This is a genomic window from Virgibacillus halotolerans, assembly GCF_016908515.1.
Lineage (GTDB): Bacteria > Bacillota > Bacilli > Bacillales > Amphibacillaceae > Virgibacillus_M > Virgibacillus_M halotolerans.
In genome coordinates this window covers 461370-567729 of sequence record NZ_JAFBEA010000001.1, presented here as the reverse complement: position 1 = coordinate 567729, position 106360 = coordinate 461370, and the positions used below count along the sequence as shown (strand labels likewise).

Genomic DNA, 106360 nt, shown 5'->3' with positions numbered 1-106360 from the left:
CCATTAGAAGTGGAAAAGTCAGATCCGCTCCAATATTGATGCGATTTTGTAATTCCTCCGATGTATTGATGATTTGCATCCCTTGTCCACTAATCACATACGAAGGTCTGATTAAAACAGGGAACCCTATCTCCCCAGCACTTTTCAACAATTCTTTAGTGTTATTTACAATAGCTCCAGAGGCATGTGGGATATTAAGTTTTTCCAATAATTGATAGAAACGATCCCGATCCTCAAGCTGATCTAATACATCGAAAGAAGTACCTAGAAGATTTACGCCATAATCTTCCAGTCCCTTTGCTAAGTTAATAGCTGTCTGCCCACCAAACTGAATGATTACATCCTTGATCTCTTCAGACTCAATGACATTTAAGACATATTCTAAAGTAAGTGGCTCAAAATATAGACGATTCGCGGTAGCGAAGTCTGTGCTTACTGTTTCCGGATTATTATTAATCATAATGGTTTCAATATTTTCCCGTTGCAATGCATAAACCCCATGGACAGAACAATAATCAAACTCAACTCCTTGCCCGATACGAATGGGACCACTGCCTATGATAAGCACCTTTTTTTTAGAAGTTTTTACCTGTTCGTTCTCCCCGTGATAAGTCGAATAATAATAATTTGAATGGGATTCGAACTCCCCAGCGCATGTATCAACTGTTTTATATGTTGCTATTACATCCAGTGATTTCCGATAGGCTCTTACATCAAGCTCGGAAACATTCCAGACGGAAGCCAAATAACGATCTGAAAACCCCTTTTCTTTATATATATACATTTCTTCTGCATTTAAAGATAACATCTTTTTTGAAGCTATTTCTTCTTCTAGAAAAATGATGTTAGCAAAAGATTGTAAAAAGAAGTTATCTATCGCTGTTACCTGTTGGATTCTTTCTATACTCCCACCTCTACGAAGTAATTCAAAGATGACAAAAATCCGTTCGTCCGTCTTTTCATTCAGCATCTCCCACAATTTTTGATCTTCCAAATCTTTCAATGCCAGCAACTGAACACCAATTGTCTTTAGTTCAAGAGAATCAATCGCTTTCTGAACGCCCCCTTCGAAATTACGATGCAGAGACATTACTTCTCCAGTAGCTTTCATCTGTGTTCCCAGTTGCCGGTGTGCCGTGGTGAATTTATCAAATGGCCAGCGCGGCATTTTTACGACAACATAATCCAGAGCCGGTTCAAAACTTGCATAAGTATTACTTGTAGCTGGATTTTTTAACTCTGATAAATGATATCCAACCGCGAGCTTTGCTGCGATTTTTGCAATTGGATAACCTGTTGCTTTTGAAGCTAGGGCAGATGAACGACTGACTCGCGGATTAACTTCTATAAGATAATATTGTTTGCTATTTGGATCAAGCGCAAACTGAATATTACAACCTCCGATAATCTCAAGTGCAGAAATAATTTTTATCGAAGCTAACCGCAACATATGAAATTCGTTATCTGATAAGGTTTGGGACGGTGCTACAACCATCGAATCACCAGTATGGATACCTACAGGATCAATGTTTTCCATATTACAAATGGTAATACATGTGTCGTTCTCATCACGCATCACCTCGAATTCAATTTCTTTATAGCCAGCAATGCTTCTCTCAATCAAACATTGAGTAATCGGGCTTTCCTGAAGCCCACTTCGAATAAGTTCCTTAAAGTTTTTTATATTATCAGCAATTCCTCCTCCTGTTCCTCCTAGTGTGTATGCAGGTCGAACAATAATCGGAAAACCAATCTTATTTGCAAAGTCAACTGCCTCCTCCGATGTATGTACAATCTCACTATCAGGTACTGGTTCATTAAGTTCAAACATCAATTGCCGAAATAACGCACGATCCTCTCCCTTTTTAATGGACTCAATGGGGGTTCCGAGTAACTTAACGTCATATTTCGCAAGTATTCCATGCTCATCCAACTGATAAGCTAAATTTAATCCGGTCTGACCACCTAATGTAGCTAATAATCCATCCGGTTTTTCTTTCGCTATAATTTTCTCTAATGTGTCTATTGTCAATGGTTCAAAGTATACTGCATCTGCATGTATATCATCTGTCATAATTGTTGCTGGATTGTTGTTTATAAGGATAACCCGATAACCTTCATCTTTTAGAGCTAGACACGCTTGCGTTCCTGCATAATCAAATTCTGCTGCCTGCCCAATCACAATTGGACCTGAACCAATAACTAATATTGTTTTTAAAGTATTGTTTTTAGGCATAAATATTTCTCCCCCCGTTAAACGCATTAATATTTTGTTGAAATTCCTCAAAAATCTCAATGGTTTCTACAGATTTTGGGTTTGCTTTAGGTTGATACTGAATCGTTAAAATCGGCAAAACATCATGTATCAGACCTTCCACTGTACGATCGTTTACTTGACGAAAGCGTACCTGAAGAAATGTTCCTTCTAAACTTGACTCATCTACCTCATAACCATGATTTTGTGAACTGATATGCAATTTATTCGTTTTTATTTCAAGTACCGGGTGATTTGCACCATGATGCCCAAACAACATCTTTTTCGTATTTCCACCTAAAGCAAGGGCAGTTAATTGATGTCCCATACTTATACCAAGCGTCGGGTAGTTCGTAATGATTTGTTTAATATTATCCAGTAAATAATGAAGTTGTTTTGGGTTTCCAGGCCCATTTGAAAGCACAATACCATCTGGTTTTAATGCCTTCACTTGTTCGTAGGAAGTATTATAAGGAACAATTGTCACACGGGAATCCAAGTATAGTAAAGACTGCAAAATAGACTTTTTATATCCGAAATCCATTAGAATAATATGCTTTGCACCGTGACCATATTGTATGATTTCTTTCGTGGAAACTTTTTCAATGTCCATTTCATCCTTTTTCTTGTGACAATCAAAAGTAAAATCTTCTGATGGTGAAATGACAGCCTCCATTGTTCCATCCGTACGAATATTTTTCACAACCGCTCTTGTATCTACATTGCTTAAAAGTGGTATATTCCATTTTTCCAAATACGCCTGCAACGAATCATTTGCCTGATAATGGGAATGTTTCATGTTACCTTCATAAACGACCACTCCAGCTACAACTGGTCGCTTACTCTCAAAATCAAATTCATTGATCCCGTAATTTCCAACCAATGGGTAAGTAAATACAATAATTTGGTTTAAATAGGATGGGTCTGTCATAATTTCTTGGTATCCCGTCATGCCTGTGTAAAAAACAATTTCGCTACTAAAGGTCCCTCCACTTGCTTCCGTTAATAGGTTACCAGAAAACTTTGAGCCATTTGCTAAATGTAAAAAATGTTTCATATTTCCACCTCGCTGAATAGAATGATGTATATTTATAAAAATTATAGCATATTTATTCACTTCGATCTAGAAAAATTTATTAATATTCATATAATTCTCCCTCCCTGTGTTTGTGATAGGCTGGTACCAAGGAAGTAACGATCTGAAACAAAGAAAGGCCCCCTGCCATTTCTGACAAGGAGCCGTCTTTTACAATAAGTCAGTAAAGTGTAGCAAAATGATATACTTTACCTAAACGTATGTTTTCCGTTTGTCCTTGTCAGTCTCTCGGACTGATTTAAAGGTACCAACTATTAAATTATTTTTATTATTACAGAATATCATAGGAATGTCAACAAAATTATTCATTCAAAAACTTTCGCTATTTAAATAATACGTCAAAATTAAGACACTCAAAAGCACGACAATAACGAAGATAAAACGGGTTAATGGACTACTCAATTTTAATTGTGTTCGTTTATTTTTCTTACTATGCACTTCTTTTCTCGGAGGTAAATCCAGAACATCAATCCTCCGGTCCAGGTCTGTGTCATGAAATTCATGTTGTTCCGTTGCTGTATGCTTATGTTCTTTCTCTGCCTTTTTCACTTCACTCAATAGTTGTTGCAAATCTTCCGTTGCTTTGGTTTTATTATCCAACTTTTTAGCACCTCACTTTTGAAAGCGAATAACCAGTCCTAATACAAAATCTACAGTAAAATGTGCTGCAATGGTTACAATTAAATTTCCTGTAATTTCAAACATATATCCGATATAAAAACTTACAAATAATACGGAGATGAATAGAACAGGTTTTTTCAAATAGCGAACATGAACGAGCGCAAAGATAATACTCGCAAATATATACCCAAAGACGGACTGGATGACACCTCTAAATAATAATTCTTCTGAAATGGCAACCGCCAGTGCAATGACAAATATATAAATGACCGATTTATTTTTAAAAATCCGCTCATTAATACCACCATCATCATAATACTTTTTAGGGAAAATAAACATTAATAATAAATCAAGCGCAACAATGATAAAGCCTGTAAAGATTCCATAGTAGCATATATCTTTTACATCCCATGCAAAATACAGTAGCCAATCGGACATGCTATCAAACAGTAAAAAACTAGTAATAACACTGATGACGAACAATAATAATTGTGAAAAAATAACCTGCTTATTCAGTTCTGAATCAGACATATTTTTAATGATTTCACTTTGATTCATTTGATTCTCCAATGAGCAATAAATGCTTCAATTTTTCTTCCCAGTTTGTAGCATTCAAGCGTTCTATATCCGTTTGTTCCGGTTGCCATGCTGACCATGAAAAGCCGCAATTACTACAACATTGAGCGGTAGGATCCGTATAGTTGGATTGAAAGTTCTTATACAAGTGGTGCCGCAAGCATTTCTTTTGTTGAATCCAATCCAGCATTTCGGTTAACTTTTGCTCTTTAAGTATGGACCGCTGCTTAATCAGCGCTTTTATTTTTTGATATGCTTCGCTCCACTGTTCCGCTTGATAGAAAATCTTGTGTTGCACAATCATATCATGTTTCTCGAATTGATAGTGCAAAAATCGCCACTGTGTTTCATTTATTTCAAATAAATTTTCAATTTGTTTATCCTGTGTTGGTAATCTTACTTCACCATGATATAAGTTGGCTAACTGTTTAAATACAAATATCAATTGATTTTCTGAAGGCAGTTCATTTTTTATTATTTGTACCGGAAGATGGATGTCGTTCGGTGACATCAATAGCAGACTAACGCTTTCTCTACCGTCCCTTCCAGCACGTCCGATTTCTTGGATAAATGATTCAATTTGGAGTGGGAAATGATAATGAATAATTAATCTGATATTGTTTTTATTGATTCCCATACCAAAAGCACTGGTACAACAAATAATGTCTAATTGATCATTCATAAACTGCTGCTGAATCGCTATCCGATCCATTTGTTCCATGCCGCCGTGATAAAAGGCAATTCGCTTTTCTGGAACTTTTTCTGACAATAATACAGCAACATTCTCTGCCATTTTTCGACTGGAAAAATAAATAAGCACTGGTACTTGATATTGCTTCAATAGATTTGTGATCGTACGTATTTTCTCTTGATCATCCTGCACTTCCTGTACATTAAATGCGATGTTTGCTCTATCCATCGGATAAATTTGTTTACTGATATGAGGTTTGTGCAATGCGTTTATAATATCGGTTTGTACATGCTTGGTTGCAGTAGCACTCAATGCTAATGTAGTCGGATAATTAAAACGTTCGATCGTTGCATCAAGCTTTAAATAATCTGGACGAAATTCATGTCCCCACTGGGAAATACAATGTGCCTCATCTATCACAAACAGACTGATTTTGATCTTCTCTAACGCCTTTAACAAAGTTTCATGCTGCAGTAGTTCTGGGGAGACATAAATAAGTTTATAGGTATGTAATTGACGATAAACCCGCCTTCTTTCCATCGGATCCATAAAACTGTTCAAAGCAACAACAGACTTGTAATTAATCGCCTTCAACTGTTTTACTTGATCAATCATAAGTGAAATCAGCGGGGAAACCACGATCGTAACCCCTTCTAGAAGCATCGCAGGTAATTGGTAACAGATCGACTTTCCGGAACCTGTCGGCAATATGCCTAGTACATCCTTACCTTGCATAATATCACTGATGATCTCTTTTTGACCAACGCGGAAGAAAGTGTAATTAAAGTGTTTTTTTAACTTATTCTCTAATATGTTTTGTTTATGCATTTGTATCACCAGCCTGTAGTATATTATGATTTATTGCCAGGACAAGGCGAATTTGAAAATAATTGATCTCTTCACTGATATACTGTTTAATTTGTTTTAATTTATATGATTTTGTTTGCTGGATTGCTGTAATAATTTCTTGTTGTGCCTGTGCACTTACATAGCTATGAATGGGAAATGTTGCATCATACAGAGCGATTTCTACTATATGATCCTGAATCGTATTTCCTTTTAAATTTCTAATATGAGCGATTTGTTCGACCGTGTGTCCTTTGTTTAATAATTCAAATGTGGCATAAGCAGAATTTGTAATGGAGTTGGACGGTGATAGGTCCTTCAAGGTAAATGATAAAAATGAATATTGCTTTATATCTTTTTGAATGATAGCTACCATCGCTTGCAGGATACCTGTGAGTAAAAGCTGTATATCGCTTGTTTCCCGCTTGTATGATGTAGCTAATTGCTCCAAACTCATCCCGTATTGTTTATAACCCGTTAGCCGATCAACAAATATATTTGCCTCTTGCGCTGTGAAATGCTGTAATAAACGATATAATTCCGCATAAATCTTCTTTAGTAATTGCATTTCAGATCCTTTTGCTTGTCTATAAATCATTCTAACCCAGTCCTCAATAGCTATTTTATCAATGACGGGAATAAATGAGTAGTGGTTTTTTCTACTATTGGTAATGGTCTGGATTAATAAGATAAGTCGCTCAAAGAAACACTTTGCCGTATCAGCATATTTTAGTCCATTAAAATAGTTAAGTGGCAGGTTATCTTTATGCTCATTTAACCATCCCTTGCCCGCCGTTGTTATTTTAAATTGTAAATCGTCACTGGCATTCTTCTGGAGAAACTGTTTATTTTCAAGTTCAAGCACATTTTGGTCAAACGTCTTTTTACTTAAGGATTTGTAAACGCCATAAAACTTTTCAAGCTGGTAAATGTGCGCATCTTGAACGGTTTGGATCGATTTCCTGCCCTTTAGCAAATGATAGATGGAAGATATGGTACGTTCTGCTTGAATATGTGAGCTGCATGTTAGTATCATTCCTTTGAGTAGCAATGGTGGATCTCCTCTCCGTGTGATAGAATCGTTCATTAGTTAGAAAATAGTATGCTTTATCAAATAATAGATGAAAGCTAGTTGTAATAAATGGATAACAGTTTTACAATATAGTTAAGCCGTTAAGAAGGTTTTATAGGAGGAGATTGCTGTTATATGCCGAAATACGTGATTGTCGATCAAGAAACCTGTATTGCTTGTGGTGCGTGCGGGGCAACAGCACCAGATATGTTTGATTATGATGACGAAAGCATCGCCTATGTTGTAATCGATCAAAATACCGGAACAGCCGTTATTCCAGAAACCCTGGAAGAAGATGTAATTGATGCACATGATGGATGTCCCACCGATTCCATCAAAATTTCAAGATGCACATTTGATGGCGATCCATTAAAATTTGAGGAATAATTTATTATTATACTTTAAACCATATCATTTACTGATGAATAACGAAAGAAAATACCAACCATCTTTAGTTGGTATTTTGCAAATTAAAACGCTTATTTGCGTACTTTTTCAAAAAGTGCGAGATAATTGGATAAAGTAAAATAATAAAAACGGCATTCCCAATGGCGTGATTCGTATCAAATGGTAAACCGGCAAGATAATATGGCCAAAATTTACCTGTTATCTGATAGGTGGTTAAAGAAATAATAAACCCGTAAAAATACCCACTAAATATCGCAAATAAAACAATAAGAAAGATCGGGATTTTCCGGGGGATCATTCCAAGCAATCCACTTATCAGACCAATAATACCCCATGATATAACTTGCCAAATGGTCCAGATTCCCATACCGAGTAACATATTGGAGAGAAATGTAGTCAGTATTGCCAATATGATTGCTGAAAAAGGACCTAGGAACAGGCCACATATAATAATGATAGAGGTAACAGGCTGAACATTGGGAAGAAAGGCAAATACAGATCTTCCCACTACAGCCATTGCGGCAAGTAATGCCAGCAGTGTTAATTTATAGGTATTCATTTACAATCATTCCCAAGCTTGTAAATCAAAAGTAACCTCATCACCAGGAGCTAGTTCATACTCATTTGCACCAACAGAGGCTAATTCATCATTCACAAAGAACATCCATGCTTTTTCTTCATCTTTCTCAGGAGCAACGCCTTCAATTGAAGTAATAAATCCCTTTTCTTCTTCTACATCAAAATTCTCTTTTAATATGTCCATTAAAATAGCATCTGCTTCGATCGGTACTTCTTTTTCATCAATAACTTCTTCCCCATCATCTTTTGAAATGGTTATTGCTACGGCATCTTCATTTTGTTCTGTGTTATCCTGTTCTTCTGTTTGCTCCTCGGTCTGTGTTGACGTACCTTCTGATGCATTGTCATCTGAGCCTGTATCTGAAGAACAGCCAGCCATGATGCCAATGATGAGCAGAACGGAAGCGAATCGTAATAACCATTTATTCATTTTCCTCATCCCTTTTCATTGATATTTGTAATTTGCAAGTTTCGGCTTTGGCTTCAATATAAAAAGCCGACTCAACCTTGGAGTCAGCTTTTTAGACAAACGGGACATAAATAATAGATCATCTATGTAGACGGTTGTCCCAATTGCTCTGATCCCCGAAGCATGGAAACGAAAGAAATTGGCAGGTCTACTGACTGATGACTTTCACCTACTTTAAGCCCTTCCCATATGGTGATCCATACAGTGGTATATGCTTATTTCGTTTATCATTTACAGTTGCGAGGACAGTTCCGGTTTTTCACCGGATTCCCTTTTAAGTAATAACACCAAAATCTATTTATTATATGCAAATTTAATTACGATTTGATCATATCACAGTTTAGCTACTGCGAATAGATCTTACTGGGGAATTTTAAAACTAAAGGTTGTCCCCTGATCTAATTTACTTTTAACACTAATCGTACCATGGTGTGCCTCAATAATATTTTTTGCGATCGATAACCCAAGACCAGTTCCTTTTTTTTCCTTGTTTCTCGTTCTCGATTTATCTGCCTTATAAAAACGTTCAAAAACAAATGGCAGATCAACTTCAGGAATACCGCTGCCGTTATCTGAGATAGAAACATGTAATTCAAGTTCATTACGCTCCACAAAGACTTTCACAAAACCATTTACCCTCGTATGACGAATTGCATTATCAATTAAATTGGTAAAAACTTGTTCGACCCTGTCAAGATCGAATATTACCATGGGTTCTTTTATGCTTTTAGATAATATTAATTCGATTTGATTATCGCTGGCTAAACCATTAAATTTTCTAATAATCCGGTCAATATATAGTTCCACATTCGTTTCTTCCTTATTTAATTGAATCTGCCCTGCTTCCATCCGAGCAAGGTCCAATAATTCATTAACAAGCCGCCCCATTCGCAAAGATTCCTCAGATATGATTTTTGCCAGTTCGTTTTTATCTTCCTTACTTTCAGCAATATCGTCCACGATAGCCTCACTGTATCCTTGGAGCAATGAAATGGGCGTACGTAATTCATGTGATACGTTGGCAATAAAATCTTTACGCAATTTATCGAGTCTGCGTTCTTCCGTCATATCACGAATAACAGCTACCGCTCCTCTGACATAAGACTGATCATATAATGGAGTCATAATCATGACATAATTACGCCCCTGCAGACTTATTTCATAGACTACTTCTGTTTCACCATTAACGACTTTTTGTAAAACCTGATTTAGCTCTTTTGGTAATTTTCTCGTCTCATCATTCATCTGGATATTATTTTCGAAATACCAATCTTCGATAAAATTTTCTGCGGGGGGATTTGTTACAATCATGTCCCCGTTACGATTTAATGTTACGACGCCATCTGCCATTGAACTAACAATACTGGATAATTGTTCTTTTTCCTGTCTTAGTGCATTGATGTGGAATTTCAATTGCCGTCCCATCCGATTAAAGGCCATTGCCAGTTCACCAATTTCGTCATGTGTCAAAATGGGAACTTTCGTATTGAATTCTCCTCTTGTTAAGTCGGCAGCTGCCTCTCGCATCTTTATGAGTGGCGAAGTGATACGCGTAGATAGGAAAAAAGCAAAAATGGTCGTTAATATGATGGCTATACCTGCTGCCAAATAGATTATTTTTGTCGTCTCTGCCTTGGTCTGATCAATAACACCTAATGATTGATAAACATATACAGCACCATTATTATCTGATAACGGAACACCAACAATCATTGCTTTCCCTTCATCACCAGGCAGTTTCATCTGTTGTTTCACTTTTATGTTTTTTGTTAGGACAGCTGACAATTCGTCTTCATTTTTCACCCAATTTTTCTCCAGTTTGGCTAAATCTTTATCCTCACTGCCAGATACCCATAACTCACCATCTTCAAAAACTATCGCCACACGACCGGCAGGGTCCTTGATGCCTTCAGCCATTTCTATCACCAAATCTTTATCATCATGTTCCTTAACCAACTGGGAAACATTCGTAGCTGTTTGCATCATATCTTTCTCCGCTTCCTGAATATGGAAATTTGAAAAGAACTCAAGTAATAAAACGGTTAGTATAAATAATACAAAAGAGACTAGTAATAAAATGGTGATGGCCAGTTTGCCAACTACACTACGCCAAAACATCAGTCCTCATCTACCTCAAATTTATATCCAACACCCCAAACCGTAACGATCATTTTTGCTGCTTCATTGGACACATTATTTAATTTCTCTCGTAAACGTTTCACGTGTGTGTCAACCGTTCTTAGATCACCAAAAAATTCATATTGCCATACTTCCTTTAAGAGATGCTCTCGGTTAAACACTTTATCCGGTGACTTTGCCAAGAAGCAAAGCAACTCATACTCCTTTGGAGTCAGATTTACTTCCACTCCGTCTGCCGTAACACGATATGCGTCATGATCAATCGTTATATGTGGATACACAAGCATATTCTTTGCGGCAGTATTTTCCTTGTTGTAGGAAGATGAAGTTACTCTTCGCAAAATTGCCTTTACACGTAAGACGACTTCTCTAGGACTAAAAGGCTTAACGATATAATCATCTGCGCCCACTTCAAATCCTTGCACTCGGTTCGATTCTTCACCTTTTGCGGTTAACATAATGACAGGTGTTGCTTTTTCCTTGCGAAGTTCTTCACAAACTTCAATACCATCCATTTCTGGCATCATAATATCTAATAAAATTGCATCATAATCATTATTGAGTGCTTTCTCTAAAGCCTCATTACCATCTTCAGCTTCTTCTACTTCAAATTCTTCCCGTTCCAGATACATTCGAATTAATCGTCGAATTCTTTCTTCGTCATCTACTACTAATATTTTTGCATTTGGATCCATTGAAATTCTCCCCTCTGTACCTACACTATCTAAAGTATAAACGATATGAGCCTAATTGTGAAAGAAAAAACAAGGCACCATTTAATATTAAATGGTGCCTCGCATTACAGTTAAATTTTAAGCATAGGAATGTAAACCTGCTAAAACCAAGTTAACAGCAATCAAATTAAACATGATGATCGCAAATCCTCCTACAGCTAACCATGCGGTCTTCTCTCCATGCCAACCCCTTGACAACCTTAAGTGTAAGAAAGCAGCATAGAAAAACCAGGTAACCAAGGCCCAAACTTCTTTCGGGTCCCAGCCCCAGAACCGGTCCCAGGCAATTTGTGCCCAAATAGATGCGAAAATTATTCCACCTAATGTAAACACAGGGAATCCAATAGCAACGGAACGATACGTAATTTCATCCATTAAATCTGGTTTGGACTTTTTAAGCAGCGGTTGTATTGCTGCACCAATCCGTTTTCTGATGATCAATCGGATTAGAATATATAAAATAGATCCCGTGAAAAACGACCAGATCACCGTATTGAATTTTCTACCTGCATCTGCGCCATGCATCCATGCAGGTGTTTCAAACCAAGGCTTCATCGCATTTTCTGTTTCTAATGTTCCTCCATTCGGACTAGCAATCGCCGGTAAGTGATAAGCTGCAGTTGCTGCCTCACCACCATTTGTTGGAACTGTAAATGTAGCCTCGTAATCCAAAAGGCCAAAGGTACTTGTAATAATAACGAATCCTACTATTAATGTTAGGCTATATAAAACCAATTCTAAAAAGAAGGTCCGTAGACTGCGAACAGTTTGATCGATTTGCCCTAGCAAATAAATCAGTCCAGTTACGAAACTAATTGCTAATAAGCCTTCACCCAATGCCACTGTTGTCACGTGTATATATAACCAGTGACTTTGCAGGGATGGTACCAGTGGTGATATTTCTGTCGGAAACATGCTTGCATATGCAATGACGATCATTGCAACAGGTAAAGCAAATAATCCGAGGATAGTTAAATGGTAAATAAAATAAAGAATGATAAACGCTAATACCATTGCCATACCAAAAAAGGTAACAAATTCAAACAAATTACTTACAGGAGCATGTCCACTTGCTATCCATCTTGTTATAAAATAGATGATTTGAGCAGCAAATCCAATAAGTGTAAGTGTAATTCCTATTTTTTCAGCTTTACCACCCTTTTTACTAGTACGTTTATCGATGATTGTAGCGCCAAAGAAAAACGTAGCTATAAGGTAAAGTATAAATGCGGTATAAAGCATTGTACTACTTATGCTAAGTAAATCACCCATGAGAAATCCTCCTTTTTAACATTTTCTATTTATTTAATTCCTGTTGGTCATCTACCATTTTAATTGTAGTACCAGATATTGCCTTCTCTATATCTTTAGAAACACCAAACCAGTTTTTGTTTGTATGTGCTCCTAATAATACACCTTTACCTTTCGGATGGATCCATATTCTTCTATGTTGCCAGTACATGCCTTGAATAACACCAATCATAAAGATAGCTGCTCCTACACCGAAAAATGGTAATGTATAGTCACGTCTGACTGTTAAACCACTAACATCATGCATATTGAAATCTTGAATGCCGACTTTATATTTATTTTCGCCTGTTGCATCGATATTTTTACCAATACCAATAAAGCTTACTTCTGCTTCATCACTATCTGGTGGATAAATAAATAATACAAATGCTGGGTTTCTTGGATATTTTGTTTCCGATCTAGGTTCACCATCTTCCAGTACATAATCCGGATAATATTGATCAACAACAACCTTAAAGCCATTGTCTAATTTATATTCGGGTTCTGGAGATGATAAATCAATTGTAAATGCATCTAATTCCTTTTCATCATCATCCGCAGTATTATAAATTTTAAAAGACATATCTGTAAATTCGTCTAGCTGATAACCAGCCTGATATAAAGTAAATCCGCCGAATTTAATCGGATGATTCATGCGGATGTCGTCTTCTAGAATTTTATCAAGTTTCGGTTCAGCACCGGGCACTGTTTCTTGTGCTTGATAAACAACCACATCGGTCTGATAATTTTTGGCGATCTCTTCCCCTTGTTTATCCAATGACGCTTGAAACTTTTCATCACTCTCATCGTATGTTTCCAGTGTGAACTTCTTATTTTTAATATAGTACTCCCCATCCGTTCCAGGGATCACTATTTGCTCGCCTTCTCGTACCCAAACATAATCATCTAAATAGAACAATGGTGTCATTCGGAGTAATGCAGCAAGTAAAATAATGATCAATCCGATGTGGTTAACATATGGACCCCATCTGGAAAACCTTCCTTTTTCAGCTAATATATGTCCATCTTCATCCCGGATTTTATAGCGCTGGCTTCTCAGATTCTCTTTAACTTTTTCAATATCCTCATCTGTTACCGCTTCTTCTGTTTCACTATACAGACGTTGTCTATTAATAAAGGTTTCATGTCGTTTTGCTTTTTGCATCTTAAGTGCTCTACGCAAAGGAACATATCTGTCTATACTACAGATTACAAGAGAAACACCGATTAAAGCAATTAAGATCATGTACCACCACGAACTATATAAGTTATGGAATCCAAGCTGATAGAAGATCAGACCGAATATACCATAACGGTCTTCATAAAAGACTGCAGGATCGCGTGATGGCGCATCTGCAGGTATGTACATTTCCTGCGGGAGTATAGAACCGACTGCTGAAGCAATTAATGTCAAAACGATTAACCATATACCAACCTTAACCGAAGAGAAAAATGCCCAAATTTTATCAATCGGGGATTTTCTATAGGTCAGGGACCTTCTCGCTGAACCATCATAACGCATATTAAGCAGCTTTTTTTTATCATTTCCTTCAATATGTTGGTTTCCTTCTATCGGTTTACCACATGCCTCACAAAGAACTGTTCCCTCAGGATTGACGTGTCCACATTCACATTTTATTTTATTCATTCAAATCCCTCTCAATAGTAAAAAGTTACACCTATTATTCTTCCGGCTGAATATCCTGTAAATGTCCTTCTAATTTTTCAAGCGTTAAAGCGCCATTTACTACTTCATCGATTGTTCCATCGGGTTTAATAAACAACGTACTCGGAATCGGTCCTATCTTGTACAGATCCATTATTTCCCCTTTTGTATCGTGTGGAATTGGGAATGTAAGGTCATACTTATCGATAAAACGATCCACGACCAATTGTGTTGCGTCAAGACTGATAGCTACAATTTCTACACCCTTTTCCTCGTATTCTGGATACAATTTTTGCATATAGGGCATTTCAGCTTCACATGGTGGACAATACGTTGCCCAAAAATTTAACATTACCCCTTTTCCTTTCAGATCACTTAACCGGACGGTTTCCATCTCGTTGTTTTTATTAATTTGTTGTAATTGAAAATCCGGTGCTTTATCTCCCTTGCTGTATATGGTTTTATCTTTTTGAAAGTTAGAGACCAATGCAAACACGACTGCAATGAGCAAGACAGCTAAAACGGATGATCTGAAAATAAGCCGATTTCTTTTCTTCTTTTTTTTGCTTTGTTTCATTTGTTCCAAGCTCACACGGATCACTCTCCCAACCCATTGTAACATCTTAATGTCTGGTTAATTTTGACTTTTATTTAACAATTTTAGTTTGCTGCCATATTCCGTATTTGTTTCACTTCTTTTGGTGTTAATTGACGGTATTCACCAGGCTTTAAGCCTCGCAGTGTCAACATTCCGTACTTTTCCCGTTTTAGTTTCAAAACGGGGTAGCCAATCTGCTCCATCATTCTTCTAACATGTCTGTTCTTTCCTTCTCGTAAAGTAATCTCTATCATCGTCGTATTTTTTTTCGTATCTGTCGATAATATGCTATAATGGATCGCTTTTAAAACATCCGTATCTGATTTAACCCCTTTTAGTAACTTAGCTAAATCGGACTTTCCTGGAATTCCATTTATTTTCGCTGAATATACTTTGTCCACTTCATATTTGGGGTGCATCAGTTGATTCGCAAATTCCCCATCATTCGTTAACAATAATATGCCGGAAGTATGATAATCCAACCTACCAACAGGGAAAATACGTTCCGGTATGCCTGCTAGTAAATCTGTAACAACCCTTCTACCTTTATCATCACTCACACTTGAAATAAAGCCGCGCGGTTTATAAAGCATATAATATACTGACTGCTCTTTTTCTAAGGGTACCCCATTTACTTCAATTTTATCGTTAGCAGATACTTTTGTTCCTAGTTCTGTTACTATTTTGGTGTTCACCTTTACTTTTCCATCTACGATAAGTTGTTCGGCCTTTCTTCTTGATGTTACACCACTCTGTGCAATGACCTTTTGTAATCTTTCCAATGATTTTTTCATAATACCCACCACATGTTCATTTATTTTTTTACTACATAAATAATAGCGTTAACTTAGTGTCAACGCTACTCAAAAGACTTATTCAAACATAATTGTAACAATGATAATTGATGCAAGTATACCAATTAAATCCGCTAACAGTCCAACCTTAAGCGCATATCGCATTTTTTTAATTCCTACAGCTCCAAAGTAGATGGTTAGAATATAGAGTGTCGTATCTGTACTTCCTTGCATCGTCGAGGCTAACCTTCCCAAGAACGAATCAGGGCCATGGGTCGCGATCAATTCTGTCGTCATCCCCAGTGCAGCCGTGCCTGAGATCGGCCTGACAAATGCAAGTGGAACAACTTCCGGCGGGATGCCCACCAATGCTAGAAAAGGGGAAATGAGGTTGACAAAGGCTTCCAACGCCCCCGAACTTCTTAAAATGGAAATAGAAACAATCATCCCCAGTAAAAAAGGAAGTAAAGAAAAGGCTATTTTGACCCCCTCCTTTCCCCCCTCAACAAATAATTCATAGGTAGGAACCTTTTTCCATGTTGAAACAATAAGTACAAGTAATATAAAACACGGTATCAACCATGTGCTGATTGATGTTATAATCCCCATGTCCCGTTCCCCCAATTATTTACTAAAAGTGTAAAACAAGCGGTCAATCAAAATCGCACTAAGTGACGATATAACTGTCGCTATAATTGTTGTTCCAACGATTTCTGTTGGCGCTATGGAATGATACTGCATGCGGATAGCGATAACCGTCGTTGGAACCAATGTTAAACCAGAAGTATTTAAGGCTAAAAATGTAATCATCGATCTGGATGCTGTGTCGGTTCCGCTTAGTTGTTTCATTTGTTCCATTGCTTTAATCCCCATCGGTGTAGCTGCGTTTCCTAAACCAAAGATATTAGCTGTGATATTAGATAGAATATACCCCATTGCTGGGTGGTCCTTTGGAATCTCGGGAAATAAACGGACAACGATCGGGCGTAGTAACCTTGTCAACACTTGTAAAATACCTGCTTTTTCAGCGATATTCATAATTCCGAGCCAAAAAACAAGCACACTGATCAAGCCGATTGCTAATGTAACAGCTTCGTTGGCACTTTCAAAGATCGCTTTATTGACTTGGTTCATGGTTCCATTAAACATGGCATAAACGATACCAATAATCGCCATAAATGCCCAAATGATATTAACCATAGCTATTCCAACCCAAGAATCCGTTTATAGATGATGATAAAGTCATGTGAAAAATGATTTTCGTTTGGCTCCTGGTGCTTGGTTTCCAATACTGTTTCCTCTTGCTTTGCATTTCCCTCTGAATCATATTGATCAAATCCCCATTCATACATACTTGTATGGTCCTGCCAATCATCAGGTGCATTTAAAGTAACAGCAATCAAATCCACCCCATCTTTATGTGCCGCAGTAACCAAGGTCCGACCAGTCTTTTTTGTATAACCCGTTTTTCCACCAATGCAAGCATCATAATACTGTGTTAATAGTTTATTTTTGTTCTGCCAGCTGTAGGTTCTATTATCTGCTTGATGTGTTGTAGTCCCGGTGACCTTTTTAAATTGATCATTATCCATTGCATAACGCATGAGTATCGCCATATCATAGGCCGAAGAATAATGATGATCAGAATCAAGTCCATGTGGATTTTCGAAATTCGTATTCAGCATTCCTAACCAACGTGCTTTTTCATTCATCAAATAAACAAAGCCTTCTTCACTTCCTCCTACGTGCTCACTAATTGTTACTGCAGCATCATTTCCAGATCTCAGCATGAGCCCGTATGTCAAATCTTCAATCGTCATTTTCTCTCCCTGTTCTAAGTAAATAGAAGAACCCTCTGTGTATATAGCTCGTCTGCTAGTCTTTGCCTCTTCCTTCCACTTACCTGATTCAATCGCAAGAATGGCAGTCATGATTTTAGTAATACTTGCAATCGACTGTTGCTCATTCGCCTTTTTCTCATATAGTATCCTTCCAGTAGACTGGTCTATTAATACTGCGTTATTTGCTGATACAGATGGTGCTGCTTGTCCAATTTCCGGAAAAATAAAACTGAACACTAATATAGTTAGCATAAATAATATGAATCGCATGGCAGGCTTCCTCTCACAAGTAGTGTGTCTGTATATGATATGCAGGGGAAAAAACACATATGATTGTTTTCCATTGCTTTATGGGTTGTTATTTAAAATATCATGCATGTATACTAATATTTGCAGGAAGCCCTATTGATCCTTAATACAATGGCCACATTACCTTCATAGCCTTCTGACAGCGATTATTTACATTATTCCAGTTAACAATATTCCACCAATTATTAATATATGATTCCTTATCTGTTTTATATTGCAAATAATAGGCGTGCTCCCACACATCTAAAACCAATAAAGGGATCGTGTCCGCTAATTGAAACAACTGGTGTTTTTCAAACGTTTGAATTGCAAGCCTACCACTTCTGGGAGCCCATACCAATACAGCCCAGCCAACACCCTCTACAGAATTTGCAGCCTCTGTAAAAAGACTTTTAAACTTTTTCCAAGATCCAAAATCACGCTCGATAAGTTTTAGCATGTCATCTTTTGGTTCTTTGCTTGCGTTAGGTGTCATATTAAACCAGAAAATGGTGTGTAAATAGTGACCAGATCCGTGAAACGCCTGCTCTCTTAGCCAATGTTTGATGACACTTTTATCCGTCTTGTTTCCATATAGTTCTTTTTCAGCCTTATTTAAGCCATCAACATATGATTGATGATGTATGTCATGGTGCAATCGCATGATTTCTTCGCTAATATATGGTTCAAGTGCATTATATTCATATGGCAAGGGGGGTAACTTGTGCTTCCCAATCGGAACTGCTTTCATTTCCTTACGATCTATTTCATTATTCGTCACCGATTCTACGATCCGAGATCCTTCTCTTTGGAAAGCATACACATCATCATCTGAAATTTCTGCAGTTAATTCCAGATGCCCGTTCATGCGTTGCTGCCATTGTTCGATCTGCTCTTTACAGGTTAAATATGTTCTTTCTGGTATGTCAGCTTCCTGTAAAGTTTCTTTTACTTCCTCTCCCCACGCCATTAGACTTTCTAAATATAATTGTTTATCGTTATCCATTTGATCACCTCTGTAGAGCATATGCAATATCCATCTCTTAGGTGTTTGATCTAATTAAATCATTGTTTGCACACAAAAAAACGCTCCAAATTGCTTGGAACGTTTATCTTTCATTTTAATTTAAGTTTGTGGAGTAAGTACTTATAATCTTCTTTCGTATCAACATCAAAAAAACACATGTTGTCCGTAAATTCAATGATTCCGCCTTCATTCATTCGGTCTTGGATTAAATAACGTGCCCCCTTATCTCCTTGAAGCTGATAAAGATCTGTAAACATTTCACTCGAGATTAATATAGGTGGTCGTGTTATCCCAGCATAACTTGCCGCAATAAAGGAATACGGGTATTGACTTGTTTGGTACTGTCTAATAATTTTATTGATCATCTCACTTGAAATGAACGGTTGATCTGCCAGCACAATTAATACAGCATCAGCACCGAGTTTGTCCGCAAATTGTAAGCCACATTTCAGGGAATAGGATTGGCCGTATGTAGATTTTATAGATGTGGCATGAAACCATCTCTCTTGGTAGTTTTGGAATAATTCAGGTGAGACCCAGTTGAGTTGATCCTTTTCCGTAGTAACGACAACTATTTTATCAAGTTGGGAGTCTAATGCTGTTATCAAAGCTAAACTACCAAGATGGTGATTTCCTACGCTTGAAAACAGTTTATTACCTCCAAACCTTTTGCTTTCTCCCGCTGCCAGATATATACCTATTATCCTTTTTTGTCTCAAGGGTAAACTCCTTTCTTCCTAACCTTGTCTCTGCGCCTGGATTAGTGCAGCGATAATACTAATCGCTATTTCTTCGGGACCCTCAGCCCCAATTGCTAATCCCACGGGAGAATGAAGATATTTCGGAATTGTTGCGCCACTTAGTAGACGCGTTGTGCGCTTGCGTGGCCCTAATACACCCAGATAGCTTATTTGTTTTTGCTTCAATAAAGCATGTAAAATCTCTCTGTCTTTTTGAAAATCATGTGTCATCAATATCACTGAATCACTTGCGACCATATCCAGATTTTCTATGGTTTCTGAAATCCTTTCACTCCCAAGAAATCTAGCATCTGGAAAATAATCGTGACTTTTATAGGCAGAACGCCAATCCCATATGTTAACCTTAAATCCTGTCTGTGCCGCTACCTGAGAAAATGGCCTTGCATCAGGGCCTGCACCAAAAATAAACAAACGTGGTTTTGGTTTAAAAAAATGTAAATATGTATTTACTTCAGCATCATCAATGATACAAGATTTTCTTTCTTCCAGTGCGGTGAGCATCAATTGCTGCGAAACTATATTTTGATTTCCGAATATCTGCTCATCCTGTGTTATATAAGCGGTATCTATTGCACCGGGAATTTGTTTTAATACTTTCAAAGAGACAACTGGAATGCCTTTGTCAAGATACTCCTTCACGATGCACAACTGTTCCCTAAGAACTGGATTAACAGTTTCCAACAGCATATGGACGTTACCATTACAACCAGCCCCACGCCCCCAGGAAAGGTCATCTTCAGCGCTCATATCGTAAACAATCATACGTGAACAGATCGATGTCCCCTCCAATAGCTTGTTTGCCTGAATTGCCAAGTTCGACTCAAGACACCCGGCACTTATCATACCCACCTGTCGTCCATTTTCCATAAACAACATCGCTGCTCCCGTCTTTCGGTAGGCAGACCCCTCCACATTTATTATTGTCGCCAGAACAGCGCTCTCATTCGAACGAGTGATAACATCAAGAATTTCATGCATACTATTCATTTAAATTACCTGCATACAGCGCTACAATATCCTTTTCAACGACCAAAAGATTTTTTTTGCACACTTTCACAACACCGCCAATATTACTTTTGATAGTAAGTATGAGGCACCCGAATGCTTTTTATACAAAAAAAGAGATAGAAAAACCCTTGTGGCTTTTAGACACAAGGGTTTTTCTATCATTTTGTAACATCCTCATCGATTTGACCGTTAAATTTATCGAAGAACAAATCCGCTTCCTGTTCCACATCCTCCGTATCCGCTGATTCTGGTAATGGTGGTAATTCTTCTAAGGAAGTTAAACCAAAATAGGTTAAGAAGTCTTTACTTGTCGCAAATAATGTTGGTCTCCCAATACTTTCTCTTCTTCCGACTTCTTCAATTAAGGATCTTGCTAACAATGTTTGGACCGGGCGATCACTTTTCACACCTCTGATTTCTTCAATTTCAGTTCTTGTAATTGGTTGTTGATAAGCAATAATAGCAAGTGTTTCCAGTGCTGCCTGTGACATTTTGCTTGATGTCGGTGTTTCTAACATTTTCTTAAAATACTCACTATGCTCTGGCTTGGTTGTTAAATGAAAAACGTCATGTGACTGCATGATCATCAATCCGCGCTCTGTATTTTCATAATCATATTTTAATTCTTCCACAATATGGACCACAGAAGAACTAGGAATTTCCAATATGGCTGATAATTGCTTTAATGCAATGCCCTCGTCGCCACTTGCAAATAAAAGACCTTCTGTAATAGCTTTTAAGTTTGTTAATTCCATCCTTATTCCTCCATGCAAAACACGTACAATGAATCGAAGTGCGTTGTTTGTTTACAATATACTTTATGATCCTTCATCAATTCCAATAAAGCCATAAAGGTGATCACAATATGGGAACGGGAATAATAAGGAAATAATTGGTCAAAGGAAACCCCATCCTTTTCTTTTTTAACGGATTGTAAAATATCTTCCATACGTTGTTCAATCGGAATTTCACTTCGTTCTATTTTTGTATCTAATGGTTCATTCCATTTTTTTCTCTCAAACATTCTTCCTAGCGCTCCAAGCATATCATAGATGGATATATTCCCTTTTTCCATTGGACGCTTTTGTTCACTAAACGCTTCAAATACAACTGGTGCTCTGGTGAAAATCTGATTGGTGTTCATATCTTTTTCTTTTAATCTTTCAGCCACATTTTTATACTTTCTATACTCGATTAAACGTTGCATTAATTCTTCCCGTGGATCTTCTTCATAGTCGTCCGTATCTTCAAAGACCTCTTGCTTTGGTAATAACATGTTACTCTTGATCGCTATTAATGTTGCTGCCATAACAAGATATTCACTTGCGATATCCAACTCCAAGTGTTGCATCGTATGGATGTAACGCATATACTGCTCAGTAATTTCAGCCATTGGAATATCATAAATATCAATTTCATATTGATTAATTAAATGAAGTAATAAATCGAGGGGACCTTCAAATGCATCTAATTTTACTTGGTAAGCCTGATTCATCGCGTTTCTTCCTTTCTTAATGGGTGCAAACATAATAGCTAAATATGAAAAATACCTATGTTTTGTCATAAACGCCTATACATGATGACCAATGTCATCATAGGTTATTAACGTAAGATAAATGTTACCACAAAACATTTATGTTCAGAAGAAAAAAGGAGGAATTTGATTATGGGTGAAAGCTATGGATATGGAGCCGGTGGCGGTTTCGCGTTAATCGTAGTACTGTTCATTCTTCTCGTTATTGTTGGTGCTGCTTGGTTATAGGTTAGCTCAGGCAATATCTGTTTATAGTAGTTGAAAAGCCAGCCCTACGAATTTTGGGGCTGGCTTTTTCACTATGCTTCATCCTGTTCTTCTGCTTCTGTGTATTTATTATAAAATGACTGAACATCATCAGCCGCACAGACAGCATACTTATCCTGATAAAGTTTATTTACTTCATTGATCATTTTCTTACCAATCCCCAAATTACGGTGGGAAGGATTAACAGACACATGCTGAATAACAGCATTGATTTCATTATCGATCCTCACACCGATAGCACCGATAACATCGTCCTCTTTCCATAAATAAAGGTGCCAATCCGGATTTGATTCATATTCTTTTATTGTTTGCTGCAATTTTTTTACTTCTTTTTTCTCTTCCGGCATAAAAGAAAGTAATCCCATTGCAATCTTTTCTAAATTCTTTTTATAACGAATTAACATAGATACCCCTCATTAACTTACAATCTTTTTGAGTTTTCATATCCCTTACTGTATCAGAAAAAATGTATTTGTATACACTTTCCATCTTTAATATATTTATGCATGATTATATGTTTTTGTCAAACAATCGCTTTTCATAGGGAAATATTCGCTTGTTTCACGTTTTTTTAATACTATTTCCCAAGATCACTTGCATAATCATGTATCCATCCGTATATTTATCTTTTAATTTAAACGGAATTATATTAACAACAGCAAGCCAGACGTTAAACCAGTAAAATAATTGCAAATAATTATTTGGATATATTTCATTCAGCACATAAAAAAGGAATGCGACCATTCCATTAGTAATTGGTCCAAGAATAGCAATCCACACAATTTCTCCTGGTTTATAAGGCGTTTTTCGTTTACTTTCTGCTAAGCCACCTAGAAAAAAAGCAGTGTAAATAACCAATTGCATTCTTCCTAAAAAAATTACTTTTAATCGCTTCCCTTTTCCAATTGATATCATAATACTATCTGCATTTACAATTTTCGCTGCAAATGCATGTCCAATTTCATGTAAAATAATACTGATTGGTGCTGCAGCAAATAGTAAATACAGGAATAGATAAATATCCATATCAAAAATATTCATGTATTACTTCCTTAGTAAAACTGCTTTAATGCTGAGAATGCACACGGGATAGCTTAAGATATTCTCATTTCTTTCATGACATCACCGTTATTCATTGCTTTCGCATATTCAACACCCGATGTAACCTGTCCAAATACTGTGTGGACACCATCAAGATGTGGTTGTGGCTCATGAACGATAAAGAACTGACTGCTTCCCGTATCTTTTCCAGCATGCGCCATTGATAAAGAACCTTCTACATGCTTATGTGGATTTCCTTCTGTTTCACATTTGATAGTATAACCGGCTGAACCTGTACCATTGCCATTCGGGCAACCGCCTTGACTGACAAATCCATCAATAACACGATGAAAAGTTAATCCATCATAAAAATTCTCGTTTGCAAGTTTTTCAAAATTGGCTACCGTTTTTGGAGCCTCTTCCGGAAATAGTTCGAATTCGATTTTGTTACCATTTTCCATTAAAATATATCCTTTTTTAGTCATGATGACATCCCCTTTTTAAATCATTATCATTAAATCATGTTCAGTTTATCATTTTATAGCTATTTTTCACACCAATAAGGTCGAATTGGCGTCTATTTTTGCTTTTTATTCATACGATAAATCATTTTTGACAAGGTCCTGATATGTCTCCCTGCGAACAACTAATTTATCTATTCCTTCTTCCACAAATACCACTGCGGCATTTGGCAAACGATTATAATGGCTTGCCATAGAATAACCATAAGCCCCTGTAGAGAAAACTGCAAGTATATCGCCATGCTCGACTGTAGGAACCGCTAAATCCCAAATAAGCATGTCTCCGGATTCACAACATTTACCCGCGATTGATACATCATTGGTTGTTGTTTCCTTCGCTTTGTTCGCAATAACAGCATCATATTCAGCTCCATAAAGTGCTGGTCTTAGATTGTCCGTTAATCCACCATCAACAGAAACATATTGACGAATGCCTGGTATTTGCTTCATCGCACCTATTGTATACAGTGTAATGCCCGCATTACCAACGATTGCACGACCAGGTTCAATCCAGATTTCGGGGACTGCCATGTGAAGCACTTCGGCATGCTGCTTAACCTGGCTAACAAGTTCCTCCACATAAATATGATAAGGTAATGGATCGTCCTTCTCTGTATATCGAATACCAAATCCGCCACCTAAATTCAAAACTTCAGGTGTATAGCCGTATAACGTTTTCCATTTGGATATTTCATTAAATAACACATCTGTAGCAGCGAGAAAACGATCCGCCTCAAAAATTTGTGATCCGATATGACAATGCAGCCCTTTAAACCGAATATGCGAATGATTATGTAATAATTGAAATGCCTCTTCCGCTTGTCCATTTTGCAGATTAAAGCCAAATTTCGAATCTTCATTCCCCGTCATAATATATTGGTGTGTATTAGATTCAATACCAGGAGTAACACGAATCAGCACATCCATTGTTTTATTCGTTTTTTCCAAAATGTTTTCAATCAGTGCTATTTCATAAAAGTTATCAACAACAATACAGCCAATATTATGTTTGATCGCCATGCTTAATTCTGCTTCGTTTTTATTGTTGCCGTGCATGTGGATGTTTTCTGTAGGAAAGCCAGCTTGTAATGCTGTATATAATTCTCCTTCAGACACAACGTCAAGGCACATTCCTTCTTGCTTCATGACCTGTAGCATGGCGACGGTAGAAAACGCCTTACTTGCATAGGCGACTTTTGCTGTCACGCCTAAATCTTTAAAGGAATTTACAAATGCGCGGCAATTAGCACGAATCATGCCCACATCATAAACGTATAGTGGCGTACCATATTTTTCTGCCAAAGCAATTGTATCCATGCCCCCTATTTCTAAATGGCCATGATCGTTTACCTGAAATGGATGATGATCAATTATCATTTTAAGTGATTCTCCCCCCAATCAATTGTTTAAATACTTTACCATATTGAAGTAAAAAACGAAAGAGCTAACCATAGGATTAGCTCTTTTTAGTAGGTTGACGATAATTATCTTTTGGGTGGACAATACTTGGTCTAACGTTTGAATAGGGCACAGGGATACGGAATATAAAGTGCAGCATCCCCATGGCATTAAAGGGTAAAAATGGCCACAAATAAGGTGTTTTCAAAGATTTTAAATTAGCTAAAAAGAAGATAATCAGGGTAAATCCAATTGTAAAACCGACGACCCCAAAGAAGGCAGTCATGAGCACAAGAAATAATTTCAGTATTTTATTCGCCACACTTAGTTCATAACTCGGTGTAACGTAGGAACCGATCGTACTGACGGATACATACAAGATAACTTCCGGAGAAAACATACCTACGTCAACCGCAATCTGTCCAATCAAAACAGCAGCGATTAATCCGAGTGCAGTAGCTAAGGGTGTTGGGGTATGAATCGCTGCCATACGTAAAAATTCAACCCCGATATCCGCCATTAAAATTTGTATCACGATAGGAATATTTCCGGTTTCATTAGGCCCGATAAAAGAAAGTTCTTTTGGCAATAAGGATGGATCAATAACAAATAATAGCCAAAGTGGCAAGAGGAATAACGAACACATAACTGCAAAGAAACGTACCCATCTAATGAATGTACCGACGCCAGGTGTTTGTCTATATTCTTCCGCATGTTCTAAATGGTCAAAAAAAGTAGCAGGAAAAATAATAATGCTTGGTGATGTATCAACCGTAACAATAACGTGCCCTTCGAATAAATGGTTTGCGGCCACATCTGGTCTTTCAGTATATCTGACGAGCGGAAACGGATTCCACCCACGCTCTACCATGAACTCTTCTAATGCCTTGTCCGTCATGGTTAAACCATCAATTTCGATGGCTCTGATTTTATCCTTGATTAACTTTACTAAGTCATCATTTGCCACATCTTGAATATAAGAAACACATACATCTGTTTTAGAGCGTTCTCCTACGCTTAACATTTCATTTCGTAATCTTTCATCTCGTATCCTTCTTCTAGTAAGTGATGTATTGATGACGATGTTCTCTGTATAGCCATCTCTTGCACCTCGAACTACCCTTTCAGTATCCGGTTCTTCTGGTTGCCTGCCAGGATAACTACGTACATCAACAACAAATGCGGACTTCTCTCCATCAATGAAGATCACAATTAAGCCGGATAACATCTGGTCTACCGCTTCGTCCATTGTTTTAATAACTTCTACTGACTCATTCACCAAACGGTTCTCCACGATCTCATATACTTTTTTCTTATCAACTTCATTATCATTAATTTCGATTAGTATTTTTAAAAGCTGTATGATATTAGGATCATCAACCATACCATTAAGATAGTAAAGCTGTATTTTTCTTTTAAGTACGACGACTTCGCGAAAGCCTAGATCATAGGAAACACCTACACCAACTCTTTCTTTCATAAATTTCTGATTGTCTTTTATGTCTGCAGAAATCGGATATTTATCTTTTGTGTCTGGCACTGTCCTTCACTCCACTCTTAAATATTACTCATTTATTTAACAAATATCGTCCATTGAAACAGGGATCCGGCAATTTTTCCGAAAACAATTGCCATTAGCAGCCACAGTAAGTGCCCCTCAAGACCAATTCGCTTTGAGATGACAGGGAATACATTTAACACTTCTGTTAATGCGGCGGCAAGCATGCCATTAAAAATACCATGCAGTAGTCCCCAAAGTACTAATAACAGTACAGGTTCGTTGACTGCACTATCGGTAAAAGATAAGTAGGTACCCATTTCCAATCCAAAAATAACACATGCCCCATAAACTTTAATCATTCGATCTGTTTTACTTAGTTGAATTAATCTTGGAATAATCCCTAATACGGTTATAAATGCAACAAAACCGCCACCAACAGCAAGACCTCCGGCAAATCCTATAAATACCTCAAAAACGTTAACGAGGAGGTTTTGTATCATTTAACTTATTCTCATGGTGGTTTAGGTAATTATCCAGATCTTGTTGGTAGTTGTATATTTCCACTTCAAGTGGACTGGGTTCCTCATTAAATCTTTTATTGAACCAATGATTAAAAAACAGGAGTGTCCCCATCCCTAATCCAAGGGAGTATGGTATTTGAATCCACAAAGGATAGTCATTACGTTCGCCGGTCAACAAATAATGAAGCTTTTGTTGTACTTCCTGCATGCTAACATCATAGTGAAAATTCATGATCGTCATTGCAGTTCCAATAAACAATAAAAGCCAAATGAATACAACGATGAATATGGATGGTGCCTTTTTGCTTTTATTAATCCGAATAATCGTCTGTGTTGGACCAATCAATTGCACTTCAATTTCTGAAAAAGTGTGGATTAAATAATCGATAATTAAAAAGCTGTCAATAATGACAATATTTTTATCCTTTTTTGTGATCCTGTAAATCGGTACATCCTCCAGCTTTTTTTTACTTGTCGACGATGTAGATAGATAAGCAATATCTTTTAAGTGAATTTCCTTCATTTTGGATATTCCAATGGTCTTTTTCATACGCAAATAAACGATTTCAGTCATTGTAAATTCATCCTTTACCCGCTCGTGTAAAAATAGTATTTGTCAGAAATACTATTTTTATCAATTAAAATTTGCGAAAAACCTGTATAACTAAAAAAAGAATACCCCGCATCAATTTTTTAAGCTGATGTGGGATATTCAAATTCAAAATGATTTATTAATTCAGCGGAACAGCTAGTGAACCAACTATTTTCTCCAAGTTTTCTTTTCCCAATATTTCTACCGTCCTGGCACTTTCCCTGAAATCTTTATTAAGAGCAGCGGAGGCGGTGTTGATCAAACCTGTGCAGGTTGGCGTTTCAACATCTAACATCTCCCCTAATGATTCAAGTAACACTAACCCCTCAGGGACATCCTCCGTTATGAATCTGGAGTCTGCAACAAAAGGTCCTTCCGGTGAACTATTCTCAGCATAACTAAAAAACGCCTCTTTAGCGTCTATCGTAAAATCTGTAAAATTACGGAACTTACATGCTTCCACATAAGATAACCTTTCTGCACCGATTTTTTCAAGTACATCCATTTTTTCATTATCAAGGCTTTCAACTAAATTCCATACATGTGGTGTAAACACTTCTTTATACATCCAGTAATCACCCTTGGCATGCTCAATCCTGGGAATACTCATAATGCCACCGATGGTGTGGACAATCAAATTCGGGTTATGAAGTGCCGCTTCTATCACAGACTCCAGATATACGAAATTATATTGAAGTTTGTTCAACTTCTCCTCGATCATTGTTTTATTTTTATTTGTAAATATAGCAACAGGGTTTCTCACGTTCTTAAACAATACCTTCACTTTCCCCGGTTCAACAATTCTACAATCTATGGGAGAGCTTTGCGCTTCTACAATTGTAATATTCATATCCGATTGATGCTTTAAAAAATATGCTGTTGATAAATAGCCGGGCTCTAACAGTACAATTTGATCTTCATCCATGAAAGGCAGTATCCGTTTGATGACTTGTTCATGATAATTTGTTTGGACATAAATAATAATAATTTCGGCATCCGTTATTGCTAATTTTACATCTGTTGTCACTACATCTAAATTCACCGAAGTCTCTTTAAAGCCATTCAAAATCGTTATTTCACCATTATTTTTATTTAGATATTCAAAATGCTCATTATGCAGACCTCGAGAAGTTTTTAATAATGTTACAAAATGGCCTTTCTCTTTCAGATCTGCTGCTATGGTTGTTCCACCATGTCCTGCTCCTACAACTGTAATTCTCATTATTTCTCCTCCAATGTTTTGATCGCACGTTAAATGATTTGAAAGCGACTATTAAATACATTGTGAGTAGCTATGGAAAAACCTTGTTCCGATAGGTTTGGCTTCTTAGCATTTCTAGAATCTCCTTTTGTGCTGGTTATTGTATCTATCCGTTTAATGGGGAAACCCAATTCTCACTTCGTTATACATGATCACTATTTCACAAAGTTTCACCTTTTAATGCCTTGGCCTTCTAGCTGAATGATTGGGTTATTTCTAGTGCTGATTTTCTATCTTTCTAAAATATGAATGTAAAAGAAGAATCATAAAATTTATTTAAAATTTTCAAACTATATTCTTATTATACCAATGATTATGCGTTTACACAAGGTGTTGTCTCTTGTATGCCATTAAAAACAGAACAAAAAAATATCGTACGCTTGCAAGCAAAGAAAAAAAATCACCACAAAAGTGGTGATTTTAGCGGTCGATATTCAGTTTCATTTCATACAGAATCTTTTTTTCTAGTCGGGATACTTGTACTTGTGAAATCCCTAGTCTATCGGCTACTTCAGTTTGCGTTTGATCTTTATAGTAGCGTAAGTATACAATCAGTCTTTCACGCTCATTCAGCCCCCTAATCGCTTCCTGAAGTGTAAGTGTATCAAACCATTTTGAATCCTCGTCCGCTATTTGATCTAATAATGTAATTGGATCCCCGTCATTCTCAAAAACAGTCTCATGTATCGAATGCGGAGATTTTGCAGCCTCTTGTGCATGCACAACCTCTTCTGGTGTGATCTCTAATGCTTCAGCAATTTCATTTACTGTCGGTGACCGGCTGAGTTGTTTGGTTAATTCATCCCCTTTTCTACGTATTTTGTTCCCCGTCTCTTTCAAGGAGCGGCTGACTTTCACACTACCATCATCCCTGATAAAACGCTGGATTTCGCCAATAATCATTGGCACAGCATACGTGGAAAACCTAACATCGTAGGATAGATCGAACTTATCTATAGATTTGATTAATCCAATACTACCAATTTGAAATAAATCGTCCGGATCATATCCACGGTTAATAAACCGTTGGACTACCGACCAAACAAGTCGAATGTTTTTTTCAACCAATATATCTCTTGCCGCTTTATCCCCATGCTGGCTTTTAAATATATAATCCTTCACCTGTTCATCTGTTAAGGCATCTTTATGAACCTTTTTGACATTTGCATTCATAGGCATCACTGATTCATAACCGTTTTATTTTTCGCAAGCTGCTTTGTCATATATACGGTTGTTCCATGGTTTGGATGTGAAATAACCTCAACAGAATCCATAAAGTTTTCAATGATTGTAAAGCCCATGCCAGATCTTTCTAGTTCAGGTTTAGAAGTATATAGCGGCTGACGTGCTTCGTCGATATCATTTATCCCAATGCCATTGTCTTTAATCGTCAGTTCAATATCATGATCTTGTATGGTGCAGGTAATACCAATTTTATGGTGTGCTTCATTGTTATACCCATGAATAATTGCGTTTGTTACAGCCTCTGATACAACTGTTTTTATTTCCGTTAATTCATTCATCGTTGGATCTAATTGCGTAATAAAAGATCCAACCGTCACCCTTGCAAAGGATTCATTCTCACTTATGCTAGAAAACTCGATAAACATTTCATTTTTCATGATGCCACCCCCAACGTCTTTAATGCAAATTGTTCATTCTCCTCTAAGCGGACAATTTTAAAGATACCAGACATTTCAAACAATCGTTTAACCGGTGGAGAAATGGAGCATACAACCATTTCCCCTCCAAGCTGTAGAACCTCTTTATACCTTCCAAGTACAACACCCAGTCCAGAACTGTCCATAAAAGTCACTGATTCCAGATTCAAAATGATATGCTTCACGGCATTTTGATATAACATATCCTTCCATTCACTCCGTAACCCTTCTGCTTCATGGTGATCCAGTTCTCCCGATAGCCTTACAATTAACACATCTTCCTTCACATTAAATGTGGAAGTTAGTCCCATCTAATTTCCTCCTTTTGAACATGCACTTTATGTTCTATTTCTAGATCGGCAGCTCAATTCCTGCCTGATGACAAAATTAGAAGAAATTCGATAAAGTTAGAAGCTGTTAATTAAATTTCGCCATTTTTTGCAGGGATCGTTTTAAAAATGTAAAATAGGACGCTGTTTCTATATCTTGTTTGATCGTTAAAGGTGTTTCAGACAATGTCTTTTTGCCGTCTTTCACATATAACGTACCTACTCTATCCCCTTTTTCCATTGGAGGCGCCAAGTTTTTATCAAGTTCTACCTGTGCTTTAATATCAGCAGTATCTGCGCCTTTTTCATGAATTGTACTAATTGATTCTGATGCAACGATATTGATCTGTTTATTTTCTGCCTTTAAAAGTTCCAATGTTGTAATGACTTGATCCTTCTTAAACAATTGTTTTGTTTCAAAATGATTGAATGCATAGTCAAGCATTTGCGATACGGTAGCATTGCGTTTTTTAGGCGATTCTGCTCCCATAACTACCGCAATCACTCGCATATCATTCTTTTTAGCTGTTGCTGTTAAGCAATATTTCGCTTCATTGGTAAAACCGGTTTTTAATCCATCGACTCCCGGATAAAATTTCACCAGCTTATTTGTATTAACTAACCAGAATTCATTGTCTTCTCCTTTTCTTAAATAATCCTCATAGACAGACGTGAATTTGGTAATGGATTCATATTTTAATAATTCCTTGGCAATAACCGCCATATCATATGCTGTACTATAATGATCCTTCGCTGGTAGTCCTGTAGTGTTTTGAAACTTGGTATTTTTTAAATTTAATTCTTTCACCTTTTCATTCATCTTTTTAACAAATGCTTCTTCACTGCCGGAGATTCTTTCTGCCATGGCTACACTTGCATCATTACCCGAAGCAATGGAGATACCTTTTAATAGATCTTTAACAGACATTTCCTCTCCCGCTTCAAGAAAAACCTGTGATCCGCCCATGGATGATGCGCGCTCACTTATACGAACCATTTCATCCATTTTTAAATTACCTTTGTCAATGGCCTCCATAATCAATAATAGCGTCATTATCTTTGTCATACTAGCTGGAGGAAGCTTCTCATTCGCATTTTTATCAAAAAGCATTTTCCCTGTATCACGTTCCATTAAAATAGCTGAGTTGGCATCTTCTGCAAGTTTCGGTGTATCTGTACTAGCATCATTCCCCTTTTCTTCAGCGAATGCAGGTACAGTTGTACTAAACAGCATAAAAAATATCATACTGCCCATCAAAAAGTATTTTTTCATCGTTTTACCTCCAACAATCAATATACATCTAGGATTGCCGAAGTTAATATTTTTTATACGCTGATAAGTGGACATAAAAATACAGAAAAGCACACCAAAAAAGGTGTGCTTTTACGTCTATTTCTTTGTTATTGTATCATATATCAACGTTGGGGCCTGAACGACTGAATCGGAAACCTCAATACTTTCATATAGTTTTTCTTTTACTTCTTCAATCGCTTCCCGATTGGCATGAATGGTTAATAAGGATTCCCCTTTTTTCACCGGATCCCCTATTTTTTTATGCAGCACAATGCCAACAGCCAGATCTATTGATGAGTCCTTATCGGCCCGACCTGCGCCTAGCATCATTGCTGCTGTACCCATATCATTAGCAATAATATTTGCTACGGTACCAGACGACATTGCCGGTAACTCCACCTGATAAGCTGCTTGCGGCAATAATTCAGGGTTATCTACAACGTTGGCATCGCCACCCTGGGACCTGATAAAGGTTTTAAAATGCTCAAACGCTTTTCCGTTTGTAAGGTTTTCCCTTAATACTGTTCGCGCTTCTTCTATGCTCCCCGCCTTTTCTGCAAGAACAACCATCTGGCTTCCCAGTGTCAAGCATAATTCGGTTAGATCTTCGGGACCTTTGTCCTGTAACGTGTCTATAGCTTCTTTGATTTCTAACGCATTCCCAATTGCATGGCCGAGTGGCTGCGTCATATCAGAAATCACCGACATCGTTTTTCGATTTACTTGATTTCCGATAGAAACCATTGCTTCTGCTAAAGCTTTAGCATCGCCAAGTTCCTTCATAAATGCCCCTGCTCCTGTTTTTACATCCAAAACAATCGCATCAGCGCCTGAGGCAATTTTCTTGCTCATAATCGAACTGGCGATTAATGGAATAGAGTTGACTGTTGCTGTAACATCACGTAAACTGTAGATCTTTTTATCTGCTGGTGTTAAATTGCCTGATTGACCTACTACGGCTACTTTATTTTTATTTACTAGCTCAATGAATTCGTCGTTCGTTATTTCTACATGGAATCCCGGAACAGATTCCAGCTTATCTATCGTCCCACCTGTGTGACCGAGCCCTCGCCCACTCATTTTCGCCAGTGGTACACCTAACGAGGCTACTAACGGCGCTAAAACAAGCGTTGTCGTGTCTCCTACGCCACCTATAAACATAACACCATTTTCCTCATCGTCTTTTACCTCACCTACTGATCCAAAGCCTACAGTAGCACTGTTGCCTTCTATTGAAAATGTTAGGGAGTATGATACATTTCCTTTTCCATCGATTTCAATCTTGGAAAATAAGTTCTCCAATAGCTGTTTCTGAGTATGAGTAGGTGCATGTTCAATTATTTTATTAAAATCCTTTAGCTGATCTATTACATCATTAATATTTATCTCTTCCTCAACTTGAACATCTAACTCATCTTTTATTTTTTCTTTGGACTTTTTTAAGTTGTTCATTTTGAGTAGAACTTCTTTTTGCTGCTCCTGATACATCTCTTTCATCATTTCGTACATATCATCTTCTGTGTCTAAATCTAATAACAATCTGCTAATTGACTGAAAATCCTTTTGTGCTTTAGACAACTGTCGAGCTACTTCATCTAATTGGTAACTTAAAGTCTCGTCTTTTTCCTCAAGTCCTTCCTTAATCTTAGCGTGAGAGTTGGAGTCAATAAAATTTCTCAAATACATCTTTGCTTCTTCTAATACAAACTGTTCCAATATTTCTCTTTTATATGCTTTACTTTTACATGTATGAACTTTGTGATTTCCGCTTCTACCTTTGCATACATAATAAGAATATCTCTTTCCATTTTTCTTTGTAACGGTTCGTGAGGCGTATTCTTGTCCACACTCTCCACATACCAAAATACCTGTTAATAAGAATGAAGTATTATATCTCCTTGCTGGCATTCTGGATTCATTCCTCTGTTTGCGTATTAAGTCAATCTTATTCTGAGTATCTTCACTTCTAATTGATTCAATCTGATCCGACTTAACACAGATAGTTTCAAACTCCCCATCTGTGTTCTTCTTCCTATACAATAGATAGCCTGAGTAAGTTTTGTTAAATAATATTGCATCTATGTTATCTATAGTCCACTTTTCCGAACTTCGCTTATGTTGTTTTAGCTTTGTTGCTCTGGAGTGACGCTTTCCTCTCCCTCTGATACTTTGTCCTTCTAGCCATTTCGCTATTGAATATTTTCCGTATCCTTCCATATATAAGTCTTCTACTTCCTTTATAATGGGAATTTCAGATTCAATAGGAGTTAACATTCCATCATTGTTTTGATATCCATATGTCACATTACCACCAGAGAACTCTCCTCTTTTAGCTTTATCAAACATCGTATCTCCAACGCGAACGGAAATTTGAGCAGATTCTATTTCATCTAAAGATGATCGTATATTCTCCATCAATTTAGAGTACGGATCATTTAGATCCATCTGTTGTTCTCCTGATGCAGTAAAGTGGATGGAGCAATTAGCAGACTCTAGCATACTTCTAATAGCTAATGAATCTTCTGTCTTACGTGCCAGTCTGTCCCTCTTATAAACTATTAAATTATTAAACAATCCGGTCTTAGCATCATTCAAGCATTCCATCAATTTCTTTCTGTCTTTTAATTTTGTCTTTGAGGCAGAGACTCCACCTTCTATATAAGGTTCGCCATATATTACTCCACCGTTTTTTTTAACAAATTCTTTAGCTAAGTTAGTCTGCATCTCTACTGAGTCACCCTGAGAGAATTGCTGATCTGTAGAAACTCGGATATACACTCCATATATTTGTTCTTCTGACATTTATTCATCCTCCTTAATAGTATTGTTTATTAGTGTTGTTGGTTAATATTATCGCATATAAAAGAAAAATAGACAAGAAGAATCCTGTCTATTAATTGGTAATATTTCTATTATTTTTTATGTAATCAATTGATAAGTTAACTAATATGTCTTTGATTTTATTTATTGATTCTTCACTCGTATTATTTGATGGTTTAACACTTCCTTTAATTGGTCTATTGTAGTTCATTTTTATCCTCCCCTCCATATTTATCAATTAATCTATCTAATGTTTCTTTAATGAAATATGTATAGCGTGTTCTCTTCTTTATGCTTCTTATCTCAACCCCAATTTGTTCAACTATATGTAATGGAATTGATTTTTCATTTAGCCTACCTTGATATACGCCTTTGTTTTTTTGTTCGGCTATTCGCGTATATTTATTAAAATCTTCTATGTGGACGAAAAAGGCTCTTTCTTCTGGTTCTCTGAAGTTGAATATAAATCCGCCAATTACACCATTGTGTTTATTGTCTTTTGTCAGAGCATCAATTTGGTGTTGCTTAATCTTTGGATTTTCACCTCTAAAGCTAAAGGACTTCTCTTTGGTTGACTTCAGCTCTAATGGAAATAAAAATGGCTGATTGTAAAGAATGAAATCATATTTATTTTTTGGGGTAGTGAACCCCGGTTTTAATGCCATCCTATTAACATCCCTTACTCTAAAATTGAATAGGCCTTGATTTTCGCTACTGCTTTGAAACATTTCCTCAAATAGTTTTCCATAATCTATTTTTTTAGCCAATAAACATACCTCCTAATTATACTATAATACTACCTAATTATTTTCAAAAAAAATATCTATAAATAGAGTCAATAAGTAAAAGAATATAAATAATGATACAAATACTGCCGAGATGCCCAAACCTATATTAATTGACGATACATAGATCGTAGCAATTGCCAGTAAAATGCTAACTACAGCCAATGTCGCAACTGTTAAAGATAATAAAAGAGCTGTTTTAACTTGATTCATTTCACACATCCTCTCTTTAATACGTATATAAATCCCAATTTAAGCATATACTGGGCTTACATCAGGAATTATCACCTTATGAGTCGAGCAGAGGTCTTAGTAAGCGACTAGACTAGCCTACTGAGACCGTTTTGCTTGAGTTGTTATATTATAAAGCTACTTAATGTGTTGTAAACTACTTACAAACAGCTCCTGTTCTGACTCGTCTTGGTAAAACCCACTCTCACCTTTACGCCATTTGAAGTCCTTGAATGTATTTCTTATTTCTATGTAATCACCTACAGAACACAGCTCACCTTGATTGGTGAAAAAAGTTTTCTTTTTTATCTTTGCTGAAATTTCTTTACCTGTCTTAATCTGATAGAACTTACATATAGGAGTGTATTTATCATTGATTCCTACAATGACACAATGAGATGGTGGGACATCTAGTGTTGTATAAGCAAATCCTAACTTGTCTTTCTGAAACATTATTTTTTCATTAGTAGGAAATTTAATAATATCACCATTTTCTTTTTCATATTCCAACAATAATTCTCTACGTTTTACTTTTGTTTTATCTACATATGTTTTTAAGTATTTCATTTTTCCATTTTGGAACATGTTATATATTGCAAGAAGTCTCTCTGACTCTCCATACTCTTTAAAGAAGTCTAATTTAATTAAATGACTTATATGATTCTTTTTTACTGCGGTATGTTCAACTAGGTCGATAAGCAATTCTGTGAATGTGTCATAGTGATTATCCGATAGACTATGTAAATCTCTAGCTGATTCAGCATTCAAGTCTTTTATTAAATGAATTCCATAGACTACATCATTTTCTTTTATATAACACCTGTCATTAGATTCGCTAAGACCAATTGGAAGCCTTATATTTACATTTAATCTTTTAGCTTCATTAAATATCTTTTCAATATCATCGTATTTGTCTTGACCTCCTCCATCGATATAGGAATTCAATAATGAACATAAGAATTCTTTAGGATGGTAAGTTTTCAAGAAAGCTGTCATATATGCAATCATGGCATATGCAAAGGAATGAGACTTGTTAAATGAGTACTTTGAGAACTCTACCATTATATCCCATAACTCATTAATCTTATCATCATCCCAACCCCTGTTTTCCAATCCTTTGACTAGCTCTGGTTTTACCTTAGCCATCAGTTTAGCATCTTTTTTTCCAGTCGCTTGACGCAATAAGTCTGGATTTTTCATGTTTGCCAATCTGCCAATCTCAATTAATTGCTCTTGGAATACAATTATTCCATATGTTACTTCAAGAATGGGTTTCACATCGTCATTAAGATATGTGACACTCTCTTCTCCATTTTTTCTTCTTACATAATCATCGATAAACTTCATGCTTCCGGGTCTGAATAATGCGTTTGCTACTCCTAAATCGTCTAATCCATTCGGCTGCATCTTCCTTAGAGTGTTCTGCATTCCTTTACTCTCGAATTGGAAGGCTCCGGCTGTATTCCCATCTCTAAATACCTGCAAAACCTTCTCATCTTCAAAGTTTAAATTTTGTGGAGCTATATAATCTTCATCTTTCCCTATCAATTCTAATGTGTCATGCATTACATCAATTGTTCTTAATCCAAGTATGTCAATCTTAACTATACCCAGATCATCTGTATCATGCATATCTCCTTGGAATAGTAAGGTTTCATCCTTTTTGCCAACAGCAGTATAGTCAGTCATAGTATTGATTGTTACAGCTTTACCGGAAGGGTGTATTCCAAAACTCTTTGGTGTGCCAGCTATCTTCTTAGCGTAATCGAATAGTTTAGGATATTCTTTTTCGTATTCTTTCAGTCTCCCATCTTCGATTGCCTCTTCTATTGTATCTTCTTCAAGTAGTTTAGTTATTTTATTAGTTGTACCAAATGGAATCTTCATAACCTTACCAACATCTTTGATCGCAGTCTTATCCCATATGTATCCAAATTGTCCCAATGAAACAAACTTATCTTCCCCGTAACGGTTGATGATAAAATCAATGATTACATCCCTATCTTCTCTGCCAAAGTCCAAATCAAAGTCCGGTATCTTCAAGTCATTTCTGGTCATCTCTCCACGCTCTAACAAGTCTAAAGCTCCTACGTCAATGAACCGCTCAAAGTAAAGGCCATACTTTACTGGGTCTATGTTTACGATATTGGTCAAATATGCGACCAGACTTCCTCCACCACTACCTCTTGCAATTCCTCTTCGTTTAACAGAGTTTGCATAACTTTCAACCAGTAGATAGTACCCCTCAAATCCCATCTTGGTAATAGCATCAAATTCAAACAGTAGTCGTTTCTGATACTCATCCCTATTCGGCTTTTTATTTATTTTAAGCCTGTTCCACCCCTTCACACACAGATGCTTCAAGTAGTCTGCTTCAGATTCGAATTCTTTGGGTGTCTCAATGTGAGGTATGATAGGTGCAGATAAAGGCAAATTAACATTACACTTATCAGCTATCACTGATGTGTTTCTAACTGCCTCATCAATTTCCTCATCTGTCAGTGCAGGTTTCAACAATTGCCTTGCTTCTTTCTCGGATTGTAACTGCCCATCTTTATACGTTTCTCCTGATTCTCTATTCTGGCCAATCTGTATAAAGATGCCGTGCAAGTCAAAATCTTCTTCATCGGCATAGTGAGAGTCGGCTGTAACTACAATTGGAATATTTAAATCTCTAGATATGTCTGTAATTGCACGATTCAACTTTTGTTGTCTGTAGTCTGAGTGAGACTGAACTTCTAAGTAATAATCTTCACCAAATATGCTTCTGTAGAATCTTGCTATCCCCTTGGCTTTTTCAATATTTGATGATGTTATTTCAATGTCTCCATCACCTATCTTGCCACCAGCTAAAGATTGCTGAAATTCACTGGCCATACATCCACTTAGTACAACTAAACCTTCCTTATGATCCTTGAGTAGCTGATGATCAACTCTTGGCTTTGAGTAGAATCCTTCAATGTAACCTAATGATGACAACTCGTTAATATTTACCCTGCCCTTTTCATTCTTAGCAAGAACAGTTAGATGATAAAACTTTCTCTTAGGATCTTTAACAAACCTGTCTTCTATTACATAAAATTCTATCCCATATATATGCTTCAAAGAATGTTGTTTTGCAAGCTTATGAGCCTTGACAGCAGAGAACACATTTCCATGCTCCGTTATGGCGAAGCTAGATTGCTTCAGTGACTTAACTTTTTCAACTATGTCTTCAACCTTACTCATTCCATCCAACAATGAATAGCAAGAATGAACATGTAGATTTACAAATTTAGTTGGTTGACTACCTATTGTATCGCAAGCATTGCACAAGTACATTACCCCTTTCTTTAAAATTGAAGGGCTGCGATAATGCAACCCTTATATATATATTATAATGTTACCTAATTAAACTGTCAAATGATTTTCTTGAATATACATGGAAACTGTAATTGTATTTACTATCTTCTTTACCTTTTTTGTAATAATACTCATCCCATTCATCATAATCAATTTCTGGGAAGAATGAATCAGCCTCAAATTCGTGATTTACTTTAGTTAAATATAATTTAGTGGCAAATGGGAGCATTTGGCGATATATATCGCTTCCACCCAATACCATCACTTCTTTTTCATGTCTAAATTCATACAAGGCGTTTTTGATGCCATTACAGACGATTACGCCCTTTTGGGGACGATAGGTCTCGTCTCTTGTTAAGATCACGTTAACCCGTCCATTTAAAGGCTTTTTTATTGAGAGGTGCGTATTTTTTCCTAGAATTACTGTTTTGCCCATTGTTTGAAGTTTGAACCAGCTCATATCCTCTGGGATGTGCCAAAGTAGCTTATTATTTAATCCGATTTCGTTATTTTTTCCTATAGCAGCTATAATTGATATTTCCATAATTAAATTGCTACCTCAAAATCAATCTTATCTCCATGCTGATAATCAATTAATTTGAAATCATCAATAGTGAAATCATAGAAACTCTTTACGTCTGGATTAATCCAAAGCTTAGGAGCTTTAAAAGTTTCACGATTGATTTGTTCAGTCAAACCATCTATATGTTTCTCGTAAAAATGACAATCTCCAATATTGTAGACGTACTCTCCTAGCTCATATCCTATAATCTGCGCTATCATTCTTTGTAGTACATTATATTGAAATACGTTAAACGGATTGCCTAGTGCCATATCATTTGATCGGGCACGCACTTCTAAGTCTAATTTATTTCCTCTGACGTACCATTGAGTCTCATACACGCATGGAGTAAGTGACATTTCATCTAATTCATCTGGGTTCCATAGATTTGTCATATGTCTACGTGACGTAGGGTTACTTGCCAATTGATCTAGCAGATAATCAACCTGATCGACATATTCTGCTTCTTGACAGGACAAAACAACCTCATCATTTCCTCCTCGGAGTGTAGTAGTGATAGTTCCGACTTCTCTATTCTTCTTAGCTAATTGGTAACCGTATGATTTTCCAATTGTACCATCCTCAAGTTCCCACTCATTCCATATGTTCACACCCATATCACGTAAATCCTGTACTTTGTTAGATTTCATTTGCCATATCCAAAGCATTTCTTTGATTGCAGTCTTCCAGCCAACTTTTTTAGCTGTTAAAATTGGTAGTTCAGAGTTATCAAATCTCATCTTTTGAGAAATAATTGATTTAGTGTAGGCAGGGCTGTCATCTTCCCATTTGGTTCTGACACTAGAATTCTTATCCCATTCTCCATTTTTCATAATTTCTTTAATAATATTGTTATATTGCAAATCAAAACAACTCAATTTACCTCTCCTCTACTTAATAATTACTTCTTCTGGATTTGCATCAGTGTCAATCAGGTGACTCACACTCTCCCCGGTTTCCTTGATGTATGTCTTATCACTCTGAACAATAAGTTTCTTCTTGAAATCTGCCCACTTCACCTTCTTGGTGACAACCTTCTCTACATATTCAGGAAACTCTTTTTCAAATTTATCCACCATGTCGTCTTTTGGTGCTTGAGGTTTTGGGACACTCTTCTTAATAACCACATCACCATTCAGCATGGGTAGTTTGAACATTGTCTTGGTTGACTGGAGAGATTTATGAGTTCTAGCATATTGTCCTAACGTGGATAACAGATACCCATTCTCCTTAGTTAGCGCCTCTTCTTTATGCTTGAATTGATGTTTCAGATCGGCTACTTGCTTATCCATAATTTCCTTATATCGTTTAATCTCTTCATTATTTTTCTTTACTCGGTTTACGTACTTATCAACTTTCCAGTCCTCTAGAGTTTTAATGTCAATTTCTTCATCAGTATTAATATCATCAAATTCCTCTTCCATCATTATTAATCAATCCTCTCTTTTGCTTGTAATATAAAATCCTAATATAAATAATACTTCTATAATAAATGAACATAATGCCACCCAAAATACTTTTATGTAGTCAGTGCCTAAGCTAAAGACAGATGATAATAGCCAAAAGTTAAAGAAAATAATTCCAAATGTAACCGCAGCTAATGCTACAAAACATGCAATTGTTACCAGAATCGTTCCTATTTTTAATCTCAGTCTTTGCTCATCAAGGTCGTTTCTTTTCATATTCTGCACCTAACAACTCTCTGATCTCATCATTAGCAATCTGAATGTCTTTGCGTAACTCCTTTAGATCTTTCGCTTTACTTTCACTAATTTTCATACGGAATATCTTCATAATACTGGCTTCGAGAGAGCTGAAATAGCCGAGTATCTCATAGGTTGGAACACCTTTCTTATCTGTCTTGCCACTATACTTTTTTAATATATACTGAAAACTATCATTCTCTAAATAAATACTTCCTTTAATTTTTACTTTCATCACTACACCCCTTGTATTATAATGTTACTTAATTTTAGCTAAAATATAGTATTAATCGTATAAAACACCATCCAGATTTCCATCCCAATCTATTAACTCGTTATACTGACGACTATGCTTGTGATGATTAAAATGACCATCTAAATTCTTTACAATGTATTGTTTTAAACCCTTGACAGTACTGAAGCTTCCTGAGAAATTGTAGTTGTATTCATCATTGCTTATGACAGCATCTACTAGAAGTGGATTACAGTCGTTTACTGTTACATGAAGGTCAAATTCAGTATTGTCATATGTAATTTTCTTTAAGATTCCTTCCATTTGTTTCACCTCTTTTTTAGTAAAATATTGTTTGTAATCTACTCCATAGAACAAATTACAAATGGCTCGTTATTATGACTATCATTTTCTAAAAACCATTCGAATGACTTGCGAACCCAAAGCATACTATGTTTCATGTGTATGTCTCCTACTCTAACTGTATCGTCCTCAGATAATTCGCTTAGAAGAACGTTCATTTTTTCTTGCAGACTAGCTTCTCCCTCAAAGTCTTCTTGAATTTCTTCATAAGTATAGTCGCATAATTCTCCATAAAACTTCTTAGCTTCTTCTGATGTCTTTGCTGCCACATAATCAATGTCATTCATTTTAAACACCTTCATTATTACCCCTCCTCCTCCTTTAATTCGTCTAATCGAATAGTTTTTCTTTGGTAATTTTTATATACCTCAACAATCAAAGTGTCCATATCCCTATCCCTAGTTACATTGACTTTTGTATTGCCAGTTGACACCGTCATCGTATTCACTTTCTCGTCTACGGTCATATCTGATATGATTCTATTGATAGTTTCATTCACTCTGTCATTGCTTACCTCATACCCTTCTGAAAAGTCAATGAATTTATTTGGGTATATTGATGATTCTACATTGCTCATTATTAGTCCTCCCATTTTCTTTGGTTTACTCCATTTTACTACCCTACTTGAAGAGGGTTTTAAGATAAAACTGTAATTTTATTGGATGCTAAATAAAAATCTGGCTGACCTGATCTTTATTTAGGAAAGCTTCTCTAAATCCTCCCCCTATAATCTCTTTGTCGTATTGTACGATCCTCATATTGCCATTATCGAATCTTTTATAAACTGTATCTACATCTTCACCCCTACCCTTGTACGCAACTTGCTTATAATTCTTCCTTAATAGATCTTCTTTTCTCATCTTTCATTCTTCCCTTCATTAATTAACTTTGACTATAACTATATTATAATGTCACCCAATAAAAATGTCAAGCTTATTTATAAAAATAGCATGAACTTTATTTAGTCCATGCTACATGATGTTATTTGTTTAAAATATCTACCACAAACTGAGACCAAGACTCGAGGTTGTCATATGTTTTGGAATCTTTTAATTGTTTAATGGGAATCCAACCACCCTTAATCTGATCTATTTCTCTAACTTCTACATGCACTTCTTCAGTTAATTCAATTATTGCTAACAAACCAATATGAACCTTGCCAACTTCATTAACATCGTCGTTAATTAATCCAATAATATTAATGTCAAAATGCTGATCAGTAATAAATAATTCTTCGTCTAATTCTCTATTCAGATTCTCATAGAGTAGGTCATTAAATTCATAGTCAGTTGTACCATTCATATGACCGCCAACGCCTAGTGATAACTGGTTATGGAGTCTAGCCTCTCCTCCACCTTGGAGCCTTTCATAAATGAATACATCGTCGCCTTTTCTCAATACTGCGTATGGTATTGGCTGCTTAAATGATTCATTCTCTTCAGCATTACCTCGACGCATAATACTGAAATTGCCATCTATTTTATCTACAACTTTAGATAGCAATTCCTTGCTTGAGTTTACCCCTTGGAAAGCTAATGATTCATCTTCAAACAAATTCTTTCTTGGTACTACAATAATCATTTCATCCATTTTGTTCATATTTATATCCATCCCTTTTTGTAATGTAGAAAGGGGAGAAATTAATCTCCCTATTGTGTACTATAATAATATTTATGTAAGTCTATTTAGCTTCGTTAATTAACTGCATAACCTCATGTGGGGAAAACCCTGTAACACGTTTATCTCCAATGATAACTGTGGGCACAGACATAATATCATATTCTTCTAATGCTTGAGGTTCTTTATCAACATCTATCTCCTCATAGTCCAGTTCTGTTTCCGTTAATAAAAAGCGCTTCAGGCTTGAACAAGGTACACAGCCTCGTTTTGTAAATAAGATTGGTTTGTTCATTATATTTCTCCCTTTCATCTTTAATATAGGTATCTTTTATGCTTCACACATAATACAATTTAAGTCTTTGTTGAATTGCTGTGCCGCATTTGTACCATGCTGGTAATAGAGGGTTTTAATTCCATTTTGCCATGCAAAGATATATAAATTATTAATCTCTTTGGCTGATGTACTTGGATTAATCATTAAGTTAAGCGACTGGGACTGGTCAACAAACTGTTGTCTCATAGCTGCTTGGTCTAAGATAGCGTATTGATCAATCTCACTGAACGTTTTAAACACGTTTTTCTCATGCTCAGTTAAGAAATCTAAATGCTGTACTGAGCCATCATAATCACGGATACTACTCCAAGTCTCTCGGTTATCTTTTTTGTACTTAGCCAACACTTCTTTTAAATATTGATTGCGTACAGTAACCTTAGTTTTAGCTAAATCTTTAACGTAACTGTTAGAGAATAAAGGTTCTATCGATTGGCTGACCTGTCCTAGAATAAATGCTGAGCTAGTCGTAGGTGCGATTGCCATCAAGGTGCTATTACGTCTACCATAACCCTTTAACAACTCGGGTTCTCCGTATATATCAGCCAATTCTTCTGAAGCTTTATATGACTTTTCTTTTATCAATCGAAAGATTTCAATATTTTTACGACTCGCCTCAATACTTTCGAATGGAATCATATTGGATTGCAAATATGAATGATACCCAAGAATTCCTAGACCTAATGCACGGTTAGATTTAGCAAAATTATACGCCTTCTTCATGAAATAAAATGCCTGACGCTCTTCTTCATCATTTGAATCGCGCATTGCTTCTAATTTAACAATAAACTCTTCCATAACGGCATCTAAGAAGTAGGTCAATATTTCTACTGCATCTGTATCTTTCCACTCATCATAGTGGAGTACGTTCATTGATGATAGGCAACACACAAACGACCACTCTTCATTGGTTGGCAATGTGATTTCGTTACAGAGGTTAGAATGATTGATTTCCAAACCTTTATCCTTATACACATCGACTGTATTGTTGTTTACAGTGGACTTAAAGAAAATATACGGATAGCCCATTTCTACTCTTCGTTGTAGAACTCCCGCCCAAATTTTTCGTTTATCAGTATCTCCATCAATCATCTGTTGCATCCATTCATCTGTTACTGTTACAGCATGGGTTAACTTTTGAATTGGATTTCCCTCTGTTCCGATCTTTAGAAACTCTTCGATATCGGGGTGGTCTACGGGTAAATATGGCGAGAACGCTCCACGACGAACTGAACCTTGAGTCGCTACATCCATAAGAGACTCGAACAATTCTACAAAATGCACTGCTCCCGATGACTCTCCGTTACCTTTGATTTTAGCACCACGTGGACGAAGCTTACCAAAGAACCCTCCAGTCCCTCCACCTAGCTTACTCATTACTCCTACCTCACCTGCAGCTCTCATAATATCTCCGAAATTATCCTGTATATCAACACTATAACAACTGATAGGTAGACCTCGTTTATTGCCAAAATTAGCCCACACTGGAGATGATAGTGAGTAGTAACCCTTGCTCATATAGTCATAAAACTTATCTGCGTACCCCTTGATGCCCAGGATTTTTTCTGCGTTATCTGCAATTTCTCGGATACGTTGTTCGGGGGACACCCCTTCTTCTAAATAACCACTTTTTAAAAAATGTCTGCTATCTTTATTTAACCATTCAAATGTCATATATTTTATCTCCTTTATTTTATCTGATACAACTTCGCATATCTTTGTTTTTGTTGTTGGTTCAATTAAAACAAGTCACTAGCATCAAAACTTTTTGCTCGTTTTGTATAATTGACGCTTCTTTTAACAAAGAAATCAACATGCTTCGTTGCCAATATTTCATCTGTGAAAAATTCTGTTTCTTCTAATTTGCCTTCATCAACATCAAATATAGGTTCAAATCCAGTATCTCTAAGCGAATTATTCAACCTATTTTTAACAAACTCCTTCACCACTTCTTTGGGAAGAAAGTCTAAATCTCCGCCCTCATAAATCCAGTCGATAACTTCCATTTCAGATTCAAAGGAGTTTTGACAAGCTTCGTAAACCTTGTTGGACATATCTTGATCGAACCACTCTGGATTTTCTTCACGAATAATATTTACTAATTCAATTCCAAATAAACCATGAATCTGTTCCTCCTTACTTGTCGCCTCAATTACGTTTGAAACACCTTTAAAAATATTTCTGTGCTTATTAAATGCCATAATAATCAAAAACTGACTAAACAGTGATACATGCTCAATAAACAAGGAGAATAAAATCAGTGAAATTGTAAAATCTCTATCACTTTCCGATTTTGCATATTTAGCTGCTTGCGTTAAATGGTTTACACGCTTAGCTAAGGCGGGAATCTCTTGAATACGCTCAAACTCATCATTTAGTCCTAGAATTTCTAGAAGGTGAGAATAAGCATCATGATGAATAACTTCATTTCCACTAAATGTTGCTCCTACAGCCCCAACTTCTGGCTTAGGCATACGATTATGTAAGTCACCCCAAAAGTTTTTTACAGACACTTCTACCTGTGCGATAGCCAGCATTGCGTTTTTAATTGCATTCCTCTCTGACTCTGACACGTTCACTTTAAAGTCTTGGATATCAGAAGTATAGTTAAACTCTGAGTGTAACCAGTAAGAATGTTGAATTGCATGTTGATACTCAATTAGCTGTGGGTATTCATAAGGCTTTAAATTAACTCTTTGTTTAAAAATATTTGGCTTACGTTCTCTTGATCTAATCTCTCTATAAATGATATACGCTTTAGCTGTAGTCTTATATTTTGAGTTAAGTAAAACAGATTCTACAAGGTCTTGAATATTCTCCACTGTGAGTTCATTTATTTCACCCAATCTATTCACTACTTGCTGAGACAATTTTTCTGACTCTTTTTCTCCAAATTCTTCCGTCTCCTCTCCCGAATTCTTGATAGCCTGAGTGACTTTATCTATATCAAAGCCAACGAGAGACCCGTTTCTTTTCTTTATCTTAACTTTTTCCACCAAATCTACCCCTATTCATGTAGTTTATAATCTTCTAACATAAGATTCATTCTCTTATTTCCGCCAAACTCATTTTTGCTTACGGTGCCTACTACATCGACAATATCAAATGTATCAATTTCCTCGGCATATTCTGGATCACTGAACTTCAATATATCTATATCTTCAGTGATAATTTTCACGTGTTCCTGAGACTTAGGAAATAACACTCGATCATCTACAATCATATTATTAATACGTAATGTTATTGGTGGACTTCCATTCCCATGAACCAAGTCAAATTCCATAATGTTTTCTATTAAGTCCCAGTCAACATTTTCCTCTTCAACTTCTAAGTCATATACTATATTACTACCTAATTCTACGTAATCTAATTCAGTATTAATCCATTCTATAAACTTATCCATGTTCTCAGGTAGTATCTGAGTGCCTCCAGCTGGCGCGTGACCTGCTGCATACTCAACGTATGGGCAAGAGTTTAGTATCTCCTTTAGATTAATATCACTAGGAGAACGAAAGCTTCCTGAGTTACTACTGCTCTGCAATACAATAGCAGGTTTGCCAAACTGAGAAAGAAGTTTTTGCGCTACCAGCCCATTAAAGTTTTTGCTGGTCTTATCACTAACACAAATAATAAACTTCTCATTCTTCATTATGTATAAGCAATGCTCTGTTAGCTCTTCAAGTATTTCTTTTCTTTCTATGTTCATATCAATCATTTGGCCAGCCAACTTCCTAGCCTTTTTAAAATCTTTCTCAAACAATAATTCCAATGCAACTTCTAATTTATCCATTCGTGCTGCTGAGTTAATTAATGGTATTAACTGAAAGTTTAAATCAAACGTGGTAAGCTTATTTTCATTCAATCTTTTAGCTTTAATCAAAGCCAATAAGCCTACATTGTTAATCTGTTTCAGCGCTTGATTTACATACCATCTGTTTTCCAAAGGCAACATTGACATCGAATCTGCCAATAAGCCTAATCCAACTAAGTCTAAATAATAATTTGTATCAACCTTGTTGAAATTATAGTCCATTAACTCAACAAATTTATGTACTAATAATACTGCTGATATATTCTTATTTGGATAATCACACCCCTCTTGCTGTTGATTTACCAGTAGTACATGTGGATTATCTACGTCAATTTCATGGTGGTCAATGATTATTATATCCATCGATTCGGATAGTTTCTTACAGGCTTCAACTGAGTTAGAGCTACTATCTAGTATGATGAGTAAATCTGTATCATTTGGCACATTAGAATACTCCACTCCATGCCCCTGACTTCTTTGATGGAAAATATACTCAACAGCCGAGTCATGCTTTCTTAAATAATCCACCATAATGTAAGTTGAGGTAATACCATCAGGATCTGACTACGGGTCAGCAACGACGTATATCTTATCGCCATTACTGATACTATGCATCACCCTCTCTACTGCTTGACGTAAGTTCTTCAACAATAATGGATTATTTACATTGGATACGGAAGGGTTAAGATGTTCATTAATATTATCAATCCCTCGTACTTCACCGATGTAAGATGTAAAGTTAGCTTTACTTTTTGTTTGCCCTCTAATCTTCCAATCCAACACATCAACTCCTTTATTTTGACTCTATATGTATTATAATGCTACCTAATAAAAATGTCAAGTTAAAGTATAGATTTTATTTCATACAACTCTTCGAGACCATCTTCCATCTCTTCATATCTATCTTTATCCACTAATTCATACCTATCTAAATCGGCAATTAACTTAACCTCATCTGCATAAACAAACTTCTCAACACGAATATCAGACGTTTCTTCATCACTATTTGACTTAACTTCAATTTCAATATCCGACTCCATGTCAAACTGCAATAATTCTTCAATCAAATCCCTAACTATCATTGGCCACCCTCCTTAAGTACATCTTCATACGATTCAAACAATGACTTCTTATCATCTAGCAAGCTCATTTCTCTTTCCATTGAATCGGCATAATCTTCACTATGTGATGGAACCTTGTTTCTTAACTCTTGCTCCTCTTTAATTTGAGTGTCAATTGCATTAAGCATATCGACAACTGGCTGTGACTCCTCATTCATTTGACTCACTCCCTCCTAATTCTTCCCATTTTCATTCACATTAAGCTGACTATATTCTCCTTCATAAGTTGATTCGAATATATCCGGTTTGCAGGGGTAAAATTCACCCTTCACCCCTTTAATGATATAGTCTCCGTAGCTTAATTTCATATCTCCTTCAAGTGTTCTAATATATGCTCTATCTAGTGTGTCTTCGTCATATATGAGCGAACCGTCATCAACAAAACTTTCATATTCTTTTCTGTTGTCATTATGTAAATACTGAATAGCTTCAATTACCACTGGTTTCTTACGATATTTAGGCATTGCTGTTCCTCCATTTTGTTTTAAGATTTGTATTTCTTGTTAATTAGACCCATTGAGTTCAATAACATAAATTGTTCAGAATCATCTAGCTGATCCCAAACTTTCCGTATGTTACTCAGAACTTCTATAAAACCTTTAGCGTGTCCTTGGCTATCCGTAGTGACGATTCCTAAATCGCTCAAATGTGCTTTTACTAGTTGATTGCTAGCATCAATTGACACCAATGATTTTCCGAGTTTAGGCTTTACTTGAATCGTATCCGAATGATTTGGATCTTTGAAGCCCCTTTTATTCCTTATCTCTCCGCAAGCCAGACATATTCCATCGTATATGTGTGCCTTGCTGCCACAGCTGTCACAATATGAAGGCACTTTCCTTTTATTGTATGTGATACTACCCACCTCCAATTAAAACTCGACTTTTATCTGAAAAAAGATTGTGAATCTAAAATTAAAATGTTGATGTATGGGTGTTTTAGACGTGTTGTATTTCACAATCTTTTTAGATAATTGATTATGTAATATTAATTATTCATTATCTCGTAACAGGTCTTCTTGTTGTTTCTGTGTCAATTCTTTCTTTTTCTTTAGCAATTCAATTTCTTTTTCCAATGATTCACGGTATTCTCTGGTGTGAAGTTTGCAGCTTCTCTGAATGTATCTTTGCTTTTCTAAATCGGAGTTAATCTCTGCTAGTTGGTCTTTGAACTCTCGTTTTTTAGCTGTTTTAATAACGCTCTTCCAATCAATTTTGATCTCTTCATTACCCAAAGCGTCTAAATTCTTGGCATGGATTGATAAAACCATCTTTCCATTAATGAACACTTCTAGGTTGCCACTATTCTCGTCAGACTTGATAGTCTGCCACACACTCTCTTTCGGAACTATTATTTCACCTGCACTCAGTTTTCCGTTAACAATTTGACGATCTCCATCACCTAGTGAATCCAGTAAAACTTTGAACCTTGACAACTGATAGTGACCAGCAATCTTAACTGACAGTTTATTTTTCATGTCGTCATCTAACTGATTCCATTTGACAGCAAGCTCACTCAATATTTGATCAACAGTCTTATCTTTTACATCAATGCCGACTTCTAGCAATCCATCCACTGCAGTGTCTACAGTTTTAATTCTTGAGTAAATTGTTTTTAACGCATTGCCAATAGTTTGACCGGACTCTTTAGTTGTTTTTTCAATAAGCTCTATATTTTTATCTGCTTTTTGATTTATGACTTCATCCCATCGCGGCAGAATACTTTGTTGTTTTATGCTAGTCTCTATATTTTGATTAATCTTCACCAGTTTTTCAAATCCTAGCAAAATATCATAATACTGTCTCTGGTTGCCTTTCTCTAGAAATTTTGTCTTTACTTTGTTGACATCGTTTATTTGGCATTTCAAAGTGCGCTTCATTGCCGACAACCTGTTTTGATGCACCAAGCGTGAAGGAAGATCAACTTGATTTAATAATCCATATGTCAGCTCCAATGTCTTAGCCAACTCTAAGAATTCCCTACCAGTATTTTTATTTACATCCAACTTGTCAAAAATAACCTCAATATCATTAATTAATCCTTCATATGTATTCATTAATATTCTCCTCTAGTGATTGGTCACTACCCTCTATATATCATTGTCTATCTATATAAAATTTGATATTTTTACTCATCATCTATTCCTCATTAAACATTTCCTGTGCGTCATCCACATCTCGGACTTGCTTACCGTTGATAAGAACTCTTCCAAAATCATCGGCTTCAATAGTTGTATCTTGGAACTGTATCTGATTTTCGACCTTTCCTTTTCGATAATTTGTGGTATCCATTTTTGCACTTATAAATCCTAATGGCATTTCAGATACATCTTCAAACATCACTGTATTAAATGTAATATTCGGATGCTCTTTAAATTCTGCTTCAGAGCTACTTCTACCTACATAAATCTCTTCAACTGTTAATATGTCACCCTCATTGATGAGATACTTGTGAGCATACTCTGTATCCGATTCCCATCCACCTTTATTTCGAAAGCGCACCTTTCTTCCTTGGGGTGATTTGTCTGACTGATACCTCTCTCCGAATGAATATATATCAAGTCCACCTGTTAAACTCATCGTCTCTATCATTGTATCTCCTCCTTTTTTACTAATTTTCCTTCTTCTTAATTAACATGACAGGTGGCTCATATCCTTCAAAATGATTCACCCTTGCATCGAACATCATCTTATAACCTCTGTTCAGATGCACAATTACTATCTGTTCTCTTGTAAAATGAATTAGCTTACCCTTGCCAACTGAGTGCATAGTTTCATTGTCTACAACATTTACATACTCACCCATCATAGGTCGTCTATAGGACATTCATTCACTCCTTATACTTGTATCCAACTACAAAAATGCTCCTTGTCGCACTTCTTGTGAATATTGTCGCCAATATTTTCCCCTAAACATATTATTTCTAGACGTAACCATCCAGCCTTCCTGCTTCATTGCATGTTCGTGAAACTCCATTTCTGTCTCATTATCATATTTATACTCTAGTACTCTTTTTTCTGACGATAGTCTGATTGTCTTCACTCCTTCCAATAAATTCTGGTTTTTAACTTAATTGTATGTACAAATTGCTGCTTCGCCAAAGCTTTCACTTACTAAACTTGTTAAACTGCAACGTGATTTCTTTTCTTCAAATATCTCACTAGCCTTCAGTGCTATAAAGGATATGCCTAATGTTACGTATTCAGTGTCAAACGGTATGTTTGAATTTCTTTTTAACTTGTTGATTTCTTCAAGCGCTAAATCAAACGCATTATCGCCATATAACTCTAATAAAGGTGACTTATTTTCTTTTTCTGGCATTATTTTACTGACTCCTTTATAAACTATGTTTTATATAGAATAATAATCTATTATTTCTGCCTTACTGCCTACTTCTGTATTGGCAGTCTTAATGCAATCTTCAACCGAAAAAGATGAGACTTTGAATTTGCCCGTATTTCCATTGTTATCTTCCCAGTGAAACATCATTTTTTCCATTTTTTCACCTCCGCTTCTAATTAAAAGAGCGCTTTTAGTCTAATTGTTTATATGTAACTAATACTCCGTCATCAAACTTTACTACCGATGCAATTTCAATAGGTGTGACACATTGAATATGTTCAAGCCATTGTTGATAATTTATGCTGTAAGGAAAAGTCTTTGTCTTATACATGGCTTCACTCCTTTTATATATTTAATATAATATTATTTAACTTTATATGCTTTTAGTGCTAAATAACATACTGTGTAACGATCATTTAAAGCCTCCGTATAATGAGTGTCTGTAGTCTTAAAGCTTTTATGAAATAACTTTCCCGATGAAATATAGTCACCTAAATAATCAACTTTATCTTGAATGGTAATAAGCCAGCCGTCTTCTCTGAGCTTTTCTTTAACCTTTTCACAATCATCGTTCGCATCAAATGGATTAAAGAAATTAGTCCATCCTGTAGAATGTTTCCATATTTCTTTATCTTCATCCCATGTATATCCCAAAACACCTTCTGCAATTTTGTTTATGTTTTGTTGTTTTAATATATTTGTTTTTTCTATTTCAGTCATTTTAACCCTCTTTTTTGCTTGTTGTTTATCTATTTCTGAAAAAATGCTACCCACATCTAATTTATCTGCTTTTTGTCCTACTGTTTCAGTCAATATCACTAACTCACTTGTTGTCTTGTCTATCCATGTATATAAGTTATCCATTTCACCCTCAAGCCCTTTAACTTTCAATTGCAGTTGCTCAATTTTGTTATCATCCATTTTTATTTCCCCCTTTTTGATTGTTATAATATTAATTACCCAATTCTATAAAATCATCAATTTATTCAAAGTTCTTTTACTACAAATACAGTCTCTCGCTGTCCATCTATATAACCACTTGAATTGACGTTCGTGTATTGTTTATTTCCATTCGTGTCAGTGTACGAATAAGCAAAGTCAGACACAAACTCTATTGGATCATCGCTGTATGGCTCAAACCAACCTTCAGACGCATCGTCCCAATAATCATAATCTATCCACTCTACACAATCTATGTCTCCATGCTCCTCTATGATCTTTTGCAATTTAGATATGTAGCCTGACAGTTTAATATTCTCCACCTCCTAGAACAATTGCCACAACTCTTTTACTGAATGCAAGTCTTCCCATATAATTGTGGCTGATAGAAATATCAGTGCTAACAATCCAAAGAATACAAGGATTCCACCAAAGTTAGTTTTTAGATCGCTACCTAAAACCGCCAGTATACATAAAATTAATAGTATCCATGCTGCTATAACCATCTATTATCCCCCATTCTATAAATCCGCCTGACTTCCTGTATCAATCATTACGAGACTTCCCATTCTATCGACAACCTCGTCTGGCGAAACAGTAAACTCAATTGTAAATTCGCCCCTTTTGTTATCAGAAGCTGGGAACACCTCGCCATTACAAAAGCGCTCTCTTCCTGATTCACTTGTGTAAAATGTTTGTTTGGTCATTTTCGTCGATCTCCTTTCATTTTAAATCGAAACTTTAATTCTTATTGGTGTGGCTTAAAACGTTAATCAACACACCGCCTGCAAATAACAATCCAATTAGCAACGACTCCCAGCCAGTATTGTCCATCAACCCAAAAGCTATGTAGTACAAAGTAATTGGGATAAACCAGCGTAGCAATACCGTCATAAGATCCTTCATAAGTTTCCTACATCCTTTTCGTATAAATTCGAAGTTTCATTTCTACTTTGTTCTTTCGGTGTATTCTTTGGCTATGTTAAAAAACCATTCGGTTATTACATAAATAGAACTGTCCTCTGTTGCTTCAATATAATCGTTGTCAATGAAATATCTAATCATTCCAGTATAATCATCATCTGGATCAGCTAAATCCACATCAGTACATCTTACCTTCAATCTGTCATCTTCCCTGCTAACCTCTTCAATCAAATTCCACGAGAAGAGAGTCTTTGCTAAGGTCATAGTATCTATCCCCAAATCATTCATCTCCTTTTCAATAAAGTTAAATTTTATTATAATTCTTCCTTTTCATACCCTAATTCAGTAAATTTTCCTGACCATTTCTCGAACTTTTCGTCTAGACCAACCTTAACCTTGTTGTACTCTGCAAGACCTTTATAGCTTCTTTGTATATCATTTTTTAATCTTGCTATTTCATTGTTGCGATCATTAATGTATTTTTCAATGTTTGATTTAACTTTCTTTCTTCCGAGCTTTAAGATTGAAAATGCGTCTCTTGTTATTAGCCAAGCCAATTTCATACCATTTGATCGGTAATTTTTAGGGTGTAACATTCTCAGAAAGTTTTGCTCAAATTGCCTATATTCTTCAATTTTCTCTTCTTTATCTAATATTTGAGACTGGATTTTTTCAATCTCTTGAGGAACATATGTATTCTGATTTGATCTTCGTATATCCCTATATGTGTGATAATAAAAGCTAAAATAAAGTAGTCCATAACCTCTATATTCAACCGTTACACTAGCTGGATATGAATTTTTATAAGCCAGTTCCAAATCCACCTCGGGATCAAATTGCGTAAAGTACTCCTTTACTCTATTAAACAACTCTTCTTGTAGTTGATGGTGGGATATTCCAGCTTTATCTATAGCTCTTGTTGCGTGATTATAATAAGGTTGATGTTTGCTTTCACTTAAGAATACATCAGTTAGTATTAGCTCTGGATTATCCATACCCATAATCAAAATATTAGACTCTTTATCTAGTTGGCGCTTGTATCTGTTGACGGCACTTACTATGTCATTTTTCATTGTTTGTTCGCCTCCTCTCCATTAAAATTGAACTTTTAACTTAGCTGATCACATCTTCCTGAACAAAATATTGCAATTCCATACTCTGTTTATCTGTTAATGTTGTCTTGTTTTTGATTGCTTCAAGTAAACCCTTAGACATATAATCTTCATTTGCAAAATAAGAGAAGTCTTCTACGTACTCACTGTCTCCGTAGTATAATCGCGTTACAACTTCATCCGATCTAGTGACACTCTTATTCAATTCTTTAAGATAAGCAATCATTGCATTATTCATTTATGATTCCTCCATTAAATTATATTTATTTTGCTTGCATCAATAGTTCCTTGTGTAATTCTATAACCAATACCATATTTCTTGTCGTAGTCTCTTAAAACTTGTGATACATTAAGCAACAGTTCGTCATTTGGATTGGCGGACAATCCTTCCACGCATATCTTCCAGATTTTTTCGTGGTTTTTACCAAGTGAGTACACTTGCTTCCCCTCCATTAAATTATATTTCTTATTAATCCTCTATTTTAATTTCCATTTTTCCATCTACTTCACTTACACCTGCATAGCATTTAATTTCTTCACCATATCTTTCCTCAATCTATTTAAGTGCTTCTCCTACATGTATACTTACGATTCTTGTTTTACTTTCTTTATTCAAATTTGCTCTCCTCCTTATTAGACTTATTGATTTACATATAAAACATACTTTTTATTGCTATGTATTATAATATTACTCAATTATCTAGTTTCTAAAATCACTTCTTTAACCACTGATGGATATTTCTTACCAATTTTCTTCTTAACAATTTTTATTAGTGAATCAGATTCTTCCTCAAGAATATCATCTATGATTCTACTGCCACTATTCTTTAAAATGACTCCCGTATCTGAAATATCGTATTCTTCATCTAATATTCCCTCATCGACAAGCTTATGCAACATTTTCTCTACTCTAGGTTTGGTCAAATATGTATCAACGAAATCATCTAACTCGTTTGTGTTTTGTGGAAGTTTTTGTTTCTTTGTCTGAGCTTTTTCTGCAAATTGATCAGATACGATCTTAGTGAAAACTTGATCACCAAACTTATCTTTGTAGTTGTAATTCTTAACCACCACACCTTCTCCAATGTCGCCTAATTTAGATTCTCCAACAAATGAATTAATATGGTCTAATGATTGAAATTCTCCTTCGTAAAACACTGGGGCAAGATTCAACCCCAATCTTTTAGACTCTGCTTTAATGACATGAATTGGAAGATATTCTTCACTTCTCTCGTCATAGATATCAAATAAATAAAATTGTCTTTCGTTATCTCCATAGTCCAACTTATGTCTTACCAGCCACTCTCCGTAATAGATATATTCACTCAATATCCTATTCGTCTCTACATTATCTTGCACCCATTCACGAAACCCTCTCAAGTTATCATTTTCATCCAACTCTTTGTTTCTGCTAAAACTTTTAACTGTGCCATCTTCAAGTTTAAAGCTGGCATTGGCTCCATCAAACTTCTCCATCACTACAATCTCTGGATTGCCTTCGATGGTTAAGTGTGTGCTGCTTTTCCCATGTCTTACAATCTTTGAATACTTTTTCATTAGACATACCTCCATTTATCTTCATTTTTATTCTATTTTCTCTGCAATCTTTGAAAACAGCTCAGATAAATCAATACACATTTTTAAAGTTAACTTTTCACCAAAGTATTCATCACACTTTTCATAGATGTGAAAACTTCCATCTTCTTTGTGATATTCGATATTAAAAATACGACCTTCTGACATTAACTTTAGCGTCTCCTCGCAATCTCCAAACATATTTGCTTCCTTTTCTACATAGTTATCAGTGTTTTTAATTACTATCAATTTTCAATCACCCTATTTTCAATAAATGATGTCTTTTAATCTATAACCAGACCTCTTCTTCTACTTTTTTTAATCATATTATTCCAAATATCATCGGTCTGAACTTCTGTTGGGAGTGTGTTATGTGAATTGCATACCCAAACAGTGTTCTCAACTCGCTCAACAAACTTATCAATATATTCTACATCCTCATTTAGTGCCTTCTTAACACAGATCAACTTGCCAATGACGGGTTCGAATTTATCTCCCGATCTAGCAATCGATTTAGTTAATTTCAATTTTCCAGCCTTAGTTACACCAGTAAAAGTCACTTCTTTCTTATCTTCACTTACATCAAATTTAACCTGATTAAACTACTGCAAACAGTAACCTAAGTCGTTATTCAATTTAGCCAAATCCTTTTGACGATTCTCATACTGTTGTACGACTTCCAGCGCGTCTTCATATTGTTTCTGCGTAGGTGTTTTTGTCATTTAAATATCTCCCTTTTTATTGTTTATAATCCTTACAAATGATTTTCTAATTTTAGATAAATCTTTGCTACCCATTTGCTCCCCAATTTACTATCAGGAAAGAATAAAAATATAAGATACATAGCAATTATTGGTGCATAAGCAACTACTTGCGCTAGTTGGTTTATAATTTCCACCTCCTTAATTAATCTTATTTCCTAAATCTAATCTGCAAATTTTCAAGTATGTATTAAAACTGTTAACACATTGATCTAACATAATTTTATTGCCAATATCTTCGTCTTTCCTTTTGTTGCTATAAAAGATTAAAGCTTCATCTGCTTTGATACTCATTGATTTAATACAATCTACTCTTGCTTTATTACTGTCATATACTGGAATCCATGCCTCGTATTCTAAGTCCCAATCTTTAATTAATTTCTCAATGTGTACAGCTGTATTTTTATCTGATCTATATAACACCTTATAGTCTTTAATGTATTTGATTGGTCTCATATCAACAAATTCAAATACCTTCTGTTGTAATAAATAACGTGTGTTTATGTTTTCATTCATGTACTCTGGCAAATCAATCAATAAGGTTCTTAAAGTCAACTAATTCAACCCACTCTTCTTTTAGTTTTCTATATGTACGAATTACTTTGTCCCCGTTACGCACTAGCAACGCAACTACTTCATGTCTTTCCAGTTCTGCCTCATTCATATACCCTGATGTTGTTAAAAATCTGTATGATTCTAATATGATAATCTACTCCCTTTTCTTCAATATGTTTATTATATACTATAATGTTACTTAATACAAGCATTAATTTAGTCTGATTGGATAAATATTATTTGTGTATAGTCGATCAAAGGTGTCCTTACCCAAGTCTACAGGTGAATCCTTGCCGTTTAATAAATCATCTCGATCCAACATTCCCCAAACTTTATCAAATCTCTCTTTAAATACACTTGCTATTTTCTTTATGTCGTCGATTTCCTTGTCTTTGTCCAGCATAAGTACAACTTTTAAATTAGGATTAATTCTATATATCATTTCTACTTGTATTCTCGTAATTTCAGCACCCATAGTTGACATACAATTAAAGTAATCATATGAATATGCCCTCATTACACTTTTCTCGCCTTCAAAAATCAGAAGTTCATTTTGTTCTTTCACATGTTCCACTGCTCTATGATAATTGAACAGCTCCTGAGCCTTCTTGAATGGATACAAGAAAAGATATTTTGAATCATCATCCTTTTTAGTTCTTCTGCCCTTTACTCCAACGATACCCCCGTCTACGTTTCTGATAGGGAATGTTACCCTTTCAGTCGAAATATCAAATCCCACATCAAACTCTTTTTGTACCTGCACATCTATTCCATCTTTTAAAAACTTAATATGAGGGTGTCTTACAAATCCATCTAATACCGATTCAGGGAATACTGGATTATGATCCAATTCAGACAATATAATCCGTTTATTCTGCTTCGCCTTTATCTGTTTGAGCCAACTATTTGGATCATTTTTCGGGACAGACTGCCTATTGGCGAACTCATGCATACCTAGAACATCAATGATTTTACTCTTTGTCTTATACAACTGCTTATTTAAATACTCTTCATCAGTTTCTTCTGTCATAAGATAAGCCACTAAAGTGAATATGTCGCCTTTAATATTTCTACTTCTTACAGCAGACGTTAACTTCTCATCATTATAAACCTGTACACTACGCTTGTTGTCCGAGTTAAACTGAGGTGGAAGCATAGCTTCAAACCTATTCCCCTTTAATTCTACATAGTCACAACCAAGATCTTCTAGTAGTTTGGGAACATAGCCACAGTTAAATATTTCTTCTTTGATTTCTCTTAACTCACTCACCGACATCCTTCCCTGCTATTCATTAATAACCCACTGGAGCATCTGGCTTATGGTGTGCCCAAGCTACCTCTTTCAATGTGTTGTACGCATAGTCAATTTCATACAATATTTGATGTTGGACATTCCCGAATCGAGACTTTCCAAAATAGAATATAACATATTCTTTGTCTTCGTTTAGACGATACTTTTCCTTGACCCATTTTCCGTTTTTCTTAACGAAATTGAATGGACTAATGTCGTTTTTTTTGCCTTCATACTCGTCCGCAAAGAGTAATCTACCTAGCATAGTAACCCCAGCTACTTCCACCACCTCTTTAGATTTGCCCACAGAATCATGATTGAGAAATCTAAAAACTTTACCAATTTTCAGTTGAAGCGTAGCTATTGCTCCCATATTCAGATTTTCTTCTTTAACCATGTCATATAGCTCCTGAGCGTTGTTAGATAACGCCTCCCATCTTGCAATGTCTGTTTCTGCTCCGTCTTGCTTGAATGTGTCAATAATCATATGAGTAGCGCCTAAAGCTTTATAGTATTCTGTATAGCTGATAATATCCTCAAAGCGATACTTCTTCAATATGATAAGCTTTAACATGTCTGGCCTGTTGGCAATAAGCCAGTCAGCTGCTTCTCTAAGTGTCCCCTTTGTGTAGTCGTCATATTTGCCTTCAAATATCTTATCCCTATTCAACTTCTTCTTAAGCACAGTATTTGCAATAACAGCTAGAATAGATATTCTCCAACTCTTAGCCCCTTCTTCATTCACAAACACAATCCCTTTTGCGTTCTGGTTTATAAGAGTCATAATAAATATAGTACGAACGAACGTACTTTTACCAACACCACTAGGCATCACGACCATACTTAAGTTTCCTCGTTGCCATCCTTTTGTAACTTTATTTAGTCTAGGACAATCAGTAAAAGGTATTCCCATAGCTGTGCCTTTATCCATCTCATCAATAGTCTCATACATGTCGTTGTCGATTAGGTCTACAACTTCTACTTGACCATGATTTACGTTTTGAAAAGCATCTTTGAATCTATGGTTGAAGTATGTTTGAATTTGTTTCAATGTCATGTCACATAAGTTCTTAACTAACATTTTATTTTCAGCATTAATTAATCCATTATTATAGAACTTACGTAGCGCTTCATACTTTTGGACTTCGCTAAGATGATACTCTTCATTCTTCTTTTCGTTATGACATAGATCCCTTACTAGCCCAACAGTTTCGTATCCACCGTTATCATAATACATGTCACTCCACGATTTTCTAGTTTCTTTCCTAGAGTCCAAGAATGAGACTACAGTTTCCTCATCAAAACTTCGAACACCATTATTAAACATGACTTCTCCGAGTTTATAATACGTATACCATCTATTACTTGTAAACGTCTCTTTGATAATATTATGGTTCTTAAATTGCTTATATAATTGCGGATTATTCCACATGAAGCCAACTAAAAGCTGTTCATGCTTACTCGATGGTTCTTTAAATTCTTTAATAATATGACTTCACCTCACAGAAATTTGCTAATATCCATTTCGTCATCAATTTCTTTGTACTTAATGTCATCACTAATACCGTGGCCAATATCCTGATCAACCTCAGATCTCTCAAACCGATCCTCTCTTTCTTGCTTTTCTTCGAGATGCTTACTTACCTGATCGATATTACTCTTTATAATTGCAAGTGAGTATTTTAACATCACCAAATCATTCTTAAACTGCCTGTTATTCATTGCCCAATTGATTTGATCAATATTACTCTCGTATGCTTTTGCTATATGAGCATAACTATAACCCTGCTTTGACTTCTTCGTTCCTACATTGCCAAATAGCTCATTGCCATTACGAATGTCTTGAAGGAAAGAATAAAATTGATTAGGAATAAGTTTAATATCATGGATATCCTTAATTGTCTCAACCAATTCATCCATTTCCTTCTTCTCAACCCGCTTAAATTCCGCCTCAGCTAAAAACCTCTTATGACACTTTGGATGAAATCTCTTCTTTTGTTTGCCAATATAATCAATGACCATATTATCTTCAATGTCTTTGTCATCGCATTCCGGACATTTATAAAGCCTTGCCAAGTTCACCACCACCTTCAATTTGATCTTATATGTATTATAATGCTACTCAATAAAAATGTCAATAGTATTTGTCAATCTGTTAAAAGTATTATTTTACTTAAGATTGACATAGGGTGCATCTTCAAAATATTGTCTTTCAATCTCCCTTAATCTTTGCTGCTCTTTATTCGGTAATCTATTAATAGTGTCCAATAATTGCTTATATTTTGAATCCACCTTGATACGTGAGAAGCATTCTCCTGAAGTTCGTGCTGATTGTTTGAATAGATAAAAATACATGCTATATTTAGATTCTGCTAGATAATATAGAAAGTTCTCCATTAGTATCTCTCCTCATTCAATTCAAAAGTATCAACCTCATCACACATCGTCATATGATAGAAAAAATCATCCTCATCCTCATAAATCTCATCGCAATATGGGCATATCATCATAAAGTCATCAAACATTAACATTCCTCCCCAATTAATGGTTTATCTGGATAATTCTTTTTAATAACCTCATTTATGTATTCCAAGTTAAAAATGTTTGCCAAATCTACTAATTCATCATACGTCTTATACTTCAATTCTTCCACTCCCCGGTTTTCTTCCAGTGATCAAATAACTTCTGATGTTCTTCGCTCTCATCTTCAACATTTAGGTAGCTTGTATCTAAGTAAAAACCAGATGGCACATGCTTGAATGTTTTAACAAATTCGACCAAACAATCTTCGCATAAATCAAAATTCCAATGCTCTAAATCATGGTTGCTTCCATACCCAAAACGAAGATCAATGCCATGATAGAGGTCTTGATTAAAATTGCCTTCGCCATCTCTAAGATTAGCTACAATACTGTTGCCGCACTTGTTGCATGCAATTGACTCTTCAACTGTTCTATTGACCACTTTAGTTATCTCTTCGTTTTTTCTCTGTCTTATCTAATCAACCCCCTATTTAATATCAATAAACTCATAATCACTTGGCAAATGTACCGTTGGATTATACCAGCCTTTGTCAATTCCATGTCCTAAGTTTTTGGGTAAATTCTTAAATGTTACATACGGCTTATCATCTTTTGATAACTTCATGTTTGTTTTAGTCCAAAATGTCTCATATCTTATCTCATCATCAACCTTATAAGCTATAGTTACAGGCGTTGACTTCTCTATTTTAGAGTGAATGCTTCCAGAAAATAAGAAGAATGTTCCTCTTACATCAGTGGTTGACTCTGGATCAAGTTTGATATAGACAACTTCGTACTTCTCTTGAGGTAGGTTCTCAATGTAGTTTAATGCATCTTCTTCCCATTTTGTATATTCAGGATTGGTTTCTACCTTCGTTCCCAAAAATGCAATGATAAACATAATGATAGCCATTAGAACGAGACCTGCTAAAGAACCAAGTAGAGTTTCAATGCTCATATCAAAGAAGAAAACAGTAACCATCAGGATGGAAAGTATCACGCAAACAACAAACATTATCCATCCGTACCAAGCCATGTTACCGAACCAATGATATAGATTTGAGTCAATATCTTGCCCTTGTGTAATTAATTCATCTAAACTCATTCGATTCATACCTCCTTATATTCCTTAAGTCTATTTATTAACTCTGGAACCAAGTTGTGAACAATCGCATCATCGTATGTCACACTTGGTGTTCTCGGTCTTGAACATTGAGTTAGATAGTATTCCACAGTTTCAATCAATGCTGTATCTGTTAGTTTAGGAGGTAAATCACTTTGAGCATATGAATTCATTCTCATACTACTCTTCATCTCCGAAGTAATTGATTTGTCCCTAAACTCACTGACATGAATCTTATCACCTTTATAATTGATATACTTCCTGTCATGTATTTCTTTTTGTCTTATGTAATATGATTCTGGCAGTTTAAATGTCACTATCCTCACCTCCAATAAATGTTTGATTTTAACGCATATCTCCATCCCAACTCTTCCAATCTTTTATGCCTTGTTCGTGAGATCGTGATTTCTCTTCCTGTTCAATCAGCCAGTCCTCATAGTCTTTAACTGCTACCTTTGCCAATTCTACATATCTACCACGATAAAACTCATCTTTCCACCATCCTTCTTTATGCAGTGGCGCATATCCTGATACCTTTTTCCACTTTGACTTCTTTGTAAAGCGAGATGGTAGTCTCAGGTAGACTTCGGCATGTAGGAACTTGCCAAAAAGTGAGTCTCTTCTCTCTTTTAATATAACTCTATATTCATCTCTTTTTGTTGTTACCGGAAACTTATCTAAATACAATACTCATACCTCCCTTTTTAATCGCTTGTAATAACAAAGTCTCCATCTCTATCTACATAGATTTCGATCTCTCTGACAACATTGCCACAATCATTGAATTCAATCATTTCTTTAGCCAATGGTTTAATTACATCTAGCAATTCATCCACTGTCCTTGCTCCTTGCTGCATACTCATTTACATTTCCTCCTGTTTAATCATCAATTCATCCATTGGAAATCCTCGTTTTATGAAACTTTTAAATTCGTCTAACTTACGTACATAGCATAGTTCTTGATACATTAAACGCATATCTTCTTTAGTTAAGTCAGTATCAAAATATTTATTTAACCTGTTCAACAACCTTTTTGCTGGCGTAGCATCCAAACCCTTACCAATGGGACGACAAAGATTGTACACCACTCGTGTTTTTACCTCATCAATATCTTTACAATTGTTGATACATGCATATGTACTTGTAGGTTCATCAATAATTAACTCTCCAAATCTGTTAAGTAAATCGACCTCAAATTCTTTCATAAATTGTACGATTTCGTTATAGTCTAATTGATTTTCTATTCTTGTCATCCCTTTCTTCCTCTTCTGTCAGAATCTGAATCAACCTTCAAATTTTTTCTTAAGTCTCTCAAATTCTTTAATTTCATTTATCTTCTTCTGTTCTTCTCTTTTTCGTTTAGCTTCTTCCATTTGCTTTTGCCGTTCTTCTTTATATGCTTCTAAATCAAACACACCAATTTCACTCAACTTTTTTCTAAGATAGGGTTCATAATTTAACCTGTTCATTACCATTCCTTCACTATATACAGTAATTTCCTTATCATGAAGAGACTCGTCTACACTCTCCATATCTGCCATTAACACCTCATTATCTGTCGTAGCAAGTGTTATTTGATCTGCAAATTGAGCCATATGTGCAAATGCTATTGTTTTTCCAACCAATTGGTCATAGTCAGTTAATATTTTCATCTCTTCTCCTCCTTAAATTATTTACTAAATCGATCAAATATAAATATCGGTAACCAGAAAAACGTGGCACCCACAGATATAATTAGAACAGAATTTCCGATCATTTTATTGACATCATTAAGTTCATCTAATAGTTCATTTTCGCTTTCGGACAATTCCTCTCCTGCTTCGTAGCTGTCAACTATCTTCTCTAATCCCTTTATTGTCTTGTGGGCATAAGTGAGACCAACTATTAAATACGCAACAGTAACTATACTAACCCATACCATTCGTATCATCTCCTACTGAATCCCAATCGAATGTCTCTAATATATCTAGTAGCTTAGCAACCTTTGGTGCTCTCCAAGCTGTCATTGCGTATGTATGTGCTTTGGACGAATAGTGATAATGATTAACTCTAAGATGATTCTTTGCTTCTTCCTTAGTTAAAAACATTGTATTTGGTGCGATAAACTCCTCTTCCTTGACTGGACATTCATCAAAATACCCATCATCGTTAAGGAAATATGTTACATACTCCCATAATCCATCGAGACTCGCATCAGGATCTGCTATTAAGTTTGCCAGCAAGTCATCTTTACTATCATCTAAGTAATAATCTGTCAAATATTCTTTTAACTCAGCTATTGTCTCAAACTCTGTATGGTCTCCATCATTGTGATAATAGGACATTCGCTCCATTCCGTATTCAGGATGTGTAGGTACGGTTCTATAATCCATAATCGTCCAGAAACGTGGTGATGCCTGTGAGTCATAGTCATATTCACTTTGATATTTTAATTCATCTTGCAATTCTTTTAGAAATTTGATTTCTTCCTTCATTAGTTCAACTCCTTACTTAATATCGACATAAGCCTCATTGTCGTCACTGATAATCTTGATGTTGATAGATTTATTTACGCGATCTTCATCTGCCCAATATGGTGTTTTACCGTTTTCTAAAGTAAATCCATAGCCTTCTATAAACTTTCCACCGAATCTTGCTCTATGTTGTGCGATATGTTCTGCGTGTTCCTCTAAGGTGTAAAAATCATACATAAACTCTCGAAACTCTTCCATCCACTCCTCATTGATTACATCTGTGTCAAACTCCACAATATACTTATCTATTCTTTCTACTGTACAATCAAATGACTTCATCTGATTTCCTCCTTAAATTCTATCCATTATATATTGATAGGCTACATTTAGTCGTTTAAAGTTTTCTTCTAATCCGCCAACGTCTGGATGATGTATCTTAGACATTTTCCTGTAGCCAGATTTAACATCTTTCTTTGTGAATCCCTCGTTTAGTCCTAGTAGATGCATAGCATTTTTCATGTTTCTGTCTATATTGAAGTGACTCCTGCGCTGTCCTTGTTGATAGTCTCGCTGATATTGTTCTTTTGCCTCCATATATTCCTGCCACAATCTGTTAAACTCTTCATCAAGCTCCCTCCGACTTCTTAACCGCTCTCTTTCTCGTTCGATTCTTTCTTGCTCTCTTCTTTTACGTTCCAGTTCTCGCTCTATCTCATCTCTTCTAGCTTGTATGCGCTCAGATTCTTTCTTCCACTTCAACACATGCCCCTCATCACCTACAGTCATCACGAAAAATAAATTTAGCACAAATAATGGTATTAATAAAAAGTTGAGTAACATTACCTCTAAAGAAATAAGTATTCCAGTTAAGATTAAAGAGGTCGTCATTAATACCACAGGTGTCATGGCGATAATGGTAAAAGATTGAGAGTTCATTGCCAAACTGTATTGTTTAGAGTTATTTGTGATTACGTAATAGTAGAATTTAAAGAATGAAAATATCTTCATTTGTTCACCTCGAATCCATCCCGTGGAACCCAACTTTCATTTGCATATTTCCTTCTAGTCTCCATTACACTTTCAGCCAGTTCTTCCGCTGCTTCTTGAGGCGAATCTGCCGGAATTGTTGATGAATAAATAGCATCATCACCTATGTCGTGAGCATTCTCACCTTTACCGGGAATTGGTATGGCTATAGCAGGAGTGATATCTCCTCGAATCATTTCAATTGGTTTAATAAATCTTTTACGTGTCCATGTTGATTTAAACATCTTGACTTTAGCCGGATATTTGCCTTCAGGCATATCTACATAGACACCGTATTCACCTAATTCTTCCTTATCAAATTTCTGCTTACCGAATAATATACTTTTCCAATCAATCATCTTGTGATATCCACGCCAACCTTCGCTATATCCCATATCATCTCGGTGAAACTCAATACTAATGTATTCTTCAAACAGGCTAATTCCATACATTCTAGAATCATAGCCAAATAGTTTGCTCATTAATTTACGCGGAAAGAAGTCTTCTACACCGAAATAAAAGTTGAATAGCCTCTTGATACCAAAGTGAACTTGAATATCATTCTCTTCTCCGCCTAAGTTGCAACTAATGGTGTTGTGATTCGCGTTCTTGCCGAGATATCCTTCATAATGCCAAGCTGTCTTGCCCCAATGTAGCCACCATCTATATCCTTTTTTCTTTGAGCTGTGCATCCAAATCTTGTCTTCTTTGAACGTCTTGTGCATATTTAATCACCTCTAGTCTTCTAATCTCTTAATTATGTAATTGATGTTATCTCGTAACCATTTTGCTTGATCCAGTGTCAATTCAATCGTGTCCTCGCCATCTCTTTCATCTTCAATTGCGATTGGATTAACTTTACCTCTAGCCATTTCTAAAGTTTCATAATTGTATTCAATTGATATGTTATCGAATTTAAGCATTTAATTTCCTCCTAGTTTTTGTTTAATCTTATATTCTTGAACTATTTGATTCCTCATATAGTGCATGCAGTCTTTGTGACCTCGAATTGTTTTACTATATACAGTTATGGTTATAGGGTTTTCACATTTGAGAGCGCATCTATCACAGCCCCTGTGTCTAGATTTGATTTCTTGTCTCATTCGTTTACTTTCCAGTCTGCTCTGAAGATGTCAATCATATCTAAATTTGTGCCATACTCTTCCTCGATTTCTTCTAATGTCGTAAATGCATAAACCTGAATCTTCTTTCCGTAAATGTTGATTGTGACAGACTTTCTTTCTTCAAAGGCATTCCCTAATTCGTCCATTTGGTCAATGTTCTTTAGATAATTTGGCATGTTTATTCATCCTTCCTCTATAGTGAAATGCTCCATGTAAATGCAGGGATTGTCTACAAGAAGTTTTTTGACCTGATCATCATTCAGCACATTGAGTTTATTAAATCTTTGCGCCACTTCAAACCATCTGTCGTTTTTTGTCTTATACAAATCGTACTCTGTGGTTAAATCGAATGTTCCTACCATGTTTTTATGTTTTATAGTATCCTTGTATTTTGCGATATGAGTCGATTGGCTTGTGTCAAATAGAAGTCCATTTACTACTTTTTTCATCTGCTTAACCTCCCATTAAAATATGTATTTTAATTATAAATACTTTTTGATTGTCGAACTCTCTCCACGTTCAAAGGCGAATATCATAAACTTCTTTACACTTTGCTTTTCGGCTGGCTTTAAATAACGCAATTCTGACTCCATCTGTTTGAATAAACTTTCTAGTCCTTCATATTGATTCAACTTTTACTCATCCTTTCCTTATTAAAACAGAGTTTTATTTAAATAACTTTTCCTTTGGAATATCTTCGAATTTATAAGGTAAACTCCCTAGATCTTCTAGATACTCCAAGTCGATCTCATAATCTGCAACGTTCTTAAAGCACTTGTAGCTATCGATAATTTCAAGCATGTCGCTGCAATCAATAGAGTGACCCTCTCTGTCTAACAGTCCATCGATATAAACTCCTGACCAATCATCTCCAGTCACCACGGTAATTGTCTTAGCATCATCCATTAACATCTCTCCTTTTAGGATATAATTCTTCTTTTAATTAAACTCGCTTTCAATCATCCAAAACAACTCTGCACTAATTTCAACTCTATCAGTACTTGAGTAGTCATCTAGTAGCAGGAAAAACTTGTCGCTATCTCTGATTGCAGTTACATTTCCGTAAGTGTTGCTCAAAGGAATGTTTACAATCCTATGCATCACTCTCAATCTCCTTTCTTATTAAAATGGGGAGTTTATAACATAAACTATTTAGCTATGATTAAATAATAGATCCGCAGTGCTTGAAAAACCATCTCGCGTGATTTAAGTTTTCATTTGTTCCTTTGACAGTCACTATATAAGAGGTGAATGATCGTTTAATATCAAGCACCTCACAGTTATATCTGTCCATATGTTGAAGAAAATCTTGAAAAGAATATGCTTGTAGCACAAAGTTCACTTTCCCTGTAATGGTCTTCATCTGTTTTTACTCCCTCTTTAAATTCTTTAAAACGAAAATTTGATCGGAAATATAATCAACCCGTGTAATCGTCGCCACATAATAGCCAATCCATAAATAATTGCAATTCATTCAAACGTTCGTGTCTATCCTGTCTTTCCAGCGTTTCCATTCGTTCTTGTACTTCCGCTTCAATGTCAGAAATAGTTAGCTCATCCATCAAATACCCTTCTTTCTAAGGTTTCATTTTGTCATTTTAAATACCCAATCTCTTTTGCATAATCAATTATTTCCCGCTGAATCTCGTCGCTATGACCCCAGTGGGGGCAGTACAGTCCACCGTAACCATTGTTTCCATTAGTGTATTTACCAGTTCGGATAAATTCTGCGAAGTCTATTATCAAAGCCCTAAGTGTTCCACCATGACTAAATCCGTTCCAATCTCGATAATTATTTATTACAGCAATCTCTCTTCGTGTGTAATCATCAACGAAATAAATACGACCATTTATTAATTTCATGAATGCAATGCTATCAACATTATCCATATTCACTGTGCTGCTTGAGTAAAAGAATTTTCGACCACGTTCTGATATGAATTTGATTAGCTTATTTACCACTTCAATGCGTTCTTCTTTTGTGCTTTTCATTTCTCTAACTCCTTTCTATTTAAAACCATCAGTAACAATCACTGATTTATCAGTTTGAGTCCTTCAATTTGATACCAAGCGCCATTTTCTAGAGCTTCATACATATCGCTTTCTGAATTAATCCTTTTTTGATAATGAATAACACTTGAAGGTAATGGATGATAATATGGGTCATATTCAATAATTTGCCGCGAATTTTCCCATGAAATATACTCCATTCCGTTTACACCTAGCCAAAATACTTTATTTCTATCATCAAATTGATTAGAGTCAGACACCTTAACACATCCTTTCCCATTAAAACCGTAATTGTATCTGGCTATCTAAACACCTTCTCTTTGATTTCTTTAATTAATTCCTCCTTGAAAAATTCAGCAACTTTTGTTTTATCAATACCAAGTTTTTCAATTAAGTTATCCTCATCTTCAAGCTGCTTATAAATGTCTTTCTCAGACCTACTAAAAGATTCAAGCATCTCGTCAACCTTGTTTACTTTAATGTTATTTACTTCTCTATAGAATTGTTTAAGTGTCCTGTAGTTGCGTTGCTTTCTGGTTTTAATTTTTGTTATAAACAACATACCTTCGACTTCTCCTACCTCCATATCAAATTCATGATTGAAGCTATTGTAGGTAATAGGCAATTTTATATTAAATATTTTACTCACCATCTTTCCTTCAAGTAAAATCTGTGTTTTATTTAGAGTCGCCTGTAAAATCTAAGTTAAAAGACTCATCAATTGATTTTGTATAATGTGCTGTATACCACTCTCTACTATCTAATGCACTCTCAAAATCATCTTCACTCTCGATCCTTTCATTGTGTTGAATTATCCTAGATGGTGGACTTGGATACTCCCATGTTGGATATTCAAATATTTGATGTGATCCTTTATATGCTATGTACTCACATCCATTATATCCAGCCCAATATATTTGTAATTTTTCATCCCAATATTTATCTTTAAAAGTATCGCCCTTCATTTCCATCACTCCTCAAAAATTAGATTGAGACTCGATTATACTAACTATGAATTAGTTATCAGTTCCCTCATGCCTTCCACCACTTCTTTATCGTTTTCCACTAGTTTGCCATTTACGAATATATCCCCATTAGGACTGAGCTTAATAATCTCCCTACCTGCAGCATTAAAGATAATGCTTTGACTGTCATGGTTTAATAGGTTTTTCGTTTCCTCAATATTAAATTTCATTCTAATTCCTCCTAGTCTAAATCATTAGTATTTTAATTAAAATCGTCATCTTATTTGAATAAATCAATTACCAAATCAATAATTTCCCCTAATGCTCCAACTGTTACAAGTGTCACGCATATTAAAAAGTAATACGCAAATCCTCCGGTTACTCTGATCTCAAACTCACGAATCGCATCCAACCACTTCATATAGTCACTCCTTTAACTCATACTGTCATATCGTTCTTGTTTTTCTCTTTTCATTTCCATATACTCTTCAAATTCTTTCTTATTCTTTCTGACCAAACTACCTTCAATCAATGTATCCAACAACTCTAATTCAAGCTTCAAAGGAACGTCAGCATCTTTATCTATTTCCCTCACTTCTTCACTCTCCTTATATAATTGGTCTTCTCTAAACAACATTAATGGCTGGCCTTTGCATTGCACCCTATATTTAACCGTCTTGGTGTCACCTAAAATACTAATTGACCTTCTCTCATATACATCTGTTATAGATCCTTTCAAATTTATATCTTTAATCATTACGACATCACCAACTTTATACTTCAAAAATGTTCACCTTCTAAGTTGTTATAATATAATACTACCTAATAATCCTTAATTTCGTACATATACTTTGCATTAATGATGTCAATGGGAGATGTAGCATCAGATAAGAACTGTTTTGTGCTCATATTATCCTTATCAATATCAATCTTATCGACAAATTTGTAATATAATACTAGCAAATGCTTATCTGACTTCACTTTATCTCCCATTTTGTCCATTAATGATTCTACATTCTGATATATTTTGTTATCAGTTACGTTTCTACACCTAGTCATTGATCAACTGGACTTCACTTTCATGGAACCATTCGTCGTATAGACCTTTTTTGGTAAATGTCAATTTATAAAAAACGTAGCCTTCATCATCTTCTTTGTCATAGCTTACAATTGTTCCAATATTTCCTGAAAAATCTGTAGCTAATTCCTCATCTTCAAGTACTAGGGCTTTCTTTTTCATATTTAAGCTATGATCCACGCTATGTATTCCCCCTATGTTATTAATTTTCCTTCTGTTTACGTAACTCCATAACTCCCATAATTGCATAGTTTGCTGCATCGAGAAGCGTGTCCTCTACGCTCTCTTTTACTAAAGCTTCATTTTCGTTTAATTGTTTTAATCTACGAAACTTGTCATCTAACCTAATGATGAGCGACAGCAGTCCATACTCTTTATACTGTTCTGAAAAACTACTACCATAGTCTCTATTCTTTCTGATGTAAGTATCATGAATTTCGTCTAATAACGCCTGATGTGCATCTTTATTTGTCTTTGCAAAGCTAATCTTATCAGTTTGGATATTGTCAAATTTTACTCCATCACTTTTATTCTGAGGATATTTAGCTTTTGACGTAATTGATGAAGCATATTCTCCTAAACTATACGGTTGCTTACTAGCCTCTTCATTTAGGCCATTCAAACTGTAGCTACTATTCATAGCTTCAGTGACAGCATCGATTGCTGAAACTTGATCCTTGTGAGTCATCGAAATGTCATCTAATTGCATACCTTTATAAATAATTCCCAATTTATCTTCCTCCTTTTAGTGTAAAATCCTAACTTCAACATTCTGTCTGCCAAATTTCCTAGCTTCTGATTCTGAATTAACTAGAATATCAATCCTATTTTGTTGAATGTCCCCACCAGTATCGTCCGCAATGTACTTTTCTCCATTAATTTCGACCATTGTACCCAACGGAATTACATTGGGATCAACCGCAATAATCTTATTGCCACTTGGATGATAAATAGTACCACTTACATCTGTACCTTCCTTAGTTGTTCCTGTGCACTGTGTGTCACAAAATGCTACATATGCAGTAGCTTCCATTGTCATAGTGTTGGTTTCAACAGGTTTTCTTTTCTTGATTTTTTCTTTAGGTTTCTGCTTAGACCTAGATTCTTTCTTACTCTTCTCTTTCTTTTCAGCTAATAATTGTAGTTGTTGCTCTCTTTTATCTTCTTGTTCTGCAGCTAACTTTTTCTCTTTAGCTAATCTTTTCTCTTCTTCTTTCTTAGCCTTAGCCTCTGCATCTTCACGCTTCTTTTCTCTAACCTTGGCCAATCTCTTCTTTTCCTTTGTTACTAATTCTTTTAAATTGTCCTCATACATTTTGCTGTCAGCCTGTGAAACTAAGTTTTTGTACCTACCTAGTCTACCTTCTAAGCTATTCTCCTCATGCACCTTCATACGCTTTCGGATATTATCATTAGTGAATTGACTAGGACTACTTTTATATGTAGGTTTCTGGGAGCCAGTTGTGATAACTGCACCCCCATAGCCAATAAAAACAATAAATGAGGTGATGAGGAAAGTACCAATTGTATAATAAAATGCGTCTTTTAATTTATTATTTTTGTTGTTACTTCCCATTTTCGCACCTCTACTTAATAGACTTGACTGCTTCCAGAGCTTTTTTAATGTCTTCTAGTTCGGTCAACGTTTTATATTTAATCGTGCCTACAGCACCCTCTAAATTAGCCTTTAATTCATCTGTTTTACCAGATTTAATAACTGCGTCTGCCGCCTTGCGTAATTCTTCTTTTAGTGACTCCCCGTCGTCCAACACTTCGATTTCATCTTTGACAACATCCTTAAGGGATTTAATCTCTTCTTTTTTACGCTGCTTACCTTTCAACGCTTTGTCCATCGCAGGTTTCCATAGTTGGTAATTAGGTTTATCTACTGTTTCGCCAATTTTATATGTTCCGGTACGATCTTTTTCAACAAGACCTTTAGGTTTTCCATTCTCATCATTAAATGTACGGACTACAACATCAAAATCATGTTCTATCTTTTTTTGACCATCCGGCATAACACCGATCTTCTTAATTTCACCACCAGAATTCTCATTTTGATCCTTTTGTTCAGCAATAAAGACTAAATGTTTCCCTTGTTTTGCAAAGTTGAGCATACGAGCAAAGAATTCTCCGTAATAAGTTTTCATTTTTCCATACTCTTTAAATGAAAGTCCTTCACCCTCTGCATCTCGACTATTCTTAACCGCACGTTTCTCAGCGATCTTATTCATAGCGTGAATCATGTTGTTGTGGAATCTTGTTAAAGAATCTACGGTAAATGTTTCAATTGATTCAAACAACTCGTCATCCATCTCTAACTCATCTAAGTCATCATTAAGCTCTTTGAAAGATAATGTGCTAGAGTTAACTACTACGTTATCTAAATCATAGAAGTTAGTACCTGAATCCGAGTCAACTAGTGCGATGTTAGGGAAAGACAATCCAGTTGGAGTCTTCCCACTTCCTGCGTATCCGTAAAATAAAAACTTAGTTCCTTCTTTTTTCTTATCTGGTTTAACAAATGCCATTAATCATCATTCTCCCTTTTATGTATTTATTTGATTTGTTGTCTGACTATTTCCTACTTGAATGGATCATCGTCAGACGAATCGTCTGAATCTCCCCACTCGCCAGCGTCTAATTCTTTGTCTTGAAATGCCTCATCCACTTCTTCTGCTTTAAAGTCATCTTCAGAGTATTTTTTCTCTTCGATAGTCTCAGGATATCCTTTGGTAATTTCAAGTGATTTATTTGTGTCTCGGATAATGTCATTACCGCTAGACTGATGTAAGTCCTCTCCCCATTCGTCCGTAACAACCGTCTCTTCAGTGATAGTCTCCATATCTGTTGTACTATGTACTAGTCCAGAAACTTTAATTTGTGTGCCAAATTTGAATTTACGTAAGTTTAAAGCGAACTTTTTATATCGAGTAATATCAATAAAGTATTCAAATGGAACAAATAACCCTTTTTTATCATAGATAATATTTGCATTAACAATCAGTCGATTCGTTTTCTTATCTAATTCCGTTCCAGTCACAACCAATGTTTGGTCAAAAGTAGACTGTTCTTCAAACCCTTCTGCGTCAAAGTCAATGGGTTCAGATGTATGGTAAATTGAACGAATTTCAAAACTCTGCTGCGTATCTCCCTTGTATTCATTGAATCGTTTTCCTCCATTAACAAATACAGAATCTCCATCTTCCAATCCTTTATGAATTTCTTCGATCGCATCGAATGGAGCTAATACTTTTTTAATGTTACCACCTTTTTCATCTTGTTCGATTCCTACATTAGTTCCCATAAATACTTCCCAGCCATCTTCAATATCCTTGTATACATCATCGCTATATGTGATTTTCTTACGTTGCTTATCTTTTTTGTCAGTAGGTGTGATTGTAATCTCGTCAAATTTCATACCAAATAGCTCAACTGGAACAAAGTTATTCTTGCTTGTTTGAATCATAAAGTTTAATCGTCTATACTCTAGTCCTCCGCCTGTTGTTCCTTTGTTAAATGCAAATGGCAATCCAATTTGTCGTACAATACCTCGTAGTTTAAAGTTTCCGTAAGTTGGTTGTAATTCTGTCATCAATAAATCTCTCCCTTTTTTCTTGTAAGTTTAATTTTTGTTTTATATACTATAATGTCACCCTATAACCTTCAGAAAATAACCACCACCCTTAATGATGTCCCGTTAATTTAATAAATCAGACATGATTCTGTCGTTAACGTCTTGCTGCTTACTAACCAAATCAACCACTATATTCTTTACCTTAATCAACTCAGAGGACAGAGATGCTACCATATCAAGTAACTGTTCATTGTTTGGATCATTTTCAACTTTTGTGACGGTATGCTTCTGATACCAAATCTTATGGCCAAAATCATCAAATATACATATACCCCGATTAGTACTATCAACTTCAACTACGATATAACATTCCTTTTGAGTGCCATTTGTCTTTGGAACTCTAACTCTATCAGCAATATCAATAATATCATCTTCCTTAAGCTTATAATCGCCTTCTTTGATCACATGGGTTTCACCTGATGATGACTTAGCGAGAAAATGCTCTCCTACATATTCAATATAGTCAGTATCTCCAGTCGGATTAAAAACTTCCATTTCTTTAAATCCTTCACCACCGAAACGATCCATATTAACAATGATTATGTCACCTTTATTTATGTCCAACTCAATTCCCCCTTTTTATTGTTTAGCGTGGCTTCATTCTGCCGTGGTACACATAAGACAGTGCATCAGAAACTCCTCTGACATACATGTTCTTTTGTTCAATGCTTGCATCTGCATAATTCTTATCAAAGTAAGCCAATAAATCGTACAATACTTTATCTTCATCTCTCTTGGCCAACCAACCAACTCCTTTAGTGTAACAAACATTATACTATATTGCTACCCTATATTGATTAAAAAAATACTTTTTTCAATAAAGTTTACTCCCAGCTATCAAAGATTGCTGTAATTCCTGACTCATCGTCTATTGCTATCTTCTTATAATGACCCATTCTACTGAATAATGTATCAGAGTTAATGAACTGACCACTCTTAGATCCTAATCTGTCTTTCTTTATCAAATAAATTCCATCCGCAACCTTTTCTACATATAGACCAACTTGCTCCCTGATGACCATCTCGTGACGGTGAGTATATCTTTTCAGTTCCATTCATTCCATCTCCTTTTTTTATTTGAGATTATAGTTCAAATCAAACTTACATTTTACTGTAAATCATTCTCCTTCTGGTGATAAGCTTTGTACATTAGGATGATTTGTTAATGGCTCAGTATAAAGCAACATATTGATCCCCATACCTACAGTAAACTCTACATAAGCACCACTAGTAGCATCTTTTGCATAATACCTGCTGCAATCCTCTTCGCCACGATATACGCCATCTGTTCCCGGCGCAGGAGTGACTACCTTTCCGTTTGAACCACTTTCTACCCTAAAATTCGGAGTTAATGACGTACACATTGATACAGGAGGCCCATCTAGCACATAGTAACCAATCATATCTCCATCAGAGTTTTGCAGATAGACATAGGCTAATTGATCTTTCTTATTCCAAGTGTCTGTAAAAAAGTTGATAGTTTCCCTCGTTTTCGGGTTAGTCATCTCCTTAGCTGGTTCCTTTTCTGATAGCTTGGTATAAGTATTCTGTTGTATTCCCGTTTCTTTGTCTTGAGATGTTTCTTCCAAACATGCAGATAATACAACTGCCGATAAAACTAACATTAAAATGGCTAGACTGCCTTTATTTAGTAAGCTTCGCAAATTGTTTCCTCCTCGTTTTCATTTAATTCATAAGGTAAGTCTGATGCTCTAAATTGTCCTTGCGTTGCTTCCTTACGTGCGTCTGCATTATATGATGAAATAAGTTCCGCCCTTTTATTCTTTGCAGCTGTTATTGACGTTTTAAGTACTGTTTCACGCTGCACTTCATCAGTTTCCTCTAACTCATCTTGCATATTAACAATCTTGCTCTCTATGGATTGAACACTGGCACACGAATCGTAAAAGCTGTCATATGAAGCTATGCGATAATCACTGTTAGCTTTTGTATCCTCGATTTGACCCGTTTCCCCTCGAAAGTCTGCTGTTTCTCGCTGTAAAAATCCAAATCCATAAACAGATACAAGGAACAGTACTGCGATTGCTAATAATGATGTTATTGTTATTAATGTTGCTTTTTTCATTTTTTATCACCTCTTCTATATCGCATTTTATCTAGAATTCCATTCAAGCCTATACTCTCCACTCTGCATCTCTTTTCTTATCTTCAAGACTTAAAAACCAATGTTTCAAGCTTCTTTTGTAGTCTGACCTCGTCATCCAAGTAGGGTAACAAGTCACTATGATTGTTTAAAATTAAATCTATCGAATCAGCAGAAATCCCTTCTCCTTGCTCTAATTCTTGCAATACTTTATGTAACTCAAGTGTTTCTTTGAATGGACTCTTAAGCACCCTCAAAGTACCATCTCTTAAATGATCTTCTTTATGCTCTTCATTATAAAGATATACTGCAACTGACTCAGGCATTTCATCCATTTTAAAGTCCATAAACTGTCCTAAAAAGTCATCCCCCACATATGTTGTTATGCCATTCTTATCTGTTAGTCTAAACTCCCATTCCCGATCTGATAATCTCTCTAGTTTAAACTCCTGACCTTTAACCATTTTATAAATCTCATCGCCATCAAAATCATAGTTTTGATTTGCTGTTACTGTTATTATTTTGCTCATTTTTATTCCTCCTTTTAATATTTTATAACGCCAACCTGCAAAAGAAAAAGTGGTATTTAAAACCCATAGTTGTTGCTAACTGGTTCGATTATTTCTAAAACCCTTCCAACTTCATTGTTGAGGCGTTTTATCAATTCCTTATCATCTTCATCAATAAATTGAATTTCAAACGGATAATCACCTTCGTTACTCATATACATTGCCCCGAAAGCAAAAAACTCTTTTTGTTGGTCATTTCCACATACTTCAATAGGAACAATCATAACGTCTCCGTCATCCGTTCTTACTATTGTGTTATTCTTTAAAGAATAGGTCATTTTTCTCTCTCCTTGTGACAATAATCAATAACAATATCTCTAATGTCTTCTAATTCCTTTATTTTAATTCTTATTAGTCTCTGTTCATTACTATTTCCATATGATTCGTCGCACCACTCCATGTGAGAAGATTTTCTAACACTTATTTCCTCTAATAGCTGCTCTAAGCAATTTTCCATTTCCTTGCCCCTATCTCATCATTGTTTCTGCATTCAATAATCACTAATCAACATCTCCTTTTCTTTATTTTGACTATGTATCTATTATAATGTTACCCAATAATAAAGTCAAGCATTATTTATAAATGAATTTTAAACAGTGAACCTTTATCATTATAAGGTTTAACTTTAAAAAGAATATCGAAATCAGATGGATCATATGTATTATTTTCAATTGACAGTCGATTGATAACCTCTGCATTAGGAGCTTCAATTAAATATTTGCAATCTCCTCCGCTATCTCTGGATCTTGCATAGCTGTTACCAACCAATTTGCACTTCCTGTTGCCAGAACCACCTAGCTCAATCGTATTCATATTGCTATTAATGGCTTTTTCATAATCTGTAAGTTCGCTACTCTCGTCTGAGATGAATTTGATAAAGTTTAAGTCGATCAGTGCATCTTTAACACCGACATATCCTACACCCTTTTCATCTTCTCCAATATACTGAATGAAACTCTCCCTGCTTGTGTCAAGTACAGTAACAAGCTCATCACTTTCATTGAATACTTTCAAGTCAACAACTTCTCTTAATCCGAATTTCATTAATATCTCTCCCTTTAATTTTTATTTTTTGTCTATTTATATTATAATACTACCCAATAAAAATGTCAACAATGAAATCAAAGAATTTAAATATTGCTCAATTACATTAATTCTTCTCCCTTTATAATGTCAACTATACCATCTCTGATACGTTCAATCACATCTGCAACTTTCCTGTCATTAACTGCATTCAATAAATTGTTAAAGGTATTCAGCGTGGCACTAATAAAAAATCTATCATCGTCATTCGTTGTATCGATTTGATCACGTATTATATATCCAAACTCGCCTTCTAACATAATTGCCAAACTCAAAGCCTCATCATCTTCATTATCAATACTCTTACCTAACATTTTTAAAGTTCCTTCAAAATCGCTAACAATTTTAAAATCCAGCATTCACTCACCTCCAATTTCTACTGATATGATTCTATCCTTACCATTTATATCTTTAATCGTATATGTATTACTATTTGGGTAGGTCGATTTAATTAATGAAGTAACAGATTTACTTTGTTTATGGCCAATTTCAAACGCCATCATTGAATTATCTTTCATAATATGCCTGCCTTGTTCGATGATTCTCTTGTAAGCTGCCAAACCATCATCTTCAGCAAACAATGCAATTTTAGGGTCAAAGCTTTTCACTGTATCTGACATAGAATCCGCTTCTCTCTGATCAATATATGGAGGATTAGATATAATAACATCCACTTTAATATCGTCATCAATTAGTGGCTGCAAAAAATCTCCTTCTAAAAAAGTAACATTGGATTGAAGATTATCGTTATTATCTGTAGCAACTTTTATTGCATCCGTAGATATGTCAGTTGCATACACCTTCGCATTCAGTAATTCTAACGACAATGTAATTGCTATAATCCCACTTCCAGTGCCAGCATCAACGATTGTCAGAGCCTGATCACCTACAGCTTCTATTATATGATGCACAAGCTCTTCTGTTTCTGGCCTTGGAATTAGTACATCTTCATTAACTTTAAATTCTCTACCATAAAACTCTTCCACTCCTGTTATGTGTTGAACTGGGATGCCTGATATAGCATGCTTTGTAACAGCTTCTTTAAATAAAGCTACAATATCTTCAGGGGTTGGATCACGCATCATCATATAAAACTTCGATCTAGATACATTCAAATAATGCTGAAGTAATATTTCTGCAACTCTTGACTCTCTATAATGTTTCTCTAAAAGGAGAGAAGCCCATTGTAGGACTTCATATTGTTTTAATTGTTCCATATTATTCACCTATTTGCTCCATTTTTTCTGCCTGTTCTTCAATTATTAATGCGTCAATGAATTCATCTAGCTTACCCTCTAATACCTGATCTAATTTTTGCAACGTCAAACCAATTCGATGATCAGTTACTCTGCTTTGAGGGAAATTATATGTTCTGATTCTCTCTGAACGATCTCCAGTGCCAACTGCAGACTTCCTATTTTGATCAATTTCAGATTGAGCTTCTTGCTGATACTTGTCATAAATCCGAGCACGTAACACCTTCATAGCCTTTTCTTTATTCTTAATCTGAGACTTTTCATCCTGTATAGAAACAACTACACCTGTTGGCTTATGAGTCAATCTAACTGCAGAGTCTGTTGTGTTTACATGCTGTCCTCCAGCTCCACTTGCACGGTACGTATCTACTTGAATATCCTTATCATGAACGTCCACCTCTATGTCTTCTGCTTCCGGTAACACTGCTACCGTTGCAGTAGATGTATGAATTCTTCCCCCGGACTCTGTTTCAGGAACACGCTGAACACGATGTGCGCCATTCTCATACTTCAATTTTGAATATGCCCCTTTACCACTAATCATAAAAGTGATTTCCTTATATCCGCCAACACCTGTACTATTAGCTTCCATTATTTCAGTCTTCCATCCTTGATTCTCAGCGTACTTAGAATACATTCGATACAAGTCACCAGCAAATAAAGCCGCCTCATCTCCACCTGCTGCACCACGAATCTCCATAATTACGTTCTTATCATCATTTGGATCTTTCGGCAGTAGAAGAATTCTCATCTTTTCTTCTAAATCTTCCCGACTCTTTGTAAGCTCATCGATTTCAACCTTTACCATCGAATACATTTCATCGTCCAAGCTATCTTCCAGCATTTCTTTTGCATCTTTCAACTGGGATGAAACATCTGTATACTCACGATATGTCATTACGACATCTTCTAGGTCAGATTGTTCTTTGGAGTATTCACGTAACTTCTTTGTATCGCCAATAATTTCAGGGTCACTAAGCATTTCATTTAATCTGTTATAACGATCTTCCAATGATTGTAATCGATCTATCATTGTCTCCACCTCTTCCTTTATAGCAGTATAATTATAGTATACATCTATAGCTGAGGTCAAAGTCTATTCTTCATCCTCAAACAGTTCAAATTTATATTGTTGTCCTGTTGGATTATTAACTCCTTCTTCTACCACTGATATAAATATCTCTAATGGTCTTGCATATGTATCACCTTCACTATTTAGTGCATGGTATACAACTAATGTTTCGTATGTTTCGGTATGATAGCATATCTCTAATATGTAATAAAACTTACCCTTATAATGACGATAGACTGAATTCCTCTGAACTTCTCTTATCATTTGATCCTCCTATTTAAAACCAGTATTTTATCTCGAAAAAGATTGTGAATTGAAAATTAAAAGACGATTAAATCAACGATTTATGTATGTTGCTTTTCACAAACTTTTACGGTGCATTATTTATTCTGATGATTTTCTTCGATTGTCCATTTGCCGTTTATAAGATCAAACCATCTTATATCTTCTCTGAAACTATGTCTGACATTAAACGAGTTCTTTATCGGTACTTCTCTTTCAACACCATTTTCATCCCTATAATGGAAACGAACCCTTCCTTTTCTTGATAAAACAATCATTGCTTCACCAAATGTTACATAGTTTGGAACTACCGACCATTCCCAATCTGTTACACCAGATCCTAATACCACCTTTCTCCCAGCGCCCGCTTGTGTTATTGATCCATCTGGATTTTTTCTTACTCGGATATATCCGTGACTATGTGACTCTGCCTCTTCTCCAACTTTAAGTTGATCGATCATCTGCCCGGTTGTTAATACTTGTTCATCTATTTGTTCTTCCTCCTGTTTTTGACTAACCTTATTATCTATAGATTCACGCCAAACATCTAATACATCTAAGCGCATTCTTGAGAATTTAACATATTCATCATTGTTTTTTGCCATAGGTATTAACCGATCAATATTACTTATCAAATTGTTAAGAAGTTCATCTTTATTCTTTTCATTTAATTTCTTCATGTTTTCACCTCATGTTATATTTAAACTTATATACTCTTTTCCAATCTTTCTCGTATTCTTGTATTGGCTGCCCTATAGTTTGAAAACGCATCCTATTACCATCCTCATCTACTTTTGCTCCTGTAATACTTGCACCGAATGTGGAATATACTAGCTTGCCCTCTGTATTATCATGTATATTTCGCACCTTATTTCCAATCTTTAATGACATTAAATCACCTCACCTAAGTCGAAATTAGGTTTAGGATCGTATGGTTGTAATTCATGAAACATTACTTCTGACTTCTCGTGTCTAGGGTTATCAGAGTCATAAGATGATGTCAAAGTATATAGACCATCGCCAATTTTGATTATATCTCCATACCGACAATCAATTGGAAAGTCTTTAATTTCTCCAATCTTTTTGCCCTTGTCATTGTAAACTTTATATTTGTATCCTTCTCTGCCACCTGTGCCATGATAGGACTGTCTAATTTTTAGCATAGTTCCTCCTCATAAGTTAATTACTCTAACCCTTCTTCATATACGCTTCAAAATCATCTGCATTTGCGTCTCGCTTATTAATGAATAAATTATCGTCCCATTCAAATACTTCTGATTCATTTTGCTTTGCGATATGCAAACTCATATCCTCCCTGTCTGCCATACGTTCTAAGACGACCTCGATATTTCTTTTATCCATTTCTTCAAAGTCAGTAAGATAAAGTGTGACCTTGTGTATTTTTGGCATGTTTTCACCCCATAAATGAATTATTTTATCCACTTCTCCATACGTCTAAGATATTGAATATTATCAAATACCCTTTCTTTAAATTCTTTGTCTGCAGACATATTATTTTCTTCAAGCTTGCTATCAGTCACAGCTAATACTTTAAATTGCATTTCCATTATTTCTTTAATATCCATTTCATCACCTCATGTTCATGTTTAATCTCTATCATAATCTTCATGATCAACAAAATTATCTGGTAGTTGCGCCAGCAAATAAGCTACCCACATACCTACAGTCATGATTGCACACATAAGGATTATTCCGCCTAATATACTCACCATCATTATTAAAACCCTCCTTAAACTTTATGTTCTTAATAATATCTCTGTCTGGAATAATCAATTCTGGTCTAAATAACACTTTGCAATTATATAAAATATTCATTTTAATGCTTTCTGATATACATCCAATACATAATCAAAGCCCTTTGCGTTTAATCCTGATTTGCGAACTCTTTGCATCAATTGAGCATGTCTCTCAATCTCTCCACAATTCCAAGCTTCAGCTAATTTGTAACCAATATCTTGAAGTTGCTGTTCTATATTACTACTCAAAGCTATCACTCCCTAATAAATCTATCCTTTTATCTGCCAAATAACTTTTTGAAAAAACCTCTATTTCTTAGTTCTTCAGCTTTTTGCTCTGCTTGTTGTCTTGTCATATTGCCATCTTTTCTTGATATAATCTTATCTGTGTAACACTTATAAGAATCATCTTCGATATCATATTGCACATTTTCAATGCAAACACTCTCACCGCTTATATCAATCTTAGCTCCACTATTGATTTCGATATGTACGTTATCCTTACTGTAAAAAACTTGCCACTTCATTAGTTTATTCCACTTTCCCAATGTGGGGATTTTAGTGCCAAAGCAGTCTGCCATATGTGGATTGTACTGTGTTTCTTCCACCCTGCCATAAAATGCATACCTCATGTTATCACCTCATCATTTTTGATAAATTTATCCTCTTAATCAGTATATATATAATCTATAACTGCAATACCTGCATTTACCAACTCAGTAGCATCTTCAACTGTTAATACGAATTCATCAAGCGGTTTAAAAAATTGATTGTCATACGGGAACTCCATTAAAAATCTTATCTTTACCTTCATTTAACTTTCCCCTCTAGTTTCTGTCGTCTTACTGCATATCTCTAATCGATAATTTTTACTATACTTTTAGGTATCCAGTCCAATCCACCATAGCGATAAACAGCATAGCTATCTTCAAAGCTCTTTAATTCGGTAATATCAACATCCTGACCTCTTTTGTAGAAGTAATCGTTTATCCCTGAATTATAATCTTCAAGCAATATAGCCTTCATTTAATCATCTCTCGTCATAAATTATGCCATTTCTATCATCTTTCTATTTTCCGTATGAACATATGTTTCAACTCGATAACTATCTGATCGATCTGCCTTACGTTTCGCCCATGTTTCATTGGCATATAAACCAATTACTCTATTCTTCTCGTTATATACTGCATAAATGCAACCTTTCATTTTTATTCCTCCCCAGTTAAAAGCTCACTTTTAATCTAACGCATCATATCTACGTAACTCATCAACCATTTTCATAAACTTATTAGCTGCTATGCGATTTGTGAAGCTTCCTAATTTCTTATCTCCTTGATACACTACATAAGGTGTGCGTAATGAACCATCTTCTTTGATATGCTTTAGCTTCAGTTCGTTATTCATTATCTTCACCTTCTGAACTCATAATTTGACCCGATACAGCATTTGCGAATTCTAGCAATTCTTCTTTGTTTTCTTCATCTTTAAGTAAATATTCGTTTACAATCTTTGTAAAAATGTCCACTCTCATCCTCCTTCTTCAATCATCAATTCTGTCCATGAGTAACTGTAAGTACTCTTTATAAGATATTTCTTTCACAGGCTCAATCTCAAATTCTATGCTCCTTTTAGGATCACTTACTTTCTTCTTTGTTTCTTCCGCTGACTTAACTTCAACAAAGAATCTATCACCTAGCCACTGAGAAGCTTTTAAATTGTTCAATCCAAAAATATCATGGAGAGTAAAAGGGTTTACCTTGTTTTCAATCCTCTCAATTTCTACTAATCTCGGACTAATAGCCTTATACTCCTGTGTAGCTTTCTTAAACGTATGTACTCCATTTCTGTCAGCATTCTTGGTTAATTTGTCTTCATACTTTTCGTATGAATCTGTATATTGATAAAATCCAAAGCCTCTTGCTCCATAACGAGCAAAGTCGTCTAACTTAAATTCAAATTCATTTGCTATTTCCTTTAATATTTTATGCATCTTCGGTCGGCTGTCTTTTATTTCTTTTTTTGTTTTGTAATATTTACTTTCTTGATTGATCTCGAATAACGGTTCACTCAAAGCTTCCATTTCCATTCTCCTTTTTACTTTAAAGTTTAATTTTTAATTGACTACCCAATTCTCCGACGTAAGCTAAACTCTTCAACCCTGCCTTTGTGAATAAGCTGACCTAGAAGTGATTGTCCTCGCTTATATGTAAAATGCCAACAAGTGCCATCTCTTTTGTCTCTCCAGTAGATATGAGGAAAGGATTTGTTTTTAAATAAATATTTGGGAGCATCTCTTACCCTACATGTGATATGCACTCTAATATTTACAGGACTTAAAACAAATCTTCTCATCGCCTCTATTAAACAGTTACTCCAATATTCCTGAATAGAATTCACCTCCAATAAAAGTTGTGTTTTAACACAATCTATTCATACTAAAGTAAGCTGTACAGCCTTAATATATCCTCTGGTTTATGACCATCCAATTTTGGTGCGCATTTCAATTCTTTAACATCAAAATTCATCCAATATGTCACATGATAATGATATGTATAGTCCCCCTCGTCGGTAGTGATTCCTACAATGAAGTAATCGTCAAACATTGTTCCATCATCGTGCAATCTAGATTTCCAAGCTTTATCTTTATTTTGGTTACAAATAATAGAAAACAAAACCATCCGATGATCGTAAAGCTCATTAAATGTATGACTTCCGTCACTTACCTCTCCGATATCTTTTACTTCAACTGTTAGTTTTGACATTTATACTACCTCCTGTAATCTTGTTCGATGCAATAAATTCCATGTTTTAATCTATATCATTCTTCTTAAAATCCTCAATATCATCCCATCTCACCCATATATCAGAAGCCCACCAATCATAGTTGCATAACAGAAATGATTTTGAAACCATATTGACATCGATTATTTGATACCATTGGTCATTGTGCCATGCCAGTATCCGATTACCACCCCATTGGCTTAAGTTTTAATAATCACACTGCGAATTACATTTCTCTTTCGTGTGAGAAACATCTGAATGATCCATCTTCTAAATAGATAATAATCGTCGTTGTTTCAATGCCATTAGGGTTGTCAATACGCGTTTCAACTTCCACTTTTTCCAACTCGTCAATTTCATACGTTTTTGATTCTACAATTTCACTCATTCTAATTGCCTCCCATTGGTTTTAAATCCATTGTTCTGGCTGCAGACAGCTTTCTTTTCAACTCATAATTTAACTCCCATGTCTCTGCCTTTAGTCCGTGCTTGGCTAATTCTTTAATTAGATGAATTCGTTCAATCTCCGATTTATTCATGCTATACGTCCAACCTTGATTCCACGAAGCATACAACGTAAAAGTCACTTTTAATTTTACTTTTAAATAAAGTCGTTCTGTCTAAATAAGTGTCTTCCAAAGTAACTTCTAATTGATCAAATTCTTCTGTAACCGTGTATCTATGGTCATTCGTTTTATTTCTCAATTCGTCAAATTCCTTCAGTTCCCACGGTCTTCTCCCATGTTCAGCGAAGAATCTACGCTCTTTTTCTTCTGTGATTTCTGATTCAGTGGCATGGCGAAAACGTTTTTGTCTATCATTTAATGTTTCTGTTTCTACTACATCAGGGTAAACCCTAACTACTTTCTCAGGTTTGCTATATGAGTCGTGCACAACCCAATCCCCAACTTCAAACCTCGGTTCTACTTTATAACCATCATACAATGCTCTCGCTACCTTTGATGCTGACCAATCAATAATAGGACTGTCTGGTCGTTTTTTGTGTGGTTGAATATCTATCGCATAATCTATTTCCTTGTCGCTTTTATATTTGTCTAACCAATCGGATTGTTTCTGTGTAACTTTTACTTTTTCAGTCATTACTATCACCCTCCAATTCCTATAAAATCAACCAATTCTAATTGTGTTTTATCAGTTTTTATAATGTGTTCAGCACCATTTTTAATAATGTGGCATATGGCATCGTATTTGTCCTTTTCATAAGCGACTGCATATATCTTTCCGTCTATTTCTAGGAAAATATTTACCGAAGCACCAGTTAAATCTATCTGTTCACTCATTTATAATTCCTCCAATAGCTCCGGATTTTCGTATGTGTTTCCGATGATTTCTAAATCACCGCATTGGTCAGTTATATTTCCTATAGCGCAGACAACATCATCATAAGCAGTGCCCCATGAAGATTTCGCCTTATAATGGTAAGCAAAAGCCGTTATCTGTTCTGAATAAACCACTTCAGAAATCCCTTGTTTTTGTTCGTTTTCTCTCCAATCGTCACCACGGGAAAATTCTATAATGTCACCCTCATAAATTTCTTTTCCATGCTTGTCTTTTAAACCTGTGTATTGCATGATTTTTAAATTCTCGCCCAGATAACCTTCGCAAGCAAATAGGTGAGAGTAGACCGTATAATCTGCAAAATCGAATCTAGCTATATCAATCATGTGGTTGTTTTCGTTATCCCACGCTCTAAAACTAATTTCCCTCATCCCTATTCCTCCTTCAACTATCTTTTTCTTTCTGTATATTCTCTTACAATTTCATCATTTGCATTTACGATTATTAGAGGCTTTCCACTATTGTCTGCAATCATTTCCTTGGCAATTTCATCTAATTCATCTAGATCATTGCTATATTCAGCCTCGTCCCATCCGTAGTATAAATAAGCTAATGCGTATTTAAATTTAGATCCCGTATCGTCTATAAATTGTTTTTCATCAGTCATTCAGCTTCACCTTCCTTGAGTGCTTTATCAACAATTCGACCAATCTCTTCTGGGGTACACGTTACGCTGTATCTTATTTTTTCCAATTCCTCCAAAGCCTGTTTGTAGCGTTGGTTTTGTTTTTCCAATTTAATAATTTGATTGATCATCGACACATCTTGATCTTGCTTCTTTGTTCGTATCATTCAGCGTCACCCTCCTTGAGTAATTCATAGTATTTTGTCAATGCATTATGTATACCTTTAAATCTATCTTCATCCGTCAAGAACATTTCAGCATCGGTTTCCATATAGGTTTTTATCTCTTCTAAAGTCTGCTTATATTGCTGAGTCTTTTTAGATATGTTACTAGCTCTTTTTTGTTCTAACTTAGCAAGATATTCTGCTTTCGCTGCTTTCTCTTCCAGTTTTCCATCACTTTCTTTTACTTGCTCATCACTATTATAAAACTGCCTTGCTTCAAAAAATCCTTCATTAAATCCTTCGTTCCATCCATCTTCAAATCGTTTATCCATTTCTCTTCCCTCCATTAAAAGACAAATTTTAATTTAATTATTATCAACAATATCTATAGTCTCTTCTCCGTTAAACAACCATTTATTATATCCCATTTCCTGTGCTCTTTTAATAGACTTCTCTGCATCTTCTCTGGTCTCAAAATTAAATCCTTCATCATCAATTCCGAATGCAATTCCTTGCTCTCTGAAATCTTTTATTATGAACCCTGCAATTACGTCATGTAACTGTTCTTCATTAAACATTCCATTCACTTCTTTCTTTTTGAAATTCGCTTTCTACTAGTGGGTTGATGTAATCCAGGTACTCTACTAGTTCATGCTCAGAAATTGGCTGGCCAAACCTTCTGTTAAAATTCAATGGACTATCCACTCCTAGATTTACTTGATTCAACATGTTGCTTGGTGTGCTGTGGATATGTCCGTGCAGACTAAACTTTCTTGGTCTCATTCCAATCTCCATAGGGTAATGGGTCAACCAAAGCTGATAACCATTAATCTTAAAATAATCGCCCACATGATGGATATATTCAAAGTACCCATTCTGAACTAGTTTTTTCAATGTCTTAGAGTCATCGTGATTACCTTTATATAATATTATCTTTCCGTCAAGCTGATCTAAAATCGATACCCATTTATCATATCCTCCGAAGCAGAAGTCTCCTAGATGGTGAATTGTATCGCTTGGTCTTACAGTATCATTCCATGCGTCAATCATTCCTTGATTCATTTCGTCTACAGAGTCGAATGGCCGATCCTCAAACTTTAAAACGTTCCTGTGGTAAAAATGCTGATCCGATGTGAAATATGTGGCCATAATCTATATCCTCCCTTTCTTTAAAATGGTGAATTTATACTATAAAACTACTTAATTTTACTTAAAAAAAGTCAATCTCCTAAGTTTCCTAGGGATTTAATTAGTTTTCCCTCATCCTTTTTATCATTATTGCTCGGTCTCTCAATAACTTTAACGTCTTTGCATTTTTTAAATCTCAAGTGGTTTGAAGTAACACCAGCAAAGTCTTCAGCATTAACGCTTACTTCAATTAGCACACCACCGTCATCAGCATAGGTAGAGTCTGTGCGATTATCATATGTGTTAAAAAACAGTCCAACTTTTTCTTTGGCTACTATATCACTATCTAATTCGTACTTGAAGTCTTTATCATAAAAGCTGATCAATCCAACTTCTGTTTCTTTGACATATTTATAAAGTTTTGTTCCAGCTGGAAATACTTCACTAATATCAACCTCGATCATATTATCCTTAATCGTACTTAATGTCTCGATATTCCCATTGAATCTTAATACATATTTATTGTCATTTTGCTTAAAATATTTAATTGGCAACCCAGTTGCACTTGAAATCAACTCATCTACATTATTGAATACAACTGGATCATTCGCTTCAAAGTACTCATCACTCATATGTAAATTTTCGATATGATCAATTGCTTTGTCTAAACTAAACTCTTTATCCTCAATATCCTGAAATAGTAGATCATAAGAAATTCCGTACATACCTCCCAACTGATCTTTTAGCTCTTCATATGAATTAATCTCTAAATCCATACATTTCATAATGACTCTAAATAACTCTGGCTTTGAGATTGTATAATTTCTCTCCTCGTACTTTTTCGTTCTAATAACCGATATAAGAGGAAAATGAGTATTTTTATTAAATCTTAATGCTCGTTGCGAATTATGTTTAAAGAAATTATGATGGAAACTAAATTGTTCATTTTTAAAATCAAATGCTCCCATACAGATTGTGAAGTCAAATGCTTCAAATACATCATCCACACTACCAAATACATTATAATGAATCAATTGAATCTTTAATTCTTGCTCATCCACCGTCTTAATGAATGTAGTTGCCTTCTTTGTATGACTTGCAATATAGAAGTCGTCATACATGATTTCCATTAATGCTGCTACATCCTCTTTAGATCTTAAGTATACGTCAATGTCATTGATCTCACTGTTAGTGAAGATACTTGTTACTGCCCCGCCTGCAACGATAGCTTTATATTTCTTGAAATAATTAACCATATCTTTTCCTAAGTATTTATAAAGCAACTTCTTTTCGAACTCTGTAGACACCTTCTTCTCCTTAGCCAAACTTTCGTTAAGAGCATTAACCTGACTCTGTAAATTGTCTACCATTTGATTAACATCCATTTTTTAACCCCATCCTTTTTATTATCTTCATCCTATATGTATTATAATGTTACCCAATTAAATTGTCAAGCTATTATCCATTAAACTATATAAATTATCTAAATACGATGCTTTCACCTTGTAGAACGTTATAACTATTATATTTCCTTGGCCATCCTTCTTGTAAATTACTTCTATTCCTTTATAATTCTTCTTAAATCGTTTCGATCCGGCAAATCCAAGAGTGCCCTTCATGATTGTATTTATTATTTGATTCTTAGTTATATCTTTCCTTTTTGGATGTAACTTTCTTTCATCTCCATGATGTGTAAATACCAACTTAGATTCTATTTCTTTATATTTGTTCATGATGATCTCCCCTTATCTTAGATTGTGACTAATTTACCCTTGTCGAAGTTTTCTTGTAGTGACTTATCGCCCTTACATGTATACTGCCTATTCTCTTGGCGTTTCTTTACTTTTCTAATCTCGCCAATAACTTTATCCATCTCAGTTAATTGTTGCCGATACTTCTTTAGCAATGGAATAATTGGCTCCAGTAATTCAGTTTCTTCCTTTACTTTTCTTCTGTCCCGTCTGACGTGCTTGATTCTTTGAGTTGTATTCCAGCCCTGATAAGCATTCATGGGAATAAACTCTATCAAATGAAGCAAGTCTTGCTGCTCACGGTCAAGTCTGCTGACTTCTTGAATGTTATGTCCATGCCTGTCTGGAAACTGCTTGATTACATCTCTAAATAATGTAAAGCTCTTTTCAATATCATCAAATATATCTTCCATCAAAATTCCCTCCTTATATGTGTCAGCGATATTTAAAGCCGACTGTTATATCAATTAACTCAATTTAATTCCATGATTAACTTTTAATTCATTCAGCTTTTTGTCAATTTCATTTCTACTTTCGATAATAATGTTAGTTCCATTTGCCAAATCGATTAAATCTGTATTTTTCTGACCACTTTTTAAATTTGACTCATTTTCGACTACGTCATGCATGACTTTATTAATAATTTGAAGCTTACCATTCAAAAGACTGCAAACGTCTGTGAGTAGCTCTATTTTGCCTCCTGATACCATTTCCTCTTTATTGCTCATTCTTATCTCCCTTTCATTAAAATCCGTATTTTAACTTATTGTACATACTATATTGTTACCTAATTAGCTTTAAAAAAATTTGTCAACTCCATATTGACAAAGTAATATGTTCTTTCTAACCCTTCATACTTATCTATAATCCCTTGTGATTTTTGAATTGGGTGGAGTACTTCATATCCCTGTTTCTCTCTAATAACCATCTTTTGATAACACTCCTTTAACGTGAACCCATACACTTTAATCTTTCTTTCTATTTTCTGATATCTGTGTTTTGCTGCTGTTGCCCTACACTTGCCGCATATATCCTTTTTTGGCCTTCCACCAGACCCATTAACAAAATGTGCAAGATACTGTTTAGTATGTATTTCATTGCATTCATCACATTTAAAATTTAATACTTGTTGACTCGATATTGGTAAATGTTCAGCTGCTATAAGTAAATTATCATCCTCATCATTGAAACTATATCCTAAACTCTTATACTTTTCTTTATTTGTTCCAAATAATTTTACCAGTACTTGCTGTCCTTCTATCAGCATTTAACCATCCCCTTTTGTTATTATTTATTACTATACTATAAAGTCACTTAATTGTCAATAAAAAATATGCTTTAATTTATTTTTAAATCTCCAGCGATATTTTGACGTTTCTGTTATATGAAATTGATTAATTCTATCACCTCTCTTCTATTGAATAGTATTATAAGTCCAATTTAGATAAAATATCGTTACAAGTACTGATTGTATTATTTGATTCCCTCTTTTTCTTTTCGTAGGAGTGCTCAGAAATTGAGTCATCGCCATCTCTTTGAGACATTTGCCAAAAAGCATCCACTCTTTTACTTAATTTGTGTTTCTCGTCTTCAATTAATTTTCTTAGTAATTCTTTTTCTGACTCATTTAAAATCATATCAATCATCTCCTATATTGGTCGTTGCCAGTATTTAATTAATTTCAACAAACTTAAAATCTTTATACGTTGCTTCTCCACTGTCCATCAATAAATATCTCATTTCGGAACAATCGGCTTCATTCAAGCCCATCATATGAAAATAGTTGCAGTCTGGATACGACCCTAGAGATTCGAGTTTGTTATTATATTTTTCATAATCACTAATTTTAATAATTTGCTCGTCTCTCTTATCAACAATTAGATAAATCATATTATCACCTCCTGTATAAAACAAGAATTTTATTCGATTGATTCATCTAATATTATACTTATTTGACTAATTCATCTACTATTCTATTTTACCTCCATTAATAAATCTCCACGTACTCTTTGTGCAACTGTATTCAAATTAGGATTATCTATAAATTCAACCGGATATTTTCCTAAGTACCACTCACCCGTAACAACAACTTTTTCTCCTAGAATGTCATAAAACATTGGATGAAACTTTGTCTTGTCTGTGCTAACTGTATAGATGCCACCTATTTTTACTCTCAATTGTCCAACCTCCACAATCCCATACTTGAAGTTGCTTGATAGATCGGTACACCAACTAAAGACAGAAACACATCTTCAATATCATCAACTAACACGTCTTTAATATATTCACCTTTTAATGGTAGTTCATCAACAGCAATTGGGAAAGGTATATCCAGATTCATCTGCCGAGCCAAACGAGAGACATGTTCGACTCTTCTTCTGTCAGAACATACAATATACTTTTGGTCTTCGTGGGAAATCTTTATTAGTTCAGTTGTTTTCCCGCAGTTTCTACTTCCTCCCATAATCACATAACCACCCCTTTTTTTATAATCAAATCGCTCTTTTATTTGTCTGTATCCGATTCTTTATTGAACTCCTCTATCTCCTTCTTATAATTATCAAAATCTTCTTGTGTTTTAAAATCATTGAAATCAAATTTCTCACCATTGATAATATACTTGATAAAATATTCGCTTCTCTGCTTGTCATTTTTATTTTCCATAATAATCTCCTCCGATCAAACGATTCTTTTATTTAGATAAAACCAATTCCTTGTTATCTTTGATCCATTTGAAAACCTTGATCCCTACTTCAGTGTCACTCCATCCCCATTCCTCAGCTTCTAATTTAGTTTCTCTTGGTAGATGCTCATTGATAAAGTCTCTCTCATCCATTCTTGGTCTTCTTCCAACAATATCTACGAAACAATCGTTAATTTGATTAGCTCTATCTTGATCCATTGCAATTCCCCTCTCAATTCTTATAAATTGATTATTTTAACTCACTAATTATGCAAGCCTAAAGACAACTTATTCACCAATTTATCTATTTTATCTTTTAAATACTTAATCTCCAATTCTTTTTCATCAACATCCCCTTGCAAATACTCGATTTCAGCGAGTATGGTCTCTTTACTTCTGCTCATTTTAATATTCTCCCCTTCCTTTGAAATGCATGTTTTATTATGTCGGAACTCTATTCACAATAAGGTATTCTAGCCCCGTCTTTTTCGATGGTCATCTGCTCAATTGAAACAGTGGTACGATAATCACTACCTGAAGTACCAAAGATGTAATAACATCCCGTGGCTGTTTCGCGAGCCTTGTACACATCTCCCTGATTAATTTCATCTTCACTTACTAATTCAAATCCACTGGGTAAACCCGCACTTACTTTTGTACTACCAATTTGACCACATCCAATTAAAAATATTAAAATCAATATTGTTGTAAATAACAGTCTATTCTTCATTCAATTGCCTCCTTTTACTTAGAATCTCTAATTTATTTCGTTTTACTTTCTACGCATAGATTTTACTTGATTTTGGATTTCACTTGCTATTTTCTCTATTTCTATTGCATTGGATTCAATCTTGTCTAATCGGTTGCTTGGTCTTCTTCCGATTGCATAATATTCCATTTCCTCTTTGTGTTCATCCAGCTTATCTATCAATTCAAACATTTTTTTGTTCTTTGTGTTAGCTTGATATTGATGCATAATCACAACCTCCCATTCCTGTTAGCTTCATATTAAAAGTTCCATTTTAATTTGCCTATTTCATAATTCAATAATCAATGCTTTAAAAGGCTTGCCTTCTCCGTCTTTATTGTCTATTCCATATACATTTCCAAACTCTTCATCTTTATAAAGTTTTACATCTTCTACTTTCAAATCACTAGGAGAAACCTCGTCAATAAATTCTGTTCTTGGATTAACGAAAATTTTATAATCGTCTGGATAAGATCTCAACATATCTTTCAATTGTTTTACTGTTAATATATTATACATTATAGATTCTCCTTTAAAAGATTCAATTTAATCTAAAGATACTTTAATTGTCACACTCTTCCCCTCCATGTGCTTTTTATATTCACTGCTGAGCCAGTTGTTAATCTTATTTAGCCTTCCTTCAGAAAATGATTCGCTCTCTAAGTACCAGTCTTCTAACACAAAGTTATGTTTGCTACTGTTGCACGATTTACAAGCTGGAATGCAATTGTTTAAGTTATTAGAACCATCGTGATCTGCATGATCTTTGTGCAAGTAGTTTCCATATCTTTCTTTTGCCATCCCATCACTTATACCGCAATAAGCACATGAGTTATCAAAATGTTCTTTGCAACTTTTCCACTCCCGCTCTGTTATATCATGATGCTTATTCATCTGCCTATAAAAATTATATTGCTTAATTTTATCAGGGTTTTCTTTTCTCCAGACCTTCATATACTCTTTTCTTTGTGGTTTTCTAGCGTGATATCTAGTAATGTCGGTATTCCTTCTTCCCCACTCTCTTTTGAAATCTCTTGTTTTTTCAATGTTTTTTCTTTGCCATTTCACGTTTTGTTTTGAAATACACTTCTTACATTTTCCCTGGTAATTAAAATACTTCTTTTTGGTCTTAGGATAAACCCATTGCCCATAGTAGTTTGACTCTAAGGGCTTTATAACACCACATCCTCTGCACCTTCTCATTTTAATTTCCGTTGTTATCAATTCATTCCTCCTCCCTTGATCCTACCTTTTTATAAAATAATTGTTTTAATTAGATTTATTGTAGATATTTTCTTGATCCTTGATTTTATTTGCTGACTCTAGATACAGCTCCATGTATCTTGGCGATACTCCTAGCGACCCCATTTTCGCATACAGTTCTGATTCTGATAATTGCTTTTCTTTAGACTTCCGTTTAAACAATCTCATCTTCACCCCACCCTTCTTGTATCTTAATTTTATTCTTCGCTTATTATTTCCACTACATCCTGAATTGGGACATCGAGAAAAATGCAGACCTTCTGAACTGTTGTAAGAGTTACACTCTCACCTTTGCGAAACTTAGATTGTGTGGCCGATGAGATTATACCCTTTTCCCTAAGATCATTTAGTTTCATTTTCTTTTTTATTAATGTTATAAATAGTGGTTCATATGAAATCATTTTTTAATCCATCCTTCCGGTATTTTACCATAAACGCCAGCGATATTTTAGGTCGGCTGTTACATAGAACCGTATTCATGCTTGATAATTTGTTCTATCTCTGATAATATCGACATAACCCTAACAGGTCATCTCTACTGTTTTGGTTAAAGCCAATCTCTCCTAGAGTTGGCTTCTTTTTTTATCTTAAATTTATTATACAACACTTAATATTGAAAGTCAACTATAATGTTACTTAATTATAATTAAAAAAGATCGCTGACAACCAATATATGTCGGCGGTCAACAATCTTCTTATCTGCCAAGATTTTCATTTTCATATTCTTTATAAACTTTTGGAATTTCTCTTCTTACAAATTGTAGTTGCTTACTTCTTGATTGCATGTCATCTTTTACTCTATATTTATCAAACAAATCTTTTAAATTTTTTGCATTCAAATATCCGTCTCTATCATAGATTACTTTGGCCAGAAAAATCATACCTGACCTCTCAAGCGAGTTAAAACTCATTTCTAAGCCAATATGATCTCTAATTGCGTCTAATCTCTTTCTGAGACTACCGTTACCCATTGGGGTTTCGGGATTTCCTCCAGAGTTGGCTTTCTTGAATACATAATCTGACTCGACTAGTTCAGAATACTCGTGTCCTCTAAAATTAGAATTCTCTCCCATATACTTCCAATAAATTCTCTCTTGATGAGCCTCTTTGATTAAGTTGATCGCAAAGGGATTTAAATGAATCTTTCTGCTACCGTCTTCTACTTTAATATATAACTCTTCTTCATTTACATCTGACATCTTTAAATTCAATAAATAATGGTTTCCCTTACCTGTAACACCTAAAAATGCAAGATAAACCATTAGCTGATCCTGTTTGTTTCTTAGTGGAGCATACTTATATCCATAAATCTTAGCTCCAGAGATCTCCTCTACTTGCTTATTGCTCAGAAATTTAGCTTGATGTTTGGAAATATCTTCAATGAAAGACTCTTTATCAATCTTGTCAAACTGGCTATCCTTACTAATTGTCCTATTTGTACTAATACCCCAGTTAACGTAGTCCTCAATCATACTTAAAAAAATTGCTGTTGTATTTTTACTGAAGTTTCTACTCAAAAAGAATTCGCGTAGTTGATCTGCGCTAAAATCAAATAGATCTCTTGAGAATCTTTGTTCAAACTCAAATGATTTCGAAAACATCCACCTAAAGTTAATTCTATAATTATCCGAAGTTTTGAGTTCTAAATAGATTTCTTTATATTTTGCATTGTACATTTTCATCATGATGACCACCCTCTTTTCTTTGATTAGTATTATAGTATATACACATTATATTACTTTATAACCTTAAAGTCAATATAATTTCAATAAAAAGATACTCAATTAAAGAAAAGGGGCGGTTTTAGGTAAGTTTATTATAAAGTTATTTATGAGTTCTTTATTAGAAAGTCATATTAGTAGGTATTTAGGATCACAATCAAAGAGTTCTGACTCAGCACTAGTAGTTCCATTGATTATGTTCCTGTGTAGGCTAATGAAGGTGTGATGGATATTAAGCTTATGTTCATTGTATATTATTTTTGGGTCGATCCCGTTCACAAGCGACACCTTTGTTGCGCTGATAGGTTCTTGTAGTATGTTTTGCAAGGCAATCTTCTTACTCGCTGCATACTCCTTTGCAAACATGATGTATTCGATGTAAACCTTTCCCTTTTTAAAAATTCTGTACTTATTTATACACATCCCCAAATTTTCCGACAAAAAAAACTCAACAAACTCTAGTAGATCCTCAGATGTTTTGATTAAAAAATCTAGTAAAACCCTGTGATCCATATTTGTCAGTCCTATCGAATCAAATAACGTTTCCTTCTCTTTTCTGAAATCTGTCATGTTGATCTCTCCCCTTCTAATGTTTGGTAATATTATACACCATTCTCACAAATAGAACAAGTGTTCCTTTTAAGGTTATAAGAATATTGCTGTAGCCAAGCGAACTCTTTTCCGATCATAAGAATGGTATAAAAGTACCAGTTGATAAGATAACTTTATTATAATGCTACCTAACAACACTGTCAAGACAATAATCGACACATTCTGGCATAAGTGGGTATTATTGCTTATTATATGTTTTTAACAAATTTGCAATTGATTCTAAAATCTCTGTTTCTGTTGAATTACCACTGTTTTCCACTTCTTTTATATTTATACGAACTTCGTATTTATTTAAATTGCCAATTAAATCCATTAAATTATTTACTCTGTTTTTTAAGTTTGTTCCAATATAATTTCCATTGATTTCCACTTTAAATGATTCTGTCACATGCTCGTCATAATCATCATTGACCGTGAATGAACTACTTTCCGACTCTGCTCTTTCAGAGATTGTATGTTTTTCATTACGTCTATCTTGCTTAATTTCTTCTGTATCTTCCGCTGTGTCAGCGCTTGTTGTATCCGACACAGTAGGATCTTCCTTAATCCCACCTAATAAATACTGAAGATTCTGATCATCCTCTTTGGTATATCTACTCTCTTTCATGTTGTTACCTCCTCTAGATAGCCATTCTTCATATGACTTCTTCCAATTACTTTTTTGGGTACTAAGTGTACCTTGCGATACCTTATTATTCCATTTTTCTACAATGTCTCTCGTTTTTAATTTAAGCTCTTTCATATAATGATCAATCAGCTCAAATTTTTGATAGTCCGGTAGCTCTTTGAATTCATGGTAAGGTATGACGTATTGTTTAGCCTCATCCATTTCTTCGCTACTTAACATATAAATTTCATCCCTTTCTATATCTTCTATATCAAGTTCTTCGATTAGTTTATTATATTTGTTTATAGATAGCTGCATCTCTTTCTGTATGTATGAGTTTGAGTATCTTCTTCTCCATTCGTATAAGAATAACTGTTGGTGATCTTCTTCATACGTCTTAAATTCTTTGAAAGGAATAACATTATCAAAAATGTTTTCAGTAGTTACCTTTGAATTCTTTTCATACCTTTTAAAATTGTTTTTGGCAAACCTTATCCCTCCCTTAATTCCACCCCGTTTGCCCTTACCAGTCATCCTATGAACATTGGAGCCTATTTTCTTCTTTTCCATAGACTCCTTATTGAACATTTTTTCAATTTCCCTAGAATTCACAGCGATATTTCCACCTTCCTGTTATACGTATTATCACCATTTTACAAACTTTTAATCAATTCGTCTACAAAGGACTCCTTTGCGCCATCTAGGATCATACTTGCATCGTTCATTTTCTTCTCTGCCATTTCGACCATTCTTTCGTCAATTTTCGCACCCACTGCATATAAATAATGAATGTTAGCAGGTTCGGTTTGACTAATTCTGTGAATACGTTTTTCCATTTGTTCCTTCATGAAAACTGGACTCCAGTGCATGTCAACAACAATCATGTGTTGCGACTTGGTTAATGTAATACCTTCACCTGCAGCATCAATATTACCTACCAATACCTTTTTAATTCCATCTTGAAACAAGTCCACCGAATCCTGTCTTTGCTTATCCGTTTTGCTACCATCGATAATAACAGCGTCTTCTTTAAACTTGTTTGCGATACTTTCTACCACATCTGTATAGTTACTTAACACTACGACTGATTTATTCTGCTCTAGCAAGTCTTTTACCATAGTCACAGCGTGCTTTGCCTTCTCTTTGGCCAATAGTCTTCTCGCTGCTCCGAACATCACTAGGTGCTGTCCATTGTCCTCGTAACTATCTCTTTCATCCATATACTTCTGGATTTTAGCTTCATACTGCTTTAAGTTAATGTCTAATGGGATAAAATTTCTGATACGTTCTGGCAAGTCGATATGATCCTCTGTACGCAGTCTAATCATACCATGAGGATAAAGCCTTTCAAATAGGTTGGACTGGTTACTAGACCCGTTATAACTTGTTCCAAAGCCGTTATTCTCTGCTCCACAATAAGTGTTTGCAAAAGCATACCAATTATTAGCCATAGAGTTATCAATAATACTTAATAGGTTAAAAATATCTTTAGTCTGATTGATAAATGGTGTTGCTGTTAACGGAAATACATACTCCATATTTTCAGTCAATGCCATTCCAAATTTTGCTCTTTTCGATGATGGCGTTCCTTTACCTGTAATACCTCTTAGCTTGTGTGCTTCATCAAAGATAAGAGTCTCAAAATTATCATTCTTAATATCCATATAGAAACGATCCAAAATATCATAATTCAAAATCAGATATTGAGCTGTCTTGTATTCATCCTTGCCGTTTAAAATAGCCACATCTGCATCTGGATTAACAATACGGATTTCCTTCTCCCAGTTACGTTTTACCGATGCCGGACAGATGACTACCGTCTTCGACTGAATCTTTTCTGTAACCATTACTGTAATTGTTGTTTTCCCTAAGCCTGCTTCAAGTCCATTAATAATTTTCTTCTCCTTCAACATTTGATTTGCTACATCAATTTGAAAGTCAAAAGGTGTTCGATCCATTTTTGGGAAATCTCCCAGCGATATTTCGGGTTGGCTGTTACATGAAATAAATTGATTTAAGTCGCTTGTGTCAACGTATTTCAATTCATCTAGCTTAGTGTGCAGCCATTGTAATTCGTCTTTACTGATTGCCCACGACTTATCCTTGCCATTGAATCGTCTGTTGCTACCCTCAATCATTTTAATTGTGTTAAGCACCCCATAATCAAAGTCAAAATTAACGACAATAGTCTTTTTATTTTCCTTTACCACGGACAGCTTAATCGTTTTTACTGTCTCACTTAATACTTCTTTGCAATAGCCGATTTGTCTTGTGTGGTCAACGGTATTCTTGACAGATAAATTCATGTTTTTTAGATTGTTTAATAATGCATTAATATACTTCTTATCTAATACCCATGCATCTAGTTCCATATTATAATTTGATTCTGGCACTTGTTTAATCTCTCTATATAATTCGTAATTATAATCAGTTTCTATTATTGCCTTACTTTTATCATGATCTTTAACCAACATGTTTTCACCCTCTTTATTTAATCAGAATATTAATATCCTCAATCTCTAATGCTTTCATGATTTTTTCCAGATTGTCTAAATTGATACTTCTTCTTTCTTCTGTTACATATCCATAAATTGTAGCCATTCTAATTTTTGTCATTTTGGCCAATTGGTAAGGTGTAATATCATTTTTTTCTAAATAACTCTTTAGTCTTAACTTCAACATTTCGATCATCCTCGTTAGTATTAACTCAATTAAGTATATACCCGATTGAGTGATTAGTCAAGGATAATTTTAATTTAATTATCCAACTGTAAATGTACAAATTAAAACGATAATCATTATTATTATTATTCCATAATAGAATAACGCATCTGACCATTTAATTGTGTCTGTGTCAAATAAGTAATGGTTTATTATGTGTACCAACCGCATTAGACAACCTCCTTGTTTATTTATGTATAAGTGACCGATACAACGTATCAGCCACTTTAAACTCTTATATTACTTAGCCAATGATTTTACTTGCTGGATTGCTTCGAATTCGATTTCCTCGTTCTTCTTTTCGATAGCTTTGCCGATTAGAAACACATCAATTAATGTCCATAAACCCAGACCACCGACTGTCAATGTCATTCCGATTGCATAGCCGATATTTCCTGCATAATATCTATGACCGCCAATCCCACCAAAGAAAAACCAAAGCGCATACGCTACACCTTTTGACTTCTCTTTTCTTCCTGCTTCAGATTGCACCATTGACAATTGCTCGGCTGTTAGTTCCTTTTTAGCTAATAAGTTATTCATTTTTAATATCCCCTTTTTCTCTTTTTATTATAATGTCACCTAATTATATCCAAAAAAATAATCTACTCTTCGAATTACCGACCCTCACCATAAGAAAATATTACTATAATTAAAATAATAACAGCTACCCATAATGTTTTAGATCTAAAAAACCTCCTCACATTCTTCATAATGCTACCTCCCTATTTTTAATATTGCATAAGTTCCAGCGATATTTCACCCTTGCTGTTATATGAATTAAAAGGATTGTTTTATCAGATTGGATTAATGCCATTTTTATTACACCACATTTTAAATAACTCCTTAGATCTGTTATGAACCTTAATATAATCGGAATAGCTACAATATACTTTATTATACTGCACTGTACATATAGTGTTATCTATTATTATATTCATTTTCACCCCTCCATATAATATTGTTTAATATTGTCCTTTATAATTCTTCTTATTGTTACAACGGACAGCACCTCCCTGAGATCCATACCATTAAAGTAACTGTCTACTTGGAATGTGTCTTTATCCTTGTCATATAGCTTGATTTTCATTAATCCATTCCTAAATACTTTACCGTTGCGAATCTCCTTCATGATTTGCCCTACTGTCTGTTGCTGCATTGTGCTCTTCCGGCATTATCTAACTGGTTCCACACTGTTTCTAGATTATTCGTAGAGTCATTATTATTGTCTAATGTTCTGCATTTATCATTATCGCAAACCCACTCACCGTTAAGTGCGGTAACTCCAAAATCCTCTCTGACAAATTCCCCACAAGACTCACATTTATATTCCTCCATAATGTTTACCCTCCTATAAAGTAACTATTCCATTAAATCATAGTTGCAATTCCAATAATAACTACACTAATTCCTGCTACCACATACATTAAACAACCGCCATGTTTATAATTGGCTCCTGCTCTTTTTCTGATTCCTAATGGTGGACTTTTCCTCATAATGAACACCTCTATTCAATTTAAATTAAATATTTTTATTACAAAAATGACAGCGATAATATACAGATTCTGTTATATGGATTTCATTTATGCAAAACTATATATTAAAAAGTCTTCTAAATAATCCTCTTGAGATAATCCGTGATAGCCATTGATGTCTTGAAAATCTTGTAACGTTGGATTCCTCAAAACTCCATAAGTAATGCCCATAGCGTCATTGTATCTACTATCCTTGTCTGTCTCATAGTCTGAGTGATCTTCCCAGAAACTCTCCAACATATCCCCCATGAGACTATCCTGTATTATTATTTCGTCTAATTCTACCTCGCAAGGTTTGTCCGTTCCGTTATAAAAGTAATATACATTTTCCATTTTAAATTTCCCCTTTTTATATTATATTTTTATTTTCTGCCGCCGCCCGCGCCCGCCGCGCTTGTTGAAAATGGCAGCGATATTTGAGTAGTGCTGTTATATGAATTTGTTCAATTCTATAGTAATCATTTCAAAGTTGCTTATTTTAAATTTATTTTTTGCTAATTTTAGACTGTATTTGTACTGTTTGATATAAGCGACTTTGACGGTTTTATAACTACTATTGTATGCTAGTATCAATATCACATTAAAGCCTGCATGCCTTGCTTATATGGGCACTAGAATGATGTTTCCCATTTCTCCAACCCCTTTTTATACATTGATTTATTTTATTTTCTAGTTTAAAAATTGAATGGTGCTTCAACCCTTAAAGTAGGAAATAAAAAACCTACTATTTTATACTAATGTATTATATAGTCACCTAATTATGGTTAAATTTTTTTGATTATAATTAATCACGGCCACTATTCATGTAATCTAAAATGTTCTGCATTATTGATATGCTCCCAGTGCTTGCCTAGCTGTTGCTTAATACTGTCATTCAACTTATTTACACTTTGCAACGTAATTTCTATTATCTCTAAACAGTCCGCTTTTTCTGTGTATGATTCCGCATCTTTTAATCTGTTTTCAATAAAGCTATTCAATTTATCCATTGTAATTACCTCCATTTAAAGACTGATTTTATTCCATTATGAATAATACTTTATAACTGTTTTTATCTATTATTTCATTTTCTGTTATTTGCAGGAAAGCATGTTTACTATAAAGTATATACTGTTCATTGTTGGTCACTTCTTTGTAGCCTGTTCCTTGTTCTCCTTGTTCCATCTTTGGCAATTCGTCCTTATGGATATATAAGTCACAAGGAATGTTTGTAAATTGTTTCATATCGTTTACACATCATTATAATATTGTTTTAAACTTCCATCTGTACAGTATTACATTCTGGACAAGCATATAAAGAAACTTCTCTTTGTGAATTGTTATATCCATTGCCCCAATCAATTGTAAAATGTCCTTGAATGTGAATAAATTCTTCTGTATTTGCATGGGATACCTCATAATGATCATAGCTTATTATATTATGCTTGTGTCCGCAAACTTTGCATTCCATATCATTGCACCTCTTTAAATGATTAATTTTATTCAATATCCATTTTCCAATTGTCTTTACACCAATTAGAACAAAAATGCTGTCCATCTTTATTTTTTATTATATGAGTTTCATTTTTTAATTTTTCCCCACAATCTAAGCATCTTTCTTTGGTGTTCATAAATTTAAACATATTGTATCACCCCTTAAAGATTATTTTTAAATTGTTCTGCCCTCTCTTGACTGAAATAAATCTCCCTTACATCGTTAATAGTCATATCACTTGTTATTATATACCCTTCCTTTTTTAAATCATTTGCTATATCAAGCATGTATTTAAGAAAATTATAACTATTGCTACCCTTTATTAGTTGATCCATCTTATACCACCCCTAAATGATTGATTTTATTGAAATGTTACCTTTTCAGTATTATAGAATATATCATTTATTGTCTGTTCAAACTCTTCATTTTCCATAAGTCTAAAAGTAAATACGTCAATATGGTTGTTATTTTTAGTAACTAGCCATTCACCCTCTAGGCAGTCAAAGCTAAATTCGTTTACATTAAACTTACTCCTTAATACAAAATTACTTTTTAATAAGTTAATGTGATCATTGGTTAATAAATTCATAGTGCCATACCCCCATAATTGATTAATTTCAACTTAAATGTATATTCTTCCACTTTTTGCATTGCTTCTTTTTGTTTCTATACTGTGTTTAGTATCTTTTAATACAGTTTTTGCTTTTTCAACTTCACCGCTCTCTAATAATTCAATAATCCAACTCATTGCTTTTTCATTCATTCAAACCACCCCTTAAAATATTTGTTTTATTGAATTAAGCGTAAACACTTCTAATATCGCTTATATCGTAACCATAAAACTCATAATCATCAAATTCCACTTTGCATAAATTATTGTCATTGTCAACATAGATAACCATTGCTAAATCACCAGTTCTATATCCCTGTGTAATCTCAACTCTTTCATTTAATTCAATCATTTTAATTCCTCCAATTTTTTAATAAAGTAATGGTTTTAACTTGTTATATTTCCATAATGTCCGACTC

At 35.1% G+C, this 106360-nt stretch carries 186 protein-coding genes, 2 pseudogenes and 1 riboswitch (2 of these 189 only partly in view); of the genes and pseudogenes, 2 read left to right on the top strand and 186 right to left on the bottom strand.

The annotated features are described in order from the left end of the window. The 6 genes from JOC34_RS03365 to JOC34_RS03340 form a co-directional block, all read right to left on the bottom strand. A protein-coding gene (locus JOC34_RS03365; RefSeq protein WP_205135293.1) for a carbamoyl phosphate synthase large subunit crosses the window boundary here: on the bottom strand, positions 1-2236 show its 5' portion. The gene continues 887 nt to the left of window position 1, outside the view; 2236 of the gene's 3123 nt are visible here — the first part of the coding sequence; it begins with the start codon at positions 2234-2236; its stop codon lies off the left edge, out of view. Continuing rightward, the gene (locus JOC34_RS03360; RefSeq protein ID WP_205135292.1) at positions 2229-3311 is read right to left on the bottom strand and encodes a carbamoyl phosphate synthase small subunit; all 1083 of its coding nucleotides are present in this window, start codon (positions 3309-3311) and stop codon (positions 2229-2231) included. Before JOC34_RS03360 ends, JOC34_RS03365 begins: the two co-directional genes overlap by 8 nt. Positions 3312-3659: 348 nt before the next feature. Continuing rightward, positions 3660-3950: a hypothetical protein gene (locus JOC34_RS03355; protein WP_205135291.1), complete on the bottom strand. Its 291-nt coding sequence runs from the start codon at positions 3948-3950 to the stop codon at positions 3660-3662. Positions 3951-3962: 12 nt separating this feature from the next. Next, positions 3963-4529 (bottom strand): CPBP family intramembrane glutamic endopeptidase, encoded by a 567-nt coding sequence (locus tag JOC34_RS03350; RefSeq protein ID WP_205135290.1) that lies wholly within the window; start codon positions 4527-4529, stop codon positions 3963-3965. After that, a complete protein-coding gene (locus JOC34_RS03345; protein WP_205135289.1) occupies positions 4516-6066 on the bottom strand; it encodes a RecQ family ATP-dependent DNA helicase in 1551 nt (516 codons plus the stop codon). The genes JOC34_RS03350 and JOC34_RS03345 overlap by 14 nt, the downstream gene beginning before the upstream one ends. After that, entirely contained in the window at positions 6059-7135 is a 1077-nt protein-coding gene (locus JOC34_RS03340) for a YpbB family protein (protein ID WP_205135288.1), read from the bottom strand. The genes JOC34_RS03345 and JOC34_RS03340 overlap by 8 nt, the downstream gene beginning before the upstream one ends. Positions 7136-7291: 156 nt before the next feature. Here JOC34_RS03340 and JOC34_RS03335 point away from each other — a divergent pair, with 156 nt between their 5' ends. Then, the gene (locus tag JOC34_RS03335; RefSeq protein ID WP_205135287.1) at positions 7292-7543 is read left to right on the top strand and encodes a ferredoxin; all 252 of its coding nucleotides are present in this window, start codon (positions 7292-7294) and stop codon (positions 7541-7543) included. Positions 7544-7607: 64 nt separating this feature from the next. Here JOC34_RS03335 and JOC34_RS03330 read toward each other — a convergent pair whose 3' ends face one another. From JOC34_RS03330 to JOC34_RS03255, 16 genes are all read right to left on the bottom strand, one after another. Then, positions 7608-8123: an ECF transporter S component gene (locus JOC34_RS03330; RefSeq protein ID WP_205135286.1), complete on the bottom strand. Its 516-nt coding sequence runs from the start codon at positions 8121-8123 to the stop codon at positions 7608-7610. A gap of 6 nt (positions 8124-8129) precedes the next feature. Further along, positions 8130-8573 carry a DUF4430 domain-containing protein gene (locus JOC34_RS03325; protein WP_205135285.1) on the bottom strand — a complete coding sequence of 148 codons (444 nt, stop codon included), beginning with the start codon at positions 8571-8573 and terminating at the stop codon, positions 8130-8132. A 163-nt stretch (positions 8574-8736) separates the two neighbouring features. Next, positions 8737-8919, bottom strand: a riboswitch (cobalamin riboswitch). A gap of 53 nt (positions 8920-8972) precedes the next feature. Continuing rightward, positions 8973-10730: an ATP-binding protein gene (locus tag JOC34_RS03320; RefSeq protein WP_205135284.1), complete on the bottom strand. Its 1758-nt coding sequence runs from the start codon at positions 10728-10730 to the stop codon at positions 8973-8975. Further along, positions 10730-11446, bottom strand: a complete 717-nt coding sequence (locus tag JOC34_RS03315; RefSeq protein ID WP_205135283.1) for a response regulator transcription factor — start codon at positions 11444-11446, stop codon at positions 10730-10732. The genes JOC34_RS03320 and JOC34_RS03315 overlap by 1 nt, the downstream gene beginning before the upstream one ends. A 117-nt stretch (positions 11447-11563) precedes the next feature. Further along, complete coding sequence (gene ccsB, locus JOC34_RS03310; RefSeq protein WP_205135282.1) at positions 11564-12757, bottom strand: c-type cytochrome biogenesis protein CcsB; 1194 nt, start codon at positions 12755-12757, stop codon at positions 11564-11566. Between the two features lie 25 nt (positions 12758-12782). Then, positions 12783-14423 (bottom strand): cytochrome c biogenesis protein ResB, encoded by a 1641-nt coding sequence (resB, locus tag JOC34_RS03305; RefSeq protein ID WP_205135281.1) that lies wholly within the window; start codon positions 14421-14423, stop codon positions 12783-12785. Between the two features lie 34 nt (positions 14424-14457). Then, on the bottom strand, positions 14458-15033 hold the full coding sequence (gene resA / locus JOC34_RS03300; RefSeq protein ID WP_205135280.1) for a thiol-disulfide oxidoreductase ResA: 576 nt from the start codon (positions 15031-15033) through the stop codon (positions 14458-14460). A gap of 68 nt (positions 15034-15101) precedes the next feature. After that, on the bottom strand, positions 15102-15833 hold the full coding sequence (locus tag JOC34_RS03295) for a pseudouridine synthase (protein ID WP_275577670.1): 732 nt from the start codon (positions 15831-15833) through the stop codon (positions 15102-15104). A gap of 78 nt (positions 15834-15911) precedes the next feature. Then, positions 15912-16442: a spore maturation protein gene (locus tag JOC34_RS03290; RefSeq protein ID WP_205135279.1), complete on the bottom strand. Its 531-nt coding sequence runs from the start codon at positions 16440-16442 to the stop codon at positions 15912-15914. Between the two features lie 15 nt (positions 16443-16457). Next, positions 16458-17033, bottom strand: a complete 576-nt coding sequence (locus tag JOC34_RS03285; protein WP_205135278.1) for a nucleoside recognition domain-containing protein — start codon at positions 17031-17033, stop codon at positions 16458-16460. Positions 17034-17035: 2 nt separating this feature from the next. Continuing rightward, positions 17036-17944 (bottom strand): D-alanyl-D-alanine carboxypeptidase family protein, encoded by a 909-nt coding sequence (locus tag JOC34_RS03280; protein WP_205135277.1) that lies wholly within the window; start codon positions 17942-17944, stop codon positions 17036-17038. 142 nt (positions 17945-18086) lie between these two features. After that, the gene (locus tag JOC34_RS03275; protein WP_205135276.1) at positions 18087-18968 is read right to left on the bottom strand and encodes a superoxide dismutase; all 882 of its coding nucleotides are present in this window, start codon (positions 18966-18968) and stop codon (positions 18087-18089) included. Positions 18969-19078: 110 nt separating this feature from the next. Then, positions 19079-19708, bottom strand: coding sequence for an NTP transferase domain-containing protein (locus JOC34_RS03270; RefSeq protein ID WP_205135275.1), 630 nt, complete (start codon positions 19706-19708; stop codon positions 19079-19081). 18 nt (positions 19709-19726) lie between these two features. Next, on the bottom strand, positions 19727-20737 hold the full coding sequence (locus JOC34_RS03265; RefSeq protein WP_205135274.1) for an XdhC family protein: 1011 nt from the start codon (positions 20735-20737) through the stop codon (positions 19727-19729). 179 nt (positions 20738-20916) lie between these two features. Further along, the gene (scpB, locus tag JOC34_RS03260; RefSeq protein WP_205135273.1) at positions 20917-21513 is read right to left on the bottom strand and encodes an SMC-Scp complex subunit ScpB; all 597 of its coding nucleotides are present in this window, start codon (positions 21511-21513) and stop codon (positions 20917-20919) included. Between the two features lie 2 nt (positions 21514-21515). Continuing rightward, positions 21516-22253, bottom strand: a complete 738-nt coding sequence (locus JOC34_RS03255; protein ID WP_205135272.1) for a segregation/condensation protein A — start codon at positions 22251-22253, stop codon at positions 21516-21518. A gap of 171 nt (positions 22254-22424) precedes the next feature. On the opposite strand from JOC34_RS03255, the gene JOC34_RS03250 reads away from it, so the two are divergent. Continuing rightward, complete coding sequence (locus tag JOC34_RS03250) at positions 22425-22520, top strand: YjcZ family sporulation protein (protein ID WP_205135271.1); 96 nt, start codon at positions 22425-22427, stop codon at positions 22518-22520. Between the two features lie 71 nt (positions 22521-22591). Here the strand turns inward: JOC34_RS03250 and JOC34_RS03245 are convergent, their stop codons facing one another. From JOC34_RS03245 to JOC34_RS02460, 164 genes and pseudogenes are all read right to left on the bottom strand, one after another. Then, positions 22592-22963 (bottom strand): GNAT family N-acetyltransferase, encoded by a 372-nt coding sequence (locus tag JOC34_RS03245; RefSeq protein WP_205135270.1) that lies wholly within the window; start codon positions 22961-22963, stop codon positions 22592-22594. 157 nt (positions 22964-23120) lie between these two features. Then, positions 23121-23600, bottom strand: coding sequence for a site-2 protease family protein (locus JOC34_RS03240; protein WP_205135269.1), 480 nt, complete (start codon positions 23598-23600; stop codon positions 23121-23123). A gap of 53 nt (positions 23601-23653) precedes the next feature. Beyond that, positions 23654-24085: a peptidylprolyl isomerase gene (locus JOC34_RS03235; protein ID WP_205135268.1), complete on the bottom strand. Its 432-nt coding sequence runs from the start codon at positions 24083-24085 to the stop codon at positions 23654-23656. Between the two features lie 105 nt (positions 24086-24190). Continuing rightward, entirely contained in the window at positions 24191-25498 is a 1308-nt protein-coding gene (gene lysA / locus JOC34_RS03230) for a diaminopimelate decarboxylase (protein WP_205135267.1), read from the bottom strand. Between the two features lie 79 nt (positions 25499-25577). Then, complete coding sequence (locus JOC34_RS03225) at positions 25578-26999, bottom strand: spore germination protein (protein ID WP_205135912.1); 1422 nt, start codon at positions 26997-26999, stop codon at positions 25578-25580. A 92-nt stretch (positions 27000-27091) separates the two neighbouring features. Then, positions 27092-27520, bottom strand: a complete 429-nt coding sequence (locus JOC34_RS03220) for a stage V sporulation protein AB (RefSeq protein ID WP_205135266.1) — start codon at positions 27518-27520, stop codon at positions 27092-27094. Continuing rightward, entirely contained in the window at positions 27498-28115 is a 618-nt protein-coding gene (locus tag JOC34_RS03215; protein ID WP_205135265.1) for a stage V sporulation protein AA, read from the bottom strand. Before JOC34_RS03215 ends, JOC34_RS03220 begins: the two co-directional genes overlap by 23 nt. A gap of 157 nt (positions 28116-28272) precedes the next feature. Continuing rightward, positions 28273-29355 (bottom strand): NAD/NADP octopine/nopaline dehydrogenase family protein, encoded by a 1083-nt coding sequence (locus JOC34_RS03210; RefSeq protein WP_205135264.1) that lies wholly within the window; start codon positions 29353-29355, stop codon positions 28273-28275. A 459-nt stretch (positions 29356-29814) separates the two neighbouring features. Beyond that, the gene (gene sigF, locus JOC34_RS03205) at positions 29815-30567 is read right to left on the bottom strand and encodes an RNA polymerase sporulation sigma factor SigF (RefSeq protein WP_205135263.1); all 753 of its coding nucleotides are present in this window, start codon (positions 30565-30567) and stop codon (positions 29815-29817) included. A gap of 5 nt (positions 30568-30572) precedes the next feature. Further along, positions 30573-31016 (bottom strand): anti-sigma F factor, encoded by a 444-nt coding sequence (gene spoIIAB / locus JOC34_RS03200; RefSeq protein ID WP_205135262.1) that lies wholly within the window; start codon positions 31014-31016, stop codon positions 30573-30575. Further along, on the bottom strand, positions 31013-31366 hold the full coding sequence (gene spoIIAA, locus JOC34_RS03195; protein WP_205135261.1) for an anti-sigma F factor antagonist: 354 nt from the start codon (positions 31364-31366) through the stop codon (positions 31013-31015). The genes spoIIAB and spoIIAA overlap by 4 nt, the downstream gene beginning before the upstream one ends. A gap of 106 nt (positions 31367-31472) precedes the next feature. Continuing rightward, on the bottom strand, positions 31473-32657 hold the full coding sequence (locus JOC34_RS03190) for a D-alanyl-D-alanine carboxypeptidase family protein (RefSeq protein ID WP_205135260.1): 1185 nt from the start codon (positions 32655-32657) through the stop codon (positions 31473-31475). Between the two features lie 117 nt (positions 32658-32774). Beyond that, a pseudogene (locus JOC34_RS21680) lies at positions 32775-33833 on the bottom strand (pyrimidine-nucleoside phosphorylase); the annotation flags it as partial. A 549-nt stretch (positions 33834-34382) separates the two neighbouring features. After that, a pseudogene (locus JOC34_RS21675) lies at positions 34383-35480 on the bottom strand (recombinase family protein); the annotation flags it as partial. Between the two features lie 215 nt (positions 35481-35695). Next, entirely contained in the window at positions 35696-36265 is a 570-nt protein-coding gene (locus JOC34_RS03180) for a Holliday junction resolvase RecU (protein ID WP_205135258.1), read from the bottom strand. 33 nt (positions 36266-36298) lie between these two features. Then, entirely contained in the window at positions 36299-36496 is a 198-nt protein-coding gene (locus tag JOC34_RS03175) for a hypothetical protein (protein WP_205135257.1), read from the bottom strand. 156 nt (positions 36497-36652) lie between these two features. Beyond that, the gene (dnaE, locus tag JOC34_RS03170; RefSeq protein WP_275577669.1) at positions 36653-39835 is read right to left on the bottom strand and encodes a DNA polymerase III subunit alpha; all 3183 of its coding nucleotides are present in this window, start codon (positions 39833-39835) and stop codon (positions 36653-36655) included. Between the two features lie 61 nt (positions 39836-39896). After that, positions 39897-40400, bottom strand: a complete 504-nt coding sequence (locus JOC34_RS03165; protein ID WP_205135255.1) for a dihydrofolate reductase — start codon at positions 40398-40400, stop codon at positions 39897-39899. A 2-nt stretch (positions 40401-40402) separates the two neighbouring features. Next, positions 40403-41296, bottom strand: a complete 894-nt coding sequence (locus JOC34_RS03160) for a thymidylate synthase (RefSeq protein WP_205135254.1) — start codon at positions 41294-41296, stop codon at positions 40403-40405. 12 nt (positions 41297-41308) lie between these two features. Further along, positions 41309-41845, bottom strand: coding sequence for a host-nuclease inhibitor Gam family protein (locus tag JOC34_RS03155; RefSeq protein ID WP_205135253.1), 537 nt, complete (start codon positions 41843-41845; stop codon positions 41309-41311). A 6-nt stretch (positions 41846-41851) separates the two neighbouring features. Beyond that, positions 41852-42100, bottom strand: coding sequence for a hypothetical protein (locus tag JOC34_RS03150; protein WP_205135252.1), 249 nt, complete (start codon positions 42098-42100; stop codon positions 41852-41854). Continuing rightward, entirely contained in the window at positions 42081-42356 is a 276-nt protein-coding gene (locus JOC34_RS03145; protein ID WP_205135251.1) for a hypothetical protein, read from the bottom strand. The genes JOC34_RS03150 and JOC34_RS03145 overlap by 20 nt, the downstream gene beginning before the upstream one ends. Positions 42357-42407: 51 nt before the next feature. Then, positions 42408-42677: a hypothetical protein gene (locus JOC34_RS03140; protein WP_205135250.1), complete on the bottom strand. Its 270-nt coding sequence runs from the start codon at positions 42675-42677 to the stop codon at positions 42408-42410. Positions 42678-42715: 38 nt separating this feature from the next. Further along, entirely contained in the window at positions 42716-43018 is a 303-nt protein-coding gene (locus JOC34_RS03135) for a hypothetical protein (RefSeq protein WP_205135249.1), read from the bottom strand. Positions 43019-43020: 2 nt separating this feature from the next. Next, positions 43021-43293 (bottom strand): hypothetical protein, encoded by a 273-nt coding sequence (locus JOC34_RS03130; protein WP_205135248.1) that lies wholly within the window; start codon positions 43291-43293, stop codon positions 43021-43023. Between the two features lie 88 nt (positions 43294-43381). After that, on the bottom strand, positions 43382-43576 hold the full coding sequence (locus JOC34_RS03125) for a hypothetical protein (RefSeq protein WP_205135247.1): 195 nt from the start codon (positions 43574-43576) through the stop codon (positions 43382-43384). Between the two features lie 121 nt (positions 43577-43697). Then, positions 43698-44315 carry a hypothetical protein gene (locus JOC34_RS03120; RefSeq protein WP_205135246.1) on the bottom strand — a complete coding sequence of 206 codons (618 nt, stop codon included), beginning with the start codon at positions 44313-44315 and terminating at the stop codon, positions 43698-43700. An 82-nt stretch (positions 44316-44397) separates the two neighbouring features. After that, positions 44398-44628 carry a glutaredoxin family protein gene (locus JOC34_RS03115; protein WP_205135245.1) on the bottom strand — a complete coding sequence of 77 codons (231 nt, stop codon included), beginning with the start codon at positions 44626-44628 and terminating at the stop codon, positions 44398-44400. Between the two features lie 36 nt (positions 44629-44664). After that, positions 44665-46350, bottom strand: coding sequence for a ribonucleoside-diphosphate reductase subunit alpha (locus tag JOC34_RS03110; RefSeq protein ID WP_338062641.1), 1686 nt, complete (start codon positions 46348-46350; stop codon positions 44665-44667). A gap of 56 nt (positions 46351-46406) precedes the next feature. Beyond that, complete coding sequence (locus tag JOC34_RS03105; protein WP_205135243.1) at positions 46407-47663, bottom strand: ribonucleotide-diphosphate reductase subunit beta; 1257 nt, start codon at positions 47661-47663, stop codon at positions 46407-46409. An 11-nt stretch (positions 47664-47674) separates the two neighbouring features. Then, a complete protein-coding gene (locus JOC34_RS03100; protein ID WP_338062640.1) occupies positions 47675-49027 on the bottom strand; it encodes a DHH family phosphoesterase in 1353 nt (450 codons plus the stop codon). 15 nt (positions 49028-49042) lie between these two features. Further along, on the bottom strand, positions 49043-49258 hold the full coding sequence (locus tag JOC34_RS03095) for a hypothetical protein (RefSeq protein ID WP_205135241.1): 216 nt from the start codon (positions 49256-49258) through the stop codon (positions 49043-49045). Positions 49259-49320: 62 nt separating this feature from the next. Beyond that, positions 49321-49560 carry a hypothetical protein gene (locus JOC34_RS03090; RefSeq protein WP_205135240.1) on the bottom strand — a complete coding sequence of 80 codons (240 nt, stop codon included), beginning with the start codon at positions 49558-49560 and terminating at the stop codon, positions 49321-49323. Beyond that, complete coding sequence (locus JOC34_RS03085) at positions 49557-49757, bottom strand: hypothetical protein (protein WP_205135239.1); 201 nt, start codon at positions 49755-49757, stop codon at positions 49557-49559. Before JOC34_RS03085 ends, JOC34_RS03090 begins: the two co-directional genes overlap by 4 nt. 15 nt (positions 49758-49772) lie before the next feature. Continuing rightward, positions 49773-50063: a hypothetical protein gene (locus tag JOC34_RS03080; protein WP_205135238.1), complete on the bottom strand. Its 291-nt coding sequence runs from the start codon at positions 50061-50063 to the stop codon at positions 49773-49775. Between the two features lie 527 nt (positions 50064-50590). Further along, complete coding sequence (locus JOC34_RS03075) at positions 50591-51655, bottom strand: phage tail tape measure protein (RefSeq protein ID WP_205135237.1); 1065 nt, start codon at positions 51653-51655, stop codon at positions 50591-50593. A gap of 82 nt (positions 51656-51737) precedes the next feature. After that, the gene (locus JOC34_RS03070) at positions 51738-52190 is read right to left on the bottom strand and encodes a hypothetical protein (protein WP_205135236.1); all 453 of its coding nucleotides are present in this window, start codon (positions 52188-52190) and stop codon (positions 51738-51740) included. Positions 52191-52209: 19 nt separating this feature from the next. Next, positions 52210-52425 (bottom strand): hypothetical protein, encoded by a 216-nt coding sequence (locus JOC34_RS03065; protein WP_205135235.1) that lies wholly within the window; start codon positions 52423-52425, stop codon positions 52210-52212. Positions 52426-52668: 243 nt separating this feature from the next. Beyond that, positions 52669-52920 carry a hypothetical protein gene (locus tag JOC34_RS03060; RefSeq protein WP_205135234.1) on the bottom strand — a complete coding sequence of 84 codons (252 nt, stop codon included), beginning with the start codon at positions 52918-52920 and terminating at the stop codon, positions 52669-52671. Between the two features lie 30 nt (positions 52921-52950). Continuing rightward, entirely contained in the window at positions 52951-53097 is a 147-nt protein-coding gene (locus tag JOC34_RS03055) for a hypothetical protein (RefSeq protein ID WP_205135233.1), read from the bottom strand. Between the two features lie 207 nt (positions 53098-53304). After that, entirely contained in the window at positions 53305-53862 is a 558-nt protein-coding gene (locus tag JOC34_RS03050) for a hypothetical protein (protein ID WP_205135232.1), read from the bottom strand. Between the two features lie 65 nt (positions 53863-53927). Beyond that, positions 53928-54167, bottom strand: a complete 240-nt coding sequence (locus tag JOC34_RS03045) for a hypothetical protein (RefSeq protein ID WP_205135231.1) — start codon at positions 54165-54167, stop codon at positions 53928-53930. A gap of 39 nt (positions 54168-54206) precedes the next feature. Then, entirely contained in the window at positions 54207-54386 is a 180-nt protein-coding gene (locus tag JOC34_RS03040) for a hypothetical protein (protein ID WP_205135230.1), read from the bottom strand. A 15-nt stretch (positions 54387-54401) separates the two neighbouring features. Beyond that, positions 54402-54587: a hypothetical protein gene (locus JOC34_RS03035; protein WP_205135229.1), complete on the bottom strand. Its 186-nt coding sequence runs from the start codon at positions 54585-54587 to the stop codon at positions 54402-54404. Between the two features lie 34 nt (positions 54588-54621). Then, positions 54622-54774, bottom strand: a complete 153-nt coding sequence (locus JOC34_RS03030; protein ID WP_205135228.1) for a hypothetical protein — start codon at positions 54772-54774, stop codon at positions 54622-54624. Positions 54775-54828: 54 nt separating this feature from the next. Beyond that, positions 54829-55083 carry a hypothetical protein gene (locus tag JOC34_RS03025; protein ID WP_205135227.1) on the bottom strand — a complete coding sequence of 85 codons (255 nt, stop codon included), beginning with the start codon at positions 55081-55083 and terminating at the stop codon, positions 54829-54831. Between the two features lie 35 nt (positions 55084-55118). Further along, the gene (locus tag JOC34_RS03020) at positions 55119-55877 is read right to left on the bottom strand and encodes a hypothetical protein (RefSeq protein ID WP_205135226.1); all 759 of its coding nucleotides are present in this window, start codon (positions 55875-55877) and stop codon (positions 55119-55121) included. Between the two features lie 40 nt (positions 55878-55917). Next, positions 55918-56154, bottom strand: coding sequence for a hypothetical protein (locus JOC34_RS03015; RefSeq protein ID WP_205135225.1), 237 nt, complete (start codon positions 56152-56154; stop codon positions 55918-55920). 14 nt (positions 56155-56168) lie between these two features. Beyond that, on the bottom strand, positions 56169-56354 hold the full coding sequence (locus tag JOC34_RS03010) for a hypothetical protein (RefSeq protein ID WP_205135224.1): 186 nt from the start codon (positions 56352-56354) through the stop codon (positions 56169-56171). A gap of 258 nt (positions 56355-56612) precedes the next feature. Beyond that, positions 56613-57473 carry an RNA ligase family protein gene (locus JOC34_RS03005; RefSeq protein WP_239544034.1) on the bottom strand — a complete coding sequence of 287 codons (861 nt, stop codon included), beginning with the start codon at positions 57471-57473 and terminating at the stop codon, positions 56613-56615. A gap of 27 nt (positions 57474-57500) precedes the next feature. After that, positions 57501-57740: a hypothetical protein gene (locus tag JOC34_RS03000; RefSeq protein WP_205135222.1), complete on the bottom strand. Its 240-nt coding sequence runs from the start codon at positions 57738-57740 to the stop codon at positions 57501-57503. A 653-nt stretch (positions 57741-58393) separates the two neighbouring features. Next, on the bottom strand, positions 58394-58807 hold the full coding sequence (locus JOC34_RS02995) for a hypothetical protein (RefSeq protein WP_205135221.1): 414 nt from the start codon (positions 58805-58807) through the stop codon (positions 58394-58396). Positions 58808-59018: 211 nt separating this feature from the next. Beyond that, the gene (locus JOC34_RS02990; RefSeq protein ID WP_205135220.1) at positions 59019-60077 is read right to left on the bottom strand and encodes a DNA primase; all 1059 of its coding nucleotides are present in this window, start codon (positions 60075-60077) and stop codon (positions 59019-59021) included. 22 nt (positions 60078-60099) lie between these two features. After that, positions 60100-61425 (bottom strand): DnaB-like helicase C-terminal domain-containing protein, encoded by a 1326-nt coding sequence (locus tag JOC34_RS02985; RefSeq protein WP_205135219.1) that lies wholly within the window; start codon positions 61423-61425, stop codon positions 60100-60102. 173 nt (positions 61426-61598) lie between these two features. Then, positions 61599-62174, bottom strand: a complete 576-nt coding sequence (locus tag JOC34_RS02980) for a hypothetical protein (protein ID WP_205135218.1) — start codon at positions 62172-62174, stop codon at positions 61599-61601. Positions 62175-62267: 93 nt separating this feature from the next. Further along, positions 62268-62495: a hypothetical protein gene (locus JOC34_RS02975; protein WP_205135217.1), complete on the bottom strand. Its 228-nt coding sequence runs from the start codon at positions 62493-62495 to the stop codon at positions 62268-62270. Continuing rightward, entirely contained in the window at positions 62495-62623 is a 129-nt protein-coding gene (locus JOC34_RS21955) for a hypothetical protein (protein ID WP_275577668.1), read from the bottom strand. Before JOC34_RS21955 ends, JOC34_RS02975 begins: the two co-directional genes overlap by 1 nt. A gap of 115 nt (positions 62624-62738) precedes the next feature. Next, positions 62739-63062, bottom strand: coding sequence for a hypothetical protein (locus tag JOC34_RS02970; RefSeq protein WP_205135216.1), 324 nt, complete (start codon positions 63060-63062; stop codon positions 62739-62741). 45 nt (positions 63063-63107) lie between these two features. Next, the gene (locus JOC34_RS02965) at positions 63108-63725 is read right to left on the bottom strand and encodes a hypothetical protein (protein ID WP_205135215.1); all 618 of its coding nucleotides are present in this window, start codon (positions 63723-63725) and stop codon (positions 63108-63110) included. A gap of 5 nt (positions 63726-63730) precedes the next feature. Further along, positions 63731-64060 carry a hypothetical protein gene (locus tag JOC34_RS02960; RefSeq protein ID WP_205135214.1) on the bottom strand — a complete coding sequence of 110 codons (330 nt, stop codon included), beginning with the start codon at positions 64058-64060 and terminating at the stop codon, positions 63731-63733. A gap of 28 nt (positions 64061-64088) precedes the next feature. Continuing rightward, positions 64089-64430, bottom strand: a complete 342-nt coding sequence (locus JOC34_RS02955) for a hypothetical protein (protein WP_205135213.1) — start codon at positions 64428-64430, stop codon at positions 64089-64091. A gap of 17 nt (positions 64431-64447) precedes the next feature. Beyond that, a complete protein-coding gene (locus JOC34_RS02950) occupies positions 64448-64606 on the bottom strand; it encodes a hypothetical protein (protein WP_205135212.1) in 159 nt (52 codons plus the stop codon). Further along, entirely contained in the window at positions 64607-64996 is a 390-nt protein-coding gene (locus tag JOC34_RS02945) for a hypothetical protein (protein ID WP_205135211.1), read from the bottom strand. A gap of 30 nt (positions 64997-65026) precedes the next feature. Next, positions 65027-65395 carry a hypothetical protein gene (locus tag JOC34_RS02940; protein ID WP_205135210.1) on the bottom strand — a complete coding sequence of 123 codons (369 nt, stop codon included), beginning with the start codon at positions 65393-65395 and terminating at the stop codon, positions 65027-65029. Positions 65396-65412: 17 nt separating this feature from the next. After that, positions 65413-65664, bottom strand: a complete 252-nt coding sequence (locus JOC34_RS02935; protein WP_205135209.1) for a hypothetical protein — start codon at positions 65662-65664, stop codon at positions 65413-65415. Beyond that, complete coding sequence (locus tag JOC34_RS02930) at positions 65651-66217, bottom strand: hypothetical protein (RefSeq protein WP_205135208.1); 567 nt, start codon at positions 66215-66217, stop codon at positions 65651-65653. The genes JOC34_RS02935 and JOC34_RS02930 overlap by 14 nt, the downstream gene beginning before the upstream one ends. Positions 66218-66229: 12 nt before the next feature. Further along, positions 66230-66535 carry a hypothetical protein gene (locus tag JOC34_RS02925; RefSeq protein WP_205135207.1) on the bottom strand — a complete coding sequence of 102 codons (306 nt, stop codon included), beginning with the start codon at positions 66533-66535 and terminating at the stop codon, positions 66230-66232. 12 nt (positions 66536-66547) lie between these two features. Continuing rightward, entirely contained in the window at positions 66548-67204 is a 657-nt protein-coding gene (locus JOC34_RS02920; protein WP_205135206.1) for a J domain-containing protein, read from the bottom strand. Continuing rightward, positions 67201-67947, bottom strand: coding sequence for a hypothetical protein (locus JOC34_RS02915; RefSeq protein ID WP_205135205.1), 747 nt, complete (start codon positions 67945-67947; stop codon positions 67201-67203). The genes JOC34_RS02920 and JOC34_RS02915 overlap by 4 nt, the downstream gene beginning before the upstream one ends. Before the next feature lie 12 nt (positions 67948-67959). Further along, positions 67960-68145 carry a hypothetical protein gene (locus JOC34_RS02910; protein WP_205135204.1) on the bottom strand — a complete coding sequence of 62 codons (186 nt, stop codon included), beginning with the start codon at positions 68143-68145 and terminating at the stop codon, positions 67960-67962. Positions 68146-68321: 176 nt separating this feature from the next. Next, positions 68322-68522, bottom strand: coding sequence for a hypothetical protein (locus JOC34_RS02905; protein WP_205135203.1), 201 nt, complete (start codon positions 68520-68522; stop codon positions 68322-68324). Positions 68523-68528: 6 nt separating this feature from the next. After that, complete coding sequence (locus JOC34_RS02900) at positions 68529-68795, bottom strand: hypothetical protein (RefSeq protein ID WP_205135202.1); 267 nt, start codon at positions 68793-68795, stop codon at positions 68529-68531. Between the two features lie 33 nt (positions 68796-68828). Then, entirely contained in the window at positions 68829-68978 is a 150-nt protein-coding gene (locus tag JOC34_RS02895) for a hypothetical protein (protein ID WP_205135201.1), read from the bottom strand. Positions 68979-69012: 34 nt separating this feature from the next. After that, positions 69013-69252, bottom strand: a complete 240-nt coding sequence (locus tag JOC34_RS02890; protein WP_205135200.1) for a hypothetical protein — start codon at positions 69250-69252, stop codon at positions 69013-69015. A gap of 256 nt (positions 69253-69508) precedes the next feature. Further along, positions 69509-69709: a hypothetical protein gene (locus JOC34_RS02885; RefSeq protein WP_205135199.1), complete on the bottom strand. Its 201-nt coding sequence runs from the start codon at positions 69707-69709 to the stop codon at positions 69509-69511. Between the two features lie 55 nt (positions 69710-69764). Further along, complete coding sequence (locus JOC34_RS02880) at positions 69765-69908, bottom strand: hypothetical protein (RefSeq protein WP_205135198.1); 144 nt, start codon at positions 69906-69908, stop codon at positions 69765-69767. A gap of 31 nt (positions 69909-69939) precedes the next feature. Next, a complete protein-coding gene (locus tag JOC34_RS02875) occupies positions 69940-70338 on the bottom strand; it encodes a hypothetical protein (RefSeq protein WP_205135197.1) in 399 nt (132 codons plus the stop codon). 38 nt (positions 70339-70376) lie between these two features. Further along, positions 70377-70616 (bottom strand): hypothetical protein, encoded by a 240-nt coding sequence (locus JOC34_RS02870; protein WP_205135196.1) that lies wholly within the window; start codon positions 70614-70616, stop codon positions 70377-70379. 41 nt (positions 70617-70657) lie between these two features. Beyond that, entirely contained in the window at positions 70658-71005 is a 348-nt protein-coding gene (locus JOC34_RS02865; RefSeq protein ID WP_205135195.1) for a hypothetical protein, read from the bottom strand. Between the two features lie 28 nt (positions 71006-71033). Further along, complete coding sequence (locus JOC34_RS02860) at positions 71034-71321, bottom strand: hypothetical protein (RefSeq protein ID WP_205135194.1); 288 nt, start codon at positions 71319-71321, stop codon at positions 71034-71036. Between the two features lie 44 nt (positions 71322-71365). After that, on the bottom strand, positions 71366-71551 hold the full coding sequence (locus JOC34_RS02855; RefSeq protein ID WP_205135193.1) for a hypothetical protein: 186 nt from the start codon (positions 71549-71551) through the stop codon (positions 71366-71368). A 50-nt stretch (positions 71552-71601) separates the two neighbouring features. Further along, a complete protein-coding gene (locus JOC34_RS02850; protein ID WP_205135192.1) occupies positions 71602-71742 on the bottom strand; it encodes a hypothetical protein in 141 nt (46 codons plus the stop codon). A gap of 12 nt (positions 71743-71754) precedes the next feature. Continuing rightward, on the bottom strand, positions 71755-72105 hold the full coding sequence (locus tag JOC34_RS02845) for a hypothetical protein (protein ID WP_205135191.1): 351 nt from the start codon (positions 72103-72105) through the stop codon (positions 71755-71757). Positions 72106-72143: 38 nt separating this feature from the next. Continuing rightward, positions 72144-72323, bottom strand: a complete 180-nt coding sequence (locus JOC34_RS02840) for a hypothetical protein (RefSeq protein ID WP_205135190.1) — start codon at positions 72321-72323, stop codon at positions 72144-72146. A gap of 49 nt (positions 72324-72372) precedes the next feature. Beyond that, positions 72373-72579 carry a hypothetical protein gene (locus JOC34_RS02835; RefSeq protein ID WP_205135189.1) on the bottom strand — a complete coding sequence of 69 codons (207 nt, stop codon included), beginning with the start codon at positions 72577-72579 and terminating at the stop codon, positions 72373-72375. A 22-nt stretch (positions 72580-72601) separates the two neighbouring features. Next, on the bottom strand, positions 72602-73129 hold the full coding sequence (locus JOC34_RS02830) for a nucleotide modification associated domain-containing protein (RefSeq protein ID WP_239544032.1): 528 nt from the start codon (positions 73127-73129) through the stop codon (positions 72602-72604). 15 nt (positions 73130-73144) lie between these two features. Further along, positions 73145-73975, bottom strand: coding sequence for a 3D domain-containing protein (locus JOC34_RS02825; protein WP_239544031.1), 831 nt, complete (start codon positions 73973-73975; stop codon positions 73145-73147). A gap of 10 nt (positions 73976-73985) precedes the next feature. After that, complete coding sequence (locus JOC34_RS02820) at positions 73986-74930, bottom strand: AAA family ATPase (protein WP_205135188.1); 945 nt, start codon at positions 74928-74930, stop codon at positions 73986-73988. Between the two features lie 53 nt (positions 74931-74983). After that, positions 74984-75994 (bottom strand): hypothetical protein, encoded by a 1011-nt coding sequence (locus JOC34_RS02815; protein WP_205135187.1) that lies wholly within the window; start codon positions 75992-75994, stop codon positions 74984-74986. A 105-nt stretch (positions 75995-76099) separates the two neighbouring features. Further along, positions 76100-76600: a hypothetical protein gene (locus JOC34_RS02810; protein ID WP_205135186.1), complete on the bottom strand. Its 501-nt coding sequence runs from the start codon at positions 76598-76600 to the stop codon at positions 76100-76102. Positions 76601-76622: 22 nt separating this feature from the next. Continuing rightward, positions 76623-76778, bottom strand: a complete 156-nt coding sequence (locus tag JOC34_RS02805; RefSeq protein ID WP_205135185.1) for a hypothetical protein — start codon at positions 76776-76778, stop codon at positions 76623-76625. Between the two features lie 82 nt (positions 76779-76860). Then, positions 76861-77091: a hypothetical protein gene (locus JOC34_RS02800; RefSeq protein ID WP_205135184.1), complete on the bottom strand. Its 231-nt coding sequence runs from the start codon at positions 77089-77091 to the stop codon at positions 76861-76863. 63 nt (positions 77092-77154) lie between these two features. Further along, entirely contained in the window at positions 77155-77700 is a 546-nt protein-coding gene (locus JOC34_RS02795; protein ID WP_205135183.1) for a hypothetical protein, read from the bottom strand. Further along, positions 77685-78122, bottom strand: coding sequence for a hypothetical protein (locus JOC34_RS02790; protein ID WP_205135182.1), 438 nt, complete (start codon positions 78120-78122; stop codon positions 77685-77687). The genes JOC34_RS02795 and JOC34_RS02790 overlap by 16 nt, the downstream gene beginning before the upstream one ends. Positions 78123-78205: 83 nt before the next feature. Next, the gene (locus JOC34_RS02785; RefSeq protein ID WP_205135181.1) at positions 78206-78670 is read right to left on the bottom strand and encodes a hypothetical protein; all 465 of its coding nucleotides are present in this window, start codon (positions 78668-78670) and stop codon (positions 78206-78208) included. A 56-nt stretch (positions 78671-78726) separates the two neighbouring features. Beyond that, the gene (locus tag JOC34_RS02780; protein ID WP_205135180.1) at positions 78727-78987 is read right to left on the bottom strand and encodes a hypothetical protein; all 261 of its coding nucleotides are present in this window, start codon (positions 78985-78987) and stop codon (positions 78727-78729) included. Positions 78988-79285: 298 nt separating this feature from the next. After that, positions 79286-79753 (bottom strand): hypothetical protein, encoded by a 468-nt coding sequence (locus JOC34_RS02775; RefSeq protein WP_205135179.1) that lies wholly within the window; start codon positions 79751-79753, stop codon positions 79286-79288. A gap of 101 nt (positions 79754-79854) precedes the next feature. After that, positions 79855-80151, bottom strand: coding sequence for a hypothetical protein (locus JOC34_RS02770; RefSeq protein ID WP_205135178.1), 297 nt, complete (start codon positions 80149-80151; stop codon positions 79855-79857). Then, the gene (gene prmC, locus JOC34_RS02765; protein ID WP_205135177.1) at positions 80152-81009 is read right to left on the bottom strand and encodes a peptide chain release factor N(5)-glutamine methyltransferase; all 858 of its coding nucleotides are present in this window, start codon (positions 81007-81009) and stop codon (positions 80152-80154) included. It lies immediately after the preceding gene. A 1-nt stretch (position 81010) separates the two neighbouring features. Next, positions 81011-82081, bottom strand: coding sequence for a peptide chain release factor 1 (prfA, locus tag JOC34_RS02760; RefSeq protein ID WP_205135176.1), 1071 nt, complete (start codon positions 82079-82081; stop codon positions 81011-81013). Between the two features lie 63 nt (positions 82082-82144). Further along, the gene (locus tag JOC34_RS02755; protein ID WP_205135175.1) at positions 82145-82384 is read right to left on the bottom strand and encodes a DUF1653 domain-containing protein; all 240 of its coding nucleotides are present in this window, start codon (positions 82382-82384) and stop codon (positions 82145-82147) included. Between the two features lie 116 nt (positions 82385-82500). Then, the gene (locus tag JOC34_RS02750; RefSeq protein WP_205135174.1) at positions 82501-83082 is read right to left on the bottom strand and encodes a hypothetical protein; all 582 of its coding nucleotides are present in this window, start codon (positions 83080-83082) and stop codon (positions 82501-82503) included. Positions 83083-83086: 4 nt separating this feature from the next. Next, positions 83087-83293 (bottom strand): hypothetical protein, encoded by a 207-nt coding sequence (locus JOC34_RS02745; RefSeq protein WP_205135173.1) that lies wholly within the window; start codon positions 83291-83293, stop codon positions 83087-83089. Then, on the bottom strand, positions 83293-83565 hold the full coding sequence (locus tag JOC34_RS02740) for a hypothetical protein (RefSeq protein ID WP_205135172.1): 273 nt from the start codon (positions 83563-83565) through the stop codon (positions 83293-83295). Before JOC34_RS02740 ends, JOC34_RS02745 begins: the two co-directional genes overlap by 1 nt. Positions 83566-83590: 25 nt before the next feature. After that, positions 83591-83812: a hypothetical protein gene (locus JOC34_RS02735; protein WP_205135171.1), complete on the bottom strand. Its 222-nt coding sequence runs from the start codon at positions 83810-83812 to the stop codon at positions 83591-83593. Positions 83813-83832: 20 nt separating this feature from the next. Next, positions 83833-83988, bottom strand: coding sequence for a hypothetical protein (locus JOC34_RS02730; RefSeq protein ID WP_205135170.1), 156 nt, complete (start codon positions 83986-83988; stop codon positions 83833-83835). 21 nt (positions 83989-84009) lie between these two features. After that, on the bottom strand, positions 84010-84138 hold the full coding sequence (locus tag JOC34_RS21950; protein ID WP_275577667.1) for a hypothetical protein: 129 nt from the start codon (positions 84136-84138) through the stop codon (positions 84010-84012). Positions 84139-84234: 96 nt separating this feature from the next. Continuing rightward, complete coding sequence (locus JOC34_RS02725) at positions 84235-84408, bottom strand: hypothetical protein (protein ID WP_205135169.1); 174 nt, start codon at positions 84406-84408, stop codon at positions 84235-84237. 29 nt (positions 84409-84437) lie between these two features. Further along, positions 84438-84791 carry a hypothetical protein gene (locus JOC34_RS02720; protein WP_205135168.1) on the bottom strand — a complete coding sequence of 118 codons (354 nt, stop codon included), beginning with the start codon at positions 84789-84791 and terminating at the stop codon, positions 84438-84440. A gap of 35 nt (positions 84792-84826) precedes the next feature. Continuing rightward, on the bottom strand, positions 84827-84973 hold the full coding sequence (locus JOC34_RS02715; protein WP_205135167.1) for a hypothetical protein: 147 nt from the start codon (positions 84971-84973) through the stop codon (positions 84827-84829). 41 nt (positions 84974-85014) lie between these two features. Beyond that, the gene (locus JOC34_RS02710) at positions 85015-85185 is read right to left on the bottom strand and encodes a hypothetical protein (RefSeq protein WP_205135166.1); all 171 of its coding nucleotides are present in this window, start codon (positions 85183-85185) and stop codon (positions 85015-85017) included. Between the two features lie 21 nt (positions 85186-85206). After that, entirely contained in the window at positions 85207-85365 is a 159-nt protein-coding gene (locus JOC34_RS02705) for a hypothetical protein (RefSeq protein WP_205135165.1), read from the bottom strand. A 30-nt stretch (positions 85366-85395) separates the two neighbouring features. Continuing rightward, complete coding sequence (locus tag JOC34_RS02700) at positions 85396-85563, bottom strand: hypothetical protein (protein WP_205135164.1); 168 nt, start codon at positions 85561-85563, stop codon at positions 85396-85398. Next, positions 85556-85690, bottom strand: a complete 135-nt coding sequence (locus tag JOC34_RS21945) for a hypothetical protein (protein WP_275577666.1) — start codon at positions 85688-85690, stop codon at positions 85556-85558. Before JOC34_RS21945 ends, JOC34_RS02700 begins: the two co-directional genes overlap by 8 nt. Positions 85691-85699: 9 nt before the next feature. Next, complete coding sequence (locus JOC34_RS02695; RefSeq protein WP_205135163.1) at positions 85700-86239, bottom strand: hypothetical protein; 540 nt, start codon at positions 86237-86239, stop codon at positions 85700-85702. A 355-nt stretch (positions 86240-86594) separates the two neighbouring features. Beyond that, entirely contained in the window at positions 86595-86921 is a 327-nt protein-coding gene (locus JOC34_RS02690) for a WDGH domain-containing protein (protein ID WP_205135947.1), read from the bottom strand. A 245-nt stretch (positions 86922-87166) separates the two neighbouring features. Continuing rightward, complete coding sequence (locus JOC34_RS02685; RefSeq protein WP_205135162.1) at positions 87167-87328, bottom strand: hypothetical protein; 162 nt, start codon at positions 87326-87328, stop codon at positions 87167-87169. Between the two features lies 1 nt (position 87329). After that, positions 87330-87479 carry a hypothetical protein gene (locus JOC34_RS02680; protein ID WP_205135161.1) on the bottom strand — a complete coding sequence of 50 codons (150 nt, stop codon included), beginning with the start codon at positions 87477-87479 and terminating at the stop codon, positions 87330-87332. A 1-nt stretch (position 87480) separates the two neighbouring features. Further along, positions 87481-88041, bottom strand: coding sequence for a hypothetical protein (locus JOC34_RS02675; RefSeq protein WP_205135160.1), 561 nt, complete (start codon positions 88039-88041; stop codon positions 87481-87483). A 5-nt stretch (positions 88042-88046) separates the two neighbouring features. Then, positions 88047-88241 (bottom strand): hypothetical protein, encoded by a 195-nt coding sequence (locus JOC34_RS02670; protein ID WP_205135159.1) that lies wholly within the window; start codon positions 88239-88241, stop codon positions 88047-88049. Next, positions 88242-88670: a YopX family protein gene (locus JOC34_RS02665; RefSeq protein WP_205135158.1), complete on the bottom strand. Its 429-nt coding sequence runs from the start codon at positions 88668-88670 to the stop codon at positions 88242-88244. It lies immediately after the preceding gene. 17 nt (positions 88671-88687) lie between these two features. Further along, positions 88688-88906, bottom strand: a complete 219-nt coding sequence (locus tag JOC34_RS02660) for a hypothetical protein (protein ID WP_205135157.1) — start codon at positions 88904-88906, stop codon at positions 88688-88690. Continuing rightward, positions 88903-89091 carry a hypothetical protein gene (locus JOC34_RS02655; protein ID WP_205135156.1) on the bottom strand — a complete coding sequence of 63 codons (189 nt, stop codon included), beginning with the start codon at positions 89089-89091 and terminating at the stop codon, positions 88903-88905. Before JOC34_RS02655 ends, JOC34_RS02660 begins: the two co-directional genes overlap by 4 nt. Beyond that, positions 89088-89420, bottom strand: coding sequence for a hypothetical protein (locus tag JOC34_RS02650; protein ID WP_205135155.1), 333 nt, complete (start codon positions 89418-89420; stop codon positions 89088-89090). The genes JOC34_RS02655 and JOC34_RS02650 overlap by 4 nt, the downstream gene beginning before the upstream one ends. A gap of 33 nt (positions 89421-89453) precedes the next feature. Next, entirely contained in the window at positions 89454-89666 is a 213-nt protein-coding gene (locus JOC34_RS02645; RefSeq protein WP_205135154.1) for a hypothetical protein, read from the bottom strand. After that, complete coding sequence (locus tag JOC34_RS02640; protein ID WP_205135153.1) at positions 89659-90237, bottom strand: metallophosphoesterase; 579 nt, start codon at positions 90235-90237, stop codon at positions 89659-89661. The genes JOC34_RS02645 and JOC34_RS02640 overlap by 8 nt, the downstream gene beginning before the upstream one ends. Positions 90238-90308: 71 nt before the next feature. Beyond that, the gene (locus JOC34_RS02635; protein WP_205135152.1) at positions 90309-91523 is read right to left on the bottom strand and encodes a Gabija anti-defense Gad2 family protein; all 1215 of its coding nucleotides are present in this window, start codon (positions 91521-91523) and stop codon (positions 90309-90311) included. Positions 91524-91658: 135 nt separating this feature from the next. Next, the gene (locus tag JOC34_RS02630) at positions 91659-91949 is read right to left on the bottom strand and encodes a hypothetical protein (protein ID WP_205135151.1); all 291 of its coding nucleotides are present in this window, start codon (positions 91947-91949) and stop codon (positions 91659-91661) included. Positions 91950-91966: 17 nt separating this feature from the next. Then, positions 91967-92380, bottom strand: coding sequence for a hypothetical protein (locus JOC34_RS02625; protein ID WP_205135150.1), 414 nt, complete (start codon positions 92378-92380; stop codon positions 91967-91969). Between the two features lie 54 nt (positions 92381-92434). Beyond that, on the bottom strand, positions 92435-92695 hold the full coding sequence (locus JOC34_RS02620) for a hypothetical protein (protein WP_205135149.1): 261 nt from the start codon (positions 92693-92695) through the stop codon (positions 92435-92437). Positions 92696-92754: 59 nt separating this feature from the next. Continuing rightward, a complete protein-coding gene (locus JOC34_RS02615) occupies positions 92755-93234 on the bottom strand; it encodes a hypothetical protein (RefSeq protein ID WP_205135148.1) in 480 nt (159 codons plus the stop codon). A 160-nt stretch (positions 93235-93394) separates the two neighbouring features. Next, positions 93395-93604 (bottom strand): hypothetical protein, encoded by a 210-nt coding sequence (locus JOC34_RS02610; protein ID WP_205135147.1) that lies wholly within the window; start codon positions 93602-93604, stop codon positions 93395-93397. 34 nt (positions 93605-93638) lie between these two features. Then, positions 93639-93857, bottom strand: a complete 219-nt coding sequence (locus tag JOC34_RS02605; protein ID WP_205135146.1) for a hypothetical protein — start codon at positions 93855-93857, stop codon at positions 93639-93641. A gap of 83 nt (positions 93858-93940) precedes the next feature. Beyond that, complete coding sequence (locus tag JOC34_RS02600) at positions 93941-94144, bottom strand: hypothetical protein (protein ID WP_205135145.1); 204 nt, start codon at positions 94142-94144, stop codon at positions 93941-93943. Continuing rightward, positions 94141-94431 (bottom strand): hypothetical protein, encoded by a 291-nt coding sequence (locus JOC34_RS02595; protein ID WP_205135144.1) that lies wholly within the window; start codon positions 94429-94431, stop codon positions 94141-94143. Before JOC34_RS02595 ends, JOC34_RS02600 begins: the two co-directional genes overlap by 4 nt. Positions 94432-94472: 41 nt before the next feature. Further along, positions 94473-94631: a hypothetical protein gene (locus JOC34_RS02590; protein WP_205135143.1), complete on the bottom strand. Its 159-nt coding sequence runs from the start codon at positions 94629-94631 to the stop codon at positions 94473-94475. 28 nt (positions 94632-94659) lie between these two features. Next, positions 94660-94869, bottom strand: coding sequence for a hypothetical protein (locus tag JOC34_RS02585; protein WP_205135142.1), 210 nt, complete (start codon positions 94867-94869; stop codon positions 94660-94662). Positions 94870-94913: 44 nt separating this feature from the next. Further along, a complete protein-coding gene (locus JOC34_RS02580) occupies positions 94914-95054 on the bottom strand; it encodes a hypothetical protein (RefSeq protein WP_205135141.1) in 141 nt (46 codons plus the stop codon). Positions 95055-95104: 50 nt separating this feature from the next. Next, positions 95105-95380 (bottom strand): hypothetical protein, encoded by a 276-nt coding sequence (locus JOC34_RS02575; protein ID WP_205135140.1) that lies wholly within the window; start codon positions 95378-95380, stop codon positions 95105-95107. Positions 95381-95422: 42 nt separating this feature from the next. Then, a complete protein-coding gene (locus JOC34_RS02570; protein WP_205135139.1) occupies positions 95423-95626 on the bottom strand; it encodes a hypothetical protein in 204 nt (67 codons plus the stop codon). A gap of 60 nt (positions 95627-95686) precedes the next feature. Then, positions 95687-95917, bottom strand: a complete 231-nt coding sequence (locus JOC34_RS02565) for a hypothetical protein (RefSeq protein WP_205135138.1) — start codon at positions 95915-95917, stop codon at positions 95687-95689. A 27-nt stretch (positions 95918-95944) separates the two neighbouring features. Next, on the bottom strand, positions 95945-96622 hold the full coding sequence (locus tag JOC34_RS02560; RefSeq protein WP_205135137.1) for an HNH endonuclease signature motif containing protein: 678 nt from the start codon (positions 96620-96622) through the stop codon (positions 95945-95947). A 45-nt stretch (positions 96623-96667) separates the two neighbouring features. Beyond that, entirely contained in the window at positions 96668-96829 is a 162-nt protein-coding gene (locus JOC34_RS02555) for a hypothetical protein (RefSeq protein WP_205135136.1), read from the bottom strand. A 29-nt stretch (positions 96830-96858) separates the two neighbouring features. Next, entirely contained in the window at positions 96859-97062 is a 204-nt protein-coding gene (locus JOC34_RS22165) for a helix-turn-helix domain-containing protein (protein WP_205135135.1), read from the bottom strand. 294 nt (positions 97063-97356) lie between these two features. Then, on the bottom strand, positions 97357-98346 hold the full coding sequence (locus JOC34_RS02545; protein ID WP_205135134.1) for a phage lytic cycle repressor MrpR family protein: 990 nt from the start codon (positions 98344-98346) through the stop codon (positions 97357-97359). A gap of 165 nt (positions 98347-98511) precedes the next feature. Then, positions 98512-98952: a hypothetical protein gene (locus tag JOC34_RS02540; protein WP_205135133.1), complete on the bottom strand. Its 441-nt coding sequence runs from the start codon at positions 98950-98952 to the stop codon at positions 98512-98514. Between the two features lie 220 nt (positions 98953-99172). Next, positions 99173-100213: a hypothetical protein gene (locus JOC34_RS02535; protein WP_205135132.1), complete on the bottom strand. Its 1041-nt coding sequence runs from the start codon at positions 100211-100213 to the stop codon at positions 99173-99175. Positions 100214-100254: 41 nt separating this feature from the next. Next, complete coding sequence (locus tag JOC34_RS02530) at positions 100255-102075, bottom strand: DEAD/DEAH box helicase (protein WP_205135131.1); 1821 nt, start codon at positions 102073-102075, stop codon at positions 100255-100257. 13 nt (positions 102076-102088) lie between these two features. Then, positions 102089-102283 carry a helix-turn-helix domain-containing protein gene (locus JOC34_RS02525; protein WP_205135130.1) on the bottom strand — a complete coding sequence of 65 codons (195 nt, stop codon included), beginning with the start codon at positions 102281-102283 and terminating at the stop codon, positions 102089-102091. Between the two features lie 78 nt (positions 102284-102361). Then, positions 102362-102493, bottom strand: a complete 132-nt coding sequence (locus tag JOC34_RS21940) for a hypothetical protein (RefSeq protein ID WP_275577665.1) — start codon at positions 102491-102493, stop codon at positions 102362-102364. Positions 102494-102562: 69 nt separating this feature from the next. Next, entirely contained in the window at positions 102563-102865 is a 303-nt protein-coding gene (locus JOC34_RS02520) for a TM2 domain-containing protein (protein WP_205135129.1), read from the bottom strand. A 400-nt stretch (positions 102866-103265) separates the two neighbouring features. Further along, complete coding sequence (locus tag JOC34_RS02515) at positions 103266-103454, bottom strand: hypothetical protein (protein ID WP_205135128.1); 189 nt, start codon at positions 103452-103454, stop codon at positions 103266-103268. 8 nt (positions 103455-103462) lie between these two features. Next, positions 103463-103660, bottom strand: coding sequence for a hypothetical protein (locus JOC34_RS02510; protein ID WP_205135127.1), 198 nt, complete (start codon positions 103658-103660; stop codon positions 103463-103465). 32 nt (positions 103661-103692) lie between these two features. Next, entirely contained in the window at positions 103693-103818 is a 126-nt protein-coding gene (locus JOC34_RS21935) for a hypothetical protein (protein WP_275577664.1), read from the bottom strand. A gap of 87 nt (positions 103819-103905) precedes the next feature. Beyond that, entirely contained in the window at positions 103906-104190 is a 285-nt protein-coding gene (locus JOC34_RS02505; protein ID WP_205135126.1) for a hypothetical protein, read from the bottom strand. A gap of 464 nt (positions 104191-104654) precedes the next feature. Next, entirely contained in the window at positions 104655-104846 is a 192-nt protein-coding gene (locus JOC34_RS02500; RefSeq protein WP_205135125.1) for a hypothetical protein, read from the bottom strand. A 28-nt stretch (positions 104847-104874) separates the two neighbouring features. Then, positions 104875-105081: a hypothetical protein gene (locus JOC34_RS02495; protein WP_205135124.1), complete on the bottom strand. Its 207-nt coding sequence runs from the start codon at positions 105079-105081 to the stop codon at positions 104875-104877. A gap of 28 nt (positions 105082-105109) precedes the next feature. After that, positions 105110-105307 (bottom strand): hypothetical protein, encoded by a 198-nt coding sequence (locus JOC34_RS02490; RefSeq protein WP_205135123.1) that lies wholly within the window; start codon positions 105305-105307, stop codon positions 105110-105112. Positions 105308-105335: 28 nt separating this feature from the next. Beyond that, positions 105336-105479 carry a hypothetical protein gene (locus tag JOC34_RS02485; RefSeq protein WP_205135122.1) on the bottom strand — a complete coding sequence of 48 codons (144 nt, stop codon included), beginning with the start codon at positions 105477-105479 and terminating at the stop codon, positions 105336-105338. A 13-nt stretch (positions 105480-105492) separates the two neighbouring features. Further along, on the bottom strand, positions 105493-105666 hold the full coding sequence (locus JOC34_RS02480) for a hypothetical protein (RefSeq protein ID WP_205135121.1): 174 nt from the start codon (positions 105664-105666) through the stop codon (positions 105493-105495). A gap of 26 nt (positions 105667-105692) precedes the next feature. Further along, positions 105693-105920, bottom strand: coding sequence for a hypothetical protein (locus JOC34_RS02475; RefSeq protein WP_205135120.1), 228 nt, complete (start codon positions 105918-105920; stop codon positions 105693-105695). Positions 105921-105953: 33 nt separating this feature from the next. Beyond that, entirely contained in the window at positions 105954-106094 is a 141-nt protein-coding gene (locus tag JOC34_RS02470; RefSeq protein WP_205135119.1) for a hypothetical protein, read from the bottom strand. 34 nt (positions 106095-106128) lie between these two features. Beyond that, a complete protein-coding gene (locus JOC34_RS02465) occupies positions 106129-106293 on the bottom strand; it encodes a hypothetical protein (protein ID WP_205135118.1) in 165 nt (54 codons plus the stop codon). A gap of 43 nt (positions 106294-106336) precedes the next feature. Then, positions 106337-106360, bottom strand: partial view of a hypothetical protein gene (locus JOC34_RS02460; RefSeq protein ID WP_205135117.1) — the final stretch only. The gene runs 159 nt beyond the window's last position; 24 of the gene's 183 nt are visible here — the last part of the coding sequence; its start codon lies beyond the right edge, outside the window — the gene reads right to left on this strand; the stop codon is at positions 106337-106339.

What these genes read in the sequence shown, in the direction of transcription:
- JOC34_RS21945 (WP_275577666.1), bottom strand. Translation starts at nt 85,690, where the DNA reads ATGAGAGTGGACATTTTTACAAAGATTGTAAACGAATATTTACTTAAA.
- JOC34_RS02670 (WP_205135159.1), bottom strand. Translation starts at nt 88,241, where the DNA reads ATGAGTGAACAGATAGATTTAACTGGTGCTTCGGTAAATATTTTCCTA.
- JOC34_RS02950 (WP_205135212.1), bottom strand. Translation starts at nt 64,606, where the DNA reads ATGAGTATGCAGCAAGGAGCAAGGACAGTGGATGAATTGCTAGATGTA.
- JOC34_RS02730 (WP_205135170.1), bottom strand. Translation starts at nt 83,988, where the DNA reads ATGGATATTAAAGAAATAATGGAAATGCAATTTAAAGTATTAGCTGTG.
- JOC34_RS03120 (WP_205135246.1), bottom strand. Translation starts at nt 44,315, where the DNA reads ATGAACAAAATGGATGAAATGATTATTGTAGTACCAAGAAAGAATTTG.
- prfA (WP_205135176.1), bottom strand. Translation starts at nt 82,081, where the DNA reads ATGATAGATCGATTACAATCATTGGAAGATCGTTATAACAGATTAAAT.
- JOC34_RS03295 (WP_275577670.1), bottom strand. Translation starts at nt 15,833, where the DNA reads ATGAAAAAATCATTGGAAAGATTACAAAAGGTCATTGCACAGAGTGGT.
- JOC34_RS02625 (WP_205135150.1), bottom strand. Translation starts at nt 92,380, where the DNA reads ATGGAAGATATATTTGATGATATTGAAAAGAGCTTTACATTATTTAGA.
- JOC34_RS02815 (WP_205135187.1), bottom strand. Translation starts at nt 75,994, where the DNA reads ATGACAGAATTACAACCAACTTACGGAAACTTTAAACTACGAGGTATT.
- JOC34_RS02825 (WP_239544031.1), bottom strand. Translation starts at nt 73,975, where the DNA reads ATGGGAAGTAACAACAAAAATAATAAATTAAAAGACGCATTTTATTAT.
- JOC34_RS02840 (WP_205135190.1), bottom strand. Translation starts at nt 72,323, where the DNA reads ATGGACAAAATGGGAGATAAAGTGAAGTCAGATAAGCATTTGCTAGTA.
- JOC34_RS03225 (WP_205135912.1), bottom strand. Translation starts at nt 26,999, where the DNA reads ATGAAAGAAAGAGTTGGTGTAGGTGTTTCCTATGATCTAGGCTTTCGC.
- JOC34_RS02705 (WP_205135165.1), bottom strand. Translation starts at nt 85,365, where the DNA reads ATGAAAGGTTGCATTTATGCAGTATATAACGAGAAGAATAGAGTAATT.
- JOC34_RS02800 (WP_205135184.1), bottom strand. Translation starts at nt 77,091, where the DNA reads ATGGAACTGAAAAGATATACTCACCGTCACGAGATGGTCATCAGGGAG.
- JOC34_RS02650 (WP_205135155.1), bottom strand. Translation starts at nt 89,420, where the DNA reads ATGGATAAACGATTTGAAGATGGATGGAACGAAGGATTTAATGAAGGA.
- JOC34_RS02745 (WP_205135173.1), bottom strand. Translation starts at nt 83,293, where the DNA reads ATGTCATTAAAGATTGGAAATAAGGTGCGAAATATACATGATAATACA.
- JOC34_RS03245 (WP_205135270.1), bottom strand. Translation starts at nt 22,963, where the DNA reads ATGTTAATTCGTTATAAAAAGAATTTAGAAAAGATTGCAATGGGATTA.
- JOC34_RS03155 (WP_205135253.1), bottom strand. Translation starts at nt 41,845, where the DNA reads ATGATGGAAGAGGAATTTGATGATATTAATACTGATGAAGAAATTGAC.
- JOC34_RS02520 (WP_205135129.1), bottom strand. Translation starts at nt 102,865, where the DNA reads ATGAATAACTTATTAGCTAAAAAGGAACTAACAGCCGAGCAATTGTCA.
- JOC34_RS02985 (WP_205135219.1), bottom strand. Translation starts at nt 61,425, where the DNA reads ATGTTTAATAATGGTGTTCGAAGTTTTGATGAGGAAACTGTAGTCTCA.
- JOC34_RS02615 (WP_205135148.1), bottom strand. Translation starts at nt 93,234, where the DNA reads ATGCTGATAGAAGGACAGCAAGTACTGGTAAAATTATTTGGAACAAAT.
- JOC34_RS02735 (WP_205135171.1), bottom strand. Translation starts at nt 83,812, where the DNA reads ATGCCAAAAATACACAAGGTCACACTTTATCTTACTGACTTTGAAGAA.
- JOC34_RS02875 (WP_205135197.1), bottom strand. Translation starts at nt 70,338, where the DNA reads ATGAAAAGCACAAAAGAAGAACGCATTGAAGTGGTAAATAAGCTAATC.
- JOC34_RS02910 (WP_205135204.1), bottom strand. Translation starts at nt 68,145, where the DNA reads ATGCTTAAATTCGATAACATATCAATTGAATACAATTATGAAACTTTA.
- JOC34_RS02530 (WP_205135131.1), bottom strand. Translation starts at nt 102,075, where the DNA reads ATGTTGGTTAAAGATCATGATAAAAGTAAGGCAATAATAGAAACTGAT.
- JOC34_RS02920 (WP_205135206.1), bottom strand. Translation starts at nt 67,204, where the DNA reads ATGAAGATATTTTCATTCTTTAAATTCTACTATTACGTAATCACAAAT.
- JOC34_RS03345 (WP_205135289.1), bottom strand. Translation starts at nt 6,066, where the DNA reads ATGCATAAACAAAACATATTAGAGAATAAGTTAAAAAAACACTTTAAT.
- JOC34_RS02470 (WP_205135119.1), bottom strand. Translation starts at nt 106,094, where the DNA reads ATGAATGAAAAAGCAATGAGTTGGATTATTGAATTATTAGAGAGCGGT.
- JOC34_RS21950 (WP_275577667.1), bottom strand. Translation starts at nt 84,138, where the DNA reads ATGATGGTGAGTATATTAGGCGGAATAATCCTTATGTGTGCAATCATG.
- JOC34_RS03250 (WP_205135271.1), top strand. Translation starts at nt 22,425, where the DNA reads ATGGGTGAAAGCTATGGATATGGAGCCGGTGGCGGTTTCGCGTTAATC.
- JOC34_RS03065 (WP_205135235.1), bottom strand. Translation starts at nt 52,425, where the DNA reads ATGTCCTATAGACGACCTATGATGGGTGAGTATGTAAATGTTGTAGAC.
- JOC34_RS03035 (WP_205135229.1), bottom strand. Translation starts at nt 54,587, where the DNA reads ATGACCAAACAAACATTTTACACAAGTGAATCAGGAAGAGAGCGCTTT.
- JOC34_RS03040 (WP_205135230.1), bottom strand. Translation starts at nt 54,386, where the DNA reads ATGGTTATAGCAGCATGGATACTATTAATTTTATGTATACTGGCGGTT.
- JOC34_RS02595 (WP_205135144.1), bottom strand. Translation starts at nt 94,431, where the DNA reads ATGGGAGGAAGTAGAAACTGCGGGAAAACAACTGAACTAATAAAGATT.
- JOC34_RS02680 (WP_205135161.1), bottom strand. Translation starts at nt 87,479, where the DNA reads ATGAATAAATCGGAGATTGAACGAATTCATCTAATTAAAGAATTAGCC.
- JOC34_RS02750 (WP_205135174.1), bottom strand. Translation starts at nt 83,082, where the DNA reads ATGAAGAAATTAAATGAAAAGAATAAAGATGAACTTCTTAACAATTTG.
- JOC34_RS02925 (WP_205135207.1), bottom strand. Translation starts at nt 66,535, where the DNA reads ATGAAGTCATTTGATTGTACAGTAGAAAGAATAGATAAGTATATTGTG.
- JOC34_RS02585 (WP_205135142.1), bottom strand. Translation starts at nt 94,869, where the DNA reads ATGGATCAAGATAGAGCTAATCAAATTAACGATTGTTTCGTAGATATT.
- JOC34_RS03285 (WP_205135278.1), bottom strand. Translation starts at nt 17,033, where the DNA reads ATGGTTAATATCATTTGGGCATTTATGGCGATTATTGGTATCGTTTAT.
- JOC34_RS03135 (WP_205135249.1), bottom strand. Translation starts at nt 43,018, where the DNA reads ATGAAGGTGTTTAAAATGAATGACATTGATTATGTGGCAGCAAAGACA.
- JOC34_RS02665 (WP_205135158.1), bottom strand. Translation starts at nt 88,670, where the DNA reads ATGAGGGAAATTAGTTTTAGAGCGTGGGATAACGAAAACAACCACATG.
- JOC34_RS03050 (WP_205135232.1), bottom strand. Translation starts at nt 53,862, where the DNA reads ATGGATGATAACAAAATTGAGCAACTGCAATTGAAAGTTAAAGGGCTT.
- JOC34_RS02580 (WP_205135141.1), bottom strand. Translation starts at nt 95,054, where the DNA reads ATGAGCAGAAGTAAAGAGACCATACTCGCTGAAATCGAGTATTTGCAA.
- JOC34_RS03315 (WP_205135283.1), bottom strand. Translation starts at nt 11,446, where the DNA reads ATGGATCCAAATGCAAAAATATTAGTAGTAGATGACGAAGAAAGAATT.
- JOC34_RS02945 (WP_205135211.1), bottom strand. Translation starts at nt 64,996, where the DNA reads ATGACAAGAATAGAAAATCAATTAGACTATAACGAAATCGTACAATTT.
- JOC34_RS03210 (WP_205135264.1), bottom strand. Translation starts at nt 29,355, where the DNA reads ATGAGAATTACAGTTGTAGGAGCAGGACATGGTGGAACAACCATAGCA.
- JOC34_RS02860 (WP_205135194.1), bottom strand. Translation starts at nt 71,321, where the DNA reads ATGAAGGGCGATACTTTTAAAGATAAATATTGGGATGAAAAATTACAA.
- JOC34_RS02710 (WP_205135166.1), bottom strand. Translation starts at nt 85,185, where the DNA reads ATGAAGGCTATATTGCTTGAAGATTATAATTCAGGGATAAACGATTAC.
- JOC34_RS02525 (WP_205135130.1), bottom strand. Translation starts at nt 102,283, where the DNA reads ATGTTGAAGTTAAGACTAAAGAGTTATTTAGAAAAAAATGATATTACA.
- JOC34_RS02590 (WP_205135143.1), bottom strand. Translation starts at nt 94,631, where the DNA reads ATGGAAAATAAAAATGACAAGCAGAGAAGCGAATATTTTATCAAGTAT.
- JOC34_RS02505 (WP_205135126.1), bottom strand. Translation starts at nt 104,190, where the DNA reads ATGGAAAATGTATATTACTTTTATAACGGAACGGACAAACCTTGCGAG.
- JOC34_RS03255 (WP_205135272.1), bottom strand. Translation starts at nt 22,253, where the DNA reads ATGAATCAGGCTTACCAAGTAAAATTAGATGCATTTGAAGGTCCCCTC.
- JOC34_RS03350 (WP_205135290.1), bottom strand. Translation starts at nt 4,529, where the DNA reads ATGAATCAAAGTGAAATCATTAAAAATATGTCTGATTCAGAACTGAAT.
- JOC34_RS02475 (WP_205135120.1), bottom strand. Translation starts at nt 105,920, where the DNA reads ATGAATTTATTAACCAATGATCACATTAACTTATTAAAAAGTAATTTT.
- resB (WP_205135281.1), bottom strand. Translation starts at nt 14,423, where the DNA reads ATGAATAAAATAAAATGTGAATGTGGACACGTCAATCCTGAGGGAACA.
- JOC34_RS02480 (WP_205135121.1), bottom strand. Translation starts at nt 105,666, where the DNA reads ATGGATCAACTAATAAAGGGTAGCAATAGTTATAATTTTCTTAAATAC.
- JOC34_RS02575 (WP_205135140.1), bottom strand. Translation starts at nt 95,380, where the DNA reads ATGAAGAATAGACTGTTATTTACAACAATATTGATTTTAATATTTTTA.
- JOC34_RS02655 (WP_205135156.1), bottom strand. Translation starts at nt 89,091, where the DNA reads ATGATACGAACAAAGAAGCAAGATCAAGATGTGTCGATGATCAATCAA.
- JOC34_RS02540 (WP_205135133.1), bottom strand. Translation starts at nt 98,952, where the DNA reads ATGACAGATTTCAGAAAAGAGAAGGAAACGTTATTTGATTCGATAGGA.
- JOC34_RS02885 (WP_205135199.1), bottom strand. Translation starts at nt 69,709, where the DNA reads ATGAAGACCATTACAGGGAAAGTGAACTTTGTGCTACAAGCATATTCT.
- JOC34_RS02555 (WP_205135136.1), bottom strand. Translation starts at nt 96,829, where the DNA reads ATGAGATTGTTTAAACGGAAGTCTAAAGAAAAGCAATTATCAGAATCA.
- JOC34_RS02770 (WP_205135178.1), bottom strand. Translation starts at nt 80,151, where the DNA reads ATGCTGGATTTTAAAATTGTTAGCGATTTTGAAGGAACTTTAAAAATG.
- JOC34_RS21955 (WP_275577668.1), bottom strand. Translation starts at nt 62,623, where the DNA reads ATGTTTGATGACTTTATGATGATATGCCCATATTGCGATGAGATTTAT.
- JOC34_RS02740 (WP_205135172.1), bottom strand. Translation starts at nt 83,565, where the DNA reads ATGCTAAAAATTAGACAGTCCTATCATGGCACAGGTGGCAGAGAAGGA.
- JOC34_RS03330 (WP_205135286.1), bottom strand. Translation starts at nt 8,123, where the DNA reads ATGAATACCTATAAATTAACACTGCTGGCATTACTTGCCGCAATGGCT.
- JOC34_RS02975 (WP_205135217.1), bottom strand. Translation starts at nt 62,495, where the DNA reads ATGGAGAACTTTCTATATTATCTAGCAGAATCTAAATATAGCATGTAT.
- JOC34_RS03220 (WP_205135266.1), bottom strand. Translation starts at nt 27,520, where the DNA reads ATGATACAAAACCTCCTCGTTAACGTTTTTGAGGTATTTATAGGATTT.
- JOC34_RS02790 (WP_205135182.1), bottom strand. Translation starts at nt 78,122, where the DNA reads ATGAAAAAAGCAACATTAATAACAATAACATCATTATTAGCAATCGCA.
- JOC34_RS03190 (WP_205135260.1), bottom strand. Translation starts at nt 32,657, where the DNA reads ATGAAAAAATACTTTTTGATGGGCAGTATGATATTTTTTATGCTGTTT.
- JOC34_RS03015 (WP_205135225.1), bottom strand. Translation starts at nt 56,154, where the DNA reads ATGAATAATGCAATGATTGCTTATCTTAAAGAATTGAATAAGAGTGTC.
- JOC34_RS02565 (WP_205135138.1), bottom strand. Translation starts at nt 95,917, where the DNA reads ATGTATAATATATTAACAGTAAAACAATTGAAAGATATGTTGAGATCT.
- JOC34_RS02660 (WP_205135157.1), bottom strand. Translation starts at nt 88,906, where the DNA reads ATGACTGATGAAAAACAATTTATAGACGATACGGGATCTAAATTTAAA.
- JOC34_RS02490 (WP_205135123.1), bottom strand. Translation starts at nt 105,307, where the DNA reads ATGGAATGCAAAGTTTGCGGACACAAGCATAATATAATAAGCTATGAT.
- JOC34_RS02775 (WP_205135179.1), bottom strand. Translation starts at nt 79,753, where the DNA reads ATGAAATTCGGATTAAGAGAAGTTGTTGACTTGAAAGTATTCAATGAA.
- JOC34_RS02495 (WP_205135124.1), bottom strand. Translation starts at nt 105,081, where the DNA reads ATGAAACAATTTACAAACATTCCTTGTGACTTATATATCCATAAGGAC.
- JOC34_RS02620 (WP_205135149.1), bottom strand. Translation starts at nt 92,695, where the DNA reads ATGAGCAATAAAGAGGAAATGGTATCAGGAGGCAAAATAGAGCTACTC.
- JOC34_RS02900 (WP_205135202.1), bottom strand. Translation starts at nt 68,795, where the DNA reads ATGAAAAAAGTAGTAAATGGACTTCTATTTGACACAAGCCAATCGACT.
- JOC34_RS03165 (WP_205135255.1), bottom strand. Translation starts at nt 40,400, where the DNA reads ATGGAAATATCAATTATAGCTGCTATAGGAAAAAATAACGAAATCGGA.
- JOC34_RS03150 (WP_205135252.1), bottom strand. Translation starts at nt 42,100, where the DNA reads ATGAAAAGAAACGACCTTGATGAGCAAAGACTGAGATTAAAAATAGGA.
- JOC34_RS03075 (WP_205135237.1), bottom strand. Translation starts at nt 51,655, where the DNA reads ATGAATACATATGAAGGATTAATTAATGATATTGAGGTTATTTTTGAC.
- scpB (WP_205135273.1), bottom strand. Translation starts at nt 21,513, where the DNA reads ATGGAATTAACAAACTTAAAAGCTATTACAGAAGGTCTTTTATTTGCA.
- JOC34_RS02820 (WP_205135188.1), bottom strand. Translation starts at nt 74,930, where the DNA reads ATGGCATTTGTTAAACCAGATAAGAAAAAAGAAGGAACTAAGTTTTTA.
- JOC34_RS02685 (WP_205135162.1), bottom strand. Translation starts at nt 87,328, where the DNA reads ATGAGTGAAATTGTAGAATCAAAAACGTATGAAATTGACGAGTTGGAA.
- JOC34_RS03030 (WP_205135228.1), bottom strand. Translation starts at nt 54,774, where the DNA reads ATGACGGTATTGCTACGCTGGTTTATCCCAATTACTTTGTACTACATA.
- JOC34_RS02630 (WP_205135151.1), bottom strand. Translation starts at nt 91,949, where the DNA reads ATGAACAAATATAAAGAAATAGAATCTAAGTTGGTATTTACACATCAT.
- JOC34_RS03115 (WP_205135245.1), bottom strand. Translation starts at nt 44,628, where the DNA reads ATGAACAAACCAATCTTATTTACAAAACGAGGCTGTGTACCTTGTTCA.
- JOC34_RS21935 (WP_275577664.1), bottom strand. Translation starts at nt 103,818, where the DNA reads ATGAGGAAAAGTCCACCATTAGGAATCAGAAAAAGAGCAGGAGCCAAT.
- JOC34_RS03235 (WP_205135268.1), bottom strand. Translation starts at nt 24,085, where the DNA reads ATGACTAAAAAAGGATATATTTTAATGGAAAATGGTAACAAAATCGAA.
- JOC34_RS03265 (WP_205135274.1), bottom strand. Translation starts at nt 20,737, where the DNA reads ATGAATAGTATGCATGAAATTCTTGATGTTATCACTCGTTCGAATGAG.
- JOC34_RS03125 (WP_205135247.1), bottom strand. Translation starts at nt 43,576, where the DNA reads ATGAGAAAAGAAGATCTATTAAGGAAGAATTATAAGCAAGTTGCGTAC.
- JOC34_RS02965 (WP_205135215.1), bottom strand. Translation starts at nt 63,725, where the DNA reads ATGAGTTTAGATGAATTAATTACACAAGGGCAAGATATTGACTCAAAT.
- JOC34_RS03335 (WP_205135287.1), top strand. Translation starts at nt 7,292, where the DNA reads ATGCCGAAATACGTGATTGTCGATCAAGAAACCTGTATTGCTTGTGGT.
- JOC34_RS02700 (WP_205135164.1), bottom strand. Translation starts at nt 85,563, where the DNA reads ATGAATAACGAACTGAAGCTAAAGCATATCAAAGAAGATGGTTCATTA.
- JOC34_RS03275 (WP_205135276.1), bottom strand. Translation starts at nt 18,968, where the DNA reads ATGGATAACGATAAACAATTATATTTAGAAAGTCTAATGGCGTGGGGA.
- JOC34_RS02935 (WP_205135209.1), bottom strand. Translation starts at nt 65,664, where the DNA reads ATGGTATGGGTTAGTATAGTTACTGTTGCGTATTTAATAGTTGGTCTC.
- JOC34_RS02715 (WP_205135167.1), bottom strand. Translation starts at nt 84,973, where the DNA reads ATGAAGGTAAAGATAAGATTTTTAATGGAGTTCCCGTATGACAATCAA.
- JOC34_RS02570 (WP_205135139.1), bottom strand. Translation starts at nt 95,626, where the DNA reads ATGCATCAATATCAAGCTAACACAAAGAACAAAAAAATGTTTGAATTG.
- JOC34_RS02465 (WP_205135118.1), bottom strand. Translation starts at nt 106,293, where the DNA reads ATGATTGAATTAAATGAAAGAGTTGAGATTACACAGGGATATAGAACT.
- JOC34_RS03215 (WP_205135265.1), bottom strand. Translation starts at nt 28,115, where the DNA reads ATGACTGAAATCGTTTATTTGCGTATGAAAAAGACCATTGGAATATCC.
- JOC34_RS02850 (WP_205135192.1), bottom strand. Translation starts at nt 71,742, where the DNA reads ATGAAGTGGTTGGATGCGATTCGTGAGTTTGAGATCAGAGTAACCGGA.
- ccsB (WP_205135282.1), bottom strand. Translation starts at nt 12,757, where the DNA reads ATGGGTGATTTACTTAGCATAAGTAGTACAATGCTTTATACCGCATTT.
- JOC34_RS03090 (WP_205135240.1), bottom strand. Translation starts at nt 49,560, where the DNA reads ATGATAGTTAGGGATTTGATTGAAGAATTATTGCAGTTTGACATGGAG.
- JOC34_RS02905 (WP_205135203.1), bottom strand. Translation starts at nt 68,522, where the DNA reads ATGCCAAATTATCTAAAGAACATTGACCAAATGGACGAATTAGGGAAT.
- JOC34_RS02610 (WP_205135147.1), bottom strand. Translation starts at nt 93,604, where the DNA reads ATGATTTTAAATGAGTCAGAAAAAGAATTACTAAGAAAATTAATTGAA.
- JOC34_RS02500 (WP_205135125.1), bottom strand. Translation starts at nt 104,846, where the DNA reads ATGGATAAATTGAATAGCTTTATTGAAAACAGATTAAAAGATGCGGAA.
- JOC34_RS02890 (WP_205135200.1), bottom strand. Translation starts at nt 69,252, where the DNA reads ATGGATGATGCTAAGACAATTACCGTGGTGACTGGAGATGATTGGTCA.
- JOC34_RS02640 (WP_205135153.1), bottom strand. Translation starts at nt 90,237, where the DNA reads ATGGCCACATATTTCACATCGGATCAGCATTTTTACCACAGGAACGTT.
- JOC34_RS02780 (WP_205135180.1), bottom strand. Translation starts at nt 78,987, where the DNA reads ATGACCTATTCTTTAAAGAATAACACAATAGTAAGAACGGATGACGGA.
- spoIIAB (WP_205135262.1), bottom strand. Translation starts at nt 31,016, where the DNA reads ATGAAAAATGAAATGTTTATCGAGTTTTCTAGCATAAGTGAGAATGAA.
- JOC34_RS02510 (WP_205135127.1), bottom strand. Translation starts at nt 103,660, where the DNA reads ATGGAGGAATATAAATGTGAGTCTTGTGGGGAATTTGTCAGAGAGGAT.
- JOC34_RS03055 (WP_205135233.1), bottom strand. Translation starts at nt 53,097, where the DNA reads ATGGAAAAAATGATGTTTCACTGGGAAGATAACAATGGAAATACGGGC.
- JOC34_RS02720 (WP_205135168.1), bottom strand. Translation starts at nt 84,791, where the DNA reads ATGAGGTATGCATTTTATGGCAGGGTGGAAGAAACACAGTACAATCCA.
- JOC34_RS02785 (WP_205135181.1), bottom strand. Translation starts at nt 78,670, where the DNA reads ATGAGCAAAATAATAACAGTAACAGCAAATCAAAACTATGATTTTGAT.
- spoIIAA (WP_205135261.1), bottom strand. Translation starts at nt 31,366, where the DNA reads ATGGGACTAACTTCCACATTTAATGTGAAGGAAGATGTGTTAATTGTA.
- JOC34_RS22165 (WP_205135135.1), bottom strand. Translation starts at nt 97,062, where the DNA reads ATGATTTCATATGAACCACTATTTATAACATTAATAAAAAAGAAAATG.
- JOC34_RS03085 (WP_205135239.1), bottom strand. Translation starts at nt 49,757, where the DNA reads ATGAATGAGGAGTCACAGCCAGTTGTCGATATGCTTAATGCAATTGAC.
- JOC34_RS03060 (WP_205135234.1), bottom strand. Translation starts at nt 52,920, where the DNA reads ATGCCAGAAAAAGAAAATAAGTCACCTTTATTAGAGTTATATGGCGAT.
- prmC (WP_205135177.1), bottom strand. Translation starts at nt 81,009, where the DNA reads ATGGAACAATTAAAACAATATGAAGTCCTACAATGGGCTTCTCTCCTT.
- lysA (WP_205135267.1), bottom strand. Translation starts at nt 25,498, where the DNA reads ATGATAATTGATCATCATCCATTTCAGGTAAACGATCATGGCCATTTA.
- sigF (WP_205135263.1), bottom strand. Translation starts at nt 30,567, where the DNA reads ATGAATGCAAATGTCAAAAAGGTTCATAAAGATGCCTTAACAGATGAA.
- JOC34_RS03175 (WP_205135257.1), bottom strand. Translation starts at nt 36,496, where the DNA reads ATGAATCAAGTTAAAACAGCTCTTTTATTATCTTTAACAGTTGCGACA.
- JOC34_RS02695 (WP_205135163.1), bottom strand. Translation starts at nt 86,239, where the DNA reads ATGGAAGCTTTGAGTGAACCGTTATTCGAGATCAATCAAGAAAGTAAA.
- JOC34_RS03360 (WP_205135292.1), bottom strand. Translation starts at nt 3,311, where the DNA reads ATGAAACATTTTTTACATTTAGCAAATGGCTCAAAGTTTTCTGGTAAC.
- JOC34_RS02675 (WP_205135160.1), bottom strand. Translation starts at nt 88,041, where the DNA reads ATGACTGAAAAAGTAAAAGTTACACAGAAACAATCCGATTGGTTAGAC.
- JOC34_RS02755 (WP_205135175.1), bottom strand. Translation starts at nt 82,384, where the DNA reads ATGATAAGAGAAGTTCAGAGGAATTCAGTCTATCGTCATTATAAGGGT.
- JOC34_RS02605 (WP_205135146.1), bottom strand. Translation starts at nt 93,857, where the DNA reads ATGATTTATCTAATTGTTGATAAGAGAGACGAGCAAATTATTAAAATT.
- JOC34_RS03240 (WP_205135269.1), bottom strand. Translation starts at nt 23,600, where the DNA reads ATGAATATTTTTGATATGGATATTTATCTATTCCTGTATTTACTATTT.
- JOC34_RS02645 (WP_205135154.1), bottom strand. Translation starts at nt 89,666, where the DNA reads ATGTTTAATGAAGAACAGTTACATGACGTAATTGCAGGGTTCATAATA.
- JOC34_RS02690 (WP_205135947.1), bottom strand. Translation starts at nt 86,921, where the DNA reads ATGTCAAAACTAACAGTTGAAGTAAAAGATATCGGAGAGGTAAGTGAC.
- JOC34_RS03320 (WP_205135284.1), bottom strand. Translation starts at nt 10,730, where the DNA reads ATGTTTTGGCGTAGTGTAGTTGGCAAACTGGCCATCACCATTTTATTA.
- JOC34_RS03130 (WP_205135248.1), bottom strand. Translation starts at nt 43,293, where the DNA reads ATGAGCAATGTAGAATCATCAATATACCCAAATAAATTCATTGACTTT.
- JOC34_RS02545 (WP_205135134.1), bottom strand. Translation starts at nt 98,346, where the DNA reads ATGATGAAAATGTACAATGCAAAATATAAAGAAATCTATTTAGAACTC.
- JOC34_RS03005 (WP_239544034.1), bottom strand. Translation starts at nt 57,473, where the DNA reads ATGAAAAAGTATTCAAAGATTGTAAGACATGGGAAAAGCAGCACACAC.
- JOC34_RS02930 (WP_205135208.1), bottom strand. Translation starts at nt 66,217, where the DNA reads ATGAAGGAAGAAATCAAATTTCTAAAAGAATTGCAAGATGAATTAAAA.
- JOC34_RS02880 (WP_205135198.1), bottom strand. Translation starts at nt 69,908, where the DNA reads ATGGATGAGCTAACTATTTCTGACATTGAAGCGGAAGTACAAGAACGA.
- JOC34_RS02485 (WP_205135122.1), bottom strand. Translation starts at nt 105,479, where the DNA reads ATGTTTAAATTTATGAACACCAAAGAAAGATGCTTAGATTGTGGGGAA.
- JOC34_RS03020 (WP_205135226.1), bottom strand. Translation starts at nt 55,877, where the DNA reads ATGAAAAATGACATAGTAAGTGCCGTCAACAGATACAAGCGCCAACTA.
- dnaE (WP_275577669.1), bottom strand. Translation starts at nt 39,835, where the DNA reads ATGTACTTGTGCAATGCTTGCGATACAATAGGTAGTCAACCAACTAAA.
- JOC34_RS03140 (WP_205135250.1), bottom strand. Translation starts at nt 42,677, where the DNA reads ATGGAAGGAATCTTAAAGAAAATTACATATGACAATACTGAATTTGAC.
- JOC34_RS02940 (WP_205135210.1), bottom strand. Translation starts at nt 65,395, where the DNA reads ATGAAAATATTAACTGACTATGACCAATTGGTTGGAAAAACAATAGCA.
- JOC34_RS03280 (WP_205135277.1), bottom strand. Translation starts at nt 17,944, where the DNA reads ATGCGATTCATATTATTTATGCTAACTATATTAGTGTTCAGTTTTATT.
- JOC34_RS03145 (WP_205135251.1), bottom strand. Translation starts at nt 42,356, where the DNA reads ATGAAAGTAAAAATTAAAGGAAGTATTTATTTAGAGAATGATAGTTTT.
- JOC34_RS02915 (WP_205135205.1), bottom strand. Translation starts at nt 67,947, where the DNA reads ATGCACAAGACGTTCAAAGAAGACAAGATTTGGATGCACAGCTCAAAG.
- JOC34_RS03290 (WP_205135279.1), bottom strand. Translation starts at nt 16,442, where the DNA reads ATGGGGATTATAACATCAATCAGCACATGGTTGATACCGTGTTTTATA.
- JOC34_RS02515 (WP_205135128.1), bottom strand. Translation starts at nt 103,454, where the DNA reads ATGAAGGAGATTCGCAACGGTAAAGTATTTAGGAATGGATTAATGAAA.
- JOC34_RS03080 (WP_205135238.1), bottom strand. Translation starts at nt 50,063, where the DNA reads ATGCCTAAATATCGTAAGAAACCAGTGGTAATTGAAGCTATTCAGTAT.
- JOC34_RS02855 (WP_205135193.1), bottom strand. Translation starts at nt 71,551, where the DNA reads ATGAAATTTAATATTGAGGAAACGAAAAACCTATTAAACCATGACAGT.
- JOC34_RS21940 (WP_275577665.1), bottom strand. Translation starts at nt 102,493, where the DNA reads ATGCGGTTGGTACACATAATAAACCATTACTTATTTGACACAGACACA.
- JOC34_RS03325 (WP_205135285.1), bottom strand. Translation starts at nt 8,573, where the DNA reads ATGAATAAATGGTTATTACGATTCGCTTCCGTTCTGCTCATCATTGGC.
- JOC34_RS03070 (WP_205135236.1), bottom strand. Translation starts at nt 52,190, where the DNA reads ATGATAGAGACGATGAGTTTAACAGGTGGACTTGATATATATTCATTC.